The sequence below is a fragment of the Bacteroides bouchesdurhonensis genome (assembly GCF_900155865.1).
GTDB lineage: Bacteria > Bacteroidota > Bacteroidia > Bacteroidales > Bacteroidaceae > Bacteroides > Bacteroides bouchesdurhonensis.
Map to the genome: position 1 here is coordinate 5082165 of NZ_LT707006.1, position 112117 is coordinate 5194281.

Annotated in this window: 75 protein-coding genes, 1 tRNA gene and 2 pseudogenes (1 of these 78 running past the window's edge); 30 read left to right on the forward strand and 48 right to left on the reverse strand. The window is 38.3% G+C overall.

The features are described 5' to 3' along the window. From CZ225_RS21865 to CZ225_RS21885, 5 genes are all read left to right on the forward strand, one after another. A protein-coding gene (locus CZ225_RS21865) for a SpoIID/LytB domain-containing protein (protein ID WP_077155492.1) crosses the window boundary here: on the forward strand, positions 1 to 1261 show its 3' portion. Its footprint begins 50 nt before the window's first position; 1261 of the gene's 1311 nt are visible here — the last part of the coding sequence; the start codon falls outside the window, past its left edge; it ends in the stop codon at positions 1259 to 1261. Between the two features lie 18 nt (positions 1262 to 1279). Beyond that, the gene (locus tag CZ225_RS21870) at positions 1280 to 2557 is read left to right on the forward strand and encodes an MFS transporter (protein ID WP_077155493.1); all 1278 of its coding nucleotides are present in this window, start codon (positions 1280 to 1282) and stop codon (positions 2555 to 2557) included. 34 nt (positions 2558 to 2591) lie between these two features. Beyond that, positions 2592 to 3425: an ATPase gene (locus CZ225_RS21875; protein ID WP_077155494.1), complete on the forward strand. Its 834-nt coding sequence runs from the start codon at positions 2592 to 2594 to the stop codon at positions 3423 to 3425. A gap of 43 nt (positions 3426 to 3468) precedes the next feature. Next, positions 3469 to 4275 carry an N-acetylmuramic acid 6-phosphate etherase gene (gene murQ / locus CZ225_RS21880; RefSeq protein ID WP_077155945.1) on the forward strand — a complete coding sequence of 269 codons (807 nt, stop codon included), beginning with the start codon at positions 3469 to 3471 and terminating at the stop codon, positions 4273 to 4275. Positions 4276 to 4408: 133 nt separating this feature from the next. Beyond that, on the forward strand, positions 4409 to 5614 hold the full coding sequence (locus CZ225_RS21885) for an ATP-binding protein (RefSeq protein WP_077155495.1): 1206 nt from the start codon (positions 4409 to 4411) through the stop codon (positions 5612 to 5614). A gap of 62 nt (positions 5615 to 5676) precedes the next feature. On the opposite strand, the gene CZ225_RS21890 is transcribed toward CZ225_RS21885, so the two are convergent. Continuing rightward, a complete protein-coding gene (locus CZ225_RS21890) occupies positions 5677 to 6294 on the reverse strand; it encodes a BamJ family beta-barrel-assembly machinery protein (RefSeq protein WP_077155496.1) in 618 nt (205 codons plus the stop codon). Positions 6295 to 6305: 11 nt separating this feature from the next. Next, entirely contained in the window at positions 6306 to 7847 is a 1542-nt protein-coding gene (locus CZ225_RS21895) for a glycine--tRNA ligase (protein ID WP_077155497.1), read from the reverse strand. 216 nt (positions 7848 to 8063) lie between these two features. On the opposite strand from CZ225_RS21895, the gene CZ225_RS21900 reads away from it, so the two are divergent. Both CZ225_RS21900 and CZ225_RS21905 read left to right on the forward strand, forming a co-directional pair. Further along, a complete protein-coding gene (locus CZ225_RS21900) occupies positions 8064 to 8834 on the forward strand; it encodes an FAD:protein FMN transferase (RefSeq protein WP_077155946.1) in 771 nt (256 codons plus the stop codon). 3 nt (positions 8835 to 8837) lie between these two features. After that, complete coding sequence (locus CZ225_RS21905) at positions 8838 to 10163, forward strand: Gfo/Idh/MocA family protein (RefSeq protein WP_077155498.1); 1326 nt, start codon at positions 8838 to 8840, stop codon at positions 10161 to 10163. 412 nt (positions 10164 to 10575) lie between these two features. Here the strand turns inward: CZ225_RS21905 and CZ225_RS21915 are convergent, their stop codons facing one another. The 8 genes and pseudogenes from CZ225_RS21915 to CZ225_RS21945 all read right to left on the reverse strand — a co-directional run bounded on the left by CZ225_RS21915 (position 10576) and on the right by CZ225_RS21945 (position 17685). Further along, the gene (locus CZ225_RS21915; RefSeq protein WP_077155500.1) at positions 10576 to 11079 is read right to left on the reverse strand and encodes an HU family DNA-binding protein; all 504 of its coding nucleotides are present in this window, start codon (positions 11077 to 11079) and stop codon (positions 10576 to 10578) included. 360 nt (positions 11080 to 11439) lie between these two features. Beyond that, positions 11440 to 11934, reverse strand: coding sequence for a hypothetical protein (locus tag CZ225_RS21920; RefSeq protein ID WP_077155501.1), 495 nt, complete (start codon positions 11932 to 11934; stop codon positions 11440 to 11442). Positions 11935 to 11974: 40 nt separating this feature from the next. Beyond that, positions 11975 to 12454, reverse strand: a complete 480-nt coding sequence (locus CZ225_RS21925; protein ID WP_077155502.1) for a hypothetical protein — start codon at positions 12452 to 12454, stop codon at positions 11975 to 11977. Positions 12455 to 12684: 230 nt separating this feature from the next. Beyond that, the gene (locus CZ225_RS21930) at positions 12685 to 13902 is read right to left on the reverse strand and encodes a hypothetical protein (RefSeq protein WP_077155503.1); all 1218 of its coding nucleotides are present in this window, start codon (positions 13900 to 13902) and stop codon (positions 12685 to 12687) included. Positions 13903 to 13991: 89 nt separating this feature from the next. Further along, positions 13992 to 15050 carry a vitamin K epoxide reductase family protein gene (locus tag CZ225_RS21935; RefSeq protein WP_234983107.1) on the reverse strand — a complete coding sequence of 353 codons (1059 nt, stop codon included), beginning with the start codon at positions 15048 to 15050 and terminating at the stop codon, positions 13992 to 13994. Between the two features lie 174 nt (positions 15051 to 15224). Further along, positions 15225 to 15563, reverse strand: a pseudogene (locus CZ225_RS24925) (cysteine peptidase family C39 domain-containing protein); the annotation flags it as partial. A 58-nt stretch (positions 15564 to 15621) separates the two neighbouring features. Beyond that, positions 15622 to 16326 carry a glycosyltransferase family 32 protein gene (locus CZ225_RS21940; RefSeq protein WP_077155505.1) on the reverse strand — a complete coding sequence of 235 codons (705 nt, stop codon included), beginning with the start codon at positions 16324 to 16326 and terminating at the stop codon, positions 15622 to 15624. 9 nt (positions 16327 to 16335) lie between these two features. Continuing rightward, positions 16336 to 17685, reverse strand: a complete 1350-nt coding sequence (locus CZ225_RS21945; protein WP_077155506.1) for a DUF6734 family protein — start codon at positions 17683 to 17685, stop codon at positions 16336 to 16338. Positions 17686 to 18519: 834 nt separating this feature from the next. On the opposite strand from CZ225_RS21945, the gene CZ225_RS21955 reads away from it, so the two are divergent. The 14 genes from CZ225_RS21955 (at position 18520) to CZ225_RS22015 (ending at position 37287) form a co-directional block, all read left to right on the forward strand. After that, positions 18520 to 18993: an RNA polymerase sigma factor gene (locus CZ225_RS21955; RefSeq protein ID WP_077155507.1), complete on the forward strand. Its 474-nt coding sequence runs from the start codon at positions 18520 to 18522 to the stop codon at positions 18991 to 18993. 113 nt (positions 18994 to 19106) lie between these two features. Then, the gene (locus CZ225_RS21960; protein ID WP_077155508.1) at positions 19107 to 20534 is read left to right on the forward strand and encodes a DUF6734 family protein; all 1428 of its coding nucleotides are present in this window, start codon (positions 19107 to 19109) and stop codon (positions 20532 to 20534) included. A 60-nt stretch (positions 20535 to 20594) separates the two neighbouring features. Next, positions 20595 to 21377, forward strand: a complete 783-nt coding sequence (locus tag CZ225_RS21965) for a hypothetical protein (RefSeq protein ID WP_077155509.1) — start codon at positions 20595 to 20597, stop codon at positions 21375 to 21377. A gap of 450 nt (positions 21378 to 21827) precedes the next feature. Beyond that, positions 21828 to 22598: a hypothetical protein gene (locus CZ225_RS21970; protein WP_077155510.1), complete on the forward strand. Its 771-nt coding sequence runs from the start codon at positions 21828 to 21830 to the stop codon at positions 22596 to 22598. 81 nt (positions 22599 to 22679) lie between these two features. Continuing rightward, positions 22680 to 22868, forward strand: a complete 189-nt coding sequence (locus CZ225_RS23520; RefSeq protein ID WP_129585847.1) for a hypothetical protein — start codon at positions 22680 to 22682, stop codon at positions 22866 to 22868. A 292-nt stretch (positions 22869 to 23160) separates the two neighbouring features. Then, positions 23161 to 23676 (forward strand): transposase, encoded by a 516-nt coding sequence (locus tag CZ225_RS21975; RefSeq protein WP_234983110.1) that lies wholly within the window; start codon positions 23161 to 23163, stop codon positions 23674 to 23676. A 186-nt stretch (positions 23677 to 23862) separates the two neighbouring features. After that, a complete protein-coding gene (locus CZ225_RS21980) occupies positions 23863 to 26508 on the forward strand; it encodes a DNA gyrase/topoisomerase IV subunit A (protein WP_077155511.1) in 2646 nt (881 codons plus the stop codon). A gap of 51 nt (positions 26509 to 26559) precedes the next feature. Beyond that, positions 26560 to 27435: a DUF3316 domain-containing protein gene (locus CZ225_RS21985; RefSeq protein ID WP_077155512.1), complete on the forward strand. Its 876-nt coding sequence runs from the start codon at positions 26560 to 26562 to the stop codon at positions 27433 to 27435. 22 nt (positions 27436 to 27457) lie between these two features. Then, positions 27458 to 28480, forward strand: a complete 1023-nt coding sequence (locus tag CZ225_RS21990) for a S41 family peptidase (protein ID WP_077155513.1) — start codon at positions 27458 to 27460, stop codon at positions 28478 to 28480. A 73-nt stretch (positions 28481 to 28553) separates the two neighbouring features. After that, positions 28554 to 28635, forward strand: a tRNA-Leu gene (locus CZ225_RS21995). Positions 28636 to 28843: 208 nt separating this feature from the next. After that, positions 28844 to 31909, forward strand: coding sequence for a SusC/RagA family TonB-linked outer membrane protein (locus tag CZ225_RS22000; protein ID WP_129585848.1), 3066 nt, complete (start codon positions 28844 to 28846; stop codon positions 31907 to 31909). A 66-nt stretch (positions 31910 to 31975) separates the two neighbouring features. Continuing rightward, a complete protein-coding gene (locus tag CZ225_RS22005) occupies positions 31976 to 33511 on the forward strand; it encodes a RagB/SusD family nutrient uptake outer membrane protein (protein WP_077155515.1) in 1536 nt (511 codons plus the stop codon). A gap of 15 nt (positions 33512 to 33526) precedes the next feature. Continuing rightward, positions 33527 to 35845 carry a beta-glucosidase BglX gene (gene bglX, locus CZ225_RS22010; RefSeq protein WP_077155947.1) on the forward strand — a complete coding sequence of 773 codons (2319 nt, stop codon included), beginning with the start codon at positions 33527 to 33529 and terminating at the stop codon, positions 35843 to 35845. A 74-nt stretch (positions 35846 to 35919) separates the two neighbouring features. Continuing rightward, complete coding sequence (locus tag CZ225_RS22015) at positions 35920 to 37287, forward strand: glucoamylase family protein (RefSeq protein ID WP_077155516.1); 1368 nt, start codon at positions 35920 to 35922, stop codon at positions 37285 to 37287. 19 nt (positions 37288 to 37306) lie between these two features. Here CZ225_RS22015 and CZ225_RS24615 read toward each other — a convergent pair whose 3' ends face one another. The 6 genes from CZ225_RS24615 to CZ225_RS22045 form a co-directional block, all read right to left on the reverse strand. Next, a complete protein-coding gene (locus CZ225_RS24615; RefSeq protein ID WP_262351999.1) occupies positions 37307 to 37438 on the reverse strand; it encodes a hypothetical protein in 132 nt (43 codons plus the stop codon). Between the two features lie 261 nt (positions 37439 to 37699). Continuing rightward, entirely contained in the window at positions 37700 to 38557 is an 858-nt protein-coding gene (locus CZ225_RS22020) for a DNA/RNA non-specific endonuclease (protein ID WP_077155948.1), read from the reverse strand. A 325-nt stretch (positions 38558 to 38882) separates the two neighbouring features. Further along, the gene (locus tag CZ225_RS22025) at positions 38883 to 40544 is read right to left on the reverse strand and encodes an IS1182 family transposase (protein ID WP_077152662.1); all 1662 of its coding nucleotides are present in this window, start codon (positions 40542 to 40544) and stop codon (positions 38883 to 38885) included. 142 nt (positions 40545 to 40686) lie between these two features. Next, positions 40687 to 42639, reverse strand: a complete 1953-nt coding sequence (locus CZ225_RS22035) for a DUF6359 domain-containing protein (protein ID WP_077155518.1) — start codon at positions 42637 to 42639, stop codon at positions 40687 to 40689. A gap of 20 nt (positions 42640 to 42659) precedes the next feature. Beyond that, positions 42660 to 43517, reverse strand: coding sequence for a DUF5689 domain-containing protein (locus CZ225_RS22040; RefSeq protein WP_025074011.1), 858 nt, complete (start codon positions 43515 to 43517; stop codon positions 42660 to 42662). Between the two features lie 40 nt (positions 43518 to 43557). Next, positions 43558 to 46089, reverse strand: coding sequence for a porin family protein (locus CZ225_RS22045; RefSeq protein ID WP_077155519.1), 2532 nt, complete (start codon positions 46087 to 46089; stop codon positions 43558 to 43560). Positions 46090 to 46289: 200 nt separating this feature from the next. Between CZ225_RS22045 and CZ225_RS22050 the strand changes: the two genes are divergently transcribed. Then, positions 46290 to 47315 (forward strand): endonuclease/exonuclease/phosphatase family protein, encoded by a 1026-nt coding sequence (locus CZ225_RS22050; RefSeq protein WP_077155520.1) that lies wholly within the window; start codon positions 46290 to 46292, stop codon positions 47313 to 47315. A gap of 52 nt (positions 47316 to 47367) precedes the next feature. After that, positions 47368 to 48504 carry a DNA/RNA non-specific endonuclease gene (locus CZ225_RS22055; protein ID WP_077155521.1) on the forward strand — a complete coding sequence of 379 codons (1137 nt, stop codon included), beginning with the start codon at positions 47368 to 47370 and terminating at the stop codon, positions 48502 to 48504. Between the two features lie 307 nt (positions 48505 to 48811). Here CZ225_RS22055 and CZ225_RS22060 read toward each other — a convergent pair whose 3' ends face one another. The 5 genes from CZ225_RS22060 to prfB form a co-directional block, all read right to left on the reverse strand. Continuing rightward, on the reverse strand, positions 48812 to 49906 hold the full coding sequence (locus CZ225_RS22060) for a BF3164 family lipoprotein (RefSeq protein ID WP_077155522.1): 1095 nt from the start codon (positions 49904 to 49906) through the stop codon (positions 48812 to 48814). Positions 49907 to 50273: 367 nt separating this feature from the next. After that, entirely contained in the window at positions 50274 to 51566 is a 1293-nt protein-coding gene (locus CZ225_RS22065; protein ID WP_077155523.1) for an MgtC/SapB family protein, read from the reverse strand. A 49-nt stretch (positions 51567 to 51615) separates the two neighbouring features. Further along, the gene (locus CZ225_RS22070) at positions 51616 to 52083 is read right to left on the reverse strand and encodes a CYTH domain-containing protein (protein WP_077155949.1); all 468 of its coding nucleotides are present in this window, start codon (positions 52081 to 52083) and stop codon (positions 51616 to 51618) included. A gap of 148 nt (positions 52084 to 52231) precedes the next feature. Further along, positions 52232 to 52366 (reverse strand): hypothetical protein, encoded by a 135-nt coding sequence (locus CZ225_RS24620; RefSeq protein WP_262351998.1) that lies wholly within the window; start codon positions 52364 to 52366, stop codon positions 52232 to 52234. A gap of 85 nt (positions 52367 to 52451) precedes the next feature. Continuing rightward, a protein-coding gene (gene prfB / locus CZ225_RS22075; protein ID WP_129585850.1) for a peptide chain release factor 2 occupies positions 52452 to 53568 on the reverse strand; the annotation gives its coding sequence in 2 pieces (ribosomal slippage) (positions 52452 to 53504 and positions 53506 to 53568; 1116 coding nt in all). Positions 53569 to 53666: 98 nt separating this feature from the next. Here prfB and CZ225_RS22080 point away from each other — a divergent pair. Beyond that, positions 53667 to 56585, forward strand: a complete 2919-nt coding sequence (locus CZ225_RS22080; RefSeq protein WP_077155525.1) for a M16 family metallopeptidase — start codon at positions 53667 to 53669, stop codon at positions 56583 to 56585. 107 nt (positions 56586 to 56692) lie between these two features. Here the strand turns inward: CZ225_RS22080 and CZ225_RS22085 are convergent, their stop codons facing one another. The 4 genes from CZ225_RS22085 to CZ225_RS22100 all read right to left on the reverse strand — a co-directional run bounded on the left by CZ225_RS22085 (position 56693) and on the right by CZ225_RS22100 (position 64628). Further along, positions 56693 to 59575, reverse strand: a complete 2883-nt coding sequence (locus CZ225_RS22085) for a glutaminase family protein (protein ID WP_077155526.1) — start codon at positions 59573 to 59575, stop codon at positions 56693 to 56695. 26 nt (positions 59576 to 59601) lie between these two features. Continuing rightward, entirely contained in the window at positions 59602 to 60270 is a 669-nt protein-coding gene (locus CZ225_RS22090) for a hypothetical protein (RefSeq protein ID WP_129585851.1), read from the reverse strand. A 134-nt stretch (positions 60271 to 60404) separates the two neighbouring features. Continuing rightward, positions 60405 to 62420: a transglutaminase domain-containing protein gene (locus tag CZ225_RS22095; RefSeq protein WP_077155528.1), complete on the reverse strand. Its 2016-nt coding sequence runs from the start codon at positions 62418 to 62420 to the stop codon at positions 60405 to 60407. Between the two features lie 402 nt (positions 62421 to 62822). Then, a complete protein-coding gene (locus CZ225_RS22100; protein WP_077155529.1) occupies positions 62823 to 64628 on the reverse strand; it encodes an AMP-dependent synthetase/ligase in 1806 nt (601 codons plus the stop codon). 110 nt (positions 64629 to 64738) lie between these two features. Between CZ225_RS22100 and CZ225_RS22105 the strand changes: the two genes are divergently transcribed. Then, positions 64739 to 65806, forward strand: a complete 1068-nt coding sequence (locus CZ225_RS22105) for a M20 family metallo-hydrolase (protein ID WP_077155530.1) — start codon at positions 64739 to 64741, stop codon at positions 65804 to 65806. A 156-nt stretch (positions 65807 to 65962) separates the two neighbouring features. Next, positions 65963 to 66445, forward strand: a complete 483-nt coding sequence (locus CZ225_RS22110; protein WP_234983112.1) for a helix-turn-helix transcriptional regulator — start codon at positions 65963 to 65965, stop codon at positions 66443 to 66445. A gap of 1904 nt (positions 66446 to 68349) precedes the next feature. On the opposite strand, the gene CZ225_RS22120 is transcribed toward CZ225_RS22110, so the two are convergent. The 6 genes from CZ225_RS22120 to CZ225_RS22145 all read right to left on the reverse strand — a co-directional run bounded on the left by CZ225_RS22120 (position 68350) and on the right by CZ225_RS22145 (position 77869). Beyond that, a complete protein-coding gene (locus CZ225_RS22120) occupies positions 68350 to 71229 on the reverse strand; it encodes a glutaminase family protein (protein ID WP_077155532.1) in 2880 nt (959 codons plus the stop codon). Between the two features lie 374 nt (positions 71230 to 71603). After that, on the reverse strand, positions 71604 to 72005 hold the full coding sequence (locus CZ225_RS22125; protein WP_077155533.1) for a magnetosome magnetite crystal formation protein family: 402 nt from the start codon (positions 72003 to 72005) through the stop codon (positions 71604 to 71606). A 57-nt stretch (positions 72006 to 72062) separates the two neighbouring features. Next, positions 72063 to 72752 carry a hypothetical protein gene (locus CZ225_RS22130; protein WP_129585852.1) on the reverse strand — a complete coding sequence of 230 codons (690 nt, stop codon included), beginning with the start codon at positions 72750 to 72752 and terminating at the stop codon, positions 72063 to 72065. A gap of 22 nt (positions 72753 to 72774) precedes the next feature. Further along, on the reverse strand, positions 72775 to 73410 hold the full coding sequence (locus CZ225_RS22135) for a hypothetical protein (RefSeq protein WP_077155535.1): 636 nt from the start codon (positions 73408 to 73410) through the stop codon (positions 72775 to 72777). Positions 73411 to 74227: 817 nt separating this feature from the next. Further along, entirely contained in the window at positions 74228 to 75805 is a 1578-nt protein-coding gene (locus CZ225_RS22140) for an O-antigen ligase family protein (RefSeq protein ID WP_077155536.1), read from the reverse strand. Positions 75806 to 75847: 42 nt separating this feature from the next. Continuing rightward, complete coding sequence (locus tag CZ225_RS22145; protein ID WP_077155537.1) at positions 75848 to 77869, reverse strand: transglutaminase domain-containing protein; 2022 nt, start codon at positions 77867 to 77869, stop codon at positions 75848 to 75850. Positions 77870 to 78689: 820 nt separating this feature from the next. On the opposite strand from CZ225_RS22145, the gene CZ225_RS22150 reads away from it, so the two are divergent. After that, entirely contained in the window at positions 78690 to 79400 is a 711-nt protein-coding gene (locus CZ225_RS22150) for a hypothetical protein (RefSeq protein ID WP_077155538.1), read from the forward strand. Positions 79401 to 79684: 284 nt separating this feature from the next. Here CZ225_RS22150 and CZ225_RS22160 read toward each other — a convergent pair whose 3' ends face one another. After that, positions 79685 to 80488 carry a hypothetical protein gene (locus tag CZ225_RS22160; RefSeq protein WP_077155539.1) on the reverse strand — a complete coding sequence of 268 codons (804 nt, stop codon included), beginning with the start codon at positions 80486 to 80488 and terminating at the stop codon, positions 79685 to 79687. Between the two features lie 153 nt (positions 80489 to 80641). Further along, positions 80642 to 81445, reverse strand: coding sequence for a KilA-N domain-containing protein (locus tag CZ225_RS22165; RefSeq protein WP_077155540.1), 804 nt, complete (start codon positions 81443 to 81445; stop codon positions 80642 to 80644). A 1475-nt stretch (positions 81446 to 82920) separates the two neighbouring features. On the opposite strand from CZ225_RS22165, the gene CZ225_RS22175 reads away from it, so the two are divergent. Then, complete coding sequence (locus tag CZ225_RS22175; RefSeq protein ID WP_200800559.1) at positions 82921 to 83631, forward strand: hypothetical protein; 711 nt, start codon at positions 82921 to 82923, stop codon at positions 83629 to 83631. A 296-nt stretch (positions 83632 to 83927) separates the two neighbouring features. Here CZ225_RS22175 and CZ225_RS22185 read toward each other — a convergent pair whose 3' ends face one another. The 14 genes from CZ225_RS22185 to CZ225_RS22255 form a co-directional block, all read right to left on the reverse strand. After that, positions 83928 to 84731 carry a hypothetical protein gene (locus CZ225_RS22185; protein WP_077155543.1) on the reverse strand — a complete coding sequence of 268 codons (804 nt, stop codon included), beginning with the start codon at positions 84729 to 84731 and terminating at the stop codon, positions 83928 to 83930. Positions 84732 to 85511: 780 nt separating this feature from the next. Then, positions 85512 to 85874 (reverse strand): hypothetical protein, encoded by a 363-nt coding sequence (locus CZ225_RS22195; RefSeq protein ID WP_077155545.1) that lies wholly within the window; start codon positions 85872 to 85874, stop codon positions 85512 to 85514. A gap of 3 nt (positions 85875 to 85877) precedes the next feature. After that, complete coding sequence (locus tag CZ225_RS22200) at positions 85878 to 86183, reverse strand: hypothetical protein (protein ID WP_077155546.1); 306 nt, start codon at positions 86181 to 86183, stop codon at positions 85878 to 85880. A gap of 236 nt (positions 86184 to 86419) precedes the next feature. Continuing rightward, positions 86420 to 87535 carry a glycoside hydrolase family 88/105 protein gene (locus CZ225_RS22205; protein ID WP_077155547.1) on the reverse strand — a complete coding sequence of 372 codons (1116 nt, stop codon included), beginning with the start codon at positions 87533 to 87535 and terminating at the stop codon, positions 86420 to 86422. Between the two features lie 430 nt (positions 87536 to 87965). Beyond that, a complete protein-coding gene (locus tag CZ225_RS22210; protein ID WP_077155952.1) occupies positions 87966 to 90029 on the reverse strand; it encodes a beta-L-arabinofuranosidase domain-containing protein in 2064 nt (687 codons plus the stop codon). A gap of 41 nt (positions 90030 to 90070) precedes the next feature. Beyond that, positions 90071 to 92074, reverse strand: coding sequence for a glycoside hydrolase domain-containing protein (locus CZ225_RS22215; RefSeq protein WP_077155548.1), 2004 nt, complete (start codon positions 92072 to 92074; stop codon positions 90071 to 90073). Between the two features lie 8 nt (positions 92075 to 92082). Then, on the reverse strand, positions 92083 to 93216 hold the full coding sequence (locus CZ225_RS22220; RefSeq protein ID WP_077155549.1) for an aldose epimerase family protein: 1134 nt from the start codon (positions 93214 to 93216) through the stop codon (positions 92083 to 92085). A gap of 9 nt (positions 93217 to 93225) precedes the next feature. After that, on the reverse strand, positions 93226 to 94689 hold the full coding sequence (locus tag CZ225_RS22225) for a glycoside hydrolase family 125 protein (RefSeq protein WP_077155550.1): 1464 nt from the start codon (positions 94687 to 94689) through the stop codon (positions 93226 to 93228). Between the two features lie 6 nt (positions 94690 to 94695). Then, positions 94696 to 97182 (reverse strand): glutaminase domain-containing protein, encoded by a 2487-nt coding sequence (locus tag CZ225_RS22230; RefSeq protein ID WP_077155953.1) that lies wholly within the window; start codon positions 97180 to 97182, stop codon positions 94696 to 94698. A gap of 29 nt (positions 97183 to 97211) precedes the next feature. After that, complete coding sequence (locus tag CZ225_RS22235; protein WP_077155551.1) at positions 97212 to 99377, reverse strand: hypothetical protein; 2166 nt, start codon at positions 99375 to 99377, stop codon at positions 97212 to 97214. Positions 99378 to 99412: 35 nt separating this feature from the next. Then, complete coding sequence (locus CZ225_RS22240; protein WP_077155552.1) at positions 99413 to 100672, reverse strand: glycoside hydrolase family 76 protein; 1260 nt, start codon at positions 100670 to 100672, stop codon at positions 99413 to 99415. A 201-nt stretch (positions 100673 to 100873) separates the two neighbouring features. Further along, a complete protein-coding gene (locus CZ225_RS22245; RefSeq protein ID WP_392387508.1) occupies positions 100874 to 101851 on the reverse strand; it encodes a family 43 glycosylhydrolase in 978 nt (325 codons plus the stop codon). Between the two features lie 144 nt (positions 101852 to 101995). Further along, positions 101996 to 103813, reverse strand: coding sequence for a glycoside hydrolase family 2 protein (locus CZ225_RS22250; RefSeq protein ID WP_077155553.1), 1818 nt, complete (start codon positions 103811 to 103813; stop codon positions 101996 to 101998). A gap of 101 nt (positions 103814 to 103914) precedes the next feature. Further along, positions 103915 to 105015, reverse strand: a complete 1101-nt coding sequence (locus tag CZ225_RS22255) for a glycoside hydrolase family 43 protein (RefSeq protein ID WP_077155955.1) — start codon at positions 105013 to 105015, stop codon at positions 103915 to 103917. 329 nt (positions 105016 to 105344) lie between these two features. Here CZ225_RS22255 and CZ225_RS22260 point away from each other — a divergent pair, with 329 nt between their 5' ends. Then, complete coding sequence (locus CZ225_RS22260; RefSeq protein WP_077155554.1) at positions 105345 to 107408, forward strand: alpha-glucuronidase family glycosyl hydrolase; 2064 nt, start codon at positions 105345 to 105347, stop codon at positions 107406 to 107408. 19 nt (positions 107409 to 107427) lie between these two features. Here CZ225_RS22260 and CZ225_RS22265 read toward each other — a convergent pair. Continuing rightward, positions 107428 to 107652 (reverse strand): annotated as a pseudogene (locus CZ225_RS22265) (hypothetical protein); the annotation flags it as partial. 2123 nt (positions 107653 to 109775) lie between these two features. Between CZ225_RS22265 and CZ225_RS23775 the strand changes: the two are divergent. After that, on the forward strand, positions 109776 to 112117 hold a 2342-nt coding region (locus CZ225_RS23775), incomplete at its 3' end, for a DUF6443 domain-containing protein (protein ID WP_234983115.1).

Below are 112117 nucleotides of genomic sequence, written 5' to 3' on the forward strand. Positions count from 1 at the left end.
ATTCTCTTTTCCGGAAACATTTGTTTCCTCTGATAAAATAGAATCCGCAGGAGACCAAAAGGCTGTCTATAAAGAAGGAAAAATATATTGGAAGGGGAATTTGTATGATGAAATTTCTTTTTCACCACAACTTTCTAATGCTGCATTCTTTGAATTGAAAAATGTCACTATTGGCATCAACTTCCACTGGGAACGTAAAGAGCCTCAACGCTTCAAAGGAACATTAAAGCTAATTATAGAAGAGAAGAAACTCACTGCTATTAACATTATCCCTATAGAAGATTACCTGACAAGTGTTATTTCATCCGAAATGAGCGCAACCGCCTCTTTAGAATTACTAAAAGCGCACGCTGTAATCTCCAGAAGCTGGTTACTCAACAAAATCGAAGAACGGGAAAGAGAAAATGAAAAGCCTCAGATAAAAACTGACAGCGCAGTCCATTCTTCATTTATCAAGTGGTACGACCACGAAGCACACACTCATTTTGATGTTTGTGCTGATGATCATTGCCAACGTTATCAAGGAATTACGCGTACTTCTACTTCCAAAGCTATCGAAGCAGTTTTTTCTACGCGAGGAGAAGTGCTTATGTTCGAGAACCACATTTGTGATGCTCGGTTTTCTAAATGTTGCGGCGGTGCTTTAGAGGAGTTTCAAAATTGCTGGAAGAATGTGGAACATCCCTATCTGGTTGGCAAACGGGATGATAAAACAGCAAACGAACTTCCTGATCTGACCATAGAATCAGAAGCAGATCAATGGATTCGAACCTCTCCTTCTGCTTTCTGTAATACACAAGACAAGAAAATATTGAGTCAGGTACTCAACAATTACGATCAGGAAACTACTGACTTTTATCGTTGGAAAGTAACTTATACACAACAAGAACTTTCTGAATTGATATACGACCGTTCAGGAATCGATTTTGGAAAAATCATAGATTTAATCCCAATAGAACGAGGAACCTCCGGACGTATCGTAAAGCTAAAAATAGTAGGGACTTTACGTACCCTTATCATAGGAAAAGAGTTGGAAATACGCCGTACACTCTCTTCCTCTCACCTCTACAGTTCTGCTTTTGTCATTGACAAAGAAGGGGAAGAAGAAATTCCTTCCCTTTTTATTCTTACCGGAGCCGGTTGGGGGCATGGAGTCGGACTTTGCCAGATCGGTGCAGCCGTTATGGGAGAACAAGGTTACACATATAATGAAATACTATCCCACTATTACCCGGGAAGTACTATTGAAAAACAATACTAATAAAACAACATCATCCTGATGACAACAAGAAATAAAAATCTCTGGAGCTGGATTCCCACTCTCTATTTTGCAGAAGGGCTCCCCAATGTGGCAGTGGTAACTATCGCTGTCATCATGTATAAACGTCTGGGATTATCGAACACAGATATCGCACTCTATACCTCCTGGTTATATCTGCCTTGGATCATCAAACCACTGTGGAGCCCTTTTGTCGATCTGATAAAAACAAAGCGTGCCTGGATTATCGCTATGCAGAGCTTTATTGCTGCCGGATTTGCCGGAATTGCTTTTTTTATTCCGACAGCACATTATGTACAGTTCACCCTTGCCTTTTTCTGGTTATTGGCATTCAGTTCCGCTACCCATGATATTGCAGCAGACGGTTTCTATATGCTTGGGCTTACCAACAAAGAACAATCCTTTTTTGTCGGTATTCGAAATATGTTTTATCGCTTTGCCAATATTTTCGGCCAAGGTATACTTGTCATGCTGGCAGGTTGGTTAGAAACATCTCAAGGCAATATCCCTTTGGCATGGAGTATTGTCTTCTATCTGATGGCAGGACTTTTCCTCGCTCTGACTCTTTATCATCGGTTAGTTCTTCCACATCCTGAGGCAGACGTAAAACGGGAAGGATTAACACCCAGGAAATTGCTGGAAGACTTCTTTAAAACATTCTTCTCTTTCTTTCGAAAAAAAAATTTACCCCTGATGTTTTTCTTCCTCCTCACCTATCGGTTAGGAGAATCACAACTGGCAAAAATAGCCTCCCCTTTCTTACTCGACAAAGCTGATTTGGGAGGATTAGCTCTTTCCACCGGAAAAGTCGGCATGATTTATGGTACAATAGGGGTAGTAGCTCTGTTAGTTGGGGGCATTATTAGTGGCTTCCTTGTTTCACGTGACGGTCTAAAAAAATGGATATTACCCATGGCACTGGCAATCAACTTGCCTGACCTGCTTTATGTATGGATGGCAGCTACCACTCCCAGCAGTCCCCTGTTCATATCAATTTGTGTAGCCATTGAACAGTTAGGCTATGGATTCGGTTTTACAGCTTATATGCTTTATTTAATATACATTGCTGACGGAGAACACAAGACAGCCCATTATGCCATCGGAACCGGTTTCATGGCACTTGGCATGATGATCCCGGGTATGCCTGCCGGATGGATACAAGAGCATATTGGTTATACCTACTTTTTTATCTGGGTTTGTATTTGTACCATTCCGGGGATTATCGCTGCATGGATGATTCACAAACGATTGGATGATTCATTTGGCAGAAAAGTATAAATGAAGTTATATTCTACCTAAAAGAAAATATGATATGATACTAATAGCAGACAGTGGTTCTACTAAAACCGATTGGTGTGTTGCACTCAACGGCACGCCCATTCAACGAATTGGAACAAAAGGATTGAATCCTTTCTTCCAAACGGAAGAAGATATTCAACGTGAACTAACCGCCACCCTTCTACCTCAATTGCCAGCAGGGAAGTTAGACGCCGTTTACTTTTACGGTGCCGGCTGTACACCTGAGAAAGCTCCTATTATCCGTCGTGCAATCGCTAACAGTCTACCCGTCATTGGGAATATTAAAATAAACTCGGACATGCTAGCTGCTGCCCATAGTTTATGTGGGCATGAAGCCGGGATTGTTTGCATTCTGGGTACAGGGTCCAATTCCTGTTTCTATAATGGTGAAGAAATTGTAGATAATGTATCTCCTCTAGGTTTTATTCTGGGAGACGAAGGAAGCGGTGCTGTTTTAGGAAAACTGTTAGTTGGCGATATCTTAAAAAATCAATTGCCTCCTGCACTAAAAGAAGCTTTCCTGAAACAGTTTGATTTAACTAGTCCCGAAATTATAGATCGTGTCTACCGCCAACCATTTCCTAATCGTTTCCTTGCCAGCTTATCTCCATTTCTGGCACAGCATATTGAAGAACCTGCTGTTCATTCATTAGTACTCAACAGCTTTCTCGCTTTCCTTCACAGAAATGTGATGCAGTATGATTATAAACATTATCCGGTACACTTTATCGGTTCTATTGCATATTACTATAAAGAGGTTTTGCAAGAAGCTATGCAACAAACGGATTTAAAATTAGGGAAAATATTCCAAAGTCCAATGGAAGGATTAATTCAATATCATCGATAATGTCTCCTCACTTGTAATACGTTTAAAAAAAGATAGAGAAATGATGCTAATCACAGAACAATCATCACTTTATGACGCCCTGGAGAAAAAATCCGTCCGGGAGATATTGGAAGATATCAATCGGGAAGACCAAAAAGTTGCACATGCAGTACAACAAACTATTCCTCAAATAGAAAAGCTTGTCAATCAGATTGTCCCTCGAATGAAACAAGGAGGGCGTATCTTCTATCTGGGAGCCGGAACTAGCGGACGTCTGGGAGTGCTCGACGCTTCCGAAATTCCTCCGACGTTCGGTATGCCTCCTAGTTGGGTGATCGGATTAATTGCCGGAGGTGATTCCGCTCTACGGAATCCCGTAGAAGGTGCAGAAGATGATACGGCTCAAGGATGGAAAGAACTCACAGAGCATCATATCAATGATAAAGATACAGTAATTGGCATTGCTGCATCCGGCACCACTCCTTATGTCATTGGTGCTTTACGGGAAGCTCGCAAACATGGTATTCTGACCGGATGTATCACCAGTAATCCGGACTCTCCTATGGCTGCGGAATCAGATGTAGCTATCGAAATGATCGTCGGCCCGGAATATGTGACGGGAAGTTCCCGTATGAAATCTGGTACAGGACAGAAAATGATTCTGAATATGATCAGTACCTCTGTCATGATTCAACTTGGGAGAGTTAAGGGAAACAAGATGGTGAATATGCAACTCAGTAACCATAAACTAGTGGAAAGGGGAACCAGAATGATTATGGAAGAATTAGGATTGAATCATGAAGAAGCTCAAAAACTATTGTTATTACATGGATCGGTGAAGAAAGCGATCGAAGCTTATCGAATTCGTTAATCGCCAGATTGAAATGCCACGACATTTAGAACATACTTCAAACTTTCCTATAATTTCTCAAAAGTTTGAAGTATAATTAAAACTTTTCCGTATATTCGTAAAAATTTGAAGTATAATTAAAACTTTTAATTGAATGAAGTTTCCTAAAGTCCTGAAAAAAAGAAAAGGTTATATTGAGCGAATAAAGCCTTTTATGAGAAAATCTGTTGCAAAAGTGCTAACAGGTCAGCGTCGTGTTGGTAAAAGTTTCCTTCTCTATCAACTTATCGAGGAAATCCTTTTTGAAGAACCGGATGCTAACATTATCTATATTAATCTGGAAGATTTCACATTTAATGCATTGCAAACTTCAGAGGATCTACATTCTTACATAATTACTAATAGCAAAGCGAATCAAAGAAACTACATCTTTGTTGATGAGATACAAGATATTCCTGAATTTGAAAAAGTTATCCGTTCACTTCTACTCAATGAAGACAATGATATATACATCACTGGTAGTAATGCAAAAATGCTTTCCGGAGAACTTGCTACTTATTTAAGTGGCAGGTATATAGAGTTCAAAGTATACAGCCTTTCTTATCCTGAGTTTCTCGAATTTCATGAATTATCTGAAAATGAGAAAAGCTATACTTTATACAGTCGTTACGGTGGACTTCCCTATTTACTAAATCTCCCGCTTGAAGATGAAACTGTAAACGAATATCTAAAGAGTGTATACTCTACAATTGTTTTTCGTGATGTTGTCAGTCGATATAAATTACGAAATACACAGTTTTTGGAAAAACTAATCCAATTCTTATCCGAAAATATAGGTAATCTCTTTTCTGCAAAAAACATTAGTGATTACCTAAAATCTCAACATACGACTATCTCTGTTAATCAGATTCAGAATTACATTGAATACTTAAGTAATGCTTTTCTTATTCACCGAGTAGAACGATATGATCTGATTGGGAAGCGAGTTTTCGAAATCGGAGAGAAATATTATTTCGAGAATATGGGAATACGAAATATTGTCGTAGGATACCGCATCACAGATAAAGCCAAAATATTAGAAAATCTAGTTTACAATCACCTTTTATATAAAGGATACGAGGTTAAAGTCGGTTATTATGGAGACAAAGAAATAGATTTTATTGCAGAAAAGAAAGGTGAAAAACTATATATTCAAGTTGCTCTAAAAATTGATTGTGAAAAAACTATTGAAAGAGAATTTGGAAATTTATTAAAAATACAAGATAATTATCCCAAAATGGTAATTACAGAAGATACTTTCAATGGGAATAGTTACGAAGGTATAAGATATCTTCCAATCCGGCAATTCTTAATGGAATAAAATAAATAACGACCTGTCTCTTTTCGAAAAGCAGGTCGTTATTCTTTTATCTACTGTATATCTTATTCTTTATTATCAACTGCCGCCGGATAATCAGTATCAAGCAACTGTAAGTCAAAGATCAATGCAGAATAACCTAAAATCTCTACCTGACCTTCAGAATTACCAGTACTTCCATACGCATATTGCCAAGGAATGTAAATTTCCCAACGATCACCTACAACCATATGTTGAAGTGCTTCCTGCCAACCGGAAATAACACTTCCCAGTTCAAAACTTGAAGCCTTTGTTTCTCCTTCATTGGCATTCGACTCATTCAGATTCGGATTATCCCCCGAAAAGCCATCAAAACGTTCACGAAGGATATTCATACCCTTATAATAAGTAGTAACCGTTGAAGCACTTGTAGGTCTCCGTCCTATCATATCCTGATTCAGTTTATCTGTTGTGACAGGTGTTTTTACTTTGTAATAAATAAATCTTTCCGGATCTATGTACATGCTGAATCGCTCTAAACCGCCCCTGCCAGGAACAGTTTCATAAACGTTCTCCAATGAGTCTATAAAAGCCTCATTTCGTGCACGCCAATTATCATAACGACCAACCTCCTCAGTTTCTTCGCAAGAAACAAAGGCCAAAGCCAACAAAATTAAAGAGAATAAATAGATTTTTTTACTCATTCGTCAAAGGTTTATTGTAAAGTTTTCAATAGAGAAGTGATGCTTACTCTGTCTGCAATAATATTGTTCAGTTCAGAGATAGCCACACGCTCTTGCTGCATTGTATCGCGATTACGCAATGTCACGCAATTGTCTTCTAATGTCTGGTGATCGACAGTCACACAGTAAGGAGTACCGATCGCGTCCTGACGACGGTAACGTTTACCGATACTGTCTTTCTCATCGTATTGACAATGGAAATGGAATTTCAAATCATCAATAATCTCACGAGCTTTCTCAGGTAGCCCATCTTTCTTTACCAACGGCATAACAGCCAGTTTCACCGGAGCCAACGCAGCAGGTAATTTCAGTACAACACGACTTTCGCCGTTTTCCAGTTGTTCCTCGCAATAAGCAGCACTCATGATACTCAGGAACATACGATCTACACCGATAGAAGTTTCAATCACATACGGAGTATAAGATTCATTCAATTCCGGATCAAAGTACTTAATACTCTTTCCTGAGAATTTCTCATGTTGAGACAAGTCGAAATTAGTACGGGAGTGAATCCCTTCCACTTCTTTGAAACCAAAAGGCATTAAGAATTCAATATCAGTTGCAGCATTTGCATAGTGAGCCAGTTTATCATGATCATGATAACGATAGTGATCGTCACCGAATCCCAGAGCCTTATGCCATCTCAGACGGATTTCTTTCCATTTCTTGAACCAGTCAAGTTCTGTTCCCGGTTTTACAAAGAACTGCATCTCCATCTGTTCAAACTCACGCATACGGAAAATGAACTGACGGGCAACAATTTCATTACGGAAAGCCTTACCAATCTGAGCAATACCGAAAGGAACCTTCATACGACCTGTTTTCTGTACATTCAGGTAGTTCACGAAAATCCCCTGTGCAGTCTCAGGACGAAGATAAATCTTCATAGCACCCTCCGAAGTAGATCCCATATCAGTAGAGAACATCAGGTTGAACTGACGAACCTCTGTCCAATTTTTTGTTCCGGAGATCGGACATACAATTTCTTCATCCAGAATAATCTGACGAAGCTCTTCAAAATCATTATCATTCAATGCCTTGGCGAAACGTGCATGTAACGCGTCACGTTTTGCCTGATGTTCCAATACACGCCCGTTAGTAGAACGGAATTGAGCCTCATCAAAAGCATCACCGAATTTCTTTGCAGCCTTGGCTACTTCTTTATTGATCTTATCATCGTATTTAGCCAGCTGATCTTCAACCAATACGTCAGCACGATAACGTTTTTTAGAATCTTTATTGTCAATCAAAGGGTCATTGAATGCATCAACGTGTCCGGAAGCCTTCCAGATAGTTGGGTGCATAAAGATGGCAGAGTCAATACCAACGATGTTTTCGTGCAACAGTACCATGCTGTCCCACCAATATTTCTTTATGTTGTTCTTCAATTCAACGCCCATCTGACCGTAGTCATATACAGCGCCTAGTCCGTCGTAGATATCGCTCGAAGGAAATACAAAACCATATTCCTTGCAGTGCGATACAAGTTTCTTAAAAACGTCTTCTTGTGCCATTTCTTCTATCTATCTATTAATTTGAGTTTGCTTTTTTACTAAAAAGTGCCACAAAGATAGGTATTTATCTCATAAATAAGACAGCTAGGGTATTAATTTATCTTATTCGTGAACATCTTCAAAGGATTTCTCCTATATTTGTAGTTCGAAATACGACAATTAGAAAGTAACCGTTGCATGTTAGAAGTACAAAGTACATATTATGAAAACGAATCCATGTTTCATGGATTTATGAATCACATCATGGGAACCCGGCTCGACATCTTACTCATTCATCCCGACCCAACATTAGCAGATAAGTTATGGTCAGCTATTGTAGAAGAGCTGAAATGTTTGGAGAAAATGCTCGATCGTTTCAACCCTCAAAGTGAAGTGGCCCTTCTAAACAAACATCTTTCAGTGAATAAAACCCCAATAAGCACAGAGCTATGGACCATGTTACAGCTTTGCCGCCAATATTACGAACAAACACTTCACTTGTTCGATATAACACTAAAAGACTTCTCACAGGTAAATTTCCATAGCAACTGTTTTATTTCTTCCAATCAACCGGATTTATCATTCGACTTTGGAGGATTTGCCAAGGGATATGCGCTAAAAAAAATCAGGAAGATGATCGTTTGCGCAAACGTTAAGAATGCGTTTGTCAATTTTGGCAACAGTTCCATTATGGGCATTGGGCATCATCCTTACGGAACATGCTGGAAAGTTAGTTTTCTCAATCCATACAACCAAATTCCGTTAAATGAATTCGATCTCAATGATACAACATTATCTACCTCGGGAAATACCGGGCAATACACCGGACATATTATCAATCCACTCACTGGTGTCTATGACGAACAACGGAAAGCCAGTACCATAGTTTCCGAAGATCCTCTGGACGCCGAAGTACTTAGCACCGTCTGGATGATTGCCAATGAACAACAACGGGAACAAATCAACACGAATTTCAAGAATATAAAAGGAATAATATATACATTATAAACAATGAAGAACAATACAGAAAAAGGTGTAGACCTTAGTCTCAGACAATTCATTAAAAGTCTGGGATACATTGCCGGAGGAAGTGCATTATTGGCGAGTACTCCTTGGCTCACTTCTTGCACACCCGAAAAGCTAAAAGAAATCAGCAGTGAAAAAGCGCGGGTAGCTGTTATCGGTACAGGATCCAGAGGACAATACCACCTTCACAACCTCAAAGAGATCCCCCATGCACAGGTAGTTGCTATCTGTGACAATTATCCTCCCAATCTGAAAGCTGCACAGGAATTATTCCCGAATGCAAAAACTTATACGGACTACAAGAAATTGCTGGAATCTAAAGATATTGACGGAGTTATCATCGCTACTCCGCTTAATTGGCATGCATGTATTACATTGGATGCTCTTTCCGCCGGCAAACATGTATTTTGCGAAAAAGCAATGGCACGTACTCTGGAAGAATGTAAAACGGTGTACGATACTTATCAGAATACCAACCAAGTGCTTTACTTTTGCATGCAACGGATGTATGATGAGAAATATATCAAGGCAATGCAAATGATTCATTCCGGACTCATCGGAGAGGTAGTAGGAATGCGATGCCATTGGTTCCGTAATGCAGATTGGAGACGTCCTGTTCCTTCACCAGAGTTGGAACGTAAAATTAACTGGCGACTTTATAAGGAAAGTTCCGGCGGTTTGATGACCGAACTGGGTAGCCATCAATTGGAAGTCTGCAACTGGGCAATACATAAAATGCCAACACACATCATGGGTATGGGCGACATCGTTTACTGGAAAGACGGCCGGGAGGTTTATGATAGTGTAAATGTGACTTATCGGTATTCTAACGGAGCAAAGATTGCTTACGAGTCATTGATCTCTAACAAATTCAATGGAATGGAAGAACAAATTCTGGGACATAAAGGAACGATGGATTTGTCAAAAGGACTTTATTATCTGGAAGAAGACCATTCCACCACCGGTATCCGCCAATTAATCGATCAGGTAAAAGATAAAGTATTTGCCGCTATCCCTACAGCCGGTCCTAGCTGGCGCCCCGAAACCAAGATGGAATATATACCACACTTCGTAATCGATGGAGGTAGCAATGTCAGCAACGGTTTGAGTATGGTTGGATTCGAGAAGGACGGATCAGATACTATTCTTTCTTCCTTCTGTCAGTCATGCATCACCGGAGAAAAAGCGAAGGATGTTGTAGAAGAAGCCTATTGTTCTTCAGTACTTTGCTTACTGGGTAACCAGTCTATGGAAGAAGAACGTTGCATTGTTTTCCCGGATGAATATAAAATACCATACATGAAATTTTAAGCCATGAAAGATATCGTCATAACTTCAAAAAAAATCAAGAGAGAAAGAAATATCTATATATTGTGCTTTGTCCTTGCGTTCATTATTAACATTATAGCTATTATTGTTTATACACGTCCATGGGTCGAAATGTTCTCCCAGATAGGCTATGTATTTGTCATCAGCCTGTTCATCTATTTTGTGCTGTGGATTCTCCGGTTACTTTATATGGGCGGAAAAAGCCTGTTTAAAAAGAATAAAAAGACATGCTAAGTTATTCTTACGCTTTTCAATCAAAATAGTGATTTGATTCTAAGATGAAATGAGTTATTTACTATTGTACAAATAGCCCTATTCAATTAAAAATAGAACCCTGATACAAAAAGTACCTGATTATTCAGGTAACCAGTACCAGGGTTTATTTATATTTTAGTTATTCACCAGCTTCCTCTTCCCATATTTCCGTACCCGACTCAGCTTTTTCCTGTTCCATATCTACCTTCTTCATCTCTTTCGTCAACATATTTTCCGGCATATAATATTTAAAAGGAATACGCACACACTTTATCTTTTTCACTTCCCGGCTAAAATCAGGATGTGCCACGAAATATACGCGAGAGACAGATACCTTTCCCGGTGTCACTTGTTCCGGACGCTCAAATCCCGGACTTGTCAATGCCGTTTGAAAAGTTCCTAACCCTTCAATGGTTACTGACTCTCCCAAGGAAAGCATTTGCAGAATGTTAGCAACCATTTCGGTAAGAATACCCTCTATCTGCCCACGGTGGAAGCCGCTTGTTTTTTCCATCCATAACGCTAATTCTCTATTTTTCACTCCTCCTCTCGGTTGCAACTTCTTCGGTACTGCATACCACAATTCTTTTCTTTCCCCGGACGTTAAATCCGCTTTTTTTCGCACTACATAAGGAACTCCCATAATCTTATACTCCTTTCTTTTTTTGTTAGTATTCCAATCTTGTTCGACACCCGGGTGTCGAGCATACCAAGACCCGGGTGTTGAACATGACGACACCCGGGTGTCGTACAGCACGAGACCCGGGTGTCATACAAGTTTTCAGTACTACAAAGATAAAACTTTATTGTAGAATAACAAATATTATAAGCTACTAAAATAAATTCTTTCTAAAAGCCTTATTTATTATTTTTCAACTATCACACACTCTGCTGTTTAGACAATGATGAATAAGCAAAGGATTATATTTACTTTCAAAAGTAGTATGTGACAACAAATCATATAGGCAAGACTGAATTCAATGAGAGCCATTGTCTTTCTTTTCTAGTACATCCAAACCAATTGAATATAGTTAATACCCTTCGCTCTTTTAGGATCATAATCCAATTTAAGGTGAGATTCCTTTTTTACTCGATTTTCAAGCTCCTCAAACACTTGTATAGGAATATCAACATTAGCAGGTAATCCTATCACAAGAAACCTCATTTCACCTTTTAGATCATAATTAGCTGCTATATAGACAGAAGATATATCTTCCTTTCTTTTTGTATGATAAGGATTCAATACCTCCATTGCAATAGAGTCAGGTCTTTCTCCCATTACAGTAATTTTTCTAATTCCATCTGGCCAATATCCATCCTCTAATCCTTCAAACGGATTATTCGCATTGGAATAGAACTTCCTTCCATGAGAAAAATATTCTACAACATAAGTATTTGAATCTGTTTTCTCATGCACCTTCTTTATTAAAGTCAAATTCTGAGAAAACAGTGCAGAAGACGCACACAAAATAGAAACAAATAAAAATAACGTCTTCATAATATATGCCTTTAATTAATTTACTCAGTTAAATAGGCACCTAGTACATCCAGACTAATTGAATATAGTTAAGCCCTTTCGCCCTTTCAGGATCATAATCCAATTTAAGGTGAGATTCCTTTTTCACTCGATTTTCAAGCTCCTCAAACACTTGTATAGGGACTTTCATATTGGCAAAGAAGCCAAATTCAAGAAACTTCATTTCACCTTTTAAATCATAATTCGCTCTTATATAGACAGAAGATTCATTTCTTTTTGTATAATAAGGTTTCAACACCTCCATTGCAATAGAATCCGGTCTTTCTCCCATAACAGTAACCTTCCTAATTTTTCCCTCCGGTGATACAAACTCCAATCCTTTGAATGGGTTATTTAGATTATAATAATATTTCCAATTTCTACAAGAGTCCACAACATAAGTGTTCGAGTCTGTTTTCAAATACCCCAGCTTTACAACATTCTGGGAAAATAGTGCAGAAGAAGCACACAAAATAGAAACAAATAAAAATAACGTCTTCATAATATATTCTTTTAGTTAAATTACTAAGTTAAGTAATCACCAGATAATGTAAACGCAAGATACAAAACAAAAAGTATAAAACAAAAAATTATGATCTTTTATTCCAAATAATCATGATTTGAGAGTTTCTTTTGATTTCATAATCAATCGTGAGAACCATAAGAAACATCTCAAACCACAATACTTCACTTTTGCATAGCATGTAATATGCTAAATTGACAACAAAGCTATCACCTGTCTATACATCTATTTTTTTCATTTTCTTGGCATTGCTCTCCAGCTAATCTCAAACCTTCATACAAAGCTTTATAATCATATACTTTAGTTGTATCATGAGTCTCATTCTTATATGAACCTTTTTTTTCAAATATTTCAAAAACCCATTTTAAACTATCTAATGAAATAGAATCTGGAGACGGGATTCCATGCTTTGTAATTTTCTCCAACCAGTTTCTATATCTCTTATCATCTTCTCTAGTTGTTCCGTTCGACAATAAATAGTAACATTCCTCTACCTCTTTACTAGCATCATACACTGCATCAACAGTATTTCGCGCATAAAACATAATATCCTGAAAAACCGCTTGTTCACATTCAAAAGGTTTTCTATTACCCCTATCATACAAACCCAAAGATTTTTGGAATAAATGAAAGGTTTCATGAGAAAGCCCACTACGAGTTATAGATTCAGTATCTCTGATAGTAAGTCCACTATTTACATCTCCAACCCCCATGGTTGAAGAAAATTTATCATCCATTTTCACTAAAGAAAAGCCTTTTTTTTTCTTTTTCAAATCTTCATAAATACCTTTATATCCACAATAACTTACCATTTGTTCAAATGTGTCTACAAGTTTATCCATTTGTTCTTTCGTAAGATTTTCATTATCCTTTATAAGATCTTTCAATTGATCTGCTAAAGGCTCTTTTTCTTTATCACCAGGTCGGTTTCCTGTTGTTCCTCCGCCTCCACCTCCAGTGGAACTTCCACTTACAGAACTACCATACCAAGAGCTACCATACCACCAAGAGCTGCCATACCACCAAGAACTACCATTTTCATCCGGCCAACTAGAGCTACTTGCAGAGCTGCTCCCAGAACTGCCAGTAACATCAACTTCTGGTATAATCCATCCCATACCACAGACATAAATTCCCGATACAGAAATTCCTCTATCAAGTAAATCATAATAAACGTCTTGAGACATACAATCTTCTGGTACAAATCCAAACCCTGAATCGGAACTATCACTAGAACCACAACCGCTGGAACCACTACCACTGGAACCACTACCACTGGAACCGCAACCACTGGAACCACTACCACTGGAACCGCAACCACTGGAACCACTACCACTAGAACCACAACCACTGGAACTTCCTGTTCTCAGCTGAGAATCACTTAAAATTTCAATGTTTCGCAATTTCAAATCTTCAATTTTACTCATAATCGTAATGTATAAAAATTAATTAATGCTGTAGATATTGCACGTGCTATTTACTTTTGCCCTACAACTTAACAAAAGCTTTATTTCATCTATATTTCCAAATCAAAAAAACAAATCAAATCTTCTATCTGATATAGATCAGGAAGTTGATAACCGTTAATAAAAACCGTAGGGGTTCCATCAAGACCTTTCATACCATCCCATCGCTGATGACATTCCAGTTCCGATCGAACAATCTTTTGATCTGTCTTTAAATCGTATTTCTTAAAAAATTTATCCTTATTTATTCTACCTTCCACAAACCAGTTATCATATATTTCCATTTTTTTACTTTCACTTATCACATTAGAGAAATAAACCGAAATTAGAAAAAGACTTCCGGAGTCATATACTTTTCCAAACGAACGGAAAATATACTGTATGCAAATTCTATCACCTGCTTTTGCCAATAACTGAATAACTCGCTTATGCATCTTTGCACAATGATAACAATCAGGATTTATCACTACTGTAAAAATTATGCGTGCATCCCTATTACCCCACAGTATTCTTGACACAGAGCTACTTATTGCATAATGTGTTTGTTGATACAACAATGCTTTAAAAACCTCCAGATTTATCTTTAAACAATACAATTCTTTTTCCAAATATTCAGTATATTTTCCATCATTTAGTTTTACTAATAAAATATTTATCACTAAAAGAGACACCCCATATATACATGCTGTCAATACAAAATTTAGTAGAGTATTTTGAGCGATTGCTATATTATTAAAGAGTATATCTACAAGAAATATCATCCACAACAAAAATTGTACGATCAGACAAAGAGGACACCATTGTTTGACTTTATATTTCTGATACCATATACTCCAAATACTGTATGGCAATCCCATAACATTAATCAAAGCCAAATAGGGAATTAAATGCGGAACCAAAATCGCAATAAAGACATTTGAAATAAAATAGCTCAATCCGATCTCACTCCATCCAATAACACCCATAATCTTTGCGGCCGGAGAAGCAAGAACTCTATTACAATTGCCTCTTTTCAGTATTGCACATATTCTATCTGCATGATCATTCGGAATATTTAGTTGCTTTTGTAAGAGTAACCAGCTTATATATATTCCCAATGTATTAATCATCAATAAAAGAAATATATATAAGTCATGGCAGGTATTATTCAGAACTAACCCGACGAAAAATAATAAAAGGATAATTGATAGGAAAACATTTCTACGTATCAAGTTAAATAAGTATTGCCTTCGATGTAATTCATAATTCGGTTCTCCCGAATATTCAACAGCTTCAGGCATAAGAATAACTCCATCCCACAGTTCCACAAACTCATCAGAAGAGATATTTACTTTCTGGCCTCCTTCCGCATATGAAACAATTCCGTTCATTACCTGATCTACCACAACTACTTTTCCTTTAAGAATAACTATGAAAGGAGTATCTATGGAATTAATTTCATCTTTATTCTTCATCTTAAAAATGATATGGTTTATTCCATATTTAGATAATACATTTAATATCCCAAATAAAGTATTCCGATCCGGACCTATATTATAAAGTTTACATAGATATGTTTTTGTAAACTTTATCCCCATCCGCTTAAACAGGAATTCTATTGTTTTTACATTTTCAAGTTGCATGTTACTTAGATTATATATTCAATATACCTTACATATTAATTTAATATCAACAATTCAATTACCTCCAATCTCCAAAAAAGTAATGAATTGCATAAGCATCTTTTAGCCTATATCCAGATTCCACATCACTCATTTCTCCCTGTAAATATCGTTTGGACTGCCAACAATCTAAAGGAGTTACATTTTTATCGGATAGTAAGAATATAGTTTTTCTTTCAGTTTCATTTAATTCATAATATAAATCAATCAACATCCATGGTCCGGTAGAAGTAAACACCTGTACGCTTTTGGGACGTTTATCATTACTGATTATTTGTTTAGAAAAAACAGCTTTTATGATTTTCTTCATAAACCAATGATCTGGAATACTAAGCATGAGAGCAGTATTAAGCATTAATACTTTTTTAAGAGAACTTCCATGAGTGATGGGGTCTAAAGCAAAGCAGCATTCTTGATTCTCAATCAAAGGTTCTATAGACATAATAGATTCATAATCAAAGTCTACATACATTCCCCCAATTTTATTGAGAAGTAGATACCGAACAGAGTCCCAACGTTGTATATCATAGGGAAAAGCTAAAAAACAGTCATAATATTCTGGATAGTTTTCTAAAACAAATTCATTAATCCGTGCATCATCCCAAAATTCATATTTCCAATCGGGATAATTTTTCTTCCATGTTTCACTTAATACATGATATTCTTTAGGTAATTCTTTATTCCCTCCCCATATTTGGTGGATGACCTTTGGTATTTTATTCATAATCAATAACTAAATAATATTTAAAAAAATAAGTTTATTATAAAACAGATATTCCAATTTCTCTCTAATTCGCTGTTCAATTATCTTTTTATTCTCCTCAGTATTAGGTTGAAAACATGATTGTAATCTATTATACAAAGAATCAAAGCTCTTTGCTTTATTCAAAATAATCAATATATTATAACTCAAATCATCAATAGGTACTTCATGAAAACCATTATTAAGGAGACTAGGGATAATTGCCATATCTGATTGAGGTAGTTTTTCTCTACCTTGTTTCTCATAAATTGATAAATAAGGATTTCTCCTAATCGTGACTGCCTTTTTTTGCTCATCAGTAAATTGAAAAAACGGGAAATAGCAACATGACTTCTTTTCCAAATCAAGTAATATGTCATTAGATAATTTTCTCCATTTTTTTCGAAGTTTATCTACGAATTCTGAATAAGGCAATACATAGGTTACTCCTTTATTCAGATTCTGGAAACGCTTGTGATTTTCAGGAAATAGTTCTATAATTCGTTGATAATACTCGGGATATTTATTAAGCAAGGTTTTACCTAGTAACGCACAAATACGTGGATTTCTCTTGTGTCCCCCGATAATATGCATTAGAGGATAATTCTCATATAAGTAGAAATCACAAAAATCAGAATATGAATAGCCGTTGTCATTTATTTTTCGCTCTAAAACAGTCGTTATATTTTTATTTTTCTCAGTTGCCAAGGCATAAAAAAGAATTTGCTCAAACAAAATATTATGGCTTAAATAATTTTCACCACCATTAAACAAATTATTCATATTAATATAATCGAAAACCGTTTGACAATATTCCTGAATAAATTGAATATCATTTCCCCCAAACACACCTGCATTATAAGATGGTATGGATTCTTTCTGTAATTCTCTTTCTAAAAAATCGGGAAATAAAATATTCTCTAACCTTATATTATTCACCATATTTTTATAATATTCCGTTCCAATCTCACTATTTTGTGCTATTATTTCTCCTTGTTCTACTTTTGTTTTTAACCTTTTTGGCAGATAAACATCCCCATCGATGTGAAGAAAAGGTTTCTTCTGTAATGAATATGTTAATACCTTTGAATACGCCCATTGATGCTTAGGACATCTCAAACCATCATACTGGATTATAACATCGGTATAAGGTAATTTCAATCGCTCTATAAACACATTATATCCACTCGTATCTGTATACAAAACCACTTCATTATAATTTTCCCTTAGACTCAAACAACTTAATGCCCAAGACATTAAATGATATTGTGGTTCAAGCCAACCATAAGGATTTCTTAAAGGATCTCCTTCTGCACTCCAAAAAGTTTGTACTATTCTCATAAATTCATTGATTTTTATCATTAATAAAATTAAAACATCATTCAAAAAACTTCTCTGAATTGGCTAAAATGACAGACAGATTAGCAAGCAATCTATATATAAATACTAATCAATCATGAAAAAATTCGATTGCAGATATCTTTTTTATTTTCTTATCTAAGCTTTCCGAATACAATAGTTGTACTAACTGTAGCAAAAATCGTATTTCAATAATAGTCAGAAGAGTGTGTTTTTTCTGAAAAATTCAACTATATGAAAATGTACTTCCCATAGAAAGAGTATAAACCTTGGTTAAAAATCAATAGAGCCACAAAAGACAACTATTTATACCCCCAAAAGCAGTTAACTGAAATATTTCTTCCTGCTAATAATATATTAATATCTATGTTTAAATGCATTCCAATCATATTTATCATATATGTTCTCAAAATACTATTTGAAAAATAAAAATGATTCTATCCTACTAAATTCATATAAAAGTGTGCTTTTATTCATATATAAATCGAATTTTTTCAAAGGTTGTTAGTAATCTATTATAAGAAACACAACAATATTTATTATGAATAAAAAAAACAAATTGTATTGTGTAAATTATCATTTATACAATAATTTATTATCAAAATCTAAAGTACTAGAGATTAAAAGCGACCGGCTTACTGAAAGAATATCTGCCGTAAAAAACTTAATAAACTCTCTTCTTCTTGAAACAGATATTCTTATCTACTCTATGGAATATACTGCAAAACATTTGTATAAATGGTACACAACATACCGAAAATATACAAAGCAGTATAAAAGTAAAATATTACAATCACTTAATCAGGAGGGCAAACTATGAACTTAGATAAAGAACTTTCCAAATTATATCCTTGGATATTATATATGGCAAAGAGATATTGTAAACATCAACAAGATGCAGAAGATTTAGCAAATGATACTATTTATAAAATACTAGTTAATCGAAGTAGATTTGATTGTAACAAATCCCTTAGAGCATGGTGTTTTATAGTCTTACGAAATACATATATTACGATGTACAATAGATATTATACGTTAAGTTTCGTCGGATATGATGTAGTGATGGAAAACAGTTCTACGAGTTCCGCTTCAGACTCAGTACTATTCAGAGATGTTGTATCCGCTATCCGTCGATGTTATCAAAAATCATGTTGTATGGATTGCGTAATATACTTCGCAAAAGGATTTTCCTATGACGAAATAAGTGAAATTCTTAATATTCCTGTAAATACTGTGAGAAGCCGTATTTCTTATGGTCGTAAGCAATTATATCAAGAACTAAATTCTTGATTTATTAGAAATAGTTTGAAATTTATTATTAGATAAAAACTATTGTAGTGCATATTAAAAACGTTTGAATTTATTGTAACAAACATATATTATTTCATTAAAACAATAACGATATGAAAGTAGTACAAACCTTTTGGACTGGAAATAAGTCCTTGTTAGAAAATAATTTTGGGTGGATCAATCCACAATATCACCTGATGTCCTGGACACTAAGTTGCCTTAGTTTAAAAGAACATTATGAGGATATCGTATTGTATACGGATTCAAATGGCTATAAAGTTTTCGTTGAACTTCTGGACCTGCCGTATAAGGACGTAATTATCCAATATGATAATTTGTGTTGCCCAGAACCTCATTGGGCGTATCCTAAAATTGTAACATATTCACTCCAAAAAGAGCCATTTATACATGTGGATGGTGATGTGTATCTACCTAAAGGGCTAGATCATAATGTAGGAAGGGGAGGATTGATTGCCCAAAATTTAGAAATAGGTAGCAGTTATTATAAAAATATGATGAATGATGTTCTGCAAAGAAATATTTCAATGCCGGATTATCTGAGAGAAGAATTAGCTAAAGATTCCATAGGCTCATATAATGCCGGAATCCTTGGAGGCAATGATTTGGATTTTATACAGAAGTATTGCCAAACGGCATTTGGGATTATTGAGAATAATCATTTGAATGATATGAATAGCCCAAAGGTTCATATAAATAATAACATTCTCTTTGAACAAATTCTGTTTTATGCCCTCTCCAATACAGATAATAAGCCTGTGACCACTGTACTTGATTATAGTGTCCGTGATAACGGATATACCTATAATGACTTTTGTGATTTCTATAGGTATAATGAGGCGACATTGATGCATATTTTGGATGGACATAAAAGAAATCAGCGAATCTGTGAACTGTTGGGTAAATCCTTATTATACAAATATCCTGAGTATTACAAGCGAGTATTGGAACTGTTTCCATATAACCATAAGCGGTTGCGTGACAAAAACAAATATTCAATAACTCCCGGCTTAACTTCTCAGATGTGCATTGCTGCTTATCATGATCACTTAGACAGTTTATCCGAAAAGTGGAGAAAAATATCCAATGAAGATTTATATAACCAAGAGAAACATTCATCTGCTTACATTGCCTTCTTGAATGCTAAACGTGGAATACAAAATTTATGCATTCTTAGTAGAAATCCTTATTTGTCCGTTTTTGAGATTCCTAAACATTGGCCATTGGAAGCCAAACGTTTGCTAAGGGATCGAATCAATAAAGATATGCCTTTCGATAATTTTGATATCGTTTGTATTCCCAGTTTGCTCAACGAAGGATTTAAAGAGATAATCATCAAAGATTTATGTTACAATATTTTGAATTTATTGAAAGAGAAACAAACATTTGGATGTCTATTTGAAGAGTTGTTACCTCTTCTTTCATTTGAGATAAAGAAAGACGAGTATCAAGTTTACAGATTAGTTATAAATGAACTTGAATATCTCTTTTACCATGGATTGATATGTGTTGAATCAAATTGAGATAGTGTTTTTCACTATATATAATTATTTAATTTATAAACTTTTAAAAACAAAAGAAAAATGGAAGAAAAGAACAAAAATGAAGAATTGAAGCAACAGGAGACAAATGAAGCTTCATCGGCTGCGAGAACTACTTATTCTACCGGTACAGGTATGGGACCGGATGATTGTATGTCTCAAGATTTTTTCAATTCTCTGAATGACAGAGGAGCCATATCCGGTACGATTTATGTATGTGGTCTGGGGTGGGTAACAGCTAGTGGTAGTGGTTGCGGTTCTGGAAATGGCTCTGGCTGTGGTTGTGGCGTTGCAAAAGATCCAATAGAATTGATGGATAAAAGTAAATTTATTCCTTGGAATAACACTAACTGTTTAGAACTTTGTAAAAGTGTACTCCTAAAATATGGAATAACTTACCCAGGAGATAGTTCACATGTTTTTCGATTGACTCATACGGTAAATGGTGAATTACATAATTGGGGTGATAATCCAACTCAGAATTACAGAAAGGGCATTGAATGTATTGACAGGCATCTTAACGCTAATAGAGTGATTATTGTTGGTGTCGAATATGATCTTATGAAAAGTCCCAATAGCGATGGTACAGATCATTTTGTAGTTATAACAGGAAGAGGATTCGACTCTTCTAAGAGGCAGTATTACTATACATTTATGGATAATGGTGCTACTCGAGTTGCTGATGGATGTAGTAATGATAACCGTCTTTATTATGATAGTTATGAGTTGAAACTAAGTGGAAATACAAAGTATTTTAGTGGCGAATATACAGTGACTCATATTAGACCGAATGATGGGAATTATGATGGGGTAGTATCATTCTAAGTTCTATAGCTTGAAATATTATTTATATTTTAATTTTAAGTTTATTATTACCTCTGCCGAATTACATGTTAGTGCACTGTTTCGGCAGAGGATTTTTAATAAATATCTATATGAAGGAATGAGTTCTCTCTATTTTTAGTTGATAAGTCGCTTAAATAACAGTGTGATTGTAATAGGTATGTCAACTTGATTCGTTTATATTATATTTGTTTTTGCATGTTCTTTGTTTGCAAGTTTCTATGAAAAATGCGAATTAATTATTTAGTTTATAAAATTAATTATATGTTTACGGATGATAATTATTCTTTATTTTATATGCTGATATTTTTTTTGTGTGTAAAATTAAATATATTTGTTGATTAAATAATATAATCATTAATTAGTTTTTTTGGAAATAATAATGTCGAATTGAAGTTGTACTATTTATTTTAATACCTAAATAATAAACGTATGAAAACAATATTAAGTCTAGCAATATTCATCTTTACTAATGTGATTATTGCATTCTCTCAAAGTAGTTCTGACATAATTTCTCGCGTTAAAGTCTCTGAGATTAAGAACAAAGAACTTCAAGGAGTATTTAAAAATTACCTGAAGAGATCCTTTTTAGAATTACCAATTATCTTTGATAAAAGTTTTTTTGAATGTAATGATAGTATCAATTGGCGTGAATGTGAGAAGAAAAGGACTGCGACACAACCTTGTTCTTATGTAGACAGCGTCTCTCCCTTTTATGTTAATCTTGATCGGAAAAGTTGTGAACGTAATGATTCCGAAAGTCGATTATTTTTAATTAGGGATACAAATGGAGATTATATTATGGGAATTATTCAAGCTATATCACGTAAACATGATAGAATAAAAGATTGGTTAGTAACATTTGATTTATCTGGTAAGATGATAGATTTTCTTCCTATTGGAGAATGGCTCGGAGCAGATGCTTGGACTATAGAGGCCCAAATTAACAATAATTTTACTGTTGATGTGCAACGACTGGATTTTCCGGATAATGATTATATTATGTGGTATGATGACATTGCGATGGATCTTATTTATCTTGATAATTTGAAAGGACAGCGAATAGATACTAAATATCAAATAACGTTTGAAGGAAAATTTAAGAAACTAGAAGAAATACGCTATCAACCGCAAATTTACACTCCTGAGATGTTATCCCAAGGAAAGGTGACTATACGTCAAAGAAAGGAGAAAAGAATGTAATTCTGGATGCAATATTTTTTTCTTTGATTTTAATTATTATGAAACTTTTTTTTATTGTTGTTATTTGTTTGTACAAATGGCATGTTGATTGCACAAGAGGCTCTCTCTTCTATGCCGAAAGAGAAAAGAGACAGTCTTTTAGTTGAGATTACTCAGAACCTACTAAAAGAGAAGTTTCCCAAATGGTATCGTAAGGATGTAATTCCTAGCGTGGAGCAAAGTGATTTTATGTTTTTAAAACATAAATGGCTACAAGAAGAAATGTACTGAAAAAGGAGTCAATCTGCTGATAATAAATAAGATAAGTATTGCATAATTCGTTATTTTAGTAAATTAGAAGTCCCTCAACTCTTCTGATTATGACTAAAGAGACAACTCCTTATACAATACCAATCCGAGTGCCTATCGGCTCTCAAATCAGTCGTAAATATAAGCAAACCTTTTGAAAAGGCCTTCATGGATACCATGAAATTATTCATGACCATCCCGGGTCGTATAAATTTCCCCCAATTGGGCAAGTATGGATGTTTTTCGGAACAGACATACCGTAACCTTTTTGAGAATGATTGACTTTGCCAATCTGGATCTTACCCGATGCAAGGAATACGAAGTGAACAAGGGAAAGCTATACGGATTGAGGGTATATGCAAAAGCTATCAAAAGGTACGTTTCCTTATCCGTCTGGTACCCCATGGATGGAAGATCAGACAAGTGGCAGCTTTATTTCTCTACAGACAATTCTATGGAGGGACGCGAAGTGCTGGATTATTACAGAACCAGGTTCCAACTCGAATTTTGCTTTAGAGATGGCAAGCAATATGCCGGAATTACCAACTGTCAGCCAACAGACTTCAGAAAGTTGGATTTTCACTTCCATGCATCACTCGCTGCTATCAACTTGACCAAAGCGGCATGTAAGAGGCAAGGAATAACATATTCCATATCCTCTTGCAAGTCATTCATACACAAGGCTTATATGCTTGAACGAGTTATTTGCGTGTTTGGGATTAACCCAGACAAGCAAGTTATCGACAAACTTTTCAAAGAACTCATTTTATTTACTGCCAGAACAGTTTAGGATTGGCTTATTTTTAACTAACTTTTGTTAAAGTAAAAAAATTGCAGGAATCTCAGTTTATCATACAATTCTTCCTCGTTATCAGCTTTTAACATAATGAATCTCTTCTTTTCTTCATTAAAATCTCTTTTATTTTTTGTATTTTTGCGAGCGTATGCGTTAAAATGAAGTATATACAGCAAATTTATGAGTGACGAAATTAACGAGATAACAGAAGGACATTCAGACTATAAACCGGCTGACGGGCGAGACGAAAACGTAAAACATCAACTCACAGGTATGTACCAGAACTGGTTTCTGGACTATGCTTCGTATGTGATTCTAGAACGTGCAGTGCCTCATATTAATGATGGTTTAAAACCTGTGCAGCGTCGTATTCTGCATTCAATGAAGCGTCTGGACGACGGACGGTATAACAAAGTGGCCAACATAGTGGGACACACCATGCAGTTTCACCCTCATGGCGACGCTTCCATTGGAGACGCCTTGGTACAATTAGGACAAAAAGACCTACTTATTGACTGTCAGGGTAACTGGGGTAACATTCTCACCGGTGATGGTGCAGCAGCCCCACGTTATATCGAAGCGCGTCTTTCTAAATTTGCACTCGACGTTGTTTTCAATCCCAAAACTACGGAATGGAAACTGTCTTATGATGGACGAAACAAAGAACCAGTCACACTTCCTGTCAAATTTCCATTATTGCTGGCTCAAGGCGTAGAAGGTATTGCTGTTGGACTTTCATCAAAGATATTACCACACAACTTCAACGAGCTTTGCGACGCTTCTATCAGTTATTTACGTAATGAACCTTTTCAAATCTATCCCGATTTTCAAACAGGGGGTTCAATAGACGTAGCCAAATATAATGATGGCGAACGAGGTGGTGTCGTAAAGGTACGTTCCAAAATCAATAAAATAGACAATAAGACTTTAGCTATCACGGAAATCCCTTATGGTAAGACAACTTCTTCCGTGATCGATTCTATTCTGAAAGCAGTAGATAAAGGGAAAATCAAAATACGTAAAGTGGATGATAATACGGCTGCCAATGTGGAAATTCTGGTTCACCTGGCTCCCGGTACCTCTTCAGATAAGACGATCGATGCTTTATATGCCTTTACCGATTGCGAAGTAAGCATTTCACCGAACTGCTGTGTGATTGATGACAGTAAACCACACTTCCTCACTGTTAGTAAAGTGTTGAAAAAATCAGCAGACAACACACTAGACTTGCTGAAACAGGAACTAGAAATCAAGAAAAACGAAATATTGGAAGCCCTCCATTTCGCTTCTCTCGAAAAGATATTTATTGAAGAACGGATTTATAAAGATAAAGAGTTCGAACAATCCAAAGATATGGATGCTGCTTGTAAGCATATTGACGAACGACTGACTCCTTTCTATCCAAAATTTATCCGTGAAGTGACGAAAGATGATATTCTCAAACTGATGGAAATCAAAATGGGACGTATCTTGAAGTTCAACTCGGATAAAGCCGACGAACTGATTGCCAAAATGAAAGAGGAGATCGCTACGATAGACCATCATCTGGCAAATATCATAGAATATACTATTGACTGGTATCAGATGCTAAAAGAGAAATACGGCAAAAACTTCCCACGCCGCACAGAACTTCGTAACTTTGATACCATTGAAGCTACAAAAGTAGTAGAAGCTAACGAAAAGCTTTATATCAACCGCGAAGAAGGATTTATCGGTACTTCTTTAAAGAAAGACGAATTCGTTGCCTGTTGCTCGGATATTGATGACGTGATTATATTCTTTCGTGATGGAAAATATATTGTAACCCCGGTAGCAGACAAGAAGTTTGTGGGTAAAAATGTACTTTATGTCAATGTCTTTAAGAAGAACGACAAACGCACAATTTATAATGTGGCCTATCGGGACGGCAAAGAAGGGACCACTTATGTTAAACGTTTTGCCGTCACTTCTGTGGTACGCGATCGTGAGTATGACGTCACTCAAGGCACACCGGACTCACGCATCACATATTTCAGTGCTAACCCGAACGGAGAAGCGGAAATTATAAAAGTAACTCTAAAACCGAATCCACGTGTACGACGTATTATTTTCGAACATGACTTTAGTGAAACTGGTATTAAAGGTCGTCAGGCACGAGGCGTCATCCTAACCCGCCTTCCAATCCATAAGATAACACTGAAACAGAAGGGGGGATCTACTTTGGGAGGACGAAAAGTATGGTTTGACCGTGACATACTCCGTCTCAACTATGATGGCAGGGGTGAGTATTTGGGAGAATTCCAAAGTGATGATACGATTCTGGTTGTATTAAACAATGGCGAATTCTATACTACTAACTTTGACCTAAGCAACCACTACGAAGATAATGTGAGCATTGTTGAGAAGTTTGACTCCAATAAAGTATGGACTGCGGCACTATATGATGCCGACCAGCAGAACTATCCTTATCTGAAACGTTTCTGTTTTGAAGGTACCAGTCGTAAACAGAATTATTTGGGAGACAACAAGAACAACCGCCTCATCCTGCTTACGGACGAATATTACCCAAGACTGGAAGTAGTCTTTGGCGGACACGACAGTTTCCGTGACCCGCTGATTATAGATGCAGAAGAATTTATTGCAGTGAAAGGTTTCAAGGCAAAAGGGAAACGAATTTCAACGTTTGGTATCGAAACGATCAATGAACTCGATCCGCTTCGTTTTCCCGAACCATTGCAGGAAGAGCAGAAGGAGACGGAAGAGGAAGTGGAAAATCTAGATCCGGACAGCGATAAAAGTGAAGGAGATATCATTGATGAGATTACAGGGCAGATGAAATTATTTTAGAATCTCCCTTTCATCCCCTTTCTTTTGGAAAGGGAATAAAGATAGAACAGAATGATAAAATTCAGAAAAAGTATTATAGTATTCATCACATTGATGGTCCATGTTCTCCCTGGCTTGGGACAGAATAATGAAAGTTCCGGAGAAGGTTTTTCCGATCCTACCCGTTACGTGACACGTTCTACAATGTATGGTGTTGGTTTCACTAATGTGTTCGACACCTATCTCTCGCCTCAGGAATACAAAGGGATTGACTTTCGCATTTCCCGTGAAACAATGCGAATGACAAAACTATTCGACGGAAATGTCTCTGTACAAAATTTCTTCCAGGCCGATTTAGGATACACTCACAATCGTGCAGACAATAACAATGCTTTTTCCGGATTAGTGAATTGGAATTACGGACTTCATTACCAGTTCCGGTTAACAGACAACTTCAAACTATTGGCAGGTGGGTTATTTGATCTCAACGGGGGATTTGTTTATAACCTCCGCAACGGTAATAATCCAGCTTCTGCACGTGCATACGTTAATCTAGATGCTTCAGGTATGGCTATTTGGCATTTAAAAATTAAACGTTATCCGGTAGTGTTGCGTTATCAAGTCAATTTGCCAGTCATCGGTCTGATGTTCTCGCCGCATTACGGACAATCATATTATGAGATTTTCTCATTGGGAAATGCAAGTGGTGTGGTACGTTTTACTTCTATTCATAATCAGCCATCTCTTCGTCAGATGCTTTCTGTCGATTTACCTATAGGAGATACCAAAATGCGTTTTAGTTATTTAGCTGATTTGCAACAGTCTAATGTAAACAAAATCAAGACGCATACCTACTCTCACGTGTTCATGGTAGGATTTGTAAAGAACTTATTCCGTGTTTCTAACAAACAGGCTACGTCCCTGCCACCTGCTGTACAAGCTTATTAAAACTGAAATGAAGGAAATTAGAATGAAAAATAAAATTATATATATATTCCGGTTACTTTGTTGCATCCCTTTGCTGTCCGGATGCATTGGAGAAGATAATTATGCCGACGATCCTATTGGTAACTTCGAACAACTGTGGAAAATCATCGACCAACAATACTGCTTTCTGGAAGAGAAAGGAATTGATTGGGACGCAGTACATCAAGAATACCGGAAATATATTTCGCCGGAAATGACTAATGAGGATTTATTCGACAAACTAAGCGAAATGCTGTTCATCCTGAAAGATGGACATGTAAACCTCTCCTCTGCCAGCCGAACTTCCTATTATGATGCGTGGTATGAAGGATTTCCCTGGAATTACCGGGAGGATATTCTTTATCAGACTTACTTGGGTAGTGCAAGTTCGGGATATCGTACCTCCGCCGGAATGAAGTATAAAATATTCGATAACAATATCGGCTATATCCGATACGAAAGTTTCAGTTCCGGAGTAGGAAATGGTAACTTGGATGAAATCCTTGTTTATCTATCTACTTGTAATGGGCTAATTATCGATGTACGTGATAACGGAGGAGGAAACCTGACTTATTCCGAACGCATCGCCGCACGCTTTACGAATGAAAAAGTATTGACCGGATTTATCCAGCATAAAAACGGACCAGGACATTCAGACTTCTCGGATCCTGAGCCAGTCTACCTGGAACCATCCAGCAGTATCCGTTGGCAAAAAAAAGTGGTTATCTTGACTAACCGCCGTTGCTACAGTGCAACTAATGACTTTGTAAACGCAATGCGCAGTATTGAAAATGATAATATTATCCAATTAGGAGATCAGACAGGAGGCGGTTCCGGACTTCCTTTCACTTCCGAGCTACCAAATGGTTGGAGTATCCGTTTCTCTGCCAGCCCGCATTTTGATAAAAATATGAAACCGCTGGAGAGTGGTATTTTACCGGATATTCCCGTCGATATGACTGAGGAAGACCAACTTAAAGGCAAAGATACACTGATTGAAAAAGCATTTGAAATTTTAAGCGAGTAACTTTATTGCTTAATTATTTGTCAAATCAGAAAATCTTCCTATCTTTGCATCGCTAAACAAAAATGTTACACCTGCGGCTGTGGCGTAATTGGTAGCCGCGCCAGACTTAGGATCTGGTGTCGAGAGACGTGTAGGTTCGAGTCCTATCAGCCGCACAGAATAAACTAGAAAGCCTTCAAGAATATATCTTGGAGGCTTTTTAATTGGTTACACATATATGAAGAAACATCAACTATTTATCTTATAGTCTTGTGTTAAAAACAAGCATTCTCCTCTTTTCCAAAATCTTTTTTGCAATTTGTTTGTTTCCATTAATACTTCGTCCGGAATGGGCAAGAAAGACTTCAACCTAAATAATAACAAATGGAAAAATTTAATGCAATGAGGACTAGACTTTTACAACATCTTCAAAAAAAAACCTTCCGGTTAAAGGGCATTATGGTGCTCGCTTGTTTGTTGCTGACTTCTGTTTCCGCTTTTGCGCAGACCAAAACGGTGACGGGAACAATAACAGATGCAAACGATGAACCGTTGATAGGTGTATCAGTGGTAGTACAAGGTACTTCTACCGGAACCGTCACAAATATGGACGGCGAGTATTCAATTTCTGTAACTCCAGAAGACGTGTTAGTATTCTCATATGTGGGAATGGCTACACAAAGTATCAAAGTAGGCACACAGAATGTTATTAATGTAACCTTAAAAGAAGATTCTCAGTTATTGGCCGAAACAGTGGTCATCGGATACGGTAGCGCGAAGAAAAGAGACTTGACAGGTTCTATTACCAACATCAAAGGAGACGAAATTGCCAACAAACCGGCAATGAACCCTTTATCTTCTCTTCAAGGTAAAGTAGCCGGTGTTCAAATCGTAAACTCCGGACGAGCAGGTGCCGACCCGGAAATTCGTATTCGTGGTACAAACTCTATCAACGGATACAAACCATTGTATATCGTAGACGGACTGTTCAATGACAATATCAATTTCCTTAATCCGGAAGATATTGAATCTATGGAAATCTTAAAAGACCCTTCTTCATTGGCTATTTTTGGTGTACGCGGAGCAAATGGTGTTATCATCATTACAACTAAAAAAGCTAAAGAAGGACAGACTCTAGTAAACATCAATACTTCATTTGGCTTCAAAAAAGTAGTAGATAAAATAGACCTTGTAAATGGTCCACAATTCAAAGAGCTCTACAGCGAACAACTTTCCAATCAGGAAGATAATCCATTCAACTATTCAGGTTGGGACGCCAATACCGACTGGCAAGATGAGATTTTCCAAAATGCTTTTATCACTAACAATAATATCAGTATTACCGGTGCTTCCGCCAAGCATAGTTTTTATCTAGGTGTGGGTTATTCTCACGAACAAGGTAACATCAAGCATGAGAAATACAGCAAAGTGACAATCAATGCAAGCAATGATTACAAGATTACGGATTATCTGAAAGTTGGTTTCCAATTTAACGGTGCCCGGATGCTTCCGGCAGATTCCAAACAAGTACTAGGTGCACTGCGTGCTACACCTATCGCTCCTGTATATAATAATGAATACGGACTTTATGCTGCTTTACCGGAATTTCAGAAAGCGCAGATCAATAACCCGATGGTGGATGTGGATTTAAAAGCTAATACGACCAAAGCAGAGAATTACCGTGCATCAGGAAATATCTATGGTGAAGTGAACTTCCTGGAACACTTTACTTTCAAAGCTATGTTCTCTATGGATTATGGGTCCAACAACGGAAGGACTTACACCCCTATTGTGAAAGTATATGACTCTGCCGTCAGTGGCAATGTAGCTACCTTAGGCACAGGTAAAACTGAAGTCAGCCAGTTCAAAGAGAATGAAACAAAAGTGCAAAGTGATTACTTAGTGACTTATACCAACAGCTTCGATAATGGTAATCATAATTTAACAGCAACTGCCGGTTTTACAACCTACTATAATTCGTTGAGTCGTCTTGACGGAGCACGTAAACAAGGAGTAGGCCTTGTTATTCCAAATGATCCGGATAAATGGTTTGTGAGCATTGGCGATGCAGCCACTGCAACTAACGGAAGTACCCAATGGGAACGGAGTACTGTATCCTTACTGGCACGTCTTATTTACAATTATAAAGGGAAATATCTGTTCAACGGTTCATTCCGTCGTGACGGTTCTTCTGCCTTCTCTTACACTGGTAATGAATGGCAAAACTTCTTCTCTCTAGGAGCTGGTTGGCTTATGAGTGAAGAAGAGTTTATGAAAGATATCACATGGTTGGACATGTTGAAAATCAAAGCATCTTATGGTACTTTAGGAAACCAAAACCTGGATAAAGCTTACCCTGCTGAACCGCTATTGACAAATGCTTATTCGGCTGTATTCGGTAAACCATCCATTATCTATCCCGGATACCAACTAGCCTATCTGCCCAATCCCAATCTCCGTTGGGAAAAAGTAGAAGCATGGGAAGCCGGTTTTGAAACGAATGTACTTCGCAACCGTTTGCATTTTGAAGGAGTATATTATAAGAAGAATACGAAAGACCTTCTTGCAGAAGTTCCCGGTATCTCAGGAACCGTTCCCGGTATCGGTAACTTGGGAGAAATTGAGAATAAAGGGGTGGAAATGGCTATTAGTTGGCGTGATCAGATCGGCGATTGGGGATACTCAGTTAGTGCCAATCTTACCACGATCAAGAATAAAGTGAAAAGCCTTGTCCAAGAAGGATATTCTATCATTGCAGGTGACAAGCAACAAAGCTATACCATGGCAGGTTATCCTATCGGATATTTCTATGGTTACAAGGTGGAAGGTGTTTATCAATCACAGAAAGACATCGATTCTTCTCCTAAAAATACGCTTGCCACAGTTACCCCCGGTGACCTTAAGTTTGCGGATGTAGACGGTAGCGGAGACATCACTCCGGAAGACCGTACTATGATTGGTAATCCTACTCCCGATTTCACTTACGGTTTGTCTCTCGGACTGACTTACAAGAACTGGACATTAGGTGTCGATATGATGGGGCAACACGGTAACGAGATTTTCCGTACTTGGGACAATTATAACTTTGCACAATTCAACTATTTGTCACAGCGTATGGACCGCTGGCATGGTGAAGGTACATCCAACAGCCAACCCTTGTTGAATTCCAAACATTCCATCAATACACTGAATTCAGATTATTATATTGAAGACGGTAGCTTTTTCCGTATCCGTAACGTACAACTTGCTTATGCTTTCGACAAATCATTGTTAGAAAAGATCCGCCTGCAAGCCTTGAAGGTATACGTTAATATACAGAACCTGAAGACATGGAAACATAATACCGGATATACTCCGGAACTAGGTGGTACAGCAACTGCCTTTGGAGTGGACAATGGAAGCTACCCTATACCTGTAGTTTATACTTTCGGTATCAATTTAACATTCTAGCGGCAAAGTACCGCTGCCAAGTTCCTATACGGGACATAAGTTTAATTCTTTAAAATTTATAGTTGTATGAAACTAGATAAATATATACTCTCAATCTGTATTGCTACGACTGCATTATTTTTCAGCAGTTGCAGTGATTTTCTGGACCGCAGTCCACAGGGACAGTTCACTGAAGATGACAATCCGAATGCTTTAGTGAACGGTAAAATCTACAATGTCTACACCATGATGCGTAACTATAACATTACTGCCGGTCCTCCTGCATTTGCCATCCACAGCTTCCGTTCCGAAGATGCGGAAAAAGGAAGTATTGCCAGCGATGGTTCCGATGTGGCTGAAATGTATGATGATTTTATCTATACAGCTACCAATGGACTATTGGGAGCTTATTGGGGACAGAATTACGCCATCATTTATCAGTGCAATGATATTCTTGAAGCCATTGCCGCCAAAGAAACAGCCGGACAGACAGAAGCTGAAGATTTGATCAACAAGGGAGAAGCATCTTTCTTCCGCGCTTACTGTTATTTCAATCTGGTACGTGCCTTCGGTGAAGTACCTTTAGTGACTTACAAAATCAACGATGCTTCAGAAGCTAACATTCCGAAAACTACCGCTGAAAAAATATATGTACAGATTGACAGTGACCTCAAAACAGCAGAAGAGACATTGCCCGAAACCTGGAGTTCTGAATATACCGGACGACTGACTTGGGGAGCAGCCCGTTCTCTTCATGCACGAACTTATATGATGCGTAACGACTGGAACAATATGTACACTGCTTCTACTGATGTCATCAATAAAGGTTTATATAATCTGAATACTCCTTATGACGAGATTTTCACAGATGATGGAGAGAATAGTGGAGGTTCTATATTCGAACTCCAATGTACTGCAACAGCCGCTCTACCTCAAAGTGACATTATCGGCAGCCAATTTGCAGAAGTGCAAGGAGTTCGTGGAGCCGATAAATGGGACCTCGGCTGGGGATGGAACATGGCAACAGAATATATGGCACAAGCCTATGAGCCCAATGATCCTCGTAAGAATGCAACTTTACTTTATTTCCGCAGATCAGATAGTGACCCTATTACTCCGGGAAATACAAATGAACCTTATGGAGAATCTCCGGTTTCCCCAGCCATAGGAGCTTATTTCAATAAGAAAGCATATACCGACCCCGCACTACGTAAGGAATATACCAATAAAGGATTCTGGGTGAATATCCGTTTGATCCGTTACTCTGACGTAGTATTGATGGCAGCAGAAGCAGCTAATGAAAAAGGTATCCCGGAAGAAGCAGTTGACTATCTGGAAATGGTACGTGCACGTGCCAGAGGTAAAGATACCAGTATACTACCTAAGATAACAACGAAGGACCAGTCAGAATTGCGTGAGGCTATTCGCCACGAACGTCGCGTAGAATTAGGTATGGAGTTCGACCGTTTTTATGATCTTGTCCGTTGGGGGATCGCCAGCGAAGTGTTGCATGCTGCCGGAAAGGTAAATTACCAGCCTAAGAATGCATTGCTTCCTTTACCTCAGACAGAGATTGATAAATCAAAAGGAGTATTAGTACAGAATCCTGACTATGCTCAATAAAAACTAGTTAGAATGATGAACTATAAAAAATTAAGTTTACTTATCCTGCTATTCTCAGCAGGACCCATGAATGTGGCGGCACAAAAGTCGCCACAAGATATGGACCGCTTCATTGATGTCTTAATGAAGAAAATGACACTGGAAGAGAAAATTGGACAATTAAATCTTCCGGTAACAGGCGAGATCACTACAGGGCAAGCCAAAAGTAGTGACATTGCCACTAAAATCAAGAAAGGCGAGGTAGGTGGTCTCTTCAATCTAAAAGGAGTTGACCGTATCATGGATGTACAGAAACAAGCTGTAGAGAACTCCCGTTTGGGTATCCCTTTACTTTTCGGAATGGATGTTATCCATGGATACGAAACCATGTTTCCTATTCCATTAGGCTTATCTTGTACCTGGGATATGACAGCGATTGAAGAATCGGCACGTATTGCCGCTGTCGAGGCAAGTGCAGATGGTATCAACTGGACATTTAGCCCAATGGTAGATATCTCACGTGATCCTCGCTGGGGACGTGTATCCGAAGGTAGCGGTGAAGATCCATTTCTTGGAGCTATGATTGCCGAAGCAATGGTAATGGGTTACCAAGGAAAAAACATGGAACGGAATGATGAAATCATGGCATGTGTAAAACACTTTGCTTTATACGGTGCAAGTGAGGCCGGACGTGACTACAATACGGTGGATATGAGCCGCCAACGGATGTTCAATGACTATATGTTACCTTACGAAGCGGCTGTAGAAGCCGGTGTAGGCAGTGTAATGGCATCATTCAATGAAGTAGATGGCATTCCTGCCACTGCTAATAAATGGTTGATGACCGACATTCTACGTGGTCAATGGGGATTCAATGGTTTTGTTGTTACCGACTATACAGGAATCTCTGAAATGATTGATCATGGAATCGGTGATCTGCAAGAAGTATCCGCACGGGCAATTAACGCCGGAGTAGATATGGATATGGTCAGTGAAGGATTTGTCGGAACACTTAAAAAGTCTGTTCAGGAAGGTAAGGTTTCAATGGAAACATTGAATACAGCCTGTAGACGAATTCTGGAAGCTAAATATAAATTAGGATTGTTTGATAATCCATACAAATACTGTGATCCGAAACGTCCGGCACGCGACATCTTTACGAAAGCACATCGTGATGCAGCTCGTAGAATTGCAGCCGAAAGTTTTGTGCTTTTGAAGAACGATCCTGTACCAGGACGCCCGGGAGTAGCACCGGAACCTTTGCTTCCTTTCAATCCGAAAGGTAACATCGCAGTGATAGGCCCGTTAGCTGATAGCCGGACAAATATGCCAGGCACTTGGAGTGTGGCAGCAGTGTTGGATCGTTGCCCTTCATTAGTGGAAGGTTTGAAAGAGATGACTGCGGGTAAAGCTAACATTCTTTATGCAAAAGGTAGTAACCTGGTCAGTGACGCCGCTTATGAAGAACGTGCTACCATGTTCGGACGCTCTCTAAACCGAGATAACCGTACAGATCAGCAATTGTTGGATGAAGCTTTAAATATAGCTAAACAATCTGATATTGTCATTGCAGCTTTAGGAGAATCTTCGGAGATGAGCGGGGAAAGTAGTAGCCGCACAGACCTGAGCATTCCGGACGTGCAACAGAACTTATTGAAAGAATTGGTGAAAACAGGAAAGCCTGTTGTACTGGTATTGTTTACCGGTCGCCCACTCACACTAAACTGGGAACAAGAAAACGTTCCTAGCATTCTGAATGTATGGTTTGGGGGAAGTGAAGCTGCTTATGCAATTGGTGATGCCTTGTTCGGTTATGTTAATCCGGGAGGGAAGCTCACCATGAGTTTCCCTAAGAATGTAGGTCAGATTCCTCTTTATTATGCACATAAGAATACCGGACGTCCTTTAGCTGAGGGTAAATGGTTCGAAAAATTCCGCACTAATTATCTGGATGTAGACAATGAACCGCTTTACCCGTTCGGTTTTGGGCTTTCATATACCACCTTCTCTTATAGTGATGTGGCTTTGAGCCATTCCAGTATTGGTATGACCGGCGAATTGACGGCAACTGTACAAGTAACCAACACAGGAAATTGGCCGGGTTCGGAAGTTGTACAACTATATATCCGAGATATGGTAGGTAGTTCTACCCGTCCCGTCAAAGAGCTGAAAGGTTTTCAGAAAATATTTCTTGAACCGGGAGACGTCAAATATGTCTATTTCAAAATAGCACCGGAAATGTTGAAGTATTATAACTATGACCTGCAATTTGTTGCTGAGCCCGGTGATTTTGAGGTTATGATTGGACCGAACAGCCGGGACGTAAAATCAGCCAAGTTCACATTACATGAATGATAATAAAAAACCTGAGTTTGATTAAGTATCTATTAAACTCAGGTTAATATAGCTAATATATAATCTATTGAAGTATGACAAAAAACTATATATACTTGCCACTCCTCTGTTTTCTTCTAGTAGTAGGAGCTTGTAAGAGTAAACCTTCTAGACAGTCTTCCATTAGTTCGGAAATCTCCGATGACGCGTTATTGGATACTGTCCAGCGGCGTACTTTCCTCTACTTTTGGGACGGAGCAGAACCAAACAGCGGACTTGCTCCTGAACGTTATCATGTAGATGGTGTATATCCTGAAAATGATTCAAACGTAGTTACCTCCGGTGGTAGTGGATTTGGGATTATGGCTATTCTTGCAGGAATTGATCGTGGTTATGTGACTCGAGAAGAAGGTTTATCACGTATGGAACGAATTGTTTCTTTCCTGGAAAAAGCAGATCGCTTTTACGGGGCATATCCGCATTGGTGGTATGGAGATACCGGGAAAGTAAAACCTTTTGGTCAAAAAGACAATGGAGGCGACTTGGTAGAAACAGCTTTCCTGATGCAAGGATTGCTCGCCGTACACCAATATTATGTCAATGGCAATGAGAAAGAAAAAGCATTAGCCAAACGTATCGACCAGATCTGGCGTGAAGTAGATTGGAATTGGTATCGGAAGGGAGGACAAAACGTTCTATATTGGCATTGGAGTCCTACTTATGGTTGGGAAATGGATTTTCCCGTACATGGATATAATGAATGTATGATTATGTACATTCTCGCCGCTGCTTCTCCAACGCATGGAGTACCCGCAGCCGTCTACCATGATGGCTGGGCACAAAACGGGGCTATCGTTTCTCCGCATAAAGTAGAAGGTATCGAATTACATCTCCGTTATCAAGGGACAGAAGCAGGACCACTTTTCTGGGCACAATACTCTTTCCTGGGACTTGATCCTGTAGGATTAAAGGACGAATATTGTCCTAGCTATTTCGATGAAATGCGTAATCTGACATTAGTCAATCGTGCTTACTGTATCCGCAATCCAAAACATTACAAAGGTTTCGGACCGGATTGCTGGGGGCTAACAGCCAGTTATTCTGTAGACGGGTATGCGGCTCATTCTCCCAATGAACAAGACGACAAAGGAGTCATCTCTCCTACTGCCGCACTCTCATCTATCGTCTATACACCGGAATATTCAATGCAAGTAATGCGCCACCTATATAAAATGGGTGATAAAGTTTTCGGTCCATTCGGTTTCTATGATGCTTTCAGCGAAACAGATAACTGGTACCCGAAACGTTATCTTGCTATTGACCAAGGTCCTATTGCCGTCATGATAGAAAATTACCGGACAGGATTATTGTGGAAACTCTTTATGAGCCATCCTGACGTACAAGCAGGATTGACTAAATTAGGTTTCAATACGATCTCCAATCAGACCCCAAAAGAAAAATAGAACAACTGAGGGGGAGGGCTTATTGCCCTCCTCCTTGCGTTTGAGTAGCTTCTCCTCCTCCTTCTTTCACATCGTCATTATTAATACTCCAGCTCGCTTTTTTCACACTCGCTTTCAGTTCACCAATCCGGTAACTGATACTAAATTCCAAATAGCGACTCGGATATTTAAATTAGCCGCTTAACTCTAAAAAGTGACAAGTGACAGTAAAAACGAGTATTTTTTAGCCTAGAATACTGCTAAAGGAATGAGCCTTGATGAAAGGGTTAATAATGAGCTGAAATATATAATATAGCACAAATGGAACATTATAAACATCAACCTTTCAATAACTTCCTTGCTAATGTTATGTCGGTTGTAGTTAGAAGATTTTTTCAAAGACACTAAGTGATCTTTTCAAATTATACGACATTTACAAGCCATTCCAAGCCTTAACAGAATAAGCAGCTTCTACGACATTCTCTAATTTATCATTTAAATTCGGAAAGAAGTCAATTCCTGTTTTTTCTTCCAACTCATCTATAGAAATTGCATAGTCTGCCAAATTCTGTGACTTAGGCGTAGTAGTATGTTCCAACCAAAATGCAATAGCTTTGAAAGAGCTACTTTTTTTAAACAACAATGCTACAAAATAATATTTAGGCACAGGTTTACTGTGATTATTATCAATGTAACTTAATACGTGTTCTTCTTTATCTATAGTACCTCCTTTCACAACATACAAAGTATCTTGTGCTGTACAACTTCTCCCCCATGTCTGTACCTTAGCTTCCAGTTTTAACCATAAACCCGAATTAAATCCATTGCGTTGAGGAGTCATATTAGTGTAATAAAATGTATCATCATTTGCTTCACGTGAATATAAACGGTCGGCAGAAGCACAAATGTGCCCACGATCATATCCCTTTGCACCGAAATCCGAACGGGTACGTTGATATTCTTGTGCAACTAATGGATCCGATTCAAATGGATCATCCCCTGTTTTACGATTCACATTCTGTTGCATTGTCTGATTGTCAAATCGGAATGCTACCCAACGGGCATGCTTCTTACTTTTGTCATACTCCATACTGAAAGTTGTTACTTTCTTACCATTAAAAGTATTAGAATGAGTAACAAACATATCATTTGCTCCATTACGCAATGCTGGGAGTTCGACAATACCGGTCGCAAAATCTGTTGAGTCACTAGCATTCTCATCCTCATCTTTACTACAGGATACAAAACTTAAGCATAAAAAGCTTAACCAAATATAGAAATTACACTTCATTCCAATATTCATAATATATTAATCTTGTTTGAGTATATAGTTTTAAATAAGCAGCAGTTGTTTAACCTGCAGGAAATGCAAAGATAAGGATAATCTGCCTTAGAGTTCAAGCTTTTATTTTATTTTCAGTCATCTTCACGTTTTCTCTTATCTACTCATGCTATATCTATTTGTTATGGAGATATCTTTTTTCTTCCTATAAGTATAGATATTTATAAATGTCTTTTAGAGCAGTTACTATATTTTCACAAAAAAGAAAGGAGGTGTGTCAAAACTCAGGCACATCTCCTTTTTTTGATCTAAAACATTCATTTTCCTTTTTTGTCTATGCGGCTATTTTTTGCCTCATTAAACGATAAGTCGTTACATTCCCCGCATTTTGAGCCACACATGGTCTGAGAGCGATAAATATAGCGTGTACATTCTTTCCCTTTCTCGCTTTTAGCAGTTTTGCACACATTTTTTTGATATTAAATGCTATAGCAAAGAAGGCAAAGTCCATTGTAACCTTGTCTTGTCCCACATGCCGGAACCTTCTGTATGCCATGTTGTGTTTCATTTGTCCAAAAACTGCTTCCGGTTCTATACATCGCCTTCCCCTATGCCTGATGCCTTCTTCCGAGAGCAACCTTTCCCGTGCCTGCCGTTTGTATTGGTTTAACCGGTGGTTTACTTCTATAATACGGTTCCCCCGGGCTTTAAAGCAACTGCCACGCAAAGGGCACCCTTCACATCTTTGTGCTTTATACCGGGCACTTTCGGTGATGTATCCGCTCGCAGTCTTGTCACATCTGGTTCCTATACGGTTCATGTGCTGCCCCATAGGACAAACGTAATAATCCTCTTCCGCATTGTAATGGAGACTCTCCGTATGGAATGGATTGGGGGTATAACGGGGACGCCGTTCTTTATGGAAGTAGTTGTACTTGACAAAGGCTTCTATCCCATTATCTTGCATGAACCGGTAATTTTCTTCCGAGCCGTAACCGGAGTCTGCCACACCGACAGTTGGTAAGCGGTTATAGCGTTGCTCAAAGGAGTGGAAGAAAGGTATGAGGGTCAGTGTATCGGTTGGGTTTGGAAACAGTCGGAAGTCTATGAGGAATTGGTTCTCGGTACCTATTTGCAGATTATATCCGGGCTTTGTCTGCCCGTTTCTCATGGCGTCTTCTTTCATGCGCATGAAGGTGGCATCAGGATCGGTCTTGGAATAGGAGTTGCGTTCTCCAAGAGTATCAAGATGGTTGTCGTATTCCATCAACTTGTCACGGTACTCCTCAAGTTCCCGGACCTGTTTCTTCTTTTCCCGGATGACTTTCTTTTGTTCCTTGTCCTTTGTTACAGGTTGGTGTTCCAGTACCTCTTTAAGTTCATCCACTATATCTGAGAGCATGGCGGGAGTGAACTCTACGGGGGTGTCTTTGACGGAGTTCTCTTGGGCTATGGCTTCATCCACCTGCTCCAGGAGAATGCGGATCTTATCCATCAGCTTTGTACGGTTCTTTTCGACTGTCTTGCGCCAGACAAAAGTATATTTGTTGGCCCTGGACTCAATCTTGGTACCGTCGATATACTCTACGTCAAGGCTGATGAAACCTTTGTCGGCAAGGACAAGGACCAACTGCGTGAAGACGTTGTTGATTTCCTCCTTGACACGGTTACGGAAACGGTTGATGGTAATAAAATCCGGATGTTCATTACCGGAAAGCCAGATATAATGAATGTCACGTAGGAGAAGCTTCTCTATTTTGCGGCACGAATAGATATTGTTCATGTAGGCGTAAATAATCACCTTGAGCATCATTTTAGGATGATAAGGACAACGACCGGTTGCTTTATAAAGCTTCTTGAAATTGTCAAGATTGAGATTATCAACAACAGTATTAACTATGCGAACCGGATCGTTCGCTGCTATGTTTTCATCAATTCTTTGGGGAAAAAGAACTGTTTGGTTGGGAATGTAAGGACGAAAATGTAACTTTGCCATAACGAAAAACTTTATGCCTAAAGATACAAAAACTTTGGGTAATAACAAAGCCCGGGCTTGGGAAAGTCTGGGCTTTGTGCATAAAAAAAGGTTGGGCCAGCGTTTTGACACAACCTCTTCTTATTATTTATCAACCGTAGCATTAATTGACATTAATACCAAAGATAATTGCACGTTTATCAGCTGCCTCCTCAGCAGTATTAAATTTGATGGTAGAAGTAGCCGTTATTCCCGTTAATGTGAATTCATAATAATCAGAATCAGCAGGGGTAATCGTAAATGGAGAATTACCCGTAGCTCCAACATTCCCTACCAGATCGATTTGTTTGGTAGCTTCTCCTCCTTCAAAAGTTCCACCATTTTCAATGGTCACCTTCAAAATCCCAGACTTTCCCTTCCAACCGACAGCATAAAAAGCCAGTTTAGTTTTGGCAGTTCCTAATACAGGTGAACTCCAAACGCCTGCTAACTTCGTTGTTCCAAGTTTCACAACAGGATATTCCGTCTCTTCGGTTCCAATCTTAACAATACCTCCGTAAGCTGCATCAGATGAATTGGTCCAGTCCTTTGCAGGTAATGTGATATTACTTGTATAAACAGGACCTGTCGGTTCAGGATCACTGCCACCTCCTAAAAATTCAAAGTCTGTAATAGTCTTCATACCAGGAGCACCAAATGCATATTTAAGAGTTCCAAGGATAACAACTTCCTTCCCTAGATTATCAGGATGATCCACTAAGTTCAAAGCAGGTCTAGCAGTCGGGCTATCTTTACCAAAACCAATTACCATACATTTTGTATAATCAGTTTCTTCTTTAGAAGCTGCTATGAGAATAGCAGAATTACGAATATCATCCAATCCAAAAACAACATCTTCAGGAGCATCTACAGTATTTGCATCATTACCATTCTTTACTCCGCCAACAATATAGCCTTTAACCCACGCAATAGCAGTACCGTTAGCAGAAGTCAACGTCAATGCTTTCGTTACATCATACGGATTATCTTTAGAGTTATCTGTAACAGGAGGTTCCGGATCTACAATTTCTTCACCTTTACCATGTGCTACAACAAAATTCTGTACTTCCCATGTACTACCTGTCACTTCGGTACTAGTATACTTCAATGCAATTGTTACACTACTTTGCCCTATAAACTCAGCAGGAATACCAACATTACCTGAGCTTACAAAAGTAAAACTGTTACCTGATGCCATCACAATTGGAAGATTAGTCCATGTAGCCTGTGACACATTTCCCGTATAATCTTTACTAATCATCAACTGATGATAATCTTTAATCGTAGCAGCATCTGCATAGTTGATGGCATGTTTGAATGTTATATAAGCTTCTGTTTCCTGTGACAAATTAATAGTAGGAGCCACCAGCCAAGTCTCAGACGGGAATTTACCTTCGGCTGACCCACCTTTAATCATTGCAGAGCTATAATCATTTATCCAACTCAGAGTTCCTGATACTGAAACACTTGTAAATCCACCTAAAGACGATTTGAATGATTCGTTAATATAAGCATCTGTCGGTCCTTCACTACTACCGTCACCAATTTCCACATCACCTGTTGAAGTATGTAAAACAGCAGCTGTTATATCAATTAAACCTGTAACTCCGCAGTACTTACTGGCATAGTTACCTTTAATTTTAACAGACATGCCTAAATTACCATTATTATCTTTGACATTCAACTTATCACGCAAATCTCCTGCCGGTAACTTCACTGCAATAATCTTGGCTGTACTTGTTTCACTGGTAGTTGCCGCAATCACAATATTAGTATTCACATTAAAGTTAGAGGTTACAAATTCATTACCTGCAAAAACAGGTTCTCCACTTGCATCTACTCCATCATATTTATTGTTCATACAACCGACAATATATCCTTCTACCCAAATATCCGTACCACTTTTCTTGATAAGATAACTAGTTACGTCATAAGGATTATTTTTAGAGCCATCGCCCACCAATTCAGAATCATCACCTCCTTCTTTTATATCATAAGGTGCAGGGACATCACTACATCCACTAAATGTGATCACTGCAAGCAGCGTCAAGAATAAAGCATTTAGAATCTTTTTCATAATTGTCTATTGTTAGTTTATTAATTATTTTGTTTGATATCAGCACTGGTACGAATAAGCAATTGCCAATTATTGTTATAGCGAGTCAATATACCAGTTACATCAGTATTTCCTTCCGGAAGCACATCTTTCGAGAAATTTGCATAAATACTAGTATGAGCTACTGCCTTACATGCTGTACCATCTGCAAAATTGATACTACGCTCTACAAAACTCAAAGTAGGACTTGCAATATCCGATTCCGGTGCAAAAGCCACCTTACCATTTGCTTCAGGGAACTTCACATTTTTCAGTGTTACCAATAACGGAGCACGCTTCATATCTATAGCCGCCAATTCCGTTGCATTAGAAATCTCAAGCGGTTTCAACTCTTCATAAAACATTTGCGGCTTATTAATGATACGCACTCTTTGCTTCCACTCATACTCCGGCATACGACCTACCTTACCTTCATAAGTAGTACCTATCTGAGCTAATTTACGATAACTACCAATCTGCAAACCTTCGCAATTGATAACCACTTTCTGACCTACCGGACAAGCTGCATAAAGTCCTGTATTGTTCACACCTACAATAATAGCTCCCGTTTCGTCAGCTACGACCAATTGCTTGTAGATATTTCCACTTTCATCATCTCCTACAATCACGCCTTCAATACGTGTTTTGCCTTCCATGGTGGTATAAGTATCCGAACTAGTATCTATAAATCCATCATATTTCTCTTTCAAGTTGGCTATTGAAATAGTACGTCCAGGCTCGATCGAGTTATTACCAAACGCATTGCCTGTAACCGGAGTATCAAAGTCATTCATGCACGAAGTAAAACTTGAAGCGCATATCAACATTCCAACACATCCTATAGATAATATTTTCTTCATATTCATTTTTCTTTATTTATTAATTGGGCTGATAACACATTTAGAATCTGTAGCCGATATTCATGAATGCATTGATGGCCGGCGCATAATAATATTTAGAGTTCTTAGAGAACATATAAGTACGCATAGAACCATCATCATAAGTATCGTCACGATTTTGTTCATAACCACCTGTACGCATATTAGTATTATTCAGAACATTATTCACGCTAAGATTAAGACTGATGCTTTTGCCATTTCTCAAACGAATATACTTTCCAATAGAAGCATCAAGCATGAAACCACCTTTTAGTTTTTCTTGTGAAGGAACTGTTACACCTACCAGATTGCCGTTAGCGTCTACTGAACCATCATTATCACGAGTCAATACACTCTCCAAACGACGATAAGCAGAGAAATCCAGATAGATACGATCATAGTAATTACCAGACAGGTTAAAGAACCAACCTTTAATATTGTAATCCAGACTTAAGCTATAAGCTGAAAGTGGAGTCCCGTTAGCACGCATACCTTTTGCATATACCCGGTCGGGATTAGATTCACTCTCACTTTCATAAGTACGTGTAGCAACCGGATTGTTCATATATTCAGCTTCCGACCATGTACCGATAGCTGTCAAAGACAAATTGCTAGTCAAACGGAAAGTAGCAGCAGCCTCCACACCCCAATGTTCTTTCTTTATACCGTTCATTGACAAATAAGTAAAGCGAGATTCATTGTCATTATAAAAAGCTTCCAATTCTACCTGATTCTGGAAACGGGTATAATATCCTGTAATACGTCCCATCACAATAGGAGTATTAAAATTATAAGTGAAATCACCACCATACACTCGTTCAGTCTTCAAGTCATTTACAAAATCGTTCTTGATACGTGGAGCAACAAATGAGTTATATGCCAATGGAGCACGATCTTCATAACCAGCGTTCAATGTAAATGAATGGTTACCATTAAGGAAGTAAGTCAAACCAGCTTTGACACCACCTTCCAGGAATTTAGCAGTACCACTGCTACCCAAAGATTTCAACGGAGCACGACCGTTACGCATCAAACCTTCACGAAACATTTGTGTAGAACCGATCTTACCGGAAGCAAAATAGTTGAATGAACCGCTTTTGCCCTGATAACGCAACCAGGTGCTTTGTTTGTTCACAAAGATATTGTAGTTATAACCAAACTTATCACCTTCCCCGATACGACGATTCGGATGATCCAAATCATTCTGGATAATGCTAGAGTTTTCACCATAGTCGCGCACTGAGAACTTATCGATATCAGTGTACAACACGCCACCCAGCAAATCTTTCATTTTCTTGAAATGCATTCCTTTTGTCGTATTCACAGCAATACCGGCTGTATAACTGCTATGATCATTGATGGTGTGATTAAATACAGAATTGAAATTAAATGCTAATTGGTCATTATGACGTTCTTCTACATAATACAAAGTTTCCTTATCCAATGCATTTGCTTGTTGATTAGAGAAATACATCAAATCCCAGTCAAGCTGACGATACGCCTTATTATGCTTCCATAAGTCAGTTACTTCATTAAACTGCTCTAACTGTTCGGGTGTAGGAACATCATTATAAACATTGAATATTGAGCTAGGCAATTTCTTATAATAATCAGGACGTGGGTCAGAAGCATTTCCATTCCATCCCAATGCACTGGTTCCATAACTACTATATTTAAATCCTGCACTTGTCACCAATTTCATGTCTTCTTTAATTTTGAAATCCCATGTTGCAACAGCAGAAGGCTCGAAAGAATTTACCACGCGTGCATTACGTTTCTTTCCGTTCTGATATCCCCAGTTAGGATTATAATAGTGACTATTAGCTAAATAATAAGCTTCTTCTGTAGATGCCCCTTGTTGTCCACGTTCCGTAGGAGCTCCCCAAGTAGCAATTGATAAACTATGTTTGTCATTAAAGACTTTCTCTGCTGCCAGAAAATAAGAAAAAGCATTGTAGAAGGTACCTTCGATATTTCCTTCATTTGCCCAACGATAACCAGCTGATCCGGTAAATGCCCAACCATTCTTCATCAGGCCTGTGGAATAAGTATACATTCCACGCAAAATATAACTACGATTACATCCTGACAATGACAGTTTTGATCCTGCTGAATATTGGCTGGCACGAAGATCAATATTCGTCGATCCTCCAATCGCTCCAAAAGTAAAGTTGTTGATTTCAAAAGGACTAATCCCCTCTTTGTTTCGGGTAGCATCATTTAATCCTCCGATCAATCCGTAACTGAAACGTCCTGTTTCTACATCATTAAACTGCACGCCGTTAATGTACATGTCATTGTACTGAGAATCGTATCCTCTCACACGAAATCTCATCGGACTAAACAAATAACCAACATTAGACAGATAAACATCATTGTTTGAAGAGACAAGTGCCTGCACACTTTGAGCGGCATCATCATCATCGTTCAACTGTGATTCTGTGAACATGAAAGAAGCATTGTCTTCACGAGCGTTTTGTTTTGCCTTTTGCTGCGCAAAAATAGTTGGCGCCAAACAAAATAATACGATCGCTAACCCTAATCGTTGTTTCATAATTTAATTTATATTAATGTTAATTGGTCTCTACCATTAAATCGTTGTTAAAATAATAGGTCGTACAAAATAACAAAGAATTTAATAGATAGCAATGAAATTAATGAAAAAAATACATGGATTTGAAGGTTTTTCCGTTTTCTTTTTAGATATTTGTCACAGATATGATATATAGCTCACTTTTAAAATCGATTTTAAAGATGAAAAAAAGTTTAATGACTTTAGGCATACTCGCTCTTTTTGTCCTCATGGCCTATGGACAAGAAAAGAAATATGCGCTATACAGTGTTGCATTTTACAATATGGAGAATCTTTTTGACACCATCCATGATGAGGGGAAAAATGATTACGAGTATTTGCCTAATGGTACCAATCAGTGGAATACGATGAAGTACAAGGCTAAACTGAAGAATATGTCAGAAGTATTAAGCAAGCTTGCAACTGACAAACTTCCGATGGGTCCCGCTATTATTGGTGTATCCGAAATTGAAAACTACAGAGTGCTGGAAGATCTCTTAAAACAACCGGCATTAGCAGACAGAGGATATAAATATATCCATTATGAGGGAGAAGATCAACGTGGAGTAGACTGTGCTTTCTTCTATAACCCAGAATTGTTTGAGCTTGACCATAGTAAACTCTTACCTTATATATATATAAATGATACTATTCACAAAACCCGCGGTTTCTTGATTGCTAGTGGCAAAATAGCAGGTGAGAAGATGCACTTTATCGTAAACCACTGGCCTTCACGTGGAGCGGCCTCTCCTGCTCGCGAACGTGCCGGAGAACAAGTTAGAGCAATAAAGGACTCTTTACTAAGGGAAGATCCGGAAGCTAAAATTGTTATCATGGGAGATATGAACGATGATCCGATGGACAAGAGCATGGCTGTTTCACTCGGAGCCAAACGTAAACCAAACGAGGTCGGTCCCACAGATCTGTATAATCCATGGTGGGACACACTGAGAAAAGGATATGGTACCCTGATGTATAAAGGAAAATGGAACCTATTTGACCAAATCGTCTTCACTGGAAATCTACTGGGCACCGACCGCAGTACACTAAAGTACTATAAGCATGAAATCTTCAACAAAGATTTTATGTTTCAAAAAGACGGTAAATATAAAGGATACCCCAAACGTACACAAGCCGGAGGAGTGTGGCTCAATGGATATAGTGACCACTTACCGACTATTATCTATCTAATAAAAGAGGTTAAATAAGTCTCTTGAGATTCCTTCTGTTTATTCCTAAACTTATAAAATTCTATCTAAGATGGCGAAGCAATTATTTAAGCTATTCACATTCTTCTTTATCAGTTACATTATCGTATCATGTAGCGAACAGGATCTACCCGACATTCCCGGAAACTCGGATAATACCGACCAAGGAATTGCCGTTATTGATCAAAGTGAAATAAATGCAGAAGGAGGTGGATTTATTATCCGCATCAAAACAGCTGGTGCATGGCAAGCCAAAAGTAGCGCAACATGGTGTACATTAAACCAAACATCCGGAAATGGCAATAGCTCTATCACAGGATATCTGCAAGCAAATACCGGTGCAGAACGTAACGTTACAATTACCATTGAGGCAGGAAAAGAAAGTGCCACGCTTGTATTGACACAAACGGGCAGTAATGGAGGAACATCTTCCAACTATTCCGGAAGAGTTGAAATTCCTAGGTTAAAAGGGGGAAACATGAATTTATTCATTACTCATACAACTACTGTTAATGGAAAAGAATTACCGACGTTCAGCATAGAATACGATTGCACACAGAAAAGTGCACGATGGTCAGCTTGTACCTTTAGTACAGCAACACCGGATAATGATGCAGGTCGTGGAGACAGATTTACGGAAGATCCGAAAATACCTGTCCAATACCAAACATCCTACTCGGATTATACCAATTCTGGATACAGCAGAGGCCATTTGGTAGCTTCAAGTGACAGACAATATTCCGAAGAAGCCAATTTGCAAACATTCTATATGTCAAATATCAATCCTCAGATTCAAAACGGATTTAATGGCGGTATATGGGCTAATCTGGAAAAATGCGTTCAGAAATGGGGAACAATTACTAACGATCAGGATACTCTTTATGCTGTTAAGGGAGGAACTATTGACCAACAAGGTAACATTATCAAGTATTTGAAAGAAAATAATACTATTCCTGTGCCTAAATATTTCTATATGGCAATTCTTTCACTAAAAGGTGGTGAATATCATGCAATAGGTTTCTGGTTTGAACATAAATCCTATGAGAAAGGCGAAAGTTATAAAAGCTATGCAATTTCAATTGATAAATTGGAAGAATACACAGGTATAGATTTCTTCCACAATCTTCCAGATAATATAGAAAACACGGTGGAAGCCAATTATAAGGAAAGCGACTGGAGCTGGAATTAATCAAGTATATTCATTTAAAAAGTAAGATGGCATATGCAGATGACCGCCAACTCTCATCTCATATGCCATTTTTATTGTAATTTTTCTATCTCCTACCTAAAATCTTATCCGTTTGGGCATAGTGTTCCAAAAGAAGCCTGACAAGTTCTTCTGATAGTTTCTTTTATAATCATGTGCTATGCGGTTTTATTCTGTCTGCTTCAGATTTCTTCAATCATCAATATAGCGTTTGCTGTATATCCCTATCATATGTTCTTTCAACATTGATAGTCAGCTTACTCTATTCTAGAATTTCATCGAATGTTATTTATTTCAGTGCCGACAGGTCATATCTGATAATGGCATCATCCGTATTTACAGCATAAAGGTATCTTTGGTTGTTATCAACTGAGATTATCCTAATTCGTTCACCAAGATCGACCTTATAAATGTAATTGCCATTCCAGTCAAATACATCCAGTTGAGAAATAGGGGCTGTCTCAATGTTCGCCTTATCACTGACTTTTCCCCCCTTGGAGGATAGCGCGAATATATATTGGTCCGTGCATTCTCCTTCGTCAAAATAAGACTTGCGGTTATCTATTTCTAATTCTGTTTGTACATTAAATGTTTTTCCACCGGGATAAATTTGCTTTATCGAGGCCTGTTCAAGGTCTACTATACCGATAAGGTTAATCTTGCTATACAGTAACACTGCTTTTTTGCGGTCGGGCTTCAAGAGCCTGTTCGATTCTTTTAAAAAAGGATCAATCATTCCGGTGAAGTTCTCGTAAACAATATTACGTTTTACACCGTCCGTTTTACAATCGTAAAACTCCCAAAAGAAGTTGCAGTTATCAGTTATTCCTGACCTCAGAGGATCCTTGGTCATCATCAACTCCGATTGATTTATTTCATAGACACTGTTGGAAGCCAAGAACAAATTCTTTTTTTTGCCTTTCTCAAAAGTGTACTTTCGGTCATAAACCGTTTCTCCAGCTTCAATAGATTTCCGTATGTTCAGTACAGCTAAATAATTAGGGTAAGACTGAATCATAATCTTAGGCTCGCCTTCTTCCATAAACCACTGACTTAGCCGTCCGAAAACAATCACTTCATTCGGGCCTCCTCCTTTTCTGAGAAATTCTCCTAAGAACTTATATGAGTTAATACTAAATACTTTGATAATCTTCTCTTCATGATGTTGCAAAACAACTAAAAAGGTATCAATTGCCACCATATCCGTTGGATATATTAAGTCAATGGGAAGGACTTCCCGAGATAAATTAATAATAGGCAGAGTATCGGTAATTAATACGGTTTCAAAACGAGAAGAGTTCTGAAAAGCAGCATCTTTAGCACCGTTGCGGCATGAAGACAAGACGGCAATGACGAAAATCAGGATAAAAATCTTCTTGTTCATGTTATATAAATATCACAACAGTTAAGACAATACAAATAATAAAATTCTTTTTTTTCATAATCGTTAAATTTAAAGGTTTAATATTTAGTTTATTAGGTTCACTCCAAATTAATTTTGCATAAACATGTTTGTACGCGTTTCACATACGAAGATTAATTTATGCGCACTTAATAATTACGTAAATATACTAAATACTTTTAAATACACAAACAAAATGCATTAACTTATAAAAAATACGGTGGAAGCCAATTACAAGAAAAGCGACTGGAGCTGGAATTAATCAAGTAGATAAGAAAAATCCCTGTATGACCTTACTTCAATATATCGTACAGAGATTTTTTATACGTATCTCTATCATGACACCACTTTAAAAATAGAAGAATAGCAACAGAACTAAATTAATGGCTACCACTGTTCCGAATCCTCCTAAAATCCAAGGACGCAATTTACTACCTTTACCGGCAAAAAATAGAGCATAGCACATATTCACCAATATATTACTGATAATAGCCTGCATACTACAAGCCGTAATAACCAAAGCTGCTACACTTCCAGTATTCTGCAATAAGTTCAATATAAAAGGAGTAATATCACTAAATCCCGAAACAAATGAAAGCAGGTTCAATCCTTCGGTCCCCGCATAAATCAAAGTATAGTGAGTCAATACAGTGAAAATAACAAATAGAACTGCAAAAATCAAGGCTACCTTAAATTCCAAAGGATTACTGCTATCATCTTCCTCCACATCTGTCGTCATATCACTCGAACGACGTTGCTTGGAATGGATGAACCATGCTACCAAAGCAGCTACAACCGCCATAATCAGCAAGTATGGATAAATAGATAGAAAAATTTCCTTGCTAAAAATCAAGATTAGAATCATAAAACGTAAGAACATCATACTTATTGCCAACAACATAGCAGCTACATAGTCATTTGTTTCTTGTTCCGATGCCTTACGGCTCTTACGAGCCAATACAGAAATCGTTGCAGTGCTACTATAAAGCCCTCCGACAATTCCCGAAACCAATATACCGGATTCATGAAAGACATACCGCTTCAAAAGATAAGAAAGATAAGAGATACCGGATACAACAACCGTTGCCAGCCAAATGGAATAAGGAGTTAAGTTTATATCCGGAATTAAATTCTTGTTTGGAAACATCGGCAATATGATACCACTGATAGCCAAAAACTTTGCTAACGTGATCATTTCATCATTCTTCATCTTTTGGGCAAACTCCGTAAACGTATGTTTCAACTCCGTTAGCAGCAGAACTGTAACAATCACCATTACATAAAACCAAGAAGGCTGGGTAGCTACAATTGGAGCTATACAATAAGTTATAAGGGCAATAATGATAGTAGTAACGCCAAACACGTGGAACTGCGATTGTTTTACGTAATAATTCAACCCTAGCAGAAGACCCAGTATAGCACCGCCACCCATAAATAAGCGCATATCCGTAGGATCGAGTATATAAAGAAGATATCCCAGAATGCCAATAAAAGTAAATGTACGGTCCGTACCGAAAAGTGTTGTTTCCCCCTCACGCTTCAAACTGATTCGACGTTGAGAAAGTCCTATAAGCAAAGAAAACAGAGTAACCAACACAAAAGTTACCAATTCCCTCGGCAAGTAATTATACAATTGTTCCATACACAGTTCTTTTACTTTTAGAACAAATATACGGTTTATTTGTTAATGTTCACCAAGTTCTATACGGTTTTTTCATTAATTGAGAATTGTAGTAACGTCTGTCTCCTGTTACCTCTTCAGCAATAAAAGAAGGCTTCTCAAAAGCCTCATCCTCTGAGGCCAATTCTACTTCAGCTACAATCAACCCTTCATTATCCCCATAAAACTCATCCACTTCGAACACATGCTTACCGCAACGTACCAGATAGCGAGTTTTATCAATGACCCCCGGTTCACAAAGTTTCATTAGTTCCTCCGCCTCCGCCAAGGGTAATTCCTGTTCCCACTCATACCGGCTAGTACCAGAGACATTAGAAGCCCCTTTTATAGTCAGATAACCTTTATTATCACGAATACGTACCCGTACCGTCCGTCCCTGGGTGCTACAAATATATCCCTGAATAATCCGGTCCTGAGCAAAAGCCTGTGACTTGAACTCACCGGAAACCAAAAACTTGCGTTCAATTTCTTGTGCCATGGTACAAAGATACAAGGAGACTCGGAAAAATGACAATCCTATTACAAAAAAATCATCATGGATTACATGATCACAAACAGACCAACTATCAATGATAACCTATAAGTTATGATATATAATCTGCGAAATCTATGTAATCCGTGATGAATTAACCTAAGAAAGAAAATCCAATTAGCATAACCAAGGCCAAAATAACGAGTGAGACAAACACTATTTTGATTACCTTTTGAGCTTGTTGTTCTTCCTTCTTGCTATGTACTACTTTTCTTTTATTCTTACCCATAATAGTTAGCTTTAAAGTTCAACGCTAACAAAGTAAGAACAAATCTTTTAACTTTCCAAAAATAATACTCGCTATTTTTCGGTTTTTATGATTCCTGTGATGAGAACTCCATCAAATAGGCTTTGATAAAACCATCAATCTTCCCATCCATTACACCGTTCACATCAGAAGTCTGATAATTGGTACGATGATCCTTCACACGACGGTCGTCAAACACATAACTTCGTATCTGAGATCCCCATTCAATTTTCATCTTTCCGGCTTCCACTTTTGCTTGTTCAGCCATACGATGTTGCAACTCCTTATCATATAAGATAGAGCGCAACTGACGCATTGCATTTTCGCGATTCTTCGGCTGGTCACGAGTTTCCGTATTTTCAATCAGGATTTCCTCTTCATCACCGGTATAAGGATCTTTGTACTGATAACGCAGACGCACTCCGGACTCTACCTTGTTTACGTTTTGTCCACCGGCACCACCACTTCGGAATGTATCCCATGAAATACGTGCAGGTTCGATATTCACTTCGATGCTATCATCTACTAACGGAGTAACAAACACAGAAGCAAAAGAAGTCATACGCTTGCCTTGGGCATTGTACGGAGAAACACGTACCAAACGATGTACTCCATTCTCTCCCTTCAAATATCCATACGCAAAATCTCCTTCTATATTAATGGTACAGGTTTTGATCCCCGCCTCATCACCTTCCTGAAGATTGGCAATCGTAGCTTTATAACCATTCGTCTCTGCATATCGAAGATACATACGCATCAGCATTGAAGCCCAATCCTGACTTTCAGTCCCCCCGGCACCTGAATTGATTTTCAATACACAGTCCATCTGATCGGCTTCCTCGCGCAACATGTTCTTGAGTTCCAAAGTTTCTACTTCTTCAATTGCTTTTGCATAAGCAACATCCACATCTTCCTCCGTAACCAACTCTTCTTTATAAAAATCAAAAGCTAATGCTAGTTCATCCGCCAATGTCTTAACCTCGTTATAGCCTTCAATCCATTTTTGCAGATCTTTAACCAGCTTCATCTGAGCTTCTGCCTTTTTCTGGTCATCCCAAAATCCCGGAGCCTGAGTTCTTAATTGTTCTTCTTCGACTTGAATTTTCTTCGCATCGACGTCAAAGATACCTCCTCAGCGCATCTGTGCGCTCTTTCACGTCTTTAAGTTGTTCGATAGTAATCATCTGATTTTCAATTTTATCTTTTATAATTTACAATTTTCGGTGCAAAGATAAGCAAAAATCCGCTACCTTTGTTTTCGTCATCAAAATGTTGTTGTTATATGAACAAACTACTCAAATTTTCATGCTTATCACTCTTCCTAGTATTAGTGTTCAGCAGTTGTAGCTCACAAAAGAAGTATAGCTATGAAACAGTTCCCAACGATCCGTTAAAAGCACGTATTTATACATTGGACAACGGATTAAAAGTTTATCTTACTGTTAATAAGGAAACTCCGCGCATTCAAACTTTTATTGCAGTACGGGTAGGTGGAAAAAACGATCCGGCAGAAACTACCGGACTTGCACACTACTTTGAACATCTGATGTTCAAAGGGACCAATAGTTACGGTACACAGAATTACGAAGCCGAAAAGCCATTATTGGATCAAATAGAACAGCAGTTTGAAATTTATCGTAAAACGACGGATGAGGTTCAGCGTAAAGCTATTTATCATACAATCGACAGTCTTTCTTACGAAGCATCCAAATATGCTATCCCCAATGAATACGATAAGTTAATGGCTGCTATTGGAGCAAACGGTACTAATGCTTATACTGCCTACGACCAAACTGTTTACGTGGAAGATATTCCTTCTAATCAAATAGAGAACTGGGCAAAGATACAAGCTGATCGTTTCGAAAATAACGTCATACGTGGTTTCCATACAGAGCTGGAAGCTGTATACGAAGAAAAGAATATGTCACTGACTCGTGATAACAGAAAAGTGCAAGAAGCTATCTTCTCTTCCCTTTTCCCTCACCACCCTTACGGCACACAAACTGTTCTGGGAACACAAGAAGACTTAAAAAATCCTTCGATTACCAATATCAAAAACTACTATAAACAATGGTATGTTCCCAACAACATGGCTATTTGTATGTCAGGTGACCTAGATCCGGATAAAACAATTGCTATCATAGATGAATATTTTGGGCAAATGAAGCCAAATCCGGAACTACCCAAACTTAATTTACCCAAAGAAGAACCAATCACCGAACCTATTATACGAGAAGTATTGGGACCGGATGCAGAAAGTGTTACACTAGCATGGAGATTCCCCGGTGCTTCAAGCAAAGACTTCGAGACACTTCAAGTGATCTCTCAATTATTATATAATGGTAAGGCTGGACTTATCGACCTCGACTTAAACCAACAACAGAAGGTTTTGAGCGGATACGGTTACCCTATGGGATTAGCAGATTACTCTATGTTTATATTAGGAGGAGTTCCTAAACAAGGACAAACATTAGAAGAAGTACAAAATCTCTTGTTAGGCGAGCTTCATAAACTCCGTGCCGGAGATTTTGACGAAAAAATGTTGCAAGCCAATATCAACAACTTCAAGCTTTATCAAATACAGAATATGGAAAGTAATGAAGGTCGTGCCGATATGTTCGTCAATTCATTTATTAATGAAATCTCTTGGGAAGATGAAGTCACTTCCATTGATCGTATAGCCAAACTTACTAAGGCCGAAATAGTGGATTTTGCCAATAAATATCTGAAAAATGACAATTATGCAGCCATCTATAAAAAGCAAGGCAAAGATCCCAATGAAAAGAAAATGACGAAACCGGAAATTACTCCGATTGTATCCAATCGTGATACAGCAAGCATCTTCCTTACTGAAATACAGAATAGCGCTGTTCAACCAATAGAGCCTGTATTCCTCGACTTCCAAAAAGATCTGACTCAACTAAAAGCTAAATCAGACATACCGGTTCTTTACAAACAGAATGTAACCAATGACCTCTTCCAATTGATTTATGTATTCGACATGGGTAATAACCAAGATAAGGCACTGGGGACAGCTTTCAATTATCTCGAATACTTAGGCACTTCTGATATGACACCGGAACAATTAAAAAGTGAATTCTATCGTTTGGCTTGTACTTTCTACGTTTCTCCGGGCAATGAACGCACTTATGTCGTTCTTTCAGGGTTGAACGAAAATATGCCGGCGGCTATGCAACTGTTTGAAAAGCTTCTAGCTGATGCACAAGTCAATAAAGAAGCCTACAGTAACATGGCAGAAGATATCCTGAAAGCCCGTTCGGATGCAAAATTGAATCAGGGACAGAATTTCTCACGCCTGATGAACTTTGCGATGTATGGTCCTAAGTCTCCTGCTACCAATATACTGACAAAAACAGAACTTACTGAAATGGATCCGCAAGCATTAGTAGACCGTATCCATAATCAGAATAGCTACAAGCATCGTATCTTATACTATGGGCCAAGTAGTAGCAAAGAGATTTTAGAAATTATCGATCAGAATCATAATGTACCAGCTACCTTAAAAGAGATCCCTGCAGGTGACGAATTCCCTTATCTCGAAACTCCGGCAACTAAGGTATTAATAGCTCCTTACGAAGCTAAACAAATCTATATGTCGCAGATTTCCAACACAGATAAAAAATTTGACCCGGCTATCGAACCGACCCGCGCACTATATAATGAATACTTTGGTGGTAGTATGAACTCCATTGTTTTCCAGGAAATGCGCGAAACTCGTGGATTAGCTTATTCGGCTTGGGCTGCTTTAAATGAACCAAGGTATTTGAAATACCCTTATATGGTATTTACCCAGATTGCCACCCAAAATGATAAAATGATCGATGCCATCAATACGTTTAACGAAATCATCAACAACATGCCCGAATCGGAAAAAGCTTTCCAACTGGCAAAAGAAGGGTTAATCAACCGTTTACGTACTGAGCGTATTATCAAAAGTGATATTATCTGGAGTTATATCAATGCCCAAGACTTGGGAGAGAATGTAGATTCACGCATCAAGCTTTACAATGACATACAAAACATGACATTGAAAGATATCGTCAATTTCCAAAAAGAATGGATGAAAGATCGTACGTATGTTTACTGTATCCTAGGAGATAAAAAAGATCTTGATATGGATAAACTGAAAGCTGTCGGTCCAATTGAAGAACTTACTCAGGAGCAAATCTTTGGATATTAAGATTTATAAAATCCTATAATAAGAAAAACGATGAACGAGTTGCATTATCACATGCAAAATCCGTTCATCGTTTACTCTTTATGCACTAAAATAAATCTGATACTCTCTCATTGCACCTCTTTTTCTAATAACCGGATAAAATAACCTCCTACCACCGGCCTACCCCAATATCTTGTTAAAGTTCCTTTGTCAGACACATTATAAGCATCCGGCATTGGTACGCGAGTCTTAGTCTCATTCATAAACTGATAAAGCGGGAGAAGAAACTTACGGAACTGCACACTGTCCTTATTCAAAGAAGCAGTCCATACGCTCCACTCTGCTTTTACATTATTTGTATCGCTGTCTAGCGGACAACCATAAGTACCAAACTTCGTAGCATAAAAAGCAGTTTCCTGCTCTATAACTCTTTCAGGAAAAATATTCAATCCAAGTAATCTATCCCAAACCAGATTATACTTCTGCCCCCAACTATCCGGTCGGTCAAAAGCCAATCTGTAATGATCTCCATCATTAGCTAGCATTTCCCACTCTTTAGACATCTCTTTAGCTGCCGATAAATATTTATCCGCCTCATCCTGCTTTTTCAACATTCTTGCCAACAAACCATACGAAGCAATTCCTAAAATACCTTTGACAGATAAGTTGGCATGATGTGAACAACGACCAACAAAGCTACCTGCATTAATCTGTTCTTTCGTATCCGTTCCATTCTCTAAAAGGTAATTAGCCCATTTCGACAAAGTCTCCCAGTGCTTTTCTGCATAGCTCACGTCCTGTTCCACTTTAGCCATAGCAGCTACCATGATCAGCATGTTTCCTGTTTCTTCAACAGGTAGGTCTGCACCTTTTCCCGGTCCATTAACAAACGGATATCCTCCCAGATCATGAGCCGGATATGGTTTATTCCATTTTCCACTTTCACTATAATAAAAGAAAGGAGCAAGCATTGCTTTCAATATCTCCGGATTATAATAAAGGAATAGCGGTGAAGCTGCATAATAAGTATCTACAGTGCCAACCAGTGGAGTAAAATAAAGCATTTCATTGTCTGAAGTTTCAGACATTTGAAAGGACGCTACAGTCTGGTGGTAAGCCAATGCACAAAGTTCTGCATATTCTTTTCCTCCGGCAAGATACGCATCCTTCATCAGCCGACGATCGAAAGCATAACATTTAGCCATCACTTCCTTATAATCCTTTTCTGCATTTTCATACAGTTCCTCTATCTTCTTTGTACCCTCTTTATTCCAATATGGGAACAAGTCCTCTCCAAAATAAGACATCGTATAGAGTCCATCAAAAGAGATCGTCAAATGTTGTGGAAATTCACTGTCCAATTCCAACTCCTGTGCAAACGCTGTATATCGTTTTTCATTAGACTTGCGCATTTCCTTTAAACTTCCTTCTTTCATAAAGTGCGTACGCATTTCTGCGGCATCTCCTTGAGCATATGTAACCTCATCCTTTGTACCTAAATATAAATATCCCCAACCGGGAGCATCTTTCTCTTTATCGACCCATAGCTTTTGGTTTTCGCGACCAGTTTTCATTAGCACTAAGCCATCTTTTTCATATATTTGTGTAGTCTGTCCTGCACGAAATGTTTTATGTGGATCAACTTCAAAATAAATTGCCACATCATGCTCTTTACCGTCTAAAGCTTTAGCCTGATAAGAAATATAATTCACCGGTTGACTAAGAACTTTCAAATCATTCAATAAATAAGGAGTTGTGAAAGTAAGCTTCAATTCCACATCTCCACACTCAAACCTATAATGAGTCTGAGTAGCTTGCACATCAACAGATTTCTGTACAGCTTCTTTAGGTTCAGCATACAAACCAAAGTCAGCCCAAGCCTTTCCACCCCAATTTTCACAACGGGCGGCTATTAGTGCTTCTCCATTCTTCATTGTTTCAACAATTGAATCCGGGATTTCTGCCCGAACATCATTTTTTGCCTTAAATCCGGAGCTCACCAATTGCTTTCCATTAATAAACAACCGAATCGCATCATTATGTGAATAACGTATACAAAGCTGTTTGTTTTTCACCAGTAAAGAATCGAAAACAACTTTCCTCCTTACCCAAAGTCTTGAGGTATTCCAAGGAGTATGTACATCTTGTTCACCTTCTGTACCAAACATTGCCTCTCCTTCCGCCCAAGTACTATCGTTAAAAGTTGCCATTGTCCAAGTTTCATCCGGTTTTTCTGTGGTATATCTCCCCTGCCATTTTCCCATAGGCGCAACCTTCTCTATAAGAATTTCCGGTTCATCTACAAACAATCCGAAATCCAGTAATGCACTTTTTCCCTTATTCTCACAATGAGCAGCCAGCAATGCCTTTCCTCCTCTCATCGTATCTAAAATAGAATCTGGAATTTCCACTTTTACGTTCGATGCTGTACCGTCTATTTTATTGACCAATTGTTTTCCATTAATATATAATTGAAGACCATCATCATGAGAATAACGTAGACAAATTTTCCTATGCTCAAGCAGATACGGATCAACATCCACCTCCCTCCGTACCCATATATCCGATGAAAGCCACTGAGTCTTCACCTCTCGTTTATCCTTCGTTCCAAACGCACCTTCTCCTAACTGCCAGTATTTATCATCAAATCCCGGCTGTTCCCAACCGGGCTCCGGCATAAGACTAGTGAATTTCCCTTCCCATTTTTCAGAATCGAAAGCCATCGGCGCAATCGCCTGCATTGGTAATTCTTCACTTCCCATAAATCGGTATATCACAGCATCTACCCGTAGAAATCCCACAAAAGGAAAAGCTTTCCCATTTGTAAAAGTAATATTTCTATCGGTTAATTTATCCGCAGAAGACCACAAACGTACCTGTGGATGAAGTGAGAACAGTGGATAAGACGGGGCACGCAATTCATTTTTTATCGTTTCGTCAGAATACTTTGTCCCCCTTGTACATGCCATCACCACAAAAATGAATAGCAAAAAAATAAGATGTTTTGCCATAATTACCTTGTTAATTGATTCAACCTCTACTTATCAATAGAAAAAGCAAATGACTTCTCCAACTGATCACAATACTTTCTTCCGCCTATTTCATATCGAAAAGTACCCGCATAAGATCCCTGCAAACGATTTAAATTCTTTTGATAAACCATTCCCATTCCTCCTTGAAATTTACAATGCGACCCATTGGGTGAGATTTCATATTTCACGATATGAACCTCTTTCTTTTGAGAATTATAAATATACCAAACTGTACAAACTAGTTCTACACTGTTTGAGTGTGCACTTTGATAAACACTAGCTTCCCGTTTACACAATTGAATATTTTCGTCTATCTGAGTCAGTTCACATAACTTCCACTGAAAAGTCGTATCAATAGGATTTTCTTTTGCAAAAGTAAATCCTGTACCAACTTGATGTGAAAATTCCCCTTTTTCAATTCCTTCACATATTTTTTTAAGTCCATCATAGATTTCTTGTTTCCGTTCAGGAGAAAGCTCTGTTTTCAGAATAGAATAATCTATGTAAAACACACTACTCATTGTTTTCCATATTTCATATTCTTTTGGTGTAACTCTTTCTTTTACCCATTCAGGTACTGAGTCTAATGGAGCTCTATCACTAAAAGGGGTCTGAGCATTACCTGCTAATGATAATAACAGAGTAAATGCAATTATTATATTTTTAATTCTCATATCTCGTAATCAATTATAAATAACAAAATTCACAAGCAACAAGAGCAACCAGTATTCCTACAAGGAATAAAGGAAATTTTAATTTCTTCATTTCTACTTTCATTTAGTTAAACAATATTTTATTATAAACTTCATTATTTCCAAACCTGCTTTCCATTTTCATAGGCAAAAATTCTTTCCTGCGTACCACGAGAATAATTTTTCAATAGTAATAAAGCATTAACAGGAACATCTTTATAGACCAAAGTATCTGCCTTGGAAATCTGTACACCAAAAGAATCCCATTTATCCCTTCCAATACAGCAAAATAATTCGTATTCATCTCCCGGACGTATATAATTATCATAGTTACGAGGCGTATAAACAATCCTCCCTATCCGCTTAGGACTGCCTAAATCTAAACCAGCCCAGCCACTGGAAGCCGCCAAACAATCGAAAGATGTCTCTGTATTACCATCGAACACATTCGGATATTCATGTGAACCATCTTTTTGATAACAACCGGGAGTCCCCATCGCTCTCCCTTTCAATGGAATAGTATCATTAACTGCATAAAAAGTAATTTCAGCCACATTACAATGTGCCTCCTCAGGACCAACATAACGAATATAGCGATAAGGTTTCACAGAATTAAGATAAACAACTGTTTGTAACCGTTCCGGTTTACGCCCTATCATATGTATGATCTCCTTCTGCTGAAAAGCCGGATCATTACTCACTTCAAAAGTTCCTCCAAGCATACGATTTTGAAACTTTTCTTCCGATTGCAACGGGTACTTGGAAAACAAAGTAACATCTTGCACACTATCTAATGGAGTGAAGAAATGAAATTCATTAGAAATTGTCACTTCAAACGGATCAGTCCAAAAACGGAGATGCCCTTGCTCATAAGTAGCTACACGCATTACAGGTCCTCTTTGTATATTTGAAAAAACTAAATTTTGCCCGTCAAATTCGGTCCATGCTACAGGCTCCCAACTCATCCGGCTACTAGCACAAAGATAAGCAATACGCGAATGTGGTTTACCCTTATAAATTAACTTCGACGGAATCTTCAACTCTTTCTTATAACTTTTTGCATATAAATCTGTAACATCAATAACATGAGGACTTTTAAAAAAAGGAACAACAACAGAATCTAGTTTTTGCATTTCCTCTTTCATATCACAATTAAGACTAAAAGTATTACGATAGACTTTTATCTTAGAGGAACCATATATCTTGCTATTTCGTACTTCTTTCAAAGCGTCTAGAAATTCCTGATAATACAAGTCACCATACCTACCGGAAAATGATACCCATTGGTGACCGTCATTTCCATCACCATGAATTGGCATAAAATCGATAGCACAGGGAATTCCCAAGGCACGACATACATATACAACATAATCGGAAAGTTCCCGACAGCTTCCTGTTCTGTTCTGAGCGACCTCCGGTCCTACATGGGGAAGTTCAGGAGGAACAGTTGTTGTGAAAAACTTACTCCTTTTACGCAAAGAATCCAGCAGACAACGTGCTGCAACAGCCGGATCATCTTTATCAACTATATCTGAAATACGGAAAGAATCAAGCAAATGATTATATTTATGATATATATCTTCACGCCAATCACTCAATGTCTCATCCGCAATACGATACGGAAGAATATACTCACAAAAATCTGTAAATGATACATTTTTTCCCCAAGGTTGTTCATACCAAACCTTAAATGCCCATTCAATATTATTACATAAATAAGCAGAATCGACTGTTTCAATATCCTTATAGGATTGCAAAGAGTCCAGATGAAAAGGCCCATACATATAATAGACCGAATCGACCACCGCTCGAGGAGTAATATTGGTACCGCGAGTTTCACGCAACAACGAATAGAAAGTAAGATACTGCTCCAAGCGTCCACCTTTATAATATGTATAATATGGCATATTTTCTATCAGGAAACAAGCTGCACGATATTTAAGACTATCTGCCGGATGTAACCGATAATAAGACAAAACTTTTTCAAGCTCAGGCCGATTATTTTTAGCTTGTTGAAGAGCTATATCTAATAAAGAAGGTATATGTGACTCCTTTCTTATCTCTGAACAAGAATAGAAACTAACTATTATTGTAAGCAAAGAAATAAAAATCAATTTTATTGGTGTTTTCATTTTATATCTGATTTAGTCAACACAAACAGACATATACAACTTTTTCACAAATGTACGAAACATATTACTAACAAACAAGACAGTGTTACATTCAGTTTCTTAGAATCAACTGATTATAAATCTAATATAGCACACAGCCATTTACTCTAGGAGGGATATTGTAACATTCCGGATATATCAATCTGAACCATTTCTTTCAGAATACTATAATAAATAAGGTATTTACAATAAAACATATAAGAAGCAGAAAACCTACAAGCCAATAGTTATATTCCAACTCTCGATGAGAAAATAGAGCGAAATAAGAGGGACAATATTCCTAACTTACAAATTATAAATAAAGCTGCCTTATTTTTTAAGACAGCCTTATCCATCATTCTTTAGCCGAAAATATGTTATCAATTACTCCTCGTACATTTTCTCAATCACATCTTTATAATTAACAGCCACAACAGAACGCTTTAATTTTAAAGTATTAGTCAATTCCCCACGTTCCATACTAAACGGTTCGGCGAGCAAAGTAAATCGTTTAATCTGCTCATAATGGGCAAACTGCTGTTGCAACGTCTCAATTCGTGCATGGAACAGACCTTGAACTTTAGGATGCAGTAAAAGTTCATTCATATTCTTATATTCAATTCCCTTTTCTTTTGCATACTCCTTTACCAATCCATATACCGGAACGATCAACGCGGAAACAAACTTACGTTGATCGGCAATAATCGCAATCTGATCAATGTAACGGTCAATAACCAGTTTTGTTTCCAAAGCTTGCGGAGCAACGTACTTACCATTCGATGTTTTAAACAAATCTTTAATACGTTCTGTCAGATAAAGTTGTCCGTTCTTAAAATAACCGGCATCTCCCGTATGGAACCAACCTTCAGAATCAATAGCAGCTGCGGTTTCCTCAGCTTTTCTGTAGTATCCTTTGGTAATACTTTTACCACGAAGCAGAATCTCATCATTATCTCCGATCTTCACTTCCAATCCCGGCAATACTACACCCACCGAACCGATATCGTAACCAATTGGCAATGTACACGAAACAGTAGCTGTAGATTCAGTCAATCCGTATCCCACTACCATGTTAATCCCTACAGAGTGTACAAATTCATTAATTTCATCGGGAACAGCCGCTCCGGCAGTCGGAAAGAAGTTACCATTCTCAATACCGATTGTTTTTTTCAGCAATGAATAAATAGTCTTCTCGTAAAACTTATATTTAAGCTGGTTCATCACTGGAGGAGTCTTTCCCAGACGCAGATAATCCAGGTTATGAACTTTACCAACCCTGATAGCATCCAACATTAATGCTTTCTTCACGCCGGTAGTCTCATTAATTTTCTCTTGCACACCGGCATACACTTTCTCCCAAAAACGGGGAACACTGCACATCAATGTCGGACGAATTTCTTTAATCGTAGTCTGAATATCAGCAGGACGAAGATTAATACAAATCTGTACCCCTTTATGAATACAGAGATAACACCATGCCTTCTCAAAAACGTGTGTCAGCGGAAGGAAATTCATGGAAACATCTTTATCCGACATCGTAGTCAAACGTTCGTCATGCGTATGAAACTGTTCCAGATAGCAAGAATGATGCAACATCACCCCTTTAGGTTCTCCGGTAGTACCGGAAGTATAAAGAATATTTGCCAGATCGTCATAAGACGCACGTGCTGTACGCTCTTCTACAATTTGGTTACGAGGAAGTCCTTCTCCCATCGCCATAAACTCATCAAAATAGATAGAAGATACATCGCGCGGATCTTTTACCACAGAACGATCGAAAATTATCAATTGTTTCAGAGATGAGCAAAAGCCGAAAATACTGAAAGCTGAATCATACTGATATTGTTCTCCGACAAAAAGATAGCGGATTTGCGCATCATTAATAATATATTGTGCTTGTGCAGGCGAACTCGTTGCATAAAAAGGAATAGTCACAGCCCGATTTGCAAAAGCTCCGAAGTCTACATAAAACCATTCGGGCATATTCTGTGAGAAAATACCTATATTCTCTTGTTCTTCGATTTCCAATGCAACAAACGCATTTGCCGCTTGTCTTACAGTTTGCGAAAACTGGTTCCAAGTGATTGGAAGCCATTGTGCTGTCTCGTAGTCCCGGTATTTCAGTGCTACCTTGTCGCCATACTTTTCAGCCTGACGATGCACCAAGACAGATAAATGATGATAAGTCATACGCTTTGTATTAATAAATATGCTACAAAGGTATTAGTTTTATTTGAAACAATTGCGCAAAACGACTATCTTTGTGCAATTTAAAGTACTATCTAAAATCAATCTACACAATGAACTATGATATTTCGTCTATGGCGGCAGAGGCTGTAAGTCTGCTCAAATCACTAATCAGCATTCCTTCGCTCAGCCGCGAAGAAACCCAAGCTGCTGATTTTTTACAGAATTATATCGAAGCCGAAGGGATCCAGGCAGGACGTAAAGGAAACAACATCTGGTGTCTTAGCCCAATGTTCGACCTGAAAAAGCCAACGATCCTGCTCAATTCTCATATTGACACTGTAAAACCAGTAAACGGCTGGCGCAAAGACCCGTATACCCCACGCGAAGAAAATGGGAAACTGTATGGATTGGGAAGTAATGATGCCGGAGCAAGTGTAGTCTCTCTCTTACAGGTGTTCCTGCAACTATGTCGAACTTCACAAAGCTATAATCTGATATATTTGGCTTCCTGCGAAGAAGAAGTATCCGGTAAAAATGGAATTGAAAGTGTATTGCCGGGACTACCTCCGATAAACTTTGCAATTGTAGGTGAACCCACAGAGATGCAACCTGCTATTGCCGAAAAAGGATTAATGGTACTGGATGTCACAGCCACAGGAAAGGCTGGTCATGCCGCACGCAATGAAGGCGATAATGCAATATATAAAGTATTGGACGATATCAAATGGTTTCGCGATTATCAATTTGAGAAAGAATCTCCTTTGCTGGGACCTGTGAAAATGAGTGTTACAGTCATTAATGCCGGCACACAACATAATGTAGTTCCTGATAAATGTACATTTGTTGTTGATATCCGTAGCAATGAGCTTTATTCTAATGAAGAATTGTTTGCAGTAATCAAGAAGCATATTTCCTGTGATGCTCAGGCGCGTTCTTTCCGTCTCAACTCATCGCGGATTGATGAAAAACATCCGTTTGTGCAAAAGGCAGTGAAGCTGGGACGTGCACCGTTTGGTTCTCCCACCTTATCGGATCAAGCATTAATGCCCTTTTCATCGGTGAAAATCGGTCCGGGACGCTCTTCACGTTCACATACTGCTGAAGAATATATTATGTTGAAAGAGATAGAAGAAGCTATCGGAATCTATCTGGAATTACTCGACGGACTAAAATTATAAATTGACCGATCAAATAAAACTGGAATTATCAGCTCCCTTCTATTGATTCCAACCAGCAAACCGTGTACAAATCACCTCACAGGCCATTTGTACACGGTTAAAATATAATCTTTCACAGATTCACACTCTATATTTGCCAAAAAAATAAGATCAATTATGGGAATTATTTTGGGAATTATCTATTGTACTTTAATCACACTATTTGCATTCTTCATCAGTAGAAAAGTCGTCCGACGTGCTTTGGCAAAATCAGAACATGCAGCCCAAGCTGTTGCATTGGATGTTTATATGAATTCTCTCCAAGGGAAGAACAATAGTACTGTAGACGAGAACGAAATAAATCAGTTACTACATTCCCCATCCAGATTGACTAAAGAGAACTGGAACCGCCTGGAAATATACATAAACCAGTCACAAGATTATTTTGCCGCAAAATTACGTCAAAACTACCCTTCGCTTACCGAAGACGATATTCATATCATCTTATTAATGCGAATGGGATTGGATCATAAAGAGATTGCAATATTCTGTAATATATTGATGAGTTCACTACGAACAAGACGCAGTCGCCTAAAAAAGAAAATGAAAGCAGATTGCGATTCCATATCAGATTTCATTAGAGAGCTTTATAAAGACTAGCAAAATACAATTTCAGAACACTATAAAAAAACAAATATGAAAAGTTTCCTTCTATTTCTATCAGAGATTACTATAACAGTGAGTGGCATGATACTCATTCAGTTTTTTTGTCCCATTAATATAGACATTCTAATTTTTGCTATAACGGGAATCTTATCAATTGCCATCTTTGTACTCTATACATACATTATGGACAAAACATTACTACCGAAGATAAAAAGAATACTTATAATTACTTTGGCGACAATCCTTTGTACTGTATTTATCTTTTTAGTATATAAATATTTAGTAAAAAGAGAACTGAATACGTTTGCAGCATTATATTTCACTACGACATCCATGATAGGTAATTTTTATCTAAAATACATTTATGCGCCTAAAAAGACTAAATCATAAAAGAATGGCGGCAGACTGATTATTTATTATCTTCATCCAAGCTTACTTAATTAACCGATGGTATCAATTATTTGCTGTTCTTCCATTCGGTCTAAAAATTCCACATACAAAATATTATGCAATACAAAAATAATGTTTCTACTCCATAATAATAGGTTTATACCTCATTCATTTGTTTTTTCTCATTTCGGATCTCATCTTCAATAATCTATATGATATCCTTATATATAATATAAGTTATGCTTAGAATTATAAGATAGGTGCTTCTCCAATAAACCCAAATAACAAGACAGCAATATCTTCACATCACTTATCGAAGAATAATCAGTACCAAAGGGTTATAACCATAAAGTGAAAAGGTTTTTCCTTCAGTCATATTTTTGCATATTCTCCTATCATACAAGCACTTGCATTGCGCCATCTTTTTCTATTATTTTCGAACCTATTTACTGGAGACTTGTAAGCTCTTTGGGTTTTGACTCTTTACTTATCACGAGGCAAAACTAAAAGACGCATAAGGGTCTTTATGAGAAAGAGAAAGAAGATTCATTTTATTTCACTGATCAGCAGCACAATATCTAAAATATGAATGATGAAGGAAAATCTGTTTTTATATCATCAAACTAATCATATTTCCAAGAAAAAGATTGAGAAGCCTATATTCAAACATCCCATAGTTTGAAAAAAACACCGAAGTGAATGAAAACAAACTTCCCATAGATTGAGTAGGGATAAATCGCCCCCTACTTCAATTATCATTGACCAATTATTTATGCTGTAAATGGCCGTCACAATTCTATGATTTATGCAATCGAATTCTAGTATATCATTCAACCCAAACACCTATATCTTTCCCTTGACTCTCCTATATCATTCACACAACTCTTGTACATCATTGGTGTAACTCTTATATATCTCTCAAGTAACTCTTATAGACGAAATCTAATAGAAATTAGTAATCTGAAAAAGTACACATAAAACAGAATGGAACAACGATCAGTTCGATAAGAAAAGTACAAGAGAAAAAAGGCTGGCAGGAACTACAACCATGAATAACTTCTTCCTCCGAATAGAGTCTAGTAAACAAGTTACAACTCCGGTCCGATATGGAAGATGATCTTCACAACATAAAACATGTTTCCCCCATGTTGTTCCTGCCAAACCTAATATCTACATATTAAAACAATTATTTTCTATTAAGAAAACAAGCTTCTTTTTATTTCAAGCTATTCACTGAACCTGCTTGATCTGGAAATAACAAGATAACTCAATAAACTAACACCATGAATGATCTCATCTTGTTATTTTGTTGTTGCAAAGATAGGGCAATTTTAATAGCCAGACAAGGGGGTGTTACAGAACAAATTCCAATATATCTCTGATTATAAACAAATTACCAAATCAATAATTTATTATTAGAACCCTATTGTAACATTCCAAACCAATTCTTGACATACACTTGAACTAATATTTCTATTTTTGAGCAAATATTTCCATTGGATATTTGTTTATTTCTGTTCTAATAACCTAATGAAGTACCCTCCCACCACTGAACGCCCGCGAAAGTCTACAATAGTTGCACGATCCGTATTTATAAAATCTGCCATTGGCACACGATCTTTAGTCTCATTCATAAACTTATGAATTGGTAGAATAAACTTGCGGAACGTCGTACTATCTGTACTCAATGAGCCTGTCCATACCGTCCAATCAGTTTTCGTATAACTATGTCTGCTATCCAACGGACAACCAAACTCATTCATCTTAGTCAGGTAGAAATCCATTTCCTTCTGGATAACCCTCTCCGGGAAAAGATTCAAGTCAAGCAATCTATCCCATACCAAATTATATTTCATTCCCCAACTATCCGGTTGGTCGAAAGCTAAACGATAATGGTCTCCGGCATAAGCAGATTCCTCCCATTCCTTAACCATCTCACGGGCAACATCCATATATTTCTTCGCCTCTTCTTTCTTATTTAGCATTTCCGCTAACTTTGCATACGAAGCAATACCTAAAATACTTTTAGCAGATAAATTAGCATGGTGATGACATCCCCCTGCAAAATTATCCGTTGTCAATTGATCCCCTGTATCCGTGCCAATTTCCAATAAATACTCTGCCCAATGCGTCAGTGTCTCCCAATGCTTTTCCGCATACGAAGCATTATTCTCCATTTTGGCAATGGCAGCAGTCATTATCAAAGCATTTCCTGCTTCTTCCACAGGCATATCACCGCCTACCGTTTGTCCGTTCACAATCGGATAACCACCGAGATCATGCACAGGGTAAGGTTTCCCCCATTTCCCACTTTCACTATAATAAAAGAAAGGATTCAACATCGCTTCCACCAACTTTGGATTATAACGAAGATAAAGCGGAGAAGCCGGATAATATTCATCGACCGGTCCCACCTGCGGAGTAAAATAAAGCAATTCACCTTCTGGTGATTCGGACATTTGAAAAGCAGAGACCGATTGTCGATAAGCCAAAGCACAAAGCTCAGCATATTCTTTTCCTCCGACACGATAAGCATCTGCCATTAATTGGCGATCAAATTCGTAACATTTAGCCATCACCTCTTTATATTCCTCTTCCGCTTCCACATATAAATCCTCTATAGTCTTTTCTCCATCCTTATTCCAATAAGGGAGCAAATCGTCACCAAAATAAGCCATCGTATACAAACCATCAAATGCAGCAGTCAGGTGTTGAGGAAAATCGCTATCCACATCCAACTTCTGTGCAAATGCGGCATAACGCTTTTCATTCGACTTTCTCATCTGTTTCAGATCACCTTCTTTCATAAAGTAGGCACGCATTTCAGCAGCGTCTCCCTGCGCACAAGTGACATCATCCTTCGTTCCTAAATAGAAATATCCCCATGCACGATCTTCCCTTTCTTTATTTACCCATAGTTTCTGATTCTCTTTTCCGGTTTTCATCAATGCCAATCCATCTTTCTCATACATCTGCGTAGATTGTCCGGCGTCAAATGCTTTGTGTGGGTCTATTTCAAAATAGATAGCAACATCGTGTTCGTTATTGTCTAATGCCTTAGCCTGATAAGAGATGTAATTAACGGGACGGGCAAGAGTTTCTAAATCATCGAGTAAATAAGGAGCAGTAAAACTAAGTTTCAATTCCACGTCTCCACATTCAAATGTATAGTGTGTCTGCGTAGCCTGTACATCTACGGATTTTTGCCTGGCTTCCTTCGATTCGGCATATAAACCGAAATCTACCAATGCACCTCCCATCCGGTTCTCGCAATGGGCAGCGATCACTGCCTGCCCGTCTTTCATGGTATCTACAATCGAATCCGGAATATTCACTCTCAAGTCACTCTTCCATTCATATCCGGTACTAACCAACTGCATTCCATTTACATACAATTGGAAGACATCATCATGAGAATAACGTAAATAGATCTGCTTATTCTTTACCAATGACGGATCGAACGTTAACTTCCGCCTCACCCAGATGTTGGGTGAAAACCACGGTGTATGGACATTTCGCTGGTCACTGGTACCAAAAGCAGCCTGCCCCTCAGTCCATGCAGTATCATCAAATCCAGCTGTTTCCCAATTTTCTTTAGGTCGTTCCATCGTATATTTTCCAGTCCATTCCTTTTCATAAGAAATAGGAGCTAACGTTTCAACAGGAATAGTCGGTTCTTCTGCAAAAAGTCCAAAGTCTACCAATCCTCCTCCTTCACGGTTTTCACAATGGGCAGCAAGTATGGCCTTTCCCCCTTTCATAGTTTGTAAAATAGAATCGGGAACTTCCACTTTAAAGTTTGCTCCCCAATCATAGCCGGTACTCACCAATTGTTTTCCATTGATGTATAATTGAAATACATCATCGTGGGAATAACGTAGATAAATCTTCTTATGCTCCAACAAATACGGATCTATATCCACTTCCCTACGTACCCAAATATCAGATGATACCCATTGCGTTTTTGCTTCCCACATTCCAGGAGTACCAAATGCACCTTCAGATACCTGCCAACGTTTGTCATCAAATCCTGGCTGTTCCCATCCTTCGTCGGGAACCAGACAGGTGAACTTAGCTTCCCACTTTTCATGATCAAGTGCCATTGGAGCGATAGCTTGCATCGATAGTTCTTTACTCCCCATAAAACGATACACAACACCATCTACTCGTAAGAATCCTATAAAAGGCAGTTGTTTACTACCACCAAAAGTTACATTCTGATTATTCAATTCATCTGTCATAGACCACACTTTCATATGTGGATGCAGTGTCAATAACGGATAAGCAGGTGCACGAAGATTATTTTTAGTCGTTTCATCAGAATACGGCGTACTTTTACAAGCTCCTAAAAAAATAGAGAAAAAGCAAATAATAACTTTTATTTTCATACCAAAGAATGCAAAAAATCTGGGTTCAAGAAAACATCCGCATTACAAGAATGCTAAAAATAAGTTTACAACAAATAAAAGAAGTAATTCCACTCTTTTCATAATGAATAAATTCAATTTATATGAAACTATTTCTTATTGGTAGTATTCCGACTATTTATGATCGTTTTATCGTTCATTTTCAACCGTGAGATTATGAGTCGGGAGAATACAATTACTCGATACAATGCTTTGAGAGTGGAATATCTTCCCCTTATAGCTCCAATCCAATTCCAAATAAAGCAGATTCTGACATTTTCATAGAATCGGCATTTGATTATCGCAATAAAATCTTCGGTCAATTTCCCGGAATTTACCATTTGACAAACTAAGTATCAAATTTTATTTGTTTTATTACGAAAAAAAGGAATGATTGTTGGATATGCAATATATGCCTTGCGTGTTAAAGCTATTCGAACAACTACAAATAATGGATAACATATCCAAATAAGAAAAGCAAACCCCATTATATATAGCACTATATCATAATGTTGCGAAGGCAAATCCTTCCACTTTATCAAATCATTTGTTGTATTTACCCAAAACGCTATATATACACCATAAAAAATTATATCAAATAGCAACTGAAAATTCAATAATGCACGCACCTGCTTATCAAAAAACACATCTACTGGGGCTTTATTTATCTTCCAGTATATATAAGGTATTAGAACTGTACCAAACGGAATAAAGGCACCCAACATCACACATAAATGCAAATAAATAACATTCTTCATATAAAATATTTAAATTATTAATAACAAATAGAGAGTACCAATGATTATCACATTAGATTAAATACAATGAATCGCACAGGCTGATACTATAGCTGCAGTACATGACTCAAGGAAAAAATCACCCACGGTACACATCAAATTACATTCTGGATCTGCATTGCATGCATCTTGAGCTATCTTTAAACACTTAGCAACACAAGTAATATAACCTTCATCTTCAGACGGCCATTCTGTACGAGTTTTTATTTGAGGCTTTTCAGTATAAGAAACATCTACTATTTTTATAGTAAATAGATTTGCATCTACTTTTTTATATTCTAAAGTAGCAATATACTTTTTATTCATACCATAGATTTTTGTTTCCCCACCATTTTCTAATGAGAAATTGCTCCTATCTTCAAATAGTGCTTCGCTAATTTTACTATCTTTCTTTTGAAACACAAATAAGTTACCTTCTAAACCATCTTTCGAAACAGGAATTACATAAATATTAGCATTTCTATTATCACGATTAATTACAGTTTTTCTGGTTTTAACATTTTCATCTTCCAAGTTAAACTGCCTTTTAAAATTCAAATATTTTTTCGTTTCAATATAATTTACAAACGATTCACTTTCACTATTTACTGTCTGTTGAGATGATTCTTCAATAAAATCATATTCATCATTAGAACAAGCAACAACAACAGCAATCGTACAAAACAAACAGATCGCCATTGTTAAGAATAAACATTTTTTCATTTTCATACTTTTTTAATTATTAAATATATCATTCAGAACTCTCTATATACATTTTTACGTAATTCAGATATTGAAGTGTCATTTTTTTCTCTCTATTAATAGGAAAGAATAAAAATCTCCTCAATAAATTTGAATCCAAAAGAAATACATATGGTCTATTCTCCATATCCATATTTTCATCTAATTCATCTATCATATAAATAGGACCATCAATACAAAACATTTCTTTAAAAAACTTAACTTCTCGACTATTTGAATAATCTGTCACATATAAAATTTTGTTATTGGAGATTTCAGCCATTAATATATTATTGAGAAATTCCACACAACTATAACAATTATTACGACTTATTCTAAATACAATTATTGGAGCATCTTTCAAAAGTTTAGAGATTCTAATCGAGTTAAAAGACTCATCCTTAACAACCAAATCTTGCATTTGATCAGTATTATTATAAGTATATGATAATTGAATATTTTCTGCCATATTCAAATTTTTCTTCTCTAATTTGAGTATAGAGTCTTTTAATTGTATATTTTCTTTTCTCTGTATAGTGACTAACTTCTTTTCTCTCATAATTTGCAGACTCACAAATGTCAATGTTCCTAATACCAAGAGAAAAGAAACATAAAACAAACCTTTATTTATAAAATTCTGTTTCATAATAATTCCAACAATCAAATAAGTATTAATTTTATTAATGGTTTCATCATCTCAGACATATATATCTATTTTATAATTAATAAAGCGTCTCATAGTTTCTAAGTTACAACTATTTACTCCTCTTAAACTATTGTTATAACATTCGCAAAGATACAGGCATTTGAAACATCTCACAAGAGTCTGTTACACATCCCCCAACAAGTTCATTGATTATCAACGTATTAAATCACGGGATGATATTATATACATATATATTGTAACAAAAAACATATCCCCCAATTCATAATTGAACAAATATTGTTGTTCATTTTGAGACAATATTCTCCTAAAAAATAATTATCTCACCTTTTGGACTTGGACTATCCAACAATTATCTTCTATTATTTTGCTAGAAGTTTCCCCCACAAAAAGAAGATAAATAAATACTTTTTGTACATAAGACATCCGATAAGACTTCACTTTCTTCACAACTTCTACAATGTCAATGCACAAAGAGTACATAAAAAGAAGTCAATAATACAACAAATCCAAAGCTTCATATTCTATTAGAAAGAAAATAAACTATACCCGTTGGCAGAATTAATTTAATACATATTCAACTCTACTAATAGGGTTATTATTAATCTGTTAATATATTGCAAGATTGTGAGCGCACTACCCTTCCCCATAATTCGGAAAAAACTTCAGTTTCTTTCGCATAATTTCTTATCAAGATAAACTAATCAGAGATTTGAGAAAATACCGTTTCAATTCGTTTCCAAGTTTTGACATTACTTTTAGATTTAATAAGTTAATATATTCACTATTCCGATTTCTCTTACTTTATACGTATTAATTCTCTTTTCATCTCTCTTTTCATCATCAAAATAGAGGAAGTCCTAATTTTCATTGGCTTATTAACTATCAACTCTGCCATATTATACATCAATTCTTTCTCTTCATTTTCTTTGTATAAATAGAACAGTTTATAAAAAGGTAAAAAACGGGACGGACACATCAAAGCAGCCTTGTTATAATACATTTCTGCTTGTTCTTTCTTTTTTAACGACTGATAAAGCTCCCCTATCAGCAACTCTAAATCATAATCAGCCCAATATTGACGGCATTGTAAAGCCACCTCCATGCTTTCTTCATATTGCTTATTTTCCGATAAAACAGCAGCATAGTTATAAAGGAAATAAGGATTATCCACAAAAGATGTTTTTAGTTTTTCATACGAAGGGAGAGCCTTATTATATGATCCGCAAAGAGCAAGTTTGGAGATCTTACCCCACTCTAATTCTGCCTGTATACGTTCCACTAATTTATAAGCACCTATTAATGAGCATCCCAAGACCAGTACACCTATTACATTTCGTCTCCATTCCACAGCAAGAAAATCCTTAATATATTCTCTTGTTATAATAAAGACGGACAAGAAAACAATAATCCAAGTATAAGGATAAGTAAACGGATAAGAGAATAACGAAAATATACCTATCGAGATTAGCACATACAGAGCTATTCTCTTTTCATTAGTAACATTCTGTTTATAGCAATAAAACAGTAAGAATATGATTGCAGCCAAAATTAGTAAACCAATGATTCCAAAGTTCAAAAGAACTCCTAAATATTCATTAAAGGGCTGCTTTACATTATCGGCTAACATGGCAAAGCGACTCTGTTGCCCATGTACCTTAAAATATTCAGCCTGATAATCCATATAATGGGCTTCGAAGCTGCCTATCCCATGTCCAATCCAAGGCGACTCCTTTACCATATTTATACCACATTGCCAAATAAGCATCCTACCGTCAGCAGAATCCTTTTTCATCCAATAGGAACATACTAAAAGCAGGATCAGCCCACCGGATAATAAATAGTTCCATATCCCTTTACAAATAAACCGGCTATAAAAGAATATGGTACAAATTGCCACAATACTGACAATTCCGGCTCTCGAACCAGATAAGAATACTGCTACCAAAAGGATAATTCCAATTGTCCACCCCAGGTATTGAATATACTTATGATTACTTTTTTGAATTAAAAATCCAATAAAAGGGAAACCGGCAGAAAGGGTAATTGCAAACCCCGCTGGGTTATCAAAGCTGCCTGTGATCGGATAAACGGAGTTTGAAGAAAACACATTAAAGTATTGCAATAAACCATATAATGCTTGTAAACAACAGATGCCAACAATGCTTATTCCGACCAAAGGCAAATCCATAACCACAGGCTTTCGCAGTAATATTCTGATAGAGATATACAAGCCCATACCTAAAGTGATTAATATTACAAATAACCATTTAGGAACGATATAAGGATCTGTAAACGACAGAGAATATACAAATACGGCAGTTAAACATAAGACTAGCAAACTACCTTGGACGACTGTTGGTTTAAATGTTATCATTATATGCGCACTATATTAATTATAAAAAACGCCAGACAGCTCTTACCTCCAAACTTGTCTTCCATCCTCATATTTAAAAATACGTTCCTGAATACCACGCGAATAGTTTTTCAACAGTAATAACGTATTAACAGGAACATTTTTATATGACAATGAATCTGCTCCGGAAACTTGCTTTCCAAGAGATTCCCATTTATCCCGCTTTGCACAATAGAATAATTCATATTCATCGCCCGGACGAATATAATTATCATAGCTGCGGGGAGTATAAACAATCTTTCCGATCTGCTTCGGAGTCCCCAGATCAAGACCTGCCCAACCTCCGGAAGGTTCAATATAATCATAGGAAGTAGTAACGTCTCCATCAAAAGTGTTCGTATATTCATGCGAACCGTCTTTCTGAAAACATCCGGGAGTTCCAATCACTTTCCCTTTTAAAAGAACAGTATCCCCCGACGCATAAAATGCCACTTCTGCAATGTTGCAATGTGCATCCCTCGGACCAATATATCTAACATAACGATAGGCTTTCGAAGAATAAGGCTGAACCACCGTCTGCAAACGTTCCGGCTTTCTGTCTATCCTATACAAAATATCTTTCTCGCGAAAAGCAGGGTCATTGCTTCCTTCAAAAGTCCCGCCGATCATACGGTTGCGAAAAAAGTCTTCCCCTCGTAAAGTATATTTAGCGAATAAAGTAACATCCTGCACACTATCTGAGGGAGTATAAAAATGAAACTCATTGGAAATATCAACCTCAAAAGGATCTGTCCAGAAGCGAAGATGTCCCTGCTCATAAGTAGCTACGCGCATTACAGAACCTTTCTGTATATCCTTAAAGACAAGTTTTCTACCATCGAACTCAGTCCACGCAACAGGTTCCCCCTCCATCAATCTACTTGCACAGAGATAAGCAATCCGGGAACGAGGTCTACCCCTATAAATAGCCGATCCGGGAATTTTCAGTTCTTTCTTAAAGTCTTTTGTGTATGAAAAAGTAACATCCACTAAATGAGGGTCCTCAAAAAGAGGAACGATAACCGTATCCAACGCCTGCATATCTTCCTGCATGGAACGATTCAGACTAAATGTATTACGATAAACCTTGATTTTAGGAATTGCGCACACTCCATCTTTCCTAACTTCACTCACGCCATTAGGAAATTCATGATAATAGAGCGTACCATATTTATCGGTAAACGAAATCCATTGATGACTATCATTCTCATCGCCTCGTATCGGCATAAAATCGATTGCACAAGGAATTCCCAATGCGCGACAAACGTAAACTACAAAATCAGAAGTTTCACGACAACTTCCGGTTTTCATCTGAGCAGCTTCGGGTCCCACATGGGGAAGGTTGGCAGGAGCTACAGTTGTGAAAACTGTTCCCTCTTTACGAATAGAGTCAAGCAAACAACGAGCTGCTACAATCGGATCAGCTTTATCAAGTACACCGGATGCCCGCAAAGAATCGAGCAGAGGATTATACTTCCGATAAATGTCTTCCCGCCAGCTACTCAAAGTCTCGTCACCAATACGATAAGGAAGAAGGTATTCACAAAAAACTGCAAATGAAACATGTTTCCCCCATGGTTGTTCCTGCCAAACCTTAAATGCCCATTCAATGTTATTACAAAGATATGCAGAATCTACCGTTTCGATATCCTTGCAAGATTGCAAAGAATCCAATTGAAACGCTCCATACATATAGTGAATAGAATCAACCAACAAATTAGGAGAGATACCCATTCCACGTGTTTCTTGTAATAAAGTATAATATGTAAGATACTGTTCCAGCTGCTTTCCTTTATAATAGGTATAATAAGGCATATTTTCTATCAGAAAACATGCTGCTTTATATTTTAAACTATCTGTCGGTTCTGTTTGATAGTGAGACAATACTTTTTCCAGTTCAGTACGATTTTCACCAGCTTGCTGTAGGGCACTCTCTAATAAAGAAACTGCCGGAACCTTCTTTTTTGATCCTGTACAAGAGAAAAAAAGAAAATCCCCAATAACAGCAAACGAACAAACAAAAAATAATTTTATCAATACTTTCATCGTACTTGAAACCCTATTTTGTATTTATGGTTGCAACTATTTAGTACACCAATAACTGCATAACCCTGGCAAAGGTACAGACAATCTCATCGCCACACAAGAGGCTGTTACATCTCCTTCTATCCATACCTATTGTATATTAACAGATTAAAGCACCATAATATATATTATCATTATATATTGTAACATCAAACATCAATTTTCAACTCATTATCGACTAAATATAATTCTGCATTTGAAGAAAATAATATCAATTAAATAGAAGGATGTTTGCAAAGGTGGAATCATTAAAATAAAAAGATTGGCGGAAACAGCAATAGTGAAAAACATTTCTCTCTTTTCAACTAGAATCTGGTAAACAATAAGCATACATTTGTTACTCTATGTTTTGTATCTAATACAAGAGAGAAAAAATCATTCACTAAATGCATTTGAACATTCCCCCATGTACGTTCCCGCCAAACCTTAAATTTTCGTTCAATACATACAATAAATATAATAAAACTCTTTTTCTAGAAAGTAAGACAACCCATATTAACATTATCAGTTATCTTTGTCCTTATTATGCTTTTCATTTTTTCGCTAAAGTATTACACTTTTCAATAATATGCAACCGTTTGTTACACTATGTAGTAATACTACAACCTAATTATCAAGCAATTAGCTAAATAAAATAATCAATTTATACCTAATATTGTAACATTAGTACAATATGCAAATCATACATAAGAACTGATTTTTCTATTTTTAGAATAAATATTTTCCCTCTAATTTACTTTTTTCCACTTACTTTGCAGCAAATTTAAAATTTAGAAAAAACATGACTGGTAATAACATGAAAAGTATCTCGTATGTAATAGTATTTGTTTGTGGAATATTAGCCACCTTCTTTATCTATAGTTGTAGTAATGATGAATATTATGCTGACGAAGCACAAAGAGAAGAGAACAGTATAATTTCAACTCGCGCTCTTTCATCTAGAACAATGGGAATAGGTAATACACTTATTGATTCTATTGCTGCTTCTGATGAATTTTGGGAATTTCAACTGAGTAGTGAACTTCTTGCACAAAAATTTGATACTTATGTTTCATCATTAGGAGAAGAAGATTATGATAAGCTTATGGAAAATCTGAATAATGATGATTATATGGATGAATTCATTCAAGTAGCTAATATGGAAGAAGCACTACAACAAATGAATAAAGCAAAAGAAAACTTGGTGAAAAACACTGGATTTTTAAGATTAAGTGAAGATGAAAAAGCACAATTAATTATGCAATTTGCCGAGAACAAATCAAAAACTAAGGCAAATCTATTGAAAACAAGACAGGAAGGGGGAAACATATCTGAATGTGAAAAGAAACGGGAAGCGGAAATTCAGAAAGCTGAAAAGAATTATAATACAAATGTATTATTCTGTGATAGTATAATAATCCCATATCTTTGTTATATACAAGCAGCATCTAAACGCAGTTTAGAATTAAGAGTAGCTGAAGGCAATTACCAAGATTGTTTAAACAATAATTAATGGGAATAATAAAATACATAATTTTATACGCCATCCTTTGCGGCATTAGCATTATTATGTGCTATTTCGATCGTTTTAGTGACCGCACTTATTTACCCTTTCAATTTTTTCTTATCAATTTTTGCCAATTCCTCTCATGGATAATACTTATAATAGGTGCGGTCAAAATATTATCCAAATATAAATCATCTAATAAAAGAGTATGGGTCTATTATACAATAATGATGAGTTCTGCAGCCGCCATCAACTCATTTGTAGAATTAATAAACACTCTAATATAAACTTTACTTCAATTTCTGTAAGAATGCTTCCCAGTCATCATCTTCAATATTAAGTCTCTTTCGCGCACGGGATTTCATAACACGATAAGAACCATCAGTAATACACAAGATGGACAAGATTTCTTCTTTACTTTTTCTCATTCGAATGAGAACACATAATATAATATCACGTGCTGGAGGTAAAGGTTGAATGTTCTGCTTTTTTAGCCAACTGAAGAAGACTGGATCAATTGCATGACATCCTTCTAGCAATAGCGAGATCTCACTTGGAGTAAACTGGGCAATAGACTTATTTTCAAGGAGTTTACGAAATAATAATAGTCCTTTTTGTGGAGGTGGTGGAAAATCTACCAGTTCTCTAATTCTTTGTGTCTGGAGAATTGCCTGTCGCCGCTCTTCCTCTAGCCTCTTATACAAAGTAGATGTAAACTTGATTATGCCTGCTACCACAATTCCAACAATAATCAATGCGGGCAATGTATAGGTAGATAACACCGGATCCATGACACGATGAATTTCTTTTGGCATCAACTCAAAAGCTCTATTAGCCGCAAACAAAAGAAAAGCTGCAATAAATTGCCAATCGGTTATTTCAGCACCCAATCCTTGGGCACCCGGTTCGCGAATGGTCCAAAGTAATGCACCCACAAACAATACCATCCACAATGTGAGATAGATAGAAGATGAAAATGCATCAACATACAATTCTGGAAAAAAGATTTCGGACAGATATGCTATAACTATGACGCCACAGCATAACAAACCACCCGAAAATAACTGTTTAAAAGAATAAACTACTTGCTTCATATGTCACTGTTTATCATGTGCTTTATATCATACAAACTTACATAAAATTCTTAATGCAGCAAAAGAAATCTGGAGATTAGAGAATATTTGAAATGACAATGATGTTACAAGAAAACGGAAGCCAACATTAGTAAAAGTATATTAGCTTCCGTCTTATTTCAACAACTTTCTATTTCCGCTATCTTCCAACACATGCATTTGCTGAATGGCAATCTGATTCAATTTAATAAGCCGTTCACCTTGTGGAATGCCTTGATCAATGAACACAGCATTCAAATTTTCCATATTGGAAAGGCAAATCAGCTCATTGATAGAGGCATGATCCCGGATATTACCTTTCAAATCAGAATGCTCTTCACGCCACATCTTGGCAGTCTTTCCAAACATAGCTACATTGAGTACATCTGCCTCTTCTGCATAAATAATGCTTGCCTGTGCCGAAGTGACTTCCACCGGGATAAGATTTTGTTTGATGGCATCAGTATGAATGCGGTAGTTAATCTTTGACAGCTCACGTTTAGCAGTCCAGCCGAGTTGAACCTGCTCTTCCTCTTTTAGACGTTGAAACTCCTTCAGTAGATACAACTTAAATTGCGGAGATACCCATGTGGCAAACTCGAAAGCAATGTCTTTATGGGCGTATGTCCCTCCATAACGCCCGGCTTTTGCTATAATTCCTTTAGAGTTTGTCTTTTCCGTCCATTGTTTCACGGAAAGGACAAAGCGATTTAAGCCTGCTTCATTTTTAATTCCCTCGAATTCGGGGGAATTAAATTGAGGATTGTACATTTCTTCCCATATGCCCAAGAACTCAATGGTATTCTTGTTACGTAACCACTTTTCAATAAGAGCAAGTCCGTTATCAATGTTGCGTACCATGTCTGTCAAGGATATATAGTCTTTATCATTGTATGTTATAATAGTTACTTCTGTATCTTGAACTTTGATTTTCGCCATATTCTTTCATTAAAAAACATCTTGGTACAAAGATAGGATGCTTTTTCTAAAATCGAGATATTTTCTTTGAATAATTCTTTATATTCAGATAAATCTAATATCTTTGTCACGAAAGAGTTACTTGAAAAACATACCACAGAAAAGCGCAGCAATAAGCACGGTTGCCAACTCGTTACCTCAAAATCGGGTATTCCGCCCAAAGCCTTTATAATAAGGCGATAAGAAATTTATTCCAGAATTACATAAAATATCTGGAATTGCCGCATAAAACGGTGCAAATGTCTTCGAGATTCCTGTTTATTAGGTATTTGCAAAGCCAACGGATGACAAAGGCATATGAGGCAGGTGTGGTAATTGGAACATGCTTGTCGCCAATTTGAACCGAGGTATATTTCAAGTGCCAAGGGACAGACAAACGAGATGCAGGGCGAAGACAATAAAGCTATAGAGCTATCTGACTTGCCTATAACTTGCCAGATAGTCCTTGCCAATATTATTTTTTGCGACGATATTTCTGATTTGGGTCGTTGTTTTTTCAGGAATGGTACGTTCAAGGACACCAATTTCTATTAAGGATGTAACATATTTCTGCCTATTTTTTGGATTGGTTGGAAATTCTTAGTCTGTCCATAATCTCTTGTGCTGTTCTCGGTATAGAACAAAAATTCCTTATATCCTCTTCATTCTTTGTCAAGTTGCGAGTAACTAAGTTTGTGTGAAGTTGGTTACTTATTAGGAAGTTACGAAAACAACCAATCATTCCGAATACATAATGAAATCTTCTGCTATGATAGATATTTTCCGCAAAGCTGACGAAGAAATAAAAGTGGTAGCGACATCCATTGATATTGAATGGTTATAAAGAAGAAATATCATTTTAATCTATTCTGAAATACTTTGGTGAGTGCTCTTTTAATCAAACTATCAAATAGATATAAAAAGCTGGGGAAATTCAATATTATATAAAATATAAAGGTTGGCGGGATGCTCTTCTATAAAAAACTTTTTTCCCTTTTTATCAGAATCTAACCTCTGAAATGATAAAGAAGAAGTTTTTCATACAATGTTACTAATGAAACATGCTCTCCCCCGAGAGTGCTCCCGCCAAACCTTTAATTTTTCAATCAATATTATTATCTATACACGCTAGTACAAGTAAGTATATCTTCTATTTGAAGAACAAAACAACAAGAATAAACATTATCATCTTTTTATGTTATTCTTCTCCTTTTACTTTTGCAAAAGTAAGCGTCTTTTTATTGGAATACAATAGGGCGTTACAACATAATAATAGCTATTAGTCTCATTATAAATCATTTATCCAAACTAATAAATAGTATTTTATACCTATATTGTAACATTCGTAGACAGACTTTTATTAATCAGAACCGATATTTTTATTTTTAGGGCAAATATTTTCCTTCAAATATGTATTTTTTCGCTTACTTTGCAGCAAATCTAAAATCAAAACAATCATGACAGGAAAAAGAATGAGAAATCTATCGTATGTAATAGCATTCGCTTGTGGAATATTAGCTACATTCTTTATTTATAGCTGTAGTAATGATGACTACTACACTGACGAAACAGAAGCAGGAACAAATGGGATAGCTAAAACACGCGCATTTTCATCGAGAATGATGAATGGTGAATATACACTTATTGATTCTATCGCTTCTTCAGACGAATTTTGGGAATTTGAAATGAGTAGTGAACTTCTAGCTGAGAAATTTAAAGCTTATACTTCTACATTAAATGAAGAAGAATATGACTATCTCATTGAGAATATGAATGATGATGATTATATGGCTGAAGTCATTAAAAAGGCAGATATGAAAGAGGTATTAGAACAAGTAGAAAAGTCTAGAGATAATCTTTTCAATCAAACTGGATTTTTGAGACTAAGCAAAGAGGAAAGAACACAATTATTCTCGCAATTTGCAGAAAGTCGCTTACAAACAAAAATGAGTCCTTTAAAAACACGCAATGAAGGTGGAAGTGTTTCTGAATGCCAAAAACAAAAAGAAGCCGCAGTATCTGCTGCTAAATTAAAATTTGATAATTCAGTCTCACTTTGTGGAAACGTACCAGCAGTTGCACAACTTTGCTATATGAATGCTGCTGCAGTATATAATTTTGAGGCAAGAATGGCTGAAAAAGCATATCAAGAATGTATCGGGAACTAAAAATAGCCATTAAATATATTATCCTATATGTTATAGTATGTAGTATAATTTTCTTTTTATGCTACATAGATCTATTTATCAAAGGCATAAATATTGTTTTCCAAGTCTTTTTAATCAATTTCTTTAATCTCCTTTCTTGGATAGTAATAATAGCTGGGGCTATCAATATATTCCCTAAAGAACGATACTCTAATAAAAGAGTGTGGTTTTATGTTGCTATAATGAGTGGTATTGTAGCTTCCATTTATTATCTATTTGAATTAATAAACGGATTAATATATGGACTAAAAATGTAATTATTTAATTTCTTTCAAGAAGTTTTCCCAATCATCATCTTCAATTCCTAAACGCTTTCGTGCACGAGATTTCATAACACGATAAGTTTCATTAGTAATACCTAATATTGCTAATATCTCCTCTTTCGTTTTTAACATCCTAATGAGTACACACAAAATGATATCACGCGAAGGAGGAGTTTGTGGAAGATTTTGTTTTCTCAACCAATTAAAAAAAGCCAAATCAATTATCTGACATTCTTCTACCAATTGCAGATTTTCACTTGCAGAAAACTGGACGATCGATTTATTCTCTAAAAGTTTACGAATTAATATACAATTTTTATATTGAGCGGGCGGTGAATCAAGCAGTTGCTGAATTCTTTGTGTTTGTAGAGCATTTTGTTTCCGTTCATTCTCCAATCTACGGTATAACGAAGTAGAAAACTTAATTATACCCACTATCACTAAACTTCCCATAATTAATGCCGGTAATGTGTAAGTAGATAAAATTGGATTCATGGCTTGATGAAGTTCTTTGGGCATAGTATTATAAATTCTATCTGAAACAAACAGGAAGAAAGCCGCTATAAGCTGCCAATCAGTTATTTCTGATGCTATCCCATGCATTCCTGGTTCCCGAAACGTCCAAATCATAGCTCCGACTAAAAGCACCATCCAAAATGAAAGATATACTGAAGATGAAAAAGCATCTACATACATTCTAGGGAAAAGGACCTCAAATAAATAGGCGGCTATCACAACAATAACACACAATAGACCGCCCGATAATAATTGCTTGAAAGGATAAATTGTTCGTTTCATATCTCTCTATTTCTATCTCATTAATACTCTCGTCTAGTAATTTTGCCTCTGCAAAGGTATAAAATAAGTAATTACGGGATTCAATACCTATGATTTATATTCCGGCTCATTAATCCACGATATTTTGTCTCAGCAGATCATTCACATGATTTCCAGAGATCAACTTATCATTTCTGATTTCATTAAGTTTTCATTATTCCCTTCATCCTAAGCTATCCATCTATGTACGAATAATAAGATGAATCGGAATTAAATAACTAAATAGCATTTTATACTTGTTCATTTCAACAAATAAGCACATAAAAAGTAATACATAATAATTTGTACTATCTAGCATTATGATACGCTTATTCAATGCTATATAATCTTAATCACAGAAGTCATATACAATTCGGTTGTGCCACCTTATTGGCACAAGAATGCCACCTTATTGGCACGACTGTGCCACCCTACTGGCACAAGTATGCCAATAGGGTGGCACAGACATATATACTATTAGAAGGAAACCTGATATAAGCAACGTCTCCTTTCTATATAAAGGCATTTATACAAATAGATCTTTCAATACCAACCTCCAACACTCAATCATTAAACATACAACAAGTCCTGTACTACCTATTAGCCAGAATGCAAAACGAAAATGCGCTGCACGTTTTGTTTTGAGTTTCTCCCAAACAGGTTTTATATAATATATATTCAACACAGCTGACATCACAGTACAAAACAATAGCATCAAACCTGAACCTGACATACTATCAAACTTTTAATTATTTAAAATTCTTATTCCTTCTCTATAATATGTTCTTCTTCCAGCACTTTCTTCAACTCATAATAAGTTTCGAGCTTATGTTTCCAGATTTCCGGATCATCATCTGCTGAATTATCCAAATTACAACAAGAGTGTTTTTCTTCTGCAACAGGCTCAGAAGCCTCATCAAACTCTGCAAATTCGATCTCTATCCGATCTCCGACTTTAAGCATACCCCCATTCCATATTTGATGGATTTCATCCGGCATCTCAAGTCCACCAACATTCCAGAAAGGATCATCAGAGTGGGCAATAGTTGCGAGAAGACTTACGCCACTATCGGGAATGGCAGCTTTACAAACCTTATCTTTGAATTTTACAATAAGTCCTTTCATATTCTATATAAGCCCCTTTTCAAGAAGTTCTGTTTTAAGTTGTTCAAATCTTGCTTTCATCTCACTGCGATCACAGTTTTTAGCCTCTGATATAGGCGATATTTGATCTGTTTCGATAACTTTGATCACAACTTTATCACCTTTTTCCGGTTTTCCTTTAAACCAAGAAATATAACGGTAACAATCTAATCCACCCAAATAAATCTTATCTGCTCCAGAATATCCATAAGATAAAATGGCAGTTGTTACGTTATTGCCACCCACCACTATTGGTTTATCATCATTTATAGTTACTTCAAATGCAATCATAGTTCTCTTTATCTTTAGTTCAACTACTATCCTTGTTTACAATATTAGCTAGAATCCAAGACATTAACAAGCATTTTACCAATGATTCAGTTTTAAGTATGGAAATTTACTTTATTGAGGTCCAGTTCCCTATTTTTTTCTAATTAGAAAGAAGAAATATTCCCTCAAACCTCTATTACTTACTCACTTTTAAATATATAGAGATTTGAAGGAATCTATATAGTCAATTCTTAATCTTACTTATTTAGCAAAGCATAAGCACACCACAAGATAGGAGCCTGTCCATGATAATCTCCGGCAATACGAGGGCGGTCCAGATAATACTGCTTACTGTTTTTCTTACCAGTTCCAATACAAACTTCGGTAAGGTCATTGTTATCGTCTATATAGTTACACAATGAAAGCCAGGCTCTGCGTGCAACAGGACCAAATTCTTCTGCCTTCAACCATCCGTTCTTAACCCCTACAATCATAGCATAAGTAAACATTGCCGATCCCGATGTTTCCGTCCAAGATTCAGGAGTATCTATCAACTGATTCCAAAGACCATCTCTGTTTACGTATTTTTTCAGATTGTTCATCATCAGAACATATCCTTTCATTATTCTCTCTCTGTTAGGATCATTCTGCGGTAGATTAAACAGTAACTCTGTCATACCTACAGCCATCCATCCGTCTCCACGTCCCCAATAATAAGGAACATCCGGGGCATGATAGAACAAACCATTGGGATGTTGCAATTCATCCAGATACAGAACCATCTCTGCGGCAGCTCTATTCATATATTTTGTATCACCTGTAACTTTATAAGCCTCGGATTGCACAATAGTAATCATATACATATCATCAATCCAAAGACGGGTTTGCCATGAATGACCTTTCTTGTCCCAATTGCGTTCTTCTTCATTCGCATTTGCAGGAAGGGTCCATTGAGTATCGGCATACGGAAGTCCGAGTTCCCGATAACGTTCGTCCTTTGTGATACTATACAATCTTAAAGGCAGACATCCAAACATATTCTGATCTACATGGATCGGAGGAGGAAGGAGATTCTTCTCTATATGGAACAGTAATTCGAAACGATTTCTCAAATTCTTTATCAATTCCTTATTTTGGGTTAATTCAGCAAACCGAAGTGCCCCATACCATGTACATACTTCGGCATAATGTATTCCTCTATCGAAATATAACTGGTGTTTGCCATCCAGGAAATGCTTGCTTAGCTTCTCTCCTACAATCTTCGGATCAGCCTTTACAGGAAAATTATCAAAATAATTTTGAGCTGTGGCAGAACCTGTCACTAATAATGCAATCGCAAATAGCACATAAATAAAATAAAAGTTTTTTCTCATGTTTCTATCTATTTTAAATTAAACAAATATTATTTCTCTAGATAAAGTAACTAATAAAAATGAATATGACTCAGAAGCAGACTATATATGCTATAAGAATACCACCGTTTGCGTACACGAAACTTAATATAACATCGACGTAATAATCTGAATAAAATGTAACTAGCATTAATTATGTCTTTTCATTAGAAGTAAGTTACAAGGTATTGCTCCAAGCAGCTAAGCAACTACTTAATTCAATTACCCAATACTTCTAATAATTCCAACTAAAAAACTCCTGAGAATCAAATCCAAAAAGTATCAACCTGCTCAAGACGCGTATTATTATGAACTCACAGCCATAATAATACACGTCTTGTTTTCTTATCTAAATTCTTTAGCAGGATGATTCTAAATATATAAAAGTGTCCATGTTGTTAATTCCATATACTTATTCCCTTGTATTTGGGAAAGCAGAAATTCTCAATCTTGCTGCTCCCATCGGAATCAAAGTAATCTCTTCTTTTGCGCCTTTCGCTGCATCTTCTTCAGGCAATACGCCACAGATTCCGGTTTCGTCTATTTTCCAACTAGGAATCTGGCGACCAAATGCTTTCACTTCCAAAGGCACACTGCCTACAGTGAATGGGAAATTATCTGCCGGCCATTCTTTACGCACTACTTTGAAATTCTTCAATGGTTCTTTTTGGTCTAATACCAATGAATAGTTCCAAGGACTATTTGCATAAATCTCGGTAGTAGGCCATTTCTTAGAATCTGCACCTTTCTGCCATTTAGAATCACCGATAGCAGTTTCGCGACTATCTTTCGCCACATAGTTCTCGTCTATCTTGAGAGACATAGTCAATGGCCCGTAGTCCACACTTACGCTATTCTTATTTACCTGCCAAGTGCGCATAGAAAGAGACATCGGTAAAGTCAGTTCCACTTTATCACCGTCAGCCCATTCGCGTTCGATGCAAAGATATTTTCCTGCTACAGGCTTAGCACTCACTTTCTTGCCATTAACACGCACTTCAGCATCCGAAGTCCAACTGGGAATACGGAGATAGAACGGGAAAGCAACCTTTTCATCGGTAGAAACCGTAAATGTAATCCCTTCTTCGAAAGGATAATTCGTCTGTTCGTGAAGAACGATTTCTTTTCCCTGACCTACTTTCACTGTTGCCTTGCAAGCTCCATAGATAGCAGTTGCTACCCCATTATCAGGAGTCGCCAACACGAGGTGTTCTGAGAAGTAAGGCCAACCTTGAGCATGATTATGCTGACAGCAACGACTGCTAAACGGATTCATAGAAAGGAACGGGCCACTATTGTCGATACCCGGATGATGATTCTTGGAGTCACTAATTGCATGGTTCGGACAAGTGATATAACGCAATGCCTTGAAATCGGGCATCACAGCAGCAGGATAAGAATTGAAAGCTACTTCTTCACAATGTTCCGCCCACATAGGATCACCGGTCATGCAAAGCATAATTTCATCTGACGCCATCTGCTCAACCAATCCGCAAGTCTCTACACCCTGACGAGGATCAATATATCCCATACGGGCATTCTCATCAGCACCAAACATTCCACCCGGCACTTGACCAAAAGTACGACGAATCAGATTATGTACATTATAAGAAGCTTTCAGCATTGCCGAATCCCCTGTCTGCATATAGTAAGTAGCCGGTTCGCGGAAACACTGAGCAATATTCACATTATGCCAGTTGGGCAATGAAGTAGATTTTGTCCAATCAGCAGTATTCCTGTGAATCTTTTCTGCCAGATCAAGCAAGAACTTATCTCCTGTACGGTTGTAAAGCCAATAAATACTGATAATATTATCACCTCCACGGCTATTTTCCCAATAATCTTTCAACAGCATATCATCAGGTACGGTCATCTGCCATTTGAAATAATTAGTCATCAGGTCAATGACCCGCTGATCGTTTGAATATTCATAATATGACTGCAAACACCAGAGCATAATCATCTGTGCCCACAGCTCACGTCTGCCGTTACGCTCGTTCACAGGACCGAAATAACCATCCGGCTGTTGGCTTGCAAACACTCCTTCCAGCCAGACCTTTGTCTCTGCAATCATTTTCGGGTCATTCAAGATATAAGCCAGGTTACCATATCCCTTTAGCCAATAAGGAACTTCTTCCCAACCATGATCTCCACCTGTAGTCAGCCAAGCATTATTTTCTTTTTCCAGCCAAGCACTGATTTCTCCCAGATGTCCGGTCAATCCTTCACGCTGTAATTCAAGATACTTTTTCACCCATCCTTCGGGCTGAACACTACCAACAGGCAGTTTGATAAAATTCAACGGTTGAAGCGGAGCGCGATAACTTACGTAATTTACATTCGCCGATTGCGTATCGGGACGGTCCACCACCTTCACCACATCACCGGTTGAAGAAGTAGCACAAGCGGTAGTCAACAGACTCACCGTCAACAAGACACCCGCAAAGCTTACTTTTAAACGTCTATTCTTTTTCATCATAACTATTAGACAGGCTATTCACCTGATTAATTAAATAACTACTTACAATTAAATACTAAATGCCCTCCCTTCAGAAGTTCCAGATGAGAAATACGATAATCTTCAATGATCTTTCCATTAAAACGAATGTTTCGGATCAAATCATCTTTCTTTTTCCGTCCTTTTACCTCGACAGTCAGTTTCTTTCCGTTCGACAGGCGAAGCTGGATCTTATCAAAAAGAGGCAAAGTCAGCTCATAATATTCATCCCCCACCAAGAGTGGGTAAAGCCCCATAGCACCAAATACGTACCAGGCACTCATCGTACCGTCATCTTCGTCCATCTCTGGACTATATCCTACGGGATCATTCTTGAATGCTTTACCGTAGTAAGGAGTAGGAAATTCAGAATTCCCTCCGTATTTGTGAATCATGGGCTGGGTCATCAAGTTCCGTACAAGCTGTTGGGTTTTCTCCGGTGCTCCGAGACAATTGAATAAGTAAGGGACATGGATATCCGGTTCATTACCTTGATTGTACAAATGATGATCGAAGAAGTAGCTGAGTTGCGAGCGGAGCGAGTCCTGCCCTACCCATTCTATCATCTTGTCGATATATTGTGGGGCTGCCCATCTGTATTGCCAGCGGGTTCCCTGATAAAGTCCGTTGTTCTTCATCACTTCGAAAGCCGGAGTGATGTTCATAAATTCTTTTTTCCAGGTTTCTTCGAAAAGACTGGCAGAACGTTGCTCATAAAGTTCTGCATCTTCTTTTTCATCGATAATTTCTGCGATCTGAGCCATTGCCCAAAGATCATAAGCCGATTCCATCTTCTGGTCGGGCGAACGCATCGGCAAGCGTTCCATCTCCTCTTTCATACCGGCATATCCTTTGCGGAAATCAAGGTTCGTTATTCCTTTCCGGTATGCATCCAGCAATAAAATAACAGCATGTTCGGTACGAACGGTCGGAGTCGATTCGAATCCTGTAGACCAGTCCTTCTTTCCTGTGGCATAGAGATGAATCAGAGAAGTAGCCATATCGCGCATCTTTACCGGTTCGGTCAGTACCAACAAAGGAAATTTAGTACGGAAGGTATCCCATAATGACCAATTGCTGTAATAACGAAAATCTTTTGAAACATACTTCTTTCCGTCTGTGCCCAAATATTCGCCATCGGGAGAAGTGACATCGACCGGACTCAGGAAGGTTCGGTAAAGCGATGTATAGAAAATTACCTTATCATCTTGCTCTCCACCTTTCACGCCAATGTTTTGCAGTTGTTTTTCCCATTGAGCGATAGCCTGAAGTTTCAGTTTGGAAAAACTCATCTCTTTCCAACGGGAACATTCCTGTGAGGCAAGTGCTGTACTTAATGGGGACAGTCCGATGCGAACTTCTACCGTATGTACCTCTTCATCAAACCTCAAAGCAGCAGTAGTTGCCTGTTGTTCCTGCAACTGGAAAGGATGGTCAGTGTTTAGAGAGAAATAGAGTTTATATTGACCACGTCCGCAAACGTTTCTCGCCTTTACATATCCTTCTATACAGGTATCGGACACACGTTCATATTGACAAGTAGCCACACCTTCGAAAGTGGAAGCAAAGTCCACCCATAATGCAGTGGGAGTATTCCGGTTAAATTGAAAGATTTCCGCTGCCATAGCATTGGTAGCCGTCAATTCGGTTACAATGCCATTGGTGAAAGCGGTTGTATAATAGCCTGGGACTGCCTGTTCAGTAGATTTATCAATATGCAACTCTTGTGCAGGTACTACAGGTCGGATACGTAAGTTTCCCCCACCTCCGCTGCAACCTACTCCGGAGAGACGATTGACAGAAATACCGGATACTTTTGTCACCGCATAATCATAACCCGCATGTGTACGCGGGTCACTGTCAGGACAGACACAAACCATTCCGAAAGGCACAGTGGCCCCGGGAGCTACTTGTCCGTTATCGCCGGATGTTCCGATAAACAGATTCACATATTTTGTGTTCTGTGCAACGGCCATTGTCGTACATAACAACAGAACAAGCAAAAGACCACTGTACCTTCTCATAGTTCTTATTAATTAGTTACTGAGAATTTGTAGATACATTCGCTTGTATACTTCTCTCCCGGACGCAATACAGCCGACGGCCATTCCGGTTTATTAGGAGTATCAGGATATTTCTGTGTTTCAAGACATACAGAAGCACGCTTGTTATAAGTGATACCTTTCTTTCCTGTTACAGATCCGTCAAGGAAGTTTCCTGCATATACCTGAACACCCGGTTCGCTTGTATACAGATCCATAACAATACCAGTTTTCGGTGATTGCAAGGTAGCAGCTTTGCGAGTAACATCACCTTTGGCATTCAATACCCAGTTATGATCGTAACCATGACCATTCTTCAATTGTTCGAAATCATAGTCGTCGATACGCAAACCTACCGGAGTAGCCACACGGAAGTCCATCGGAGTACCTTCTACTGTAACAATCTCACCTGTAGTCATAAATGTGCTATCTACCGGAGTGTAGTAATCAGCATCTACTGTCAAGATATGGTCGCTATTGCTGCCGGCATCACCATCCAGATTGAAATAAGAGTGGTTAGTCAGATTGATAACAGTCGGTTTGTCTGTTTCAGCTTCATACTTAATATCAATTGCGTTGTCGTCAGTCAGTTCCATCACAACTTTGCAAGTAAGATTACCCGGGAATCCTTCTTCGCCGTCGTCAGCTTTGCAAGTCAATTCAAGTTTCTGAGGAGTCAGCAGATTTGCATCAAATATCTTGTATTGGAATCCTTTCGGTCCGCCATGCAGACAGTGTCCATAGTTATTTTTAGGTAACTGATATTCTACACTATCCAGTGTAAACTTACCCTGACCGATACGGTTGGCATAACGACCAATCGTTGCACCAAAATCTGAAGGTTTGGAGATATAGTCCTGGATAGAATCAAATCCCAAAACTACATCCTGCATTTTTCCATCCTTATCGGGAACCATTACAGAAACAATACGCCCGCCGAAGTTTGTAATACAAACTTCCATGTTATTCTTGTTACGCAACACATACAGATCAGTTTTCTTTCCGTCTACTTCCGTCTGGAAATTACTTTGCAATAAACCGGAATCCGTTGTTTTTTCCTCGGCTTTCGGTGTACAAGCTGCCATTAAAAGGGCGGCAACTGCCCATACACATAACTTTTTCATAATACTTTATTAATTAATACTGTTCAACAAATCCACTTTTCCTTCATTTACCAATTTAAGGATCAACTCTCCGAAGAGTGTGTTCTGCCATGCAAACCAAGCACGGGTAAATTTCTCCGGATTATCTTTATGGAATGATTCATGCATAAATCCTTTTCCCGCATCAGTGTCCATCAACATCTTGATACATGCTTTGATTTCTGCATCGTCTTTACTGGTAAAAGCCTTCATCATAATGCTCATCGGCCAAATCATATCATATCCGATATGCGGTCCGCCAATACCTTCACCGGCTGTTCCTTTGAAGAAGTAAGGATTATCTTCGCTCCAAACAAACTTACGGGTATTCTGATAGATCTTGTCGTTTACATCTACATCACCCAGATAAGGCATCGCAAGCAAACTCGGTACATTAGCGTCGTCCATCAACAGGTGATTACCGAACCCATCTACTTCGAAAGCATACATCTTGCCATATTTAGGATGTTTGTATACTGCATATTTCTTTAAAGCAGTCTCAACTTCTTTTGCCAATGATTTGCATTCTTTTGCCAGGTCCTCTTTCTGATTGACAGTTTCCAGAATCTCGGCAGCTTTACGCAATGAAGATACAGCAAAGAAATTAGAAGGAACTAAGTATTGCAATGTAGTAGCATCATCCGAAGGACGGAAACAAGACACGATCAATCCTACAGGATTTACCGGAGCTCCCAATCCATCATTATTCAATGTATCCAAAGCACGTTCGGTCTTACGTTGGAATTTATAAGGTCCAACTCCTTCTTTGCGTTGTTGTTCCTTGAAAGTCTTCAGAATCTGAGTGATTGCCTGAATCCACTCTTCAGTAAAAATACTTGCATCACCGGTTGTTTTCCAATAATGGTAAGCCAAGCGTAAGGGATAACACAATGAGTCGATTTCCCATTTGCGCTCATGCAATTCCGCTTTCATGTCTGTGATGTCAGTCATCCATTCATTATCTTCTACCGGACCGTCATTAAACGCATTTGCATACGGATCGATATTGATACATTTGAACTGGCGGAGGATAACTCCAGCCAGCATTTGTTTCAATTTAGGATCAGAATTTGCTAGCTGTACGTAGGGCCAAACCTGTGCACCTGAGTCACGAAGCCACATCGCATGTATGTCTCCTGTATATACAAAGGTATCCGGTTTACCATCTTTTCCAATACGGAAATGTACAGTAGTATCCAATGTATTTGGAAAACAGTTTGTAAACATCCAGGCTAATTTCTCATTCTTCAGCAACTTCTGTATGCGGAGAATTTCCTTTTCCACTGCATCCGAATGGAATAAACGTTCAGAGACTACCGGACGGTTATCCTTCTGAATGGCATCTGCAGCGCAAACATACATCTCTGACATACGGTCGGCAGCCTGTACTTGTCCTCCGCAAAGCAGCATAGCCGCCAGCATACCTGTATTAATATACTTTACTTGTTTCTTCATGATTTATTATTTGTTTGAGTTATTTAGTTTACCTTCAAGCATTTTAATGAAATATCCTCCAACTACAGAACGAGCCTGGAAACCTCTTTGGTTAGGAGCATCTGTAAATACCCAGTCAGACATCGGAACACGATTCGGTGTTTCGTTCATGAACAAGTATACAGGATCAATGAACTTTTCGAAAGTTGCCTTATCGTTAGCCAAGGTAGCTGTCCACATAATCCAGTCTGTCTTGGTATATGTTTCACGGTTATCCAACGGAAGACCGTATTTATTCTGTTTTGTCAGATAGTAAGGAATTTCTGTTTCAGCAATCTTTGCCGGGAAAATCTGCAAATTCAGCAGTTTATCCCAAACAAGGTTATATTTCTGGCTCCATGTTCCCGGTTTGTCAAAGGTCAGACGATAGTGGTCACCGTCATTTGCCATTTTCTCCCATTCAACAGCCATATCTTTTGCTTTCTGAGTATATTTCTCTGCAACATCTTTCTTTCCTAACATGTCTGCCAGATAGCCATATGAAGCAACACCCATAATTGCTTTAATAGAAAGATTGGCATTGTGTGCAAAGTGTCCGGCAAAGTCGTCCGTACAAAGTTGGTTTTCAGGGTCCAAGCCATATTCAACCAGATAGTCTGTCCATGTTGTCAAAGTTTCCCAATGTTTCTTTGCATACTCGGCATTTCCTTCCATAGCGGCAATAGCAGCAGCCAAAACCACCATATTACCAGATTCTTCAATCGGCATATCTCCACCATAAGTCTGACCGTTAGCCATCGGATAAGTACCTACATCATGAGCAGCAAACGGTTTTGTCCATTTTCCACTTTCACTATAATAGAAAATATGATTCATAGTAGCTTTCACCAGTTCCGGATTGTAGAGCAAAAGCAATGGAGCTCCAGGATAAGTCAAATCGACTGTTCCGATAGAACCGTTACTAAAGTTCTCTTTAGATAGGAATACCAAGTCACCATTCGGAGCTTCTACTAATTTATGAGCCGCAAGAGCCTGGCGATAAGCCAAAGCACAAAGTTCAGCATATTTACGTCCACCGGCTTCAGTAGCTTCTTGCATCAGTTTCTTATCGAATGCCGCACAATTCTTCATCTGTGTGTCATATTCTTTTTCAGCTTTCTGGAATTGTGAAACGATTGTTTCATTACCAGTGCGATTCCAATAGGGACGCAAGTTCTCTCCGAAATATTGGATTGAATAAATATCGTCATATCCAATCAACAGGTGACCGCTAGCTTTATTGGTTTCACCCAATGAACGTACCAAAGCCAGTTTATCATAACCTTCTGACGAAGGTGCTTCCAACTTATTCTCAGTAAAACTCTTACGCAGTTTTTTACCGTCTCCGATAGCATAAGTACTATTTTCTTTTTCGGCAGCCAGATAGAAATGTCCCCAATCAATACGTACATCATCACCTTTCTTTTTCAGTATTTCCTGATTACGGCTTCCGGTACGCAAGAATAACAAGTCACCTTCTGTAAAGCTGTCGGCTACAGATTCCTGGTGAGGCAAGTCGAGTGCCCATTGAGGAGAAACTTCAAAATAGATTTCTACTTCATGCTTCTTTCCGTCGTTAGAAGCTACTTCGTAAGAGATATAATTAACCGGGCGCGTCATCAGGTCCAGATTATCCATAAACATAGGAGCAGTAAATGTCAGGTCCAAATCCACCGGGCCACAAGTAAAGGTGTAATAAGTCTGCATAGGTTGCACATCGACAGATGTCTGTGTAGCTGTCTGACCGAAATACCGGCTATCATCCAACTCTACCAACAATCCGAAGTCCAACAATCCATTTGCTCCGCGGTTGTTGCAATAAGCGGCAATCAGATTATCACCTTTCTTCAAAGAAGCAATCACTTCATCCGACAATTTTACTTGTACATGCTTCTTACAAGCATTTCCTGTATCAACAACCTTGATTCCATTAATATAAATAATCACATCGTCGTCGTGAGAATATTCCAGGTATACATTTTTTCCAGTCAAGTCTTCCTGAATATCCGCTACACGACGTACCCAGATAAACTCTTCTCCCCATTGTGTCTTTGCTGCGGTTTCGTTCTCTTTTGTCCCGAATGCACCTTCTCCTTCTTTCCATGCGCTATCATCGAAATCAGCATTCTGCCATCCGTCAGCCGGTTTCTCAATGGTATATTTTCCTGTCCAAGTACCCTGTTCAGATGTTTTCACCAAAGGTCTCAATTCCAGTTCTTCCATTCCCAGGAAGCGGTATAATTGCCCGTCTACTTTGGCTACACCTATTAAAGGGAAATCTTTTCCTGTCCAATGTTTTACAGAGCCGTCATACAAATTGTCTGTAAAAGACCAAGCACTGGTATAAGGATCTATCGTTACCAGCGGATAAGCCGGAGCACGCAACTCATTTTTCTCATGCCGTTCAATCTGGGTGCTACAGCTAGAAAGTACAGAAGCTGCTCCCAGCAACAGCATCGTTAGTTTTTGTCTCATAATATTCATTTCTATTTTATAGATTCTATTTACCACTCAATTGATACATTTACTCCATTCGGATCATTTTCAAAGCTTAGTAGCAGTGTTTTCGAAGTTTCATCCCATTCGCCTTGCTCCGACTTCCCGTTCACCTTTACGGTTTTAGGTTTGCTTGGCAGCAGAACCCTCGACACATTGGTTGTTTCCAACGGACTTTTCGCCACAAATGAATAGTTCTGCTTTCCTACTTTCTCATCATAAATACGGGAAGCACCGCAAAGAACTTTTGCTTTGACTTTGCCGGACACTTTATTTAAATCATACAGGTATCCCTGCTCGCCAGGTTGAATCTGTTTCTTTGTCAGTACCGGCAAATCTTTATCAAACAGATCGATATATAATCCGGACAATGTCAAAGGCTCGTTTGAAACGCTTTCATCCATAACAGCCGCAATAGTATAGACACCTCTTTCTACTAAGAAACTGTTTTTTGTCTCGATCGCTTTGCCGGTCTTTTTCTGATAAGCAGATGAAATGGTTTCAAAATATTTCCGGTCATTTCCGGCTTTCAACACAAAATGTTTAGGATCTTCACGCATGACAATGACTCTTCCTTTACCATAGCGATAAGTTCCGTCTGTAGGATTCTGGGATAAATTCATCTTCTCGAACAGGTGTTCTGAAGGGGATTTATAATGATTGCCTTCTGTATTCCACCATTCCAGTACGGATTGATAAGGATCGATATCTTCTCCACAATAAACTAAGACTCCACCTTTCTTTACCCAATCTGCCAGATAAGTATGGTACTCGGGGCTCATCGGTTTCATATTCGAGTAGGACATCACCAATACTTCAAGTCCTTTGAAGGTCTCTTTAAACGGAGTGTTTTCGATATGTACCAGCTCTACCGGAACCCCTCTTTTCAACAAGGGAAATGTTTGTCCGTAGAAACTGGAGAACTGAGGATCATCGTATCCGTGGTGAGTAGGAAAACGCTGGAACATCAATGAGTTAGCCATCAATACACCAATACCATGTGTACCGCTAATCTTTTTTTCAGAAGTACGGATATCATTCAATGTATTAATCATGATTTGCATCTGGGTGGAATATGAACGCGGAATACGTTCTTTCCGGTCTGTTCCGGCTACCTGATACAATCCCAGGTAAATACGGTCGGGCCAAGGCATAACTTCATACGTATCAATCATCGGATACATAAGTTGTGCAGAAAAAGTAGCCTGATAATTACGTTTAAAATCTTGCCAGTCTCTTGGGAAATCTTCTATCGGGTCCGTCAGAAAGTACATTTTCCGCTTTAAAGGAGCAGTCATGGACTTCATGCAGCCATATTCCAGAAAGGCATTTTCAAATACCCTTTCTTTTCTTACGCCATCATAGAAATTGGATTCACGTGCAGTACCCGTCCAGACTTGTGCAATATAACCATCAACACAGTCCAATGAAGCCAAGCTAGCTTCAGGACTTACAATCTGCCAGGAAGTATAATTGATTAATGAGTGGGTAGGCACATAACATTTGATATCCAATCCCTTCAATTTTCCGTATTCTTTGGCATAGGAAAATATCTTATCCAATGCATTGTAATACAGATGGTATTTCAATTTATTGGAGAGATATGTGTTTTCGGGAGATTCTTGCTGGTCCCTCCATGGAAAATCATAATATTTCTGCCACTCCGACTTGAAAGCTTCGCTATATCCGCCACGCATCCAGAATTCCGGTTCTTCCAGAAAAATAGAAGTGATTCCTGCATCAATCACACGTTTTATCTGCATTTCTTGCATGTAACGGATAAAACTTTCGGTAGGGACAATGTAGGGCACCAGATGTCCATGGGCAATTTCATCTCCGTTACGATCTCTTTGTCCTTCTTTCAGATGGTCATTAATCCCATCCCATTTTCCAAGAAAATAGTCCTGGTAATTTCCCCACGCTACGCCAGTCATAAACTGTGTTTGGTAACCTTTATTTTTCCACGATTGCACCCGCTGTTCGAAGGTAACACCTGGTCTATCCGATGTACCATATACGATTGCTGCGTCAGCACGCACATCTGTTTCCGGTTTCCAAGGATCAGCTGTTTGGAAGACAGTTTTAGTCTCTCTGTCTTTTACCTTTTGTGCATTGATTGAATGACAACAGATTAATAAAAAACAAGAAACCAGCAGTAGTCGTATATTATTCATGATAGTATATGGTATTAGAGTCGAAAATTATCTGGTTATTTATCTGCCGGGAATAAAAGCATTAACGCAGGTATTCCGGAAGCAGAATAACTGTCGATATCTGCTCCGTCCGGCAGCACTTTCCAATATTCGCCTCCACAAACATTACGTGTTTTATCTCTATTTGCCCAACCTACTTCAATATTATGCTTCAGGAATGGGAGATATTGATTCTGACCGCAGTCGTATACTAGCATTGCCATATATTGAGCGAAAATAGCAGTGTAAATACCTTGCTCAATTCCCTTCTCGAAAGGTAACAGGTTATGTTCGGCAGACATTTCCTTTACAGAATAGTCGGCTGCAAGTATAGCATTATTCAAATAACTTTTTTTCCCGGTAGCTTTATAGAGTAAAACGGATGCTCCAATGAAAGTAGCCTGATTATAAATATGTGCTTTCCATGCCGGAGTGCCTTTACCATGACGGCTATCGGCCACCTTTCCGGTTTTCTTATCCAGCAGGTTCTCTACACCCCATTCATAAATTTCTTTCCCTTTAGCCAGATATTGTGCTTTAGTCTGATATTTGGGTGCCTCTTCAGCAGATTCCTTTCTCCGTTTCGGCACATTATTATAAAGAGTAAGTGCAGCTACCACCACCGGGAAGTTGATACATGCCATTTTACCATCATTCGGTTGATTGGGTTTCGGATTCCGTATCGGTTGCCATTGCCAGAACATTCCGCCATTTACTTTGTCATACGAACCGGTATCTCCTACTTTCTTTGATCCGTACCACACACGACTAAAGCTCTCTTCCGAGAATCGGAGGTAGTCCTCTACTCCAAACAATTCGTAAGCACGTGCCAAAGTAATGGTCCACCACATGATATCATCATAAATAAACCATCCGGTATTTTCATTATTATCATCAAAATCGAAATGAGCGTACTGAGCTTTATTTCCTGCATATATCTTATCACAAAGCTCTTTGTAGTAAGCAGTCTTTTGCTTATCGTTTTGAGCTTTGGCTAATTTATAGGCATTCATTGCCATATCCCAATAGGTAGGTTGGCACCAGATAGCTGCCGCACCGTTGAAACGATCTTTTGCACTTTTATCAGAAGAATTGGTCTTATAGATATATTTGACAGGATCAAGCAATGTCCGGTTGAATCCTTCGTATGCAGCCCATACATCATCATTCGTATACGCAAATGGCTTGTGCTGTGTTTTTCCCGGAACTTCCATTCCGGTCATTGTCGTAGATACTGCCAGCAGTAAAATTAGGGCCAAGAGAGTCTTGTTTTTCATGATAACTGAATATTAGAATATTTTTCCAGTTACAAAGATTGCAGAAAATAAGGAAAGTTAATACAAATCTCTATTCAATAAAGGATAAAAACTAGTCAAAACGCCTTTTATATTGCATTATGACAAGTATATGACACAAAAATCCCCTTATCTGCAACTGCAAATAAGGGGAAATCTACTATACAATATTAAATGTGTCCTTTAAAACTCCGGCTTATCAGCCTTCAATGATGGAGTAGCCCCTTGTACATACGGCCAGCCATCTTGCCAATAAATACGATCTAACATCAGGACTCGTCCCGACGGATTGGCCGTACTGACTGCATGATAAAATATCCAGTCTGCACCCTTCTTATCTGAAACAATTTCTGAGTTATGGCCGTTTCCTACAAACGCATCATTCTTCCCAATCAGGATTTCATGGTTGTTCTCCAGCATCGGACGACCGCTCTTATCCACATAAGGTCCAAACAAGCTTTCCGAACGTCCTACAACCGTTGTATAAGTACTCTTCAATCCCTCACAACAGCTACCGATAGAAGCAAACAAATAATAATATCCGTCCCGTTTGTGAATATAAGTGCCTTCGTAGGCATTACCGGCAATTTGCAAGATTGGAGCGTCTTCTTTCAAAGCAAGCCCGTCTTCTGTCAACTCCGTACCATATATTCCATGAAAACTACCCCAGAAAAGATATTTCTTACCATTATCTTCTATGTAAAAAGGGTCGATACAATTTTGTATCTTGATCTCATTGCTTCGGAACATTTTGCCATGATCAATAAAAGGACCTTCCGGTTGATTGGCAACAGCGACACCAACACCGCATGTCCATTCTCCACCCCAAACTGACATGGAATAATATAGCACATAGCGGTTACCTATTTTATTAATATCAGGAGCCCAGATTCCACCTTTGGGTTCAAATGTAGGACGAGTTGTTTTGGTAAAAGCCGTTCCTACAAAATCCCAGTCTACAAGGTTTTTTGATCGATGAATCGGGACATTTTTGATATCTTCCGTAGCATACAGATAGAAATAACCGTCTTCACCTTTAATAACCGTTGGATCCGGTAAACTATAATTGATTACAGGATTACAGTACTGTTTCTTATCAGTATCCGCCCCTCCGTCTGGTGCAGACTGAGAGAATAAAGCTGCCGAACAACCTACAGCCATTAAAAGAAAAAGTGATCTAAGCATCATATAAGATTGATTTAAAAGTTTGGCAAAGATAAGAAAAAAAATAGAAATTGAACCGGCGGAAATCTCCGCACGGTTCAATTTCACCATGAGATCAGTATTCAATTACAAACTTTTGTCTTACTTATTTAACGAATTACAGATTTTGGTATTAATTTCCTTTACTCTAGGTTCATCAATCTTGATTTCCTTACGGTCATAAGTCATTAATCCGTTTACTTCCATTTCAACGTCTGTAGTCTGTGTATACACTGCTGCAGAATAACCACGTGGAATCAGTTTATATAATTGATTCGCATATTTCACATACTCGTCTGTCACTTCTTTAGAAGAATTGAACTTAACATATCCCCAATTGTGATCGGGTACCCATAAGTGTTCCGGCATAGCCATACCGATACCGCCATATTCTCCCAATACTGTAGCACGACCTGCGTCATAGAATTTAAGAGCCGGGTTCGGATAATGGTGCAAGTCAAGGATATCTCCACATTGGAAGTGGTTACCACCACTTGCCGGATTCACCAAACGAGAAGGATCATGTTTCTTTGTCCATTCAGAGATTTCTTCTGTCTTGAACTGTCCCCAACGTTCATTAAACGGAACCCAAACACCAATACAAGGATAATTGTAAAGGTAATCCATTATTTCTTTCCATTCTTTACGATAACATGCTTCCGACTCTTCCGTACGTTTCAATTCATTACCTGTGAAGAAGTTGTACATCTGCCATTCCGGTTCTTTATCGCCGCTAGGCATATCCTGCCATACAATTACTCCCAGTTTATCGCAATGAGTATACCAACGTGCTGGTTCTACTTTCACGTGCTTACGGATCATATTATAACCGAAATCCTTTGTTTTCTGAATGTCGTAAACCAAAGCCTCATCAGTAGGTGCTGTATACAGTCCATCAGGCCACCAACCTTGATCCAAGGGACCAAACTGGAATACATCCTTATTATTCAACTGCAAACGTACAATTCCATTCTCATCCTGACGGGTAGAGTATTTACGCATAGCAGTGTAACTATTTACTTTGTCTGTCACTTTACCTCCACAGTTCAAAGCAACTTCCATTGTGTAAAGGAAAGGAGATTCAGGACTCCACAATTTTGCATCTTCAGGCATTTGTATATCAATAGTCTGGCCGTTCAGTCCTTTGCCTACAGCCACCAATTGCTTGCCGTCAAACACCTTTACTTCAACCAATTGAGAAGATGAGTTTGCACCGGTAGTAGCTACGTCTACGGTCAGCTTCTTGCGATCAATATCCGAAGCAGTACGAATATCGGTGATGTGACATTCGTCTACAGGTTCCATCCATACAGTTTGCCAGATACCTGTTACAGAGGTATACCAAATACCTTCGGGTTTAGTAACCTGTTTGCCACGCGGTTGAGGTCCGTCGCTTGTCGGGTCCCAAACTTTCACTACAAGTTTGTTATCCCCTTTTGAGTTTAATGCCGGAGTTATATCCAAAGAGAATGGAGTAAAACCACCTGTATGTTGGCCTACTTTTATATCATTCACCCAAATATCAGCCTTCCAATCCACAGCTCCAAAGTTCAGCATTACCTTTTTGCCTTTCCATGCACTCGGAACATCAAATGTCCGCTGATACCAAAGCTCATTATTCTTTCCTACCGTCTTTGCGACTCCCGACAAGCTTGATTCTACTGCAAATGGTACCAGGATTTTGCCTTCATAGGAAGTCGGCGTTTTACCTCTCTCTATAATTGCATATTCCCATAAACCGTTCAGGTTTTTCCAATCACTACGTTCCATGATAGGACGGGGATACTCAGGCAAGACGTTTTCCGGATTGATTTCTTCCGCCCATTTTGTTTTAATTTTATCACCAGCCGGTTTCCATTGCGCAAATGCCGCAGTAGAAAGCAAAGCGACAGCACATACTGCTAAAATATTCTTTTTCACTGTTTTAATTTAATATTATGTTAGTAATATAATTATTATAATCCTCCCTTGACAAGCGGTCCTCACTTGCCAAACATGATAGAAACATCTAGAAATATTACCTATTTCTTGATAGGCGTACCTGAAGGTTTCGGCAATGGAACTCCAACAGGAACCGGTTTGCCTAATTCCGGCATACCATTCGCGTCCCATCCTATCTTTTGCAACCTCGGGTTTCGGCTTTCAGGCTCACCTGTAACTGAATTCGGCAGACTTCGTGCATGATATAATAAATACACTTCGGTACTATCCGGTGAAGGAACAAATGAAAAACTACCCGGTCCGTAAACGCGCTCTTTCGGCTCTTGTTGGAATACCGGTACCTCTGATTTCTTCCAGGAAGCTGGATTTAACAAATCACTATCCGCATCAGCAGTAAGCATCCCCGTACAATAAAAAGGTGACCAACAACCACTGGCTGCATAATATACAATCAGCGTCTTATTATCCTTCGAATGAAAGAACTGTGGTGCCTCATTGACATAAATAGGATAGGCTGTCCTACTTCCATCAGGATTTACCCATTGTCGTTCCCATTCATATTCCGGCCGTGAAATCAGCACTCTTTCCGAATCGAGTGTCCATGGATCTTTCATCCGAGCTATATAGATACATTGAGTCTCCGTATTAATTCTTCGGCTGGGCCAACCCGACCACAATAAATAAAGATCTCCTTTATGCTCGAAAGTAGCAGGATGAATTCCCCAATTCCATCCGGAATTAGTAACTATGGGTCCTCTCAACTGAAACTCCCCTTCCATAGGATCGGGAGAATCATTCTCAATCACATATAGCTGATGGTTGTCCGTATTTCCATCGTCAGCAGCAAAATATATATACCACTTACCATTTATCAACCGTATTTCCGGATCCCAAAGATGCCGGCTATGCATAGGATCCTTTGGAATCCATACCTTTTTGGATTTAGCATGAGTCAGATCGGTAATGTCTGTTGTTTCCCACAACATAATATGTGATTCTGTTTCATGTGTATAATAATACTTTCCATTGTGATAAAGAGCACTAGCGTCAGACCCTCCTTCAGCCAATAGCGGATTCGTATAAGTAGTATCCCTTGCAGTATCATCTTGTTTCCCTGTGTTTTTAAGATTACATGACACTAATAAGACCAGAGACAACAAAAAGCTCAACTTCGTTTTCATAGTTTTCATAACTTCATTCATTTTAAGACAATACAAAGAAAACAATTTTCAGATCATAGTCCTTATATTTTTCTTAAATTGTTTTGAATTCATGGATATTATAATACGAATTCCGACTAATTCATATCGCAAAAATCGGAATAACATTAGAAAACATACAAAAAAAACTATTCAATAAAGGACAAAAACTGACCATAAATATAGAATTATACCTTTTCTTTTAAAAAAAAACATGATTAAGAAGAGGATTTGTCCTTTATTGAACAGAAAATAGCCTATATTTTTCTTCTATTTTATTTTCTTTGTGTTGTTCCTTAAAAATACTCATTATGAATAATTATTATTTTCATCTCGGTATTATTCTACTTTGTTTGTGCACTATCGGACATTCTCGCGGACAAGCACAAACAGTACAAAACACAGATACAGGATATGAACTTTGGTTAAACTACAAGCCTGTTCAAGATCTTTCACTGAAGGAATCTTATATCCAATTATACAGCCAGGTGAATCTGCCTCATTGCAAATACGACGGAGTGATCGCAGAAGAATTAAAACGTAGTTTAAAAGCTACACTGGGAATAACTCCTCAATTCATCAGTAACACAAGAGCCAGCATTCAAATGAGTTACTGTAAAGACAAAAGCCTGGGTATGGAAGGATATCTTATTCGTAATAACAATAACAAGATCATATTGCAAGCATATTCGGATGCTGGTTTTCTTTATGGAACGTTCCATTTGATCCGGCTGATTCAATGTGAATATCCGCTGGACCGGTTGAATATAAGAGAGGTACCGGCTTTAGATTATCGGCAACTCAATCATTGGGACGATCTCAACGGGAATATAGAGCGGGGATACGCCGGAAAAACGTTATGGAAATGGGACGAATTACCGGAAAGACTTGATGAAAGATATACGGACTATGCACGTGCCAATGCCTCTATAGGTATCAATGGAGTCGTATTGAATAATGTGAATGCCGATCCACGTATCTTACGAAGAGATTATCTGAAAAAAATATCAGCGTTAGCACATATCCTACGAAAGTATAATATACGTATTTATCTCGCTGCCAATTTTGCAGCTCCCATGAAACCTTCATCAACACCTGATGTTATGAAAAAATGGGGAGGTGTGGGAGAACTCGATACAGCCAATCCGCTTGATCCGAATGTGCAAGAATGGTGGAATGCAAAAGTGGATGAGATTTATTCACTGATTCCTGACTTCGGAGGATTTCTCGTCAAAGCAAACTCTGAAGGCATGCCCGGACCGCAAGATTATCATTGTACTCATGCAGAAGGTGCTAATGTATTGGCGCGGGCACTAAAACCTCATGGTGGTATTGTGATATGGAGAACGTTTGTCTATAATCCTCAAATAGATAAGGATCGCATCAAACGTTCTTATAAAGAATTTCTTCCACTTGACGGAAAGTTCGATGATAATGTGATATTGCAAGCCAAAAACGGAGCATTGGATTTCCAGCCGGTTGAGCCAGCCCAACCTTTGTTCGGGGCAATGAAACAGACTCCATTAATGCCTGAATTGCAAATTACCCAGGAATATATCGGGCAATCTACGTATTTGGTCTATTTAGCTCCCATGTGGAAAGAGTTTCTCAACTTTGACACGTATTGCAAAGGTGCGGGCAGTAACATAGCTAAGATAATTACGGGTAAGGTTTATCCTACTAAATACCGGGCGATGGCAGGTGTAGCCAATACCGGTGATTCCAACAACTGGACCGGTCATCATTTTGCACAAGCAAACTGGTTTGCATTCGGACGATTAGCGTGGAATCCCAAAGAGACTATTGAGAAAATCACTTCTGAATGGATTAAATCAACATGGAATTGTGATAGGTCCGCGGAAAGGGTAATCACACAAATGATGATGCCGACATGGAACAGCTATGCCCGCAGCCATTCACCCTATAGCCTCGGGCTGACGACTCAGGTAGCTTGTCATTATCGTGCCGGATTTGATATCCGAGCTAACAAAGAATGGAAAATAGACAATAAAGGAATTGGAACGAATCGAACGTTCAATGGTACGGATTATGTTTCACAGTATTTCCCTACCAATTGCACACACTTTAACGACATAAAGCAATGTCCCGAATTATATTTACTTTGCTTTCACTATGTTCCATGGAATCATCTCATGAAATCGGGTGATACATTTGAAAAGGAATTCGTCGAAAGTCTCAAGCAAGGAGTAATGCAAGTCGAAGAGAACATACAGCTTTGGAGATCGATCCGCGAAAGAATTGATTCCAGACGATTTGAAGAGGTAATGAATTGTCTTTTAAAGGAACAACAAGATGCAAAAGCATTTTATGAATCGGCTGTCGGATTTTTCTCTGCTTATTTGCCCCATAAATAAGTATATCTGTCATTGGCACCAATGAAGTTATTAACCCGCTATTCTCTCCGGTTTTCATAATTCCCAACCAAAGAGCTAATACTCCGGTTAACCCCAATGAAATTTCGAAGGCAGTTTTCGAGGCGTCGAACGTAGAGTTTATAATAGCGGTAAATATCTCCGTATCTCCTAGCAACAGCACTTTTGCAAGGGCTATCACGAAGGCTATGAGGAAGAAAGCTATCCAGATATAATTCAGAACCATAGTTTTGATAGATGTATGATGTGGATGCAAAAGTAAGTATAACGTTTCAAATAAACTAGCAGTGAAGGAAAGTATTCTTTAACAAAAGAGGTCATAATCTCTTTGTAGATCTTCCGCCATGTGCCTGATTATATGTACCAACGAGGATTTATAAAACCCTTCATTTATGAAATACCGCTTCTAAACCGATATTTTTTTCTAAATTTGTACTGCATAAATCCCTTCCAACCGGAAGGAAACCTGTTCTTTCAAGCGTTAAAATGTGTTTTTGCAGGCAAGGAACTATAACCGCAAGTTCTGATTATGAAACCGGAGCCTTTGATTATATAATCAAAAGCTTCAGTTATATAACCGGAGCTTGCGGTTATAGTTTTGCATAAAGGAAAAGAAAGTTATTACTTAATGGAGAACAAGTTTTCTATTAGTAGAGAGCAAGTTTTCTATTAATGGACACCAGGCTATCCATTAATGAAATAGCGGCATGAACTAAATCCATGTTATCTTAGCCTTAATCTGTTTCCATGTATTTCTTCAAGGTTCTCTTCTTCCCTATTCTCCCGTGTTCTTTCCGCGGCTCTTTCCGCTTTTCCAGAGTGAGGGTAATGGTGAGGCAAAACGTCTGTCCGCTCCCCCAAAACAAGCAATGCAAAGATAGCACGGCTATGATTTTCCCCAAAAACGCATGGAATGGCTGTAAAATGCCCTAATCCCCCTATTCTTATAATAGCATCTTAAACACATGACCGCCAGTGTGTTCTGTTGCTAAACAGCAAAATGAAAGTGACAATAGAAATGCTGCAAATGTCTGTTGTCACCCTATTGTCACCACTCTATTGTCACCATATTATAATTGATTATCAGGGATATAACACTTAAAAGTGACAAATGACAATAAAATAACCGTTTTATCATGCTTAGCAGTCGTAGTTAATTGCTGCTTCATAGTATGATATCCCCTCCCCAGCCATCCAATATCTTGTCCGGGCTTTAATATCTTATTCCCATGCTTCGGACAATCCGCTATTGTTAGTTTTTCTGTTAGTAATCATCCTGTTATGGCAATAACCTCTTTAGACCTATTGGCGTATCATACTTACATATGCTATTATATAGCTAATAGTTATTAGTTAAATAGTATAAAATACTAATATTATATTTGACATTCATAATATAGTTAGTATATTTACATTGTGATAGCGTATGCGGTTAGTGCCCATGATAAATAGATTTGTGATCCGCAAACCGGCATACGAGTCATATATACTAACATGCTAACCATTTTAGCCATTAAGAAAGGAGGAACCCCTATGAAACCTGACCCATAATCCGTCGGCATCTTAGAGTTGTCCGGCAGCCCCGGAAATAAATTCTGTTAAAAATCCCGCTCCCACCGGATTTTTTACGGTCCCGTTAGTAATACTTATTATACGGCTTCCATATTCTGGTAGCCTGCACCGTTCCTCCCCGGCTTATGCGTAACGGCATGTGACACCAGTCGGAAATAAAACAGATATTATAAACAATAAACACCCTAATAATAATTATACCATGAACAAATTAACTATTCATAGAACAACAAAGTCCCCCTTCTTCAAAAAGGAAACGCCAGCCTTGCCGCCTGCCGTCAAAGGGCAAGCCGGAGCACTGCCCATTCAGGCGTATTCGCGTACTGCCGCAAATACCTTGCTTAATAATGTCCACCCGAACCGACGGAAGCTTTCCCGGCGACTGTGCCGCCCTCCCCCGTTTCCGGCCATGTACGGTTTATTCCTCAACACGAAGCGTAAGGACGACTTGGCTGAACGGTCGAAGACCGTAAGACTTCGTTAACAAGGTAACTCCCTGTAAATAATCACATTACCCATTTATCATGGCGGACGCTCCCGCCATGACTGGAAGTTGCACACTCTATCCGCAACATAAGGAAACATCCGTATCCCCAATGAAATTACTATTGGACGTAAACTAATGAATGCCACCTATTCACAGGTGATCGCAGCCATGACAGTGTATAATCCGAATGTCATCGATTTCCTCGATAACCGGATGAACGCTTTAATTTCACAAGAACCAAAAACAGAATCAAAATAGTATAAAATAACAGTATAAAATAACGAATCATTATGAAAACGCTACGAACTATCAAAAATATGCGGACATTGGGAACCCTCCTACCGTTCCTGGTCCTGTCCCTGTATCCCGGCGGTATTTCCGCCCAGTCCCGGGACACCCTGTACATGCACACCAGTGCCGGACACCCCCACATCATCACCGTGACCCCGCGGGTAAAGACCTCCGGGCTTGCCGGACTGAGTGAGAACCAGATGCGGCGTGAAATCCAATACTACGACCGCTTCGGTAATCCCAACCTGAACATCCTGCATGGCCTCTCCCCTAACGGGGAGGACCTGGTAAACCTGCAAACCTATGACGGGCTTAACCGGGAATCTTTCCGCTACCTGCCTGTAGGCGCGAATACCTCGGGAGGCGGATACATGGAACCTTACGCGGTGGGTGACATAGCCCGGGCGGCCGCTTACTACGGCAAAGACACTGCCCCCTGGAGCCATCCCGTCTACGAGAACTCCCCGCTGAACCGGGTCAGACAGCAGTTCGGTCCCGGAAAGGACTGGGAGGAACATCCTGTACAGACCTCGTTCCTTACCAACCAGAACCAAAAAGGGCTGGCGCATTACCTGACCTTCTACCCTAAATTGAGCGTGCGAATCTATTCCCTTTCTGCGGACAGCCTCACCTACCGGCAGGACTATGCGACAGGTACCCTCGACTGTACGCAGACCACCGACGAGGACGGTCACACCACATTGGAATTCAAGGACCGGGCTACGGACCGGGTACTCCTTTCACGCGTAATGGACGGGGAGGTGATGCACGATACCTATTACGTCTATGACGGCTACGGGAACCTGCGGATGGTATTGCCTCCGGCGGCTTCGGACTTGCTGACTTCTACCACCACTCCCGCTTCATGGATTGAGACTGTGGCAGCCATACAAAAGTATGCTTATATCTATAAATATGACGGGCGGAACCGTTGCATTTACAAGAAACTTCCCGGATGCGATCCTGTCTATACGGTGTATGATGCCGCCGACCGTCCTGTATTCCTACAGGACGGCGAACAGCGGGCCAAAGGGGAATGGTCCTTCAGTATACCGGACGCTTTTGGAAGGATCGTCTTGACGGGGACCTGCAAGAATACACTGGATTATACGGCTGACCCGTTGAAGGACATCGTAGTAAAGGCTACCCGGCTCAAGGGAACGAGTCAGACCAATGACCTGAAAGGATATACGCTTCCCTCCCAAGTCACCCTGGCTACCCCGACGGTATTGAGTGTGAATTATTATGACCGCTATGACTTTGTCGGTTCCAATGGCATCCCTTCGGGAGCTTCTACTGCTTACGAAAAAGTAGCGGGATATGATGAGCTCAGGACAGTGGGAGTCAAAGGGTTGCTCACAGGAACGCTGACGGCGAAACTGAACAGTAGCGGAGCAGTATCGGGCTATCTGTACTCGGTGGTGTATTATGACGGGCGGGGACGTTTGATCCAGCAGCGGGGAAACAATTCTTTGGGAGGGGAGGATAAGATATTTACCGCCTACGACTTCCCGGGGAATCCTACGCAAGTCAGGAAGGTGCATACGGTCGGGGCGGATACACGGACGGAAGTCTATACCTATACTTATGATCAGGGGGAACGTTTGTTAAGGACTACCTATCAGTTGGACAATGACGCGGTGGTGACCCTGGTGAACAACACCTATGATGAGGTGGGACGTTTGAAGTCGGACAGCAGGAACGGGAATGCGAAGCTGAAGACAGAGTATGCGTATAACGTCCGTTCGTGGACGAAGAGTATTACGGGAACGTTGTTCAGCCAGACGCTCAATTATCAGGAGGCGATAACGGGGAATACTCCCTGCTATAATGGGAATATCAGCAGCATGTCGTGGAAGGCGGGATTGGAAACCAGCCCAAGAGGGTACCGTTTCACGTATGACGGGCTTTCCAGGTTGAAGGATGCCCTCTACGGGGAAGGCACTACGCTTTCCGCTAATACGGACCGGTTCAATGAGCAGGTTACGGGGTATGACAAGATGGGGAATATTCTGGGGTTGAAGCGTTACGGGCAGACGGCTGCAAGTAGCTATGGGCTGATCGATCATCTGGCTTTGACGTATAACGGTAACCGGTTGCAGGCAGTCAAGGATGCGGCAACAAACTCTGTCTATGGGAATGGTACGGAATTTAAAGACGGCAGTAACCAGACAACGGAATACACTTATGATAAAAATGGCAATCTGACTAAAGATTTAAACAAGGATATTAGTAAAATCGGATATAATCTTTTAAATTTGCCTGATGAGGTAACCTTTGCCAACGGTAACAGTATCCGGTATGAGTATGCTGCTGACGGGACGAAGCTTCGTACGGTGCA

What these genes read in the sequence shown, in the direction of transcription:
- CZ225_RS21870 (WP_077155493.1), top strand. Translation starts at nt 1,280, where the DNA reads ATGACAACAAGAAATAAAAATCTCTGGAGCTGGATTCCCACTCTCTAT.
- CZ225_RS21875 (WP_077155494.1), top strand. Translation starts at nt 2,592, where the DNA reads ATGATACTAATAGCAGACAGTGGTTCTACTAAAACCGATTGGTGTGTT.
- murQ (WP_077155945.1), top strand. Translation starts at nt 3,469, where the DNA reads ATGCTAATCACAGAACAATCATCACTTTATGACGCCCTGGAGAAAAAA.
- CZ225_RS21885 (WP_077155495.1), top strand. Translation starts at nt 4,409, where the DNA reads ATGAAGTTTCCTAAAGTCCTGAAAAAAAGAAAAGGTTATATTGAGCGA.
- CZ225_RS21890 (WP_077155496.1), bottom strand. Translation starts at nt 6,294, where the DNA reads ATGAGTAAAAAAATCTATTTATTCTCTTTAATTTTGTTGGCTTTGGCC.
- CZ225_RS21895 (WP_077155497.1), bottom strand. Translation starts at nt 7,847, where the DNA reads ATGGCACAAGAAGACGTTTTTAAGAAACTTGTATCGCACTGCAAGGAA.
- CZ225_RS21900 (WP_077155946.1), top strand. Translation starts at nt 8,064, where the DNA reads ATGTTTCATGGATTTATGAATCACATCATGGGAACCCGGCTCGACATC.
- CZ225_RS21905 (WP_077155498.1), top strand. Translation starts at nt 8,838, where the DNA reads ATGAAGAACAATACAGAAAAAGGTGTAGACCTTAGTCTCAGACAATTC.
- CZ225_RS21915 (WP_077155500.1), bottom strand. Translation starts at nt 11,079, where the DNA reads ATGGGAGTTCCTTATGTAGTGCGAAAAAAAGCGGATTTAACGTCCGGG.
- CZ225_RS21920 (WP_077155501.1), bottom strand. Translation starts at nt 11,934, where the DNA reads ATGAAGACGTTATTTTTATTTGTTTCTATTTTGTGTGCGTCTTCTGCA.
- CZ225_RS21925 (WP_077155502.1), bottom strand. Translation starts at nt 12,454, where the DNA reads ATGAAGACGTTATTTTTATTTGTTTCTATTTTGTGTGCTTCTTCTGCA.
- CZ225_RS21930 (WP_077155503.1), bottom strand. Translation starts at nt 13,902, where the DNA reads ATGAGTAAAATTGAAGATTTGAAATTGCGAAACATTGAAATTTTAAGT.
- CZ225_RS21935 (WP_234983107.1), bottom strand. Translation starts at nt 15,050, where the DNA reads ATGATTAATACATTGGGAATATATATAAGCTGGTTACTCTTACAAAAG.
- CZ225_RS21940 (WP_077155505.1), bottom strand. Translation starts at nt 16,326, where the DNA reads ATGAATAAAATACCAAAGGTCATCCACCAAATATGGGGAGGGAATAAA.
- CZ225_RS21945 (WP_077155506.1), bottom strand. Translation starts at nt 17,685, where the DNA reads ATGAGAATAGTACAAACTTTTTGGAGTGCAGAAGGAGATCCTTTAAGA.
- CZ225_RS21955 (WP_077155507.1), top strand. Translation starts at nt 18,520, where the DNA reads ATGAACTTAGATAAAGAACTTTCCAAATTATATCCTTGGATATTATAT.
- CZ225_RS21960 (WP_077155508.1), top strand. Translation starts at nt 19,107, where the DNA reads ATGAAAGTAGTACAAACCTTTTGGACTGGAAATAAGTCCTTGTTAGAA.
- CZ225_RS21965 (WP_077155509.1), top strand. Translation starts at nt 20,595, where the DNA reads ATGGAAGAAAAGAACAAAAATGAAGAATTGAAGCAACAGGAGACAAAT.
- CZ225_RS21970 (WP_077155510.1), top strand. Translation starts at nt 21,828, where the DNA reads ATGAAAACAATATTAAGTCTAGCAATATTCATCTTTACTAATGTGATT.
- CZ225_RS23520 (WP_129585847.1), top strand. Translation starts at nt 22,680, where the DNA reads ATGTTGATTGCACAAGAGGCTCTCTCTTCTATGCCGAAAGAGAAAAGA.
- CZ225_RS21975 (WP_234983110.1), top strand. Translation starts at nt 23,161, where the DNA reads ATGATTGACTTTGCCAATCTGGATCTTACCCGATGCAAGGAATACGAA.
- CZ225_RS21980 (WP_077155511.1), top strand. Translation starts at nt 23,863, where the DNA reads ATGAGTGACGAAATTAACGAGATAACAGAAGGACATTCAGACTATAAA.
- CZ225_RS21985 (WP_077155512.1), top strand. Translation starts at nt 26,560, where the DNA reads ATGATAAAATTCAGAAAAAGTATTATAGTATTCATCACATTGATGGTC.
- CZ225_RS21990 (WP_077155513.1), top strand. Translation starts at nt 27,458, where the DNA reads ATGAAAAATAAAATTATATATATATTCCGGTTACTTTGTTGCATCCCT.
- CZ225_RS22000 (WP_129585848.1), top strand. Translation starts at nt 28,844, where the DNA reads ATGGAAAAATTTAATGCAATGAGGACTAGACTTTTACAACATCTTCAA.
- CZ225_RS22005 (WP_077155515.1), top strand. Translation starts at nt 31,976, where the DNA reads ATGAAACTAGATAAATATATACTCTCAATCTGTATTGCTACGACTGCA.
- bglX (WP_077155947.1), top strand. Translation starts at nt 33,527, where the DNA reads ATGAACTATAAAAAATTAAGTTTACTTATCCTGCTATTCTCAGCAGGA.
- CZ225_RS22015 (WP_077155516.1), top strand. Translation starts at nt 35,920, where the DNA reads ATGACAAAAAACTATATATACTTGCCACTCCTCTGTTTTCTTCTAGTA.
- CZ225_RS22020 (WP_077155948.1), bottom strand. Translation starts at nt 38,557, where the DNA reads ATGAAGTGTAATTTCTATATTTGGTTAAGCTTTTTATGCTTAAGTTTT.
- CZ225_RS22025 (WP_077152662.1), bottom strand. Translation starts at nt 40,544, where the DNA reads ATGGCAAAGTTACATTTTCGTCCTTACATTCCCAACCAAACAGTTCTT.
- CZ225_RS22035 (WP_077155518.1), bottom strand. Translation starts at nt 42,639, where the DNA reads ATGAAAAAGATTCTAAATGCTTTATTCTTGACGCTGCTTGCAGTGATC.
- CZ225_RS22040 (WP_025074011.1), bottom strand. Translation starts at nt 43,517, where the DNA reads ATGAAGAAAATATTATCTATAGGATGTGTTGGAATGTTGATATGCGCT.
- CZ225_RS22045 (WP_077155519.1), bottom strand. Translation starts at nt 46,089, where the DNA reads ATGAAACAACGATTAGGGTTAGCGATCGTATTATTTTGTTTGGCGCCA.
- CZ225_RS22050 (WP_077155520.1), top strand. Translation starts at nt 46,290, where the DNA reads ATGAAAAAAAGTTTAATGACTTTAGGCATACTCGCTCTTTTTGTCCTC.
- CZ225_RS22055 (WP_077155521.1), top strand. Translation starts at nt 47,368, where the DNA reads ATGGCGAAGCAATTATTTAAGCTATTCACATTCTTCTTTATCAGTTAC.
- CZ225_RS22060 (WP_077155522.1), bottom strand. Translation starts at nt 49,906, where the DNA reads ATGAACAAGAAGATTTTTATCCTGATTTTCGTCATTGCCGTCTTGTCT.
- CZ225_RS22065 (WP_077155523.1), bottom strand. Translation starts at nt 51,566, where the DNA reads ATGGAACAATTGTATAATTACTTGCCGAGGGAATTGGTAACTTTTGTG.
- CZ225_RS22070 (WP_077155949.1), bottom strand. Translation starts at nt 52,083, where the DNA reads ATGGCACAAGAAATTGAACGCAAGTTTTTGGTTTCCGGTGAGTTCAAG.
- CZ225_RS24620 (WP_262351998.1), bottom strand. Translation starts at nt 52,366, where the DNA reads ATGGGTAAGAATAAAAGAAAAGTAGTACATAGCAAGAAGGAAGAACAA.
- CZ225_RS22080 (WP_077155525.1), top strand. Translation starts at nt 53,667, where the DNA reads ATGAACAAACTACTCAAATTTTCATGCTTATCACTCTTCCTAGTATTA.
- CZ225_RS22085 (WP_077155526.1), bottom strand. Translation starts at nt 59,575, where the DNA reads ATGGCAAAACATCTTATTTTTTTGCTATTCATTTTTGTGGTGATGGCA.
- CZ225_RS22090 (WP_129585851.1), bottom strand. Translation starts at nt 60,270, where the DNA reads ATGAGAATTAAAAATATAATAATTGCATTTACTCTGTTATTATCATTA.
- CZ225_RS22095 (WP_077155528.1), bottom strand. Translation starts at nt 62,420, where the DNA reads ATGAAAACACCAATAAAATTGATTTTTATTTCTTTGCTTACAATAATA.
- CZ225_RS22100 (WP_077155529.1), bottom strand. Translation starts at nt 64,628, where the DNA reads ATGACTTATCATCATTTATCTGTCTTGGTGCATCGTCAGGCTGAAAAG.
- CZ225_RS22105 (WP_077155530.1), top strand. Translation starts at nt 64,739, where the DNA reads ATGAACTATGATATTTCGTCTATGGCGGCAGAGGCTGTAAGTCTGCTC.
- CZ225_RS22110 (WP_234983112.1), top strand. Translation starts at nt 65,963, where the DNA reads ATGGGAATTATTTTGGGAATTATCTATTGTACTTTAATCACACTATTT.
- CZ225_RS22120 (WP_077155532.1), bottom strand. Translation starts at nt 71,229, where the DNA reads ATGAAAATAAAAGTTATTATTTGCTTTTTCTCTATTTTTTTAGGAGCT.
- CZ225_RS22125 (WP_077155533.1), bottom strand. Translation starts at nt 72,005, where the DNA reads ATGAAGAATGTTATTTATTTGCATTTATGTGTGATGTTGGGTGCCTTT.
- CZ225_RS22130 (WP_129585852.1), bottom strand. Translation starts at nt 72,752, where the DNA reads ATGAAAATGAAAAAATGTTTATTCTTAACAATGGCGATCTGTTTGTTT.
- CZ225_RS22135 (WP_077155535.1), bottom strand. Translation starts at nt 73,410, where the DNA reads ATGAAACAGAATTTTATAAATAAAGGTTTGTTTTATGTTTCTTTTCTC.
- CZ225_RS22140 (WP_077155536.1), bottom strand. Translation starts at nt 75,805, where the DNA reads ATGATAACATTTAAACCAACAGTCGTCCAAGGTAGTTTGCTAGTCTTA.
- CZ225_RS22145 (WP_077155537.1), bottom strand. Translation starts at nt 77,869, where the DNA reads ATGAAAGTATTGATAAAATTATTTTTTGTTTGTTCGTTTGCTGTTATT.
- CZ225_RS22150 (WP_077155538.1), top strand. Translation starts at nt 78,690, where the DNA reads ATGACTGGTAATAACATGAAAAGTATCTCGTATGTAATAGTATTTGTT.
- CZ225_RS22160 (WP_077155539.1), bottom strand. Translation starts at nt 80,488, where the DNA reads ATGAAGCAAGTAGTTTATTCTTTTAAACAGTTATTTTCGGGTGGTTTG.
- CZ225_RS22165 (WP_077155540.1), bottom strand. Translation starts at nt 81,445, where the DNA reads ATGGCGAAAATCAAAGTTCAAGATACAGAAGTAACTATTATAACATAC.
- CZ225_RS22175 (WP_200800559.1), top strand. Translation starts at nt 82,921, where the DNA reads ATGACAGGAAAAAGAATGAGAAATCTATCGTATGTAATAGCATTCGCT.
- CZ225_RS22185 (WP_077155543.1), bottom strand. Translation starts at nt 84,731, where the DNA reads ATGAAACGAACAATTTATCCTTTCAAGCAATTATTATCGGGCGGTCTA.
- CZ225_RS22195 (WP_077155545.1), bottom strand. Translation starts at nt 85,874, where the DNA reads ATGAAAGGACTTATTGTAAAATTCAAAGATAAGGTTTGTAAAGCTGCC.
- CZ225_RS22200 (WP_077155546.1), bottom strand. Translation starts at nt 86,183, where the DNA reads ATGATTGCATTTGAAGTAACTATAAATGATGATAAACCAATAGTGGTG.
- CZ225_RS22205 (WP_077155547.1), bottom strand. Translation starts at nt 87,535, where the DNA reads ATGAGAAAAAACTTTTATTTTATTTATGTGCTATTTGCGATTGCATTA.
- CZ225_RS22210 (WP_077155952.1), bottom strand. Translation starts at nt 90,029, where the DNA reads ATGAAAAAGAATAGACGTTTAAAAGTAAGCTTTGCGGGTGTCTTGTTG.
- CZ225_RS22215 (WP_077155548.1), bottom strand. Translation starts at nt 92,074, where the DNA reads ATGAGAAGGTACAGTGGTCTTTTGCTTGTTCTGTTGTTATGTACGACA.
- CZ225_RS22220 (WP_077155549.1), bottom strand. Translation starts at nt 93,216, where the DNA reads ATGAAAAAGTTATGTGTATGGGCAGTTGCCGCCCTTTTAATGGCAGCT.
- CZ225_RS22225 (WP_077155550.1), bottom strand. Translation starts at nt 94,689, where the DNA reads ATGAAGAAACAAGTAAAGTATATTAATACAGGTATGCTGGCGGCTATG.
- CZ225_RS22230 (WP_077155953.1), bottom strand. Translation starts at nt 97,182, where the DNA reads ATGAGACAAAAACTAACGATGCTGTTGCTGGGAGCAGCTTCTGTACTT.
- CZ225_RS22235 (WP_077155551.1), bottom strand. Translation starts at nt 99,377, where the DNA reads ATGAATAATATACGACTACTGCTGGTTTCTTGTTTTTTATTAATCTGT.
- CZ225_RS22240 (WP_077155552.1), bottom strand. Translation starts at nt 100,672, where the DNA reads ATGAAAAACAAGACTCTCTTGGCCCTAATTTTACTGCTGGCAGTATCT.
- CZ225_RS22245 (WP_392387508.1), bottom strand. Translation starts at nt 101,851, where the DNA reads ATGGCTGTAGGTTGTTCGGCAGCTTTATTCTCTCAGTCTGCACCAGAC.
- CZ225_RS22255 (WP_077155955.1), bottom strand. Translation starts at nt 105,015, where the DNA reads ATGAAAACGAAGTTGAGCTTTTTGTTGTCTCTGGTCTTATTAGTGTCA.
- CZ225_RS22260 (WP_077155554.1), top strand. Translation starts at nt 105,345, where the DNA reads ATGAATAATTATTATTTTCATCTCGGTATTATTCTACTTTGTTTGTGC.